This window comes from Paenibacillus tyrphae, assembly GCF_000722545.1.
Lineage (GTDB): Bacteria > Bacillota > Bacilli > Paenibacillales > NBRC-103111 > Paenibacillus_G > Paenibacillus_G tyrfis.
The window spans coordinates 1-115,343 of the sequence record NZ_JNVM01000015.1; the positions used below are offsets into that span (position 1 = coordinate 1).

The window sequence follows — 115,343 nt, forward strand, 5'->3', positions numbered from 1 at the left end:
AATTTACTACTGACGAGAATTTGCATTCTCTTATATGACACTCACTCGATGTTCAGTTTTCAAAGGGCAATTTCTCCAACAAAACCTGTACTGTCAAGCATTTCAAGTTTTGTCGGTTGTTGTCACCTCGTTTAGCGGCGACTTTTATAATATATCACATTCGCCTATCTTAATGCAAGCATTTTTTTAAAACCATTTTTCCAAGCTGCTTGATTAAGTTTTTTAAAAGGCAGCCGTTTTTAGCGGCGAGAATTAATTTAACACATCTTTAGTTTGAAAGTCAACCCTTAAAATAAATAAAATATCCGGCCACTCGAAAGCAGCCGGACGATAACAGCATTCTACTACTCTATCATACCTTCCACGGGGCTGCTGGCAGACGCATAGCGCTTCTTGGGAATACGGCCCGCCAAGAAGCCTTTGCGCCCTGCGATCACAGCCAGCTTGAACGCTTCGGCCATCAGAACGGGGTCCTGCGCGCCGGCAACAGCCGTGTTCAACAGCACACCATCCGCGCCAAGCTCCATAGCTAAGGCAGCATCCGCAGGACCGCCAATGCCTGCATCGACGATAATCGGAACTTTCGCTTCCTCGATAATAAAACGCAAATTGTTCGGGTTCACGATCCCTTGACCAGAACCGATCGGCGATGCTCCAGGCATTACGGCTGCGGCTCCCGCTTCCTGCAGCTTGCGGGCCAATATCGGATCGTCCGAAGTATAAGGCAATACGATAAAGCCTTCCTCTACTAGAATTTTCGTCGCCTCCAGCGTTCCTACCGGATCGGGAAGCAGCGTTTTCGGATCTCCAATCACTTCTACTTTGATCATATCGCAAAGCCCGGAAGCTTTGGCCAGCCGCGCAATGCGCACAGCTTCCTCTACAGTATAGGCGCCGGCCGTATTGGGAAGCAGCGTGAACTTTTTCAAATCTACCGTTTCCAAAAAGTTAGGCGCATCCGGGTTGTCGATCGGCAGACGGCGGATGGCAAAAGTCAATACTTCCGCATCCGAAGCTTGAACGGCCTGATCTTGAATCTTTAAATCCGAAAACTTCCCCGTCCCGAGCAGCAGCCGGGATTGAAATTCGTAAGGTCCGATTTTTAACGTGTCGCTCATGCTATTTAGCTCCTTCAACGATAGTTTTATTCAGCCGCCGCCGACAAAATGAACGATTTCGACATGGTCTCCATCGTTCAGACGGGCTTCCTCATACCGGGTTCGATCGATAATTACCCGGTTTAGTTCGACAACCAAAATTTTATTGTCAAGTTTAAACGCCGAGAGCAGTTCGGCTACGTTAGCCGCATTGTCCACTTCCCTCAGCTCCCCGTTCACGGTCAATCGCATCCTTATCACCTCCAGCCGTTTTGCCGATAAAGCAAAAAAAGCCACCCCGCAGGCGGGCCGGCCGAATGTTGTCTGCATACTTCAATATGCAGCTTGCTGGCATTCGTCCACTTCCCTACGCTGGTATAATCCAGTGATGCCTGCTGTACGCAGACTTCAAAACAGGTTCCAAGGGTCAAAGAACACGCTTCTTTTTCTCAGCCCCGCAAGTCGGAGCTCCCCTAGTGGCTATTTAATTGTCCAAGCTATTATAACACAACGGTCAGCTTTTGACATCCTTATACCGCATCTCCAGCACGGATAGTTCCGGATCATGGGTAAAGACGATCTCTTTAGCCAACGATTTTTTGACCAGCTTATTCAAGAGCAGCGGGAGATCCGTTTTGATGTCCTCCAGCTCAGGCTGCTGCTGCAGCTCCTGAAGGCTCCACGCTTCCTCGCGGCTGGCAAGCAGTTCGATCAGCGGCCTGCAGCAGCGCTCCATCTTGGACATGACGGAAAATTCGCTGGCCAGCAGTACCAATTGAACACGCTGTTTTAACGTCTCTTTACTTAACGTCAGCTCCTCGTACAGCTTGTATACGCCGGGATTGATCGTCTTCACTTGCCGCCAAACCGTTACCTCCGGATGATTGCCGGACTCGATAATGACGATTCGCGCCCAATGATGCAGGGCCTCCAATATATTGTTGTATGCATCGAGCAAATGCTCGTCTAAGATGTATTCTTTACTTTGCGAATAGCAGCGCAAAAATTTGGAGAATTCGATCAGCAGCTTGTGCTCTCTCAGCGAAGGCGGGAGCTCAAGCACATTATGCCGCAAGGTCTCCAAATACATATCCCGATCCAAAAGTATCTCCCCTTTTAAGATCCAATAAATAACATTGCGATACTCGCCGCGCAAAATCAGTTCATCCAGAGTATCCGGGCTTATCCATCTTTCTTGTATACGGCGGTTGTCTTTTATATAATGAACTTGTTGATGAGCACGTTCGTTATTGCTGCTGACAACCAGAAGCACAATGTCGAATCCGTCCGTGACAGCCGAGAACAAAGAAGGATTGTCGACGGCCGCTACGCTGATAACGGACTCGTCTTGACGGAGCCTTTCTACCCAATATGCTTTTAAGGAATCCATCGCGAAAGCCTCCTGACGATAGCCACATGCGTTCTTCATGAATAGTTATTTCTACATGAAGCCGCCGTTTCCTGCATTCTTTTGTGACCACACTCACAATTCTTACGAGAAAGAAGTGAAAGACATGAAATTCAAGTCAAGTAAAGTAAATGAATTCCGGCTGTGGGGGCTCCTGTTGACTATGGGCGGAATGCTTCTGATGATCCTCGGACTTGCCGGGATCGTCTTCGAATGGGGAGCAGCCGGCCGTTTGATTGCCGCCGTATGTATGGTCATCGGGGCCATTGCCATGCTGGTGAGCATGGGAATCTATTTTGCCGCGGGCATGATGTCGACCAGCGCGACGGTGATCGAATGTCCGGAATGCGGAAAGCCGACCAAGATGCTAGGGAAAACGGACCGCTGTATGTTCTGCAAAACGATTCTGACACTCGACCCGAAATATGCGCCGGCCGCCGATTCGGGAGCAACCCCGACGCATCCAGCCGGCGAAACGACATCACCGTAACCGCCTCTGACTTATTTTAGGTACATAAATAAACCGGCTCCACCATTATCGAAATCGATAAGGCGAGCCGGTTTATTTTGCTGTTGATCGTTATTTTTTCGGTGCTTCCAGTGACGCACTGATCCAGTTCCATGCCTCTGGGTTCTCGAAGCCTCTCCGCCACGATGCGACACCGGCCAAGTCGTACTTTTTCACAAGCTCGATGCGCGCTTTTACCGACGTTTCGTCTTCAATCCAAATTTTGTTGAGCTTGCCGTCTTCCGTGTACTCGATGTAATTTTGTCCCGTTTCCGGGGACAATACGGGAGTAAGCTTTTTCTCCTTGATGATGCGCTGCGGCATGTCCATAAACACGGCTTTTGAGCTCACATCGGTTTTGCCGTTCTTTTTCGTTTCGGTCCATACCCGCGTATAGAAAGGAATGCTGAGAATCAGCTTGGACGGCGGAATCTGCTCTTCTTTCAGCAGGTCGGAAATCGACTTCTCCACCCACGGCAGCGAAGCGACGGAACCGGCCTTCGGACTGCTCGCCCAATGCTCGTCATAAGCCATCAGCATCATATAGTCGAGCGACTGGATCAGCGCTTTCCGGTCGTAAAACATGGACCAAGCCTCGCTGCTCGATTTGGCGGTAACATCCATGGACACGACGAGGCCTTGCTCATGCATGAGCGGCGACATTTCCCGGACGAATTGAACCAGGTTTTGCTTGTCCTTCAAATTCACGTTCTCGAAGTCGATGTTGATTCCTTGCAGTGAATACATCTGCGCAAAGGCAAGCAGCTGCTTGATCATTTTCATTCGTTTGTCATAAGTGGAGAGTGCTTGGGTCGTCCGCTTCTGCTCGAAGCCGTTGCTGAAAAGCCCCCAGACTTGGTATCCTCTGTCGTGAGCCCATTTGACATAGACAGAATCGGCCAAGTTTTTGAGGTTGCCTTCGCCGTCCTCCAAATGAAACCACGTCGGACTGACCACATCCAGTCCCGGCATGTCGGGAATTTTGCTAGTATCCGGATTTTTCGTCACGACCTGCTCCCAAGTCATATTGATTTTGCCGCTGATAGGCTTTTTAGCCACGAACGGAGGCTCCGGTTCTTTCTTCGGGACCACTTCGTCCCGGTCGGCAGCAAGCTGATCCTTACGGACATATCCCATATAGCCGTTCGTCTGCTGCACCCGGTACCATTCGCCTTCCTCGCCCCATACGATCAAGCTCTCTCCCTGCTTCAAATCGGCATAAATCGGAGCTTTGATCGTCGGATCCCGCCGTATGGCAATCGTTTTGTCAGGCTTATCCGGAATGGTGATCGTCTTATACCAGTGAACCGTCTCCCCTTCTTTAAAAAGCAGAACGGCCCCCGTATCCGGCGATTCCCGCAGATCTATCTTATATAATTCTTTCAGCGGATCGATCGGCAGGTATAAAATCCCGTTCGCCTTTTCAAGCGGAAATTTGAGCGTAAACGGCTTTTCGTTGATCATCCCGGTCGACTGGCTGGTTCGAAGCCGGACCACTTTGTTTTGCGTCGTAATGATTGTCGATTCGCTCGCCTTCTCATAAACAAGCGTCGGATCGATCCGTTCCTTCACAATGTCGAACGGAAGCTTCAAGCTTTCCTTCTGCCCAACGGCGGGCTGGTCCAGCATACCGCCTTCGTAGAAGATCGGTTTAGGATTACCGTTAAAATCGGGTTGTTGATGCTGCCAATTGGGGACATACTTGATCCATAAGTAAGCGCCTAACATAAGACCGCATAGAAGGGCAAAAAACAACAGGACAAAGGTCGTCTTCTTTCTTTTTTTGCGGCGCGACCCGCCTCCCGCTTCGAACGTCGGTTCCATGGTTTCACTCCCGTCACATGATGAGGCAAAGCTGATAAATATAGAAAAAGGACGCGTCGACCCGCAGCCGCGGGAATCCAGACACGTCCATTATACCTTAATTCTACCAATCTATCATGTCGTCTGCTTCGCACAGTCCGAACAGATGCCGTACACTTCCACCCGGTGGCTTTTTACCTGGAATCCGGTCATTTCTCCGGCTGCCTGCTCCAAGTCGTCCAGCGGCTTGTAAGCGAAGTCGACCAGCTTACCGCATTCCTCACAAAGCGCATGATAGTGATCGGACAAATCCGCGTCAAAGCGGCTGGAATGGTCGCCATAGGTCATCTCCCGTACCAATCCGCTTTCGATAAATACCTTAAGGTTATTGTATACCGTTGCCACGCTCATGCTAGGAAAAAGCGGCGACAACGCTTTATAAATTTCATCCGCCGTCGGATGGGACATTGTATTGATCAAATAAGATAAAATGGCATGCCGTTGCGGAGTCATCCGAATGCCCATCGTTTTGAGTTTGTTAAGTGCCTGCTCCAATGAATGGTTCATCGTGTTCACCGCCTAATCCGGGAAAAGAGTGTATCCCTTTATTTTACCCGGATGTTCAACAAATTGTCAATTAGACCCCTGTATGGTAAGCCTGTCGTTGGTATGCAGCTTAATCGTGTATTTGCCGCTTCCGACCGTGCCTTTGACACTATCCTCTTGAACGGACAAAGGCAGATCGGTTTTGATATTTCTGCCTTCACCGTCAATCCGGTAGTCGCCTTTTTGCGGAAGCTTGACCTCCACCTTGCCGTGGGTCGTTTGTACGTCCCAGTCACCGTCGACAACCGTGCTGCTCACCTCGACACTTCCATTGGTCGATTGTAATTTTACTCCTTTAAACGTCCCCTGAGCGACAACGCTGCCGTTGCTCGTTTCCGCCTGCAGTTCCCCTGTCACATTGGCGATGTCCAGCTTCCCATTGGTCGATTTCAGCGTCGTATCCCCTTGATGGTCCTTCACCTGCATTTGTCCGTTGGTGGTTTTGAGCGTCATTGGCCCTACCGTGCGTTCCGATTGAACTTTGCCGTTGGTGGTCTCCAAATCGAACTCGCCCTGCAGATTCTCAAGACGGATTCCCCCATTCGTCGTATGCCCATAAAGACGCTGCTTAATCGGCAGTCCGGATGCGTCGATATTGCCATTGCGCATCTGCAGCTCCACATTGACTTTATGCTCCGCAGGCAGCGTGACGACCAGATCCATCCGCGGCTTGCGGTTTCCGAACAGAGCGCCGACGCCTTCGTATTCTTTGGCGACAGCCTGGATATTGAGCGTATTGCCGCTCACGCTGTGTTCCAGTTTGGATTCGTTCGCGAGTGCTTGCGCATCGTCTTCACTGACACCTTTAACGTACACCTTGACATCGACTTGAAGCTGGTCGACCGACCCGGACTTAAGAACAACGTTACCATTTTCATTGTCCAGCTTCACGTTGTCGACGGGAGCAGGTAGCTCGATGGCGGTAATGCCTTTGTCGAATTTCTTTCCCTCGGCCATCATATCAATCGTCCCGTTAACGGTCCAGCCGCTGAATTTTTTCAGAAGCTCGCCGCTCTGGGTGCTGACAATGACGATAGCGGCGATAAGCACCGCGAAAATAATCCCGCCGATGTCGAGCTTCAATTGACGATCGCTGTTTCTAAACTTGATATTGAACAAAATATATTCAATTCCGAGCAAAACAAACAACAGCGGCCACCAATCCGCCAGCATCGCAGTCAGGTGAGTGCCCGTCGTCTTGTCGGCTATTACGGCGCCGCCGACACATACGAGCAAAATTGCCGCCGTGTAACGGCCTGCCTTATGCATGCGAATTCTCTCCTTATTTTTTCCTGGATTCTTTATAGAACATGAAAACCCCGATGGCAATCAAAATAACGGCCCCAAACGACGAACCGACAAAGTCAAATACGCGTTCGAGCCACTGTGGCTTGCCTCCGGCCAGAAACAACAGCGCGCCCGCTGCGATAAGCGCGTAGCCGAATATGTTCCCTTGGCGCAATTTGCGCGTCGGCTTCTCGGGCGCAAACGGAGAATCCCCTTCCGTCCGGGGCTCGTCAAAATAAGCCGGATGTCCGTACCCGTTAATCCGATCCGTCTGCTGCAACGCATCGAAGATATTGTAGAAGTAAGTGACGGGCATAAGCAGCGAAAACAAAACGATCAGCGGAATGTTTTCCGATCCTCCCGTTGCGAAATATATAATGGCGAAAATATTCATCATAAACAGCAGCATGATCCCCAGGCCTCGCTGCATCAAACCCAAATATAATTGTCCGGTGCCCGGAATAAAAAACGACAATAACCCGGCTAGCCATTTGCTCTTATGAGGCTTCGGTCTGAAAAAAGGATCGAACGGCGGTTTTTGGGACTGCCCCCACCGCTCCATTCGCTCCCGCAAAAACTCGTCTTCCCGATCCTCACGATGGTAATGCGGGCCTTTCGGTTGGTCCTGCATTCGTAGTTTCCCTCCTTATGACAACAATTGGCGCGATACCGATTCGACGACGTGGAACAATTGAAGGGCGCCGGTACGAACATCGGCCTCCCACCGGTTCGGGTCCAAAGACGTCAGCTTCCCGAATACGCCGGAAATGATAAACAGGAACGTAGCGGCCATGGCGACCATCCCGTGAAGCAGCTCGGTACGCCAATAAGGCACCCATTTGCGCCGGGGCGAGGAAGGTTGCGCCTCGAACACCGGGCGATCCGGCAACGGCCGGTCCGATGAACGCAAAGCGGACATGACGCGGTCCGCCAACTCCGCAGGCGCCTGTTCGACGGCAAGCTGATCCAACATCAGTTCGACATCCAAGAAGTCGGACAGTCTCCCGCGGCATGGAGCGCAAGCCTTCATGTGACGCGCGATCCGATGGTATTCCAATTCGGAGCAGCTTTTATTCAGAAAGCGTAGCAGCTCTTGATCGTTTGGATGCATGATGGTCATGTCCCCGCACCTCCAGCCATTTTTCTTTAAGCAGCGATTTTCCGCGATACAATCTCGTTTCAATCGTCTTCATCGGCAACCCGGTCACATCCGAAATTTCTTGATACGACAACTGTTTGTAGTGATACAAATACAGAATGAGCCGGTATTTGTCCGGCAGGTCGGCAAGCAGCCGCTGCATCGTTTCCTGCTCTTCCTTTTGTAGGGCACGGGCCTCAGGCTCTTCCCGGCGGTCTCCGAACCAGCCCTTAATTTTGTCCAGAATTGCTTCGTACGGCTTGCGCCGCTGCGAACGCCTGTAGTCGGTGACCACATTGACGGTCATCCGGTAAAGCCAGGTTTTAAACTTGGCGTCGCCGCGAAAGTTGGCGAGGGAACGGTACAGCTTGATAAATACTTCCTGAGTCAAATCTTCGGCTGTTTCGCGATGTAAGGTCATGCGATAAATCAGCGTATAGATATAGTCCTGATAACGTGCCATTAATACCCGGTACGCTTCTTCATCACCTTGACGGATTAGGTCGACCAGCTGTTCATCCGTCATGCTCTCCACATTGCTCACCGCCTTGATCTGCGCTCTTGAAACCTTAGACGCCGTTCCTCCCCCAAACCCCTTCAAAACCATTCAAAAAATTTTATTTTAATCGCAGGAAACGGAACGGACGCCATCTAGCCGCATCAGATCTTCGACGGTTTGGCTGACATTGTTGCCTTTGGCAAGCCTCAGCGTGAGGGTGATATGAATTAAGTCCTCTTCTTCCGAAGGCATCTCTTCGACGGAAAGCTTCTGGATTACGCTTCCTTTGTTCGCAAGCAAAGCGGACACTTTGCCGATCAAACTCGGCGTATCCAGCGCTTTGAGCTGAATATGGCGCAGCTTTTTGGCGCGGAGGTATTTTTTCTCCACTAAGTTAAGCACAAACAAACTGATCAAGGCAAACACGCAGCTCAATGCGGCCGGATAATAAAAGCCTGCTCCCGTCGCAAGACCGATAGCGGCCACTACCCATAGAGAAGCGGCCGTCGTGAGGCCGGTGATCGATTTGCCTGTATATAGAATGGTCCCCGCGCCGAGAAATCCGATTCCGCTGATGACTTGGGCCGCCAGACGGGCCGGGTCCAACCGCACGTTGTCCAGCTTGGAAAATTCGGAAAAACCATACATAGATAAGAGCATAATCAGCGTGGAACCGAGGCAAACGAGCATGTGCGTGCGCAGTCCGGCGGCATGGCTGCTCTGCTCCCTCTCGATCCCGATCAAGCCGCCGAACAGCAGCGACAATACCAATCTGAGCGTAATATGCAATGTGTCGATCGTCCATGGATCATGCATAGATGAAACCGCCTCCTTACCAACAAGATATTGATGACTATTGTAACACGTCGCGCTCTTCTGATGGAGGCCCGGTAAAAATATTCCGCAGAAAAGTCATTGACTTCGGGACAGTTGCAGGTAGACTAAAGAAGTGAAACGTTTAAATTAGCGTGGGACGAGTACTGGAGGAATGGTGCTTCATGAAAAAGGAAACGAACGAACGGAGACGTCTCGTTCTCCGGCTTGCGGCCGAGCAGGCTCTTGCTCTGCCTCTGCTAGATAGCGGCTATTGGTTTCATAAAGATTTGCGCGACAACTTTTATTTTGCTTCCCATCTGTTTGCCTATGTAGCGGAAGGTGCTCCCGGTTGGAGCGAGGAAAACCGGCAAGCGGCGGCCGGCCTGTCGATCCGGATGCTTCGTCAAGTACTGGCGCTGCAGGATCAAAATCCGGACAGCCCGATGTACGGGCATTGGCCGCTAAATCTGGGAGCCGATCCGGCCGCGGCGAAGCCGCACGTACTGCCGGTCGAGCTGATGGGATGCCTGCTGATCCTGTTCCACGAAAAGCTGCGGCACGCGCTGCCCCGAGAACTGGACAGCGAGCTTCAAGCGGCTCTGCAGCACATTTACAAAAGTGGCGTGTACCGCCACCCGCTGGCATCGATGCACCATCACGAAGCGAAGCATACCGCATTAAAGCTGCTGCTCGGACAAGTATTCGCCGACGAGGCGCTGCTTCGGGAAGGGACGGCATGCGCCCGCCGCCTGTTAGACCACGTACGTACGTTCGGATTCAAGGAATACGGCTGCCTCCCTTGGCATTGGCACTGGATTCAAGCTTTCACTTGCGTATGGGAAATCGTTCAGGATGAACAAGCGCATGAGGTCGCGGAGGAGCTGCTCGAATATTTGTGGAAACTTCGTGCGGAGTCGTATTTGCGCGGCGCTTGGGTCGGGCCGCAGTCCCGGATCTGGCCGCACGATGCGCCGAAGGATACAAATACGCCGCATGACTATATCCAGTTCGGCGATTTTCCGGCGCCGACGGCGTTTCCGCGTCTGGAGGGAGCGGCGCTCTTCAGCTATGAAGTATCGGTGGCTGTTCGGGAGGCGGCCATGAACCGCCAAGCGGCTTGCGAGCTCAAGCGCAAAATCCGTTTTGCCGGAGCCGACGAGAAGGTCGAGTCCGAAGCACATACGTATGCCTATTTGACGAACGACTATGCCCTCGGGGGCATTTGGGAGCGGCGCGACGAATTCGATAACGAACAGCTGCGCTGGGATGTCTCGCTGCCCTTGGATACAGAAACGGCCGCGCTTGGCGTAAATCAGCTGTACTTCTTTCATCCCGGGGCCTATTACACGCCGGGCGACGACCGCCACGCCAGCTCTTACGGACAGGTGTTACTGGACAAAGATACGCTCATCGCCGTCTGGGACGTGCCGCCGGACGCCGAGGCCGCCGATACGTTGGTCGGATGCCTACCCAAAGGCGAATGGCACATCGAAGAGCGAAGCGGCTACGGAAAGCTCGGGCAGGTCTTCGTCGCGGTCCATCTGATGCAGCCGTTAAGCGTGACGGAGCAAAACGACCGCCTGTCCGCAGCATCGCTGCTCTCTAACGGACGGAACGCAGTCGTGGTCGAAGCGATGGGAGTGGCGGAAGCGGAAGCAGGCGGCGTCTTTACGCTAGAAGACTGGCGCGCCCTTGCAGGCGCTTCGGATAAACAGCCCGCCTTCGAAGACGGAGAAGGGGCCTTGTCGGTTGTTTATACGACTCGCCGCGGCCACCGCTTGCAGCTGACCGTACGCGGTGAAACCATTGTACAGCGTACGGTTGACGGAGTGACGGTTGCCTTTGACGACTATACGATTTTTTGAAATTGCGTCAGCGTAATGCCAGGCGCGAGCAACTGGACCTGTACCGGCTCGTACCCGTGCTTTTCGTAAAGCCTCACGGCCGGCGTATTGTTCGTGCCCGTTGCGACTTTAATCACCGTTCCCGGCGGGACATGCTGCTCGATATGCTCCAGCAGCCGGCTCGCAATCCCATGACGGAACCAATCGGGATGCACCATCATTCGACAAACGGTCATTTCCTTGGGCGATTGCTTGCAGGCTGCCGCTCCGACAAGCCGCTCATCCAAATAGCAGCCGAAAAAAGCTTCCCCTGACTCTCGAAGCGAAAGCGGCGAATCGATAAGCGGAGGAATTTCTTCGAAGCCTACAAGTTCCGCTTCGATACGGTATGCGACCTGCTGAAGCGATAGCAGCTCCAGCGCGGCTTTCAGATCGTTTAAATCAATTGGTCTGATCATGAGGGTGCAGCCTCCTTCAAGCCTCATTTGACAGCGGAGGCACTTAGATTGCCCTATATTTTACCAAACGAAACGTTGTCTCACAACAAAAGAGGCTATCCCTAGCAAATGTTTGCCTTGGGACAGCCTCTGTCGCTTTTCCAGCTAAGGAAAGCCTTAACGGTTCAGGACCTCGATAATCAATTTGTTCACCAATCCGGGGTTGGCTTTCCCCTTCGTCTCTTTCATTACTTGACCGACCAGGAAGCCGACGGCTTTCTCTTTGCCCGCTTTGAAGTCTGCCACCGATTGCGGATTGCCCGCAACGATCTGCTCAACCACGGCCAAAATCGCGCCTTCGTCGCTGATCTGCACAAGCCCCTGCTCCTCAACGATCGTCTGCGGGGCTTTGCCCGTTTCCAGCATCGTTTTAAAGACGGTTTTGGCAATTTTGCTGCTGATCGTCCCCTTCTCCATCAGTCCGATCATTTCGCCGAGACCTTTGCCGGTCACTTTGACATCCTGCAGCTCTAGGTTGTTCGCGTTCAAGTAGCCGAGCAAATCGCCCATAATCCAGTTGGCGACGGCTTTGGCGTCTTTGGTGAAGTTCAAGCTTTCCTCGAAAAAGTCGGCCAGCTTGATCGACGACGTGATGACCTCCGCGTCATAGCTCGGCAGTCCGTATTCGCTGACGTACCGATTCTTGCGGGCGTCCGGCAGCTCGGGAATCGATTCGCGGACGCGCGCTTTCCATGCGTCGTCGATGTGCAGCGCCACGAGGTCCGGGTCCGGAAAATAACGATAGTCGTGCGCTTGCTCCTTGCTCCGCATCGTCAGCGTCTTGCCCTGCGCTTCGTCCCAACGGCGCGTTTCCTGTACGACTTTGCCACCGCTGTCCAGCACGTCCGCCTGACGCCATTCTTCGTATTCCAGTCCGCGATGTACGCCACGGAACGAGTTCATGTTCTTCAGCTCGGCCTTGGTGCCGAATTCCTTCTGCCCGTAAGGGCGCAAGCTGATGTTCGCGTCGCAGCGCAGCGAGCCTTCCTCCATTTTCACGTCGGAAACGTCGCAGTACTGCATGATCGCTTTCAGCTTCTCCAGATACGCCCGCGCTTCCTCAGGGGAGCGGAGGTCCGGCTCGGAGACGATCTCGATCAGCGGCGTGCCGACGCGGTTGAAGTCAACGAGCGAGGCATGACCACCGTCGACGTGCGTCAGCTTGCCCGCATCTTCCTCCAAATGCACGCGCGTAATGCCGATGCGCTTCGTTTCGCCGTTGACTTCGATTTCAATCCAGCCATGCTCGCCGACCGGCTTGTCATACTGCGAAATTTGGTACGCCTTCGGGGAATCGGGGTAAAAATAGTTTTTGCGGTCGAATTTGCTCTCCGTTGCAATCTGGCAGTTAAGCGCCATCGACGCTTTCATCGCGTACTCCACCGCTTGCTTGTTCAGCACGGGAAGCACGCCGGGATGTCCGAGACAAATCGGACACGTATGGGTGTTCGGCGGAGCTCCGAAGGCGGTGGAGCAGCCGCAGAAAATTTTGGAGTTCGTGTGCAGTTCAACGTGCACTTCGAGCCCGATGACCGTCTCGTATTTCTTGTCGGTTGCTGCTGTCACTAAAGGTGGCTCCTTTCTATTACAGCTGCGGACGCTGCTTGTGGAAGTCGGTTTGCTGCTCGTAAGCGTGAGCAACGCGCAAAATCGTCGATTCGTCCAGCGCCTTGCCGATAATCTGCAATCCGATCGGAAGACCGTCGGCAAAGCCGCAAGGAACGTTGATGGCCGGAATGCCGGCGAGGCTGACGGGAATCGTCAAAATATCGTTCAAGTACATGGTCAGAGGGTCGTCCGACTGCGCGCCGATCATAAAGGCCGGCGTCGGAGCCGTCGGTCCGATAACCACGTCGTATTTTTCGAACACCTGCTCGAAGTCGCGCTTGATCAACGTACGGACCTTTTGCGCCTTCAAGTAGTAGGCATCGTAATAACCGGAGCTGAGCGCGTACGTTCCGAGCATGATGCGGCGCTTCACTTCGTCGCCGAACCCTTGGCTCCGGGATTGGATATACATATCAAGCAAATTTTTCGGATTGTCCGCGCGCACGCCGTAACGTACACCGTCGAAGCGCGCCAAGTTGGAGGACGCTTCGGAGGAAGCGAGCAAATAATAAGTCGCAACCGCGTATTCCGTATGCGGCAGCGATACTTCTTCGACGATCGCACCTTGGCCTTCCAGCACCTTCAAAGCGGTCAAAACGGCATCCTTCACCTTCGGGTCGATGCCTTCGCCCAAATATTCCTTCGGGACGGCAATCCGCAGCCCTTGCACGTCGCCGGTCAAAGCGCTGACGTAGTCCGGAATGTCCGTGTTAAGCGACGTCGAATCGAGCGGATCGTGCCCAGCGATCGCCTGAAGCAAATAAGCGCTGTCTTCGACGTTTTTGGTGAGCGGACCGATCTGGTCGAGCGAGGACGCGAACGCGACCAAGCCGAAGCGGGAAACGAGCCCGTAAGTCGGCTTGAGGCCGACAATGCCGCAGTATGCCGCAGGTTGACGGATCGAACCGCCGGTGTCGGAGCCGAGTGAGAAATACACTTCGCCGGCCGCTACCGCCGCCGCAGAGCCGCCGCTGGAGCCGCCCGGAACGTATTCAAGATTCCACGGATTGTGCGTCGGATGGAAGCTGGAGTTTTCGTTGGAGCCGCCCATCGCGAACTCGTCCATATTCAGCTTGCCGATGCTGACCGCATCCGCTTCTTTAATTTTCCGAACCGCTGTTCCGTCATAAATCGGATTGTAGTTGCGTAAAAATTGACTGGCGCACGTCGTCGTGACGCCTTCGGTTACCATGTTATCCTTGATGCCGATCGGCAGCCCGAACAGCAGCCCGCGCGTTTCGCTGCCGCCTGCCTTGGCGTCCAGCTCCTTCGCCTTCGCCCGGGCGTTCTCCTCATCCAACGTAAGAAACGCCTTCACTTTGCCGTCAACAGCGGCAATGCGTTTATAAGACTCGTCCACCAGATCGGAGACGGTAATTTCCTTCGCATGAAGCTTGTTATGCAGTTCCTGCAAGCGCAAATTAAACAAAGACAAGCACAAGTCCTCCCTTCAGGTTCGCCTCGGTAGATTCCACACTTATTCTAGTACAGCAGGCACTTTGATCTGCCCGTCTTCTTCATCCGGGGCGTTAAGCAGCACTTTCTCAATCGGCAGCGACGGTCTGACCTCGTCTTCGCGCATAACATTGACAAGCGGCATCGCGTGGCTGGTCGGTTCGACATCGTCCGTGTTCAATTGCTCCAGCTGCCCGGCATATTTCAATATGGCGTTCAACTGCTCGGTAAACTGCTCTTTCTCGCGGTCGCTCAACTCCAGTCGGGCGAGAGCGGCCACGTGTTCGACATCCTTCACGGTTATGCTCATTCCTGCACCTCACTCTACTGACAATCATTCTTATTATTATAGCGGAGTTAAAGATTGAACTCAATTGGGAACAGCGTGATTTTGCCTAAAAGAAAAAGAACCGGCAGCGTCCCTTACAAGGCCGCATCACGATTCTTTCGTTTCTACTCTATTACTTCTACTTAATTAAGCGAGCTTCAAATCCAAGCCCTCAAATTGACTTGCTTGATGAAATCTTCCTTAGACTGAACTTCTTTGTTCGTCTCCGCCACGATTTCTTCCGCATCACCGTTCATGACCCGTCGGAACAGCTCTTCGTTCTTCGTCGCGAGCGCAAAATCGATCAGCGCTTCTCGTTCCAGCCGATCCACTTCCTGCTGAATGAGTACTTCCTCCAGCTCGACATCGGCACCCGGTACGAAGTAATGCTTGTTCACTTTCGGAATCCGAACCACGTAATCGAACACATTGTCCGCATTGCGGTCGTACGCAATAATATATCCATATTCACCGATCGGCAAATTTTGTTCGAAGCTGTCGCCAATAATAACGATCTTCTGTCCCAGACGCAGCATGGACGTTCCCCCTCTTGGTCAACCGGCCCTTGCCTTGGATTCATGCTCTGCCTGCTGTCTTAATTTAAATAGATGCATAATGTTAAGGAATTTGTGTATGACGCAATGAATCTCTCTTGCAACGGTCGCAGAGCATTTATGATGTATTCTATTAATTTTATCATCTTTTCGAGGGTTAGGCAATGCGATAAGCCTCGTCCGTGCGAACGAAAAGTATCCCGCTTGTCTAGTGGCAAAAGGACTCTATGCTGTTCCAGCCAATCTATCTAAGAGACAGAGATTGCTAGGCTAGATCGGTAGGGATTGGCCTTCAATTTTATCTTTTTTGTGCTAAAGTAATTAAAAGGAAACAGCTTCCCTACTATATGCGTTTGAAAAAAAGGAGCAAATAAGCGGAAAGGTGTGGGGTATTCATGACAGACCATTTGAGGTTTCCGATCGGGCAGTACGAGGCTCCGGCAAAGCCGGATGTGGAGATGATTGCGGCTTGGATCGATGAGATTGCCCAGCTGCCGCAGCTGGTGAGAGCGGCTGTTCAAGGAGCCTGTGAGACACAGCTCGATACGCCGTACCGGCCGGGAGGATGGACGGTGAGGCAGGTCGTTCATCATATGGCGGACAGCCATATGAACAGCTTCATCCGCTTCAAGCTGGCATTGACGGAGGAAGTGCCCGTCATTAGGCCGTATCGAGAGGAACGCTGGGCGGAGCTGCCGGATACCCGGCAAGCCCCGGTCGCGTTATCGCTTGCGCTGCTGGACGCCTTACACGAACGATGGGTATTGCTGCTGCGCGGACTCTCGGATGAGGAGCTTGCAAGAGAATTTCGCCATCCGGACAGCGGCATCATCCGGCTCGATCAAAATATTGGGCTGTACGCTTGGCACGGCCGGCACCATTTGGCGCACATACGCCTTATAACCGGATGAGCCCTTCGCGCGATACGGTCAGCTTCTCGAAGCCGGTGTCCGTCACCGCGTAGCTGTTCTCGATCCCGACAACCCCTCGCCCGGGGAAGGTGAACTTCGGTTCGATCGCAATAACCATCCCCGGCTCCAACGGATAGCGGAAGCCTTTGGCGAGCACAGGCAGCTCGTCGACCTCCAGACCGATGCCGTGACCTAGAAATTTGACCTGATCGTCGCCGAAGCCCATATAATGGTCGCCAAGCCCTGCTTCCTGGGCCATGCCAAGCGAATGGATGTAGAGCTGCTCGCACAATATACCGGGCTTCAGCATCGATTCGACGCTGCGGATGATTGCCTCGGATACGTCGTATGCCTGCCGCAGGTCGTCCGGCAAATCGCCGATCACGGCCGTCCGGGTCTGGTCGATCACGTATCCGTCGATGCAGCATCCGATATCGATCAGGATCGGCTCGTTCCGCTCGATCGGCCGTCTGCTTACGCTCTGCGGTACTGCCGGACCGAGTCCTTGACCGCCCGCAGGGCCGTCAAAATAGGTCGGCTTGGCAACTGCTTCGCCTGCGCCGATCACCCCCGTAAGCACTTCTTGGTTATATCCGCGCAAACGCATTACCCCGATATGTCCGTGCAGCCGGATATAGTGCTCGACGGCGCTCATCAGCTCCAATTCGGTCATGCCCGGCTCAAGCCTCGTTAGCGCATTCTCAAGAGCGCCGTCGATGATTTGTGCAGCTTCGCGGATACAAGAGATCTCGCGTGGCGATTTGATCATACGCGTCTCGCGGATCAGCATGGACCCGTCCTTCCACACAACGTGAGGAAGCACGCTTTGCAGCCGCTGCCACTGCTGTACGGGCAGCACGTCGAATTCGGCGGCAAGCGTTACGGCGGAGCCGGAGGCGAGCTGCGGAAACGTCTGGGCCAGTTGGGTGCCGAAAGCACGGAACGAGCCGAGCGGTTCTACTGCGACTGCGGATTCCTCCTGTGCGCGTGCGACACTCCGGCGAACGTAAAAGCGCGGCTCACCTTCCGCAGGAACGAACAGATAACCGGTCTGCATAGAGCCGGTCAAATAATACAAGTCCACATTTTGCGTAATCATCATGCCGTCAAGCTGAAGGGCCTGCAGCTTCTGCTGCAAGCGCCCGATGCGTTGTGCGTATTCGTTCATGTTCAGTCCCTCCTATGGCAGAAATCTGTATCTCTACATTACCTGCCGCAACTGGAAAATGCAAAGAGGAGCTACTTTGAACGAAAAAGACTCCGGTCGATGAGGGTTAACGGAATCGGACGCTGGCAACGCTGCTGAGCACAACCGGCTCGCTGCGGGAAAGACCGAGCAAAGGCTGGTTCAGTTCGACGATGGCAACGACGGACGGCCCATAAATCGTCACCTGAACGCTGCGCGTCGTTTGCTTGGCTGTGCCGGTGTGAACGGTAACCGTTCGCTGAAGCACATAAGGATACGCGGGACTGGTGATAAATTCCAAATGATGCACGACGGGAGCCTCGTGAAGATGGCTTCCCTCTTTCGGCGTCAGATCGCTGTCCAGCTTCAGGTTCAGTTGAAGGTACCGGTAAAAATCATCCGTCCCCTTCATGCTGTCCCACACAAGCCGGCCGAGCGCCGCCTCCTCCGGCACGATATCCAACGAGGCCGCATGCGCAGCTCGGTCAAGCAGCGGTTTGGTTTTGTTCATGCCGTACGTTTGCATCATCCAATTGAACGCAATGACCCAAATAAAGGCGGCTGTCATCATGCCGAGCAAGCCAAACAGCAGCAAATGCGCGCTCCCCTTTTCATCCTTCAGCAAGCCATACGCTTCCGCTCTCAACCGACACTGCCATGCCCGCCGCACACGTATCTCCCTCCTTTTAAAACAGCAACATTGCTTCGAGTTATTCGTAAGCTTCGCTTTTTCCGTAAAGCACCAAATTATAAAACCCTTCTTGGGCCGATGCGTTCCCTCCGCCTCCGATGGCGTTCAGCATGCGGCTCAAATTCGGCGCGGGATACTTGAGGACGAGCTTCACCGTCGGGTCAGCGGCATCGCGAAGCACTTTGCTCCGAGTGCTCCCCGTATAGGATGGATAGGCCATGCCGTTCACCGTCACGTCCCCCATCCCGAGCGAGGCTAACCTGGCGTTCATATTGGACTCCACCGTCTGGCTTAAATAGCCGACCGCTTCCATTTCCTTGAGTGCATGATTGGCAATCGTATTCAGATGATCCGCCTTCATCGTATAGACGAAGAACGGGACGATCGCCAGCGAAAGAAACAGCAGCACAGGCATTAAGAAGAGCGTTACGAGGACGTTGGCCATCCCCTGCTCGTCCTGCAGAAAAGCAGCGATTTTGCTTTTCACTACAACATCACCGTCAATTTGTGACATAATCGAAGCTGCGCACCTGATTCGTAACCGTCGTATGACCGTTGCGAACCTGCTGCTTCAGACCGGCGCCGCCGGCCGGTTGAAAAATATAAATCGAAATGCCGAAAATGAGCACGACCGCTAAACATAACGTAATTAGTTTGCTCATGGTTCAAGGCTGCTTCAAGGTAGCTTCGCCGCTTGTTTGATTGACCGTTGCCTGGGTCACGCTCTCGTAAAGTTTCGTTCCCTTGCCCCCTACCGCAGGACCAACCTTCGATCCGGCTACAAACATAGCCGCTCCGCCGAGCAATACCGTCAATAAGCAGGCAATAACCAGTTTTCCCACAGGCTCTCATCCTTTTCTGTCGTTTTGATTATGGTGCGGTCGTGCTGACCGAGCCGCTGTGTACATCCACCTGGGCTCCCGAGATGCTTGTGTTGAGCCTTCCTCCCTTATCCCCTACTGCCGGACCGACCTTCGTTCCTGCGACGAACATCGCCGCACCGCCCAGCAGGACGGTCAACAAGCAGGCAATGACTAGCTTTCCCATGGCTCTCTCCCCTTTGCGATCGTTATCGTTTCATTGAAACGCATGGTTGATTTGCGTGTTCGTCTTCGTTCCCGCCGTTCCCGTCGCCGGTATGATCTGCGCGCCGAGTACATATAGCGTAGCGCCTCCTAGTAGCACCGCCATCAGCATGGCAATTACGATTTTGGACATCCGTGTCCCGCCTTTCCCTGTGCCTAACCTTCGAAGCTTGTCATCAGTTGCTCGGATATGGTGACAATCCATGGGTACAAAAACAGCAGAACGATAACGGCGAACGGAATCATGATATAAAAGCTGATCCAAATCGGCGCGTTCTCCAGTTTCCGTTGGATATCCGCCGTCAGCGTCGCTTCGATGCTGGCGGTCTGCTCTTTGAGCACTTTGGCCATTTCGTTCGTATCGGCTTGGCAGACCGCATCCAAAGCGTTAACGAGCGGGAACACCTCCGAGATGCCGACCGCTTCCTTAAAGCGCCAAATGGCAGCCCGCTGGTCTTTGCCCCACATGACCGTCAGCTCCTGCAAATGCGGCTTCAGCAGCTTGAGCGGCCGTCCGGCGCGAATCAGCATTTCCCGAATGTCCGCCTTCTCGCTGACACAGATCGACAGCCGCTGAGATAGCTTGGCGATTTCGAGCAGATATCCGGTTCGCTTCTGCGCCGCCGCCACATGGACGAACAACAGCGGGGTCCACCAGCCTAAAGCGGTGCAAAGCAGCAGCTTGAGCCCCAATCCGAACCACGGGCCAAGCCCCGGATTCGCAAGCAATTCGGGGCTTGCCGCCGCTTGGGCCATAAAACCAACCAACAGCATCAGGAGAGCGAGCCCTGCGCGAAGCAAACGAAAGCGCTGATAGCCCCAGTCTGCAGGCAGACCGGCCAGTCGGGCTTTCTCGGCAAACGCGCGCGCCTTGGGACTCAACGCTTCCTCCTGCCGGTCCATGACAAGCATCCGATGCTCCCGCTGCTTCAGCGTTTCCAGCATCATCGCCAAACGGCTGGCCCTTCCAAAGCGGACGCGTCCGAGAAGCGGGAACCACAGCAGCGCGCTGCCTGTTATGAACAACAGGGCAAACAGCGCTTGAAAGGCCAGCATCCATCCGTTTGAAACCATCCCTGTCATGAGCCATTCTCCTTTCCGGGATGAAGAATATTGCGTCGCCACAAAAGTTTTGCATACCACTGATGATCGCTTAAAACGCTTTGCGGCCCGACTTGATGACCATGATCATCGAAATGAACATGACGGCGCTGGAAGCGATCAGCAGCGACTTGCCGACCGGATCGACGAAATAGTGGCGGTAATTTGCTCCGTCCGCATAAATGTTGAAGCCGACAACGAAGAAAGCGAAGCCGATCATAAAGGTCGTACCGAGCCGGTAAACGGTAATCATCGCAAGCCGGTTCTCTTCGTGTCGCTTGGCCGCTTGCATCTTGCCGACCAAGTGATGCAGCGATTCGGTGCCGTCGGTGCCGTAGTGCGAGCCGATTAGCAGCAAATCCGCGAGATCGTCGGCCCATTCGCTTTGAATTCGGCGTGCAAACTCGTACAGCGCTTCATCGACCGATTTCATATGAAGTGCGAGCTCCAAGCGCCTCCATTCACTTTGGACCTCGTCCGGCATCGTCTTCGACGCTTTGACGATCACTTCAGCCAGCGTCAGCCGGGAGCGGTAATGGCCGATCAAGTTCTGCACAAGCATGATCATGCGGTTCGCAATGCGGTGCCGCTTACGCTGAACGCGAAACCGGACATAAAAATAAGGAAACGAGCCGAGCAAAAAGGCGATGGCGCCGCTCAGCGCCCATACGTGAAAGCCCTGCAGCCGGTCCGCGCCGACGGCAAAACGCTGCTGCATCAGTTGCACGGCCGCATCCGAACCGAAAAATCCGACAAACGCCAACAGCAGCATGACTGCGCCGATCACCTCGACCCCGATCTTGAGCTCGGCGACTTCCATTTCCTCGGCCAGATGCCGAACAGGTCGAAGCCCGGTAAGCGAGCCTCCCAAGGTTCGGCGGCCGGGATCACCCCCGAGCGACCTGAAGCGGCGGCGCCGGGCCGCTCCGGCTCCCGTCATTCGCAACAGCCACAGCACCAGCAGCAGCGATCCGACGATCCAACAGCCGAAGAGCAGGCCCTTTAGACTCCCTTGAATTAGCTGTGCCGATACGCTCATGCTCCCCATACCCCCAATTCCCGAAACTCGTCGGGAGTGGCTCCGTTTGCCACGAGATGGTCCATCAGCGAACGGCTGAACCGCTCACCGGTAAACCTCCACGTCTGCCGTTGAAAATCCCATTCGACAAGCGGACGAATATGTACCGTTTGCCGCTCATCCACGGAAAGCTCCGTAATTTCCGTCGCTACTCGAACCGGCTTTCCCCCGATGCGCACCAGCCGCAAAAACACAATAAGGTTAAACGCCCGGGCTACGCGTCTGACGGTATCGGTCTGGTCATGCTGCCGCCCGTCCTGCTTGATCATATCGACGACGTCGCTGATGAACGAATCGCGGTACTTCGTATGCATCGTGCCCATCATGTCGTGACCGCGCAGCGCGCCCTGCACCATCTGGGACACCTCGGAGCCTTTCGCTTCACCGACGATCACCCAATGCGGGCTCATCACAAGCAATGGCTTGAACGATTCCTCCATGCTCAGCCCGATCTCATCCACTTCCCGGACTGCCAAAATGTTCCGGATCCCCCGCAGCCGCCCACGGAGCGCGACCTCGAATTCTTTCTCCAGCGTCCGAATCCGTTCGTTTTCCAGAATTTCCTGTGCCAGCGCGAACAAAAACGTCGTCTTGCCGGTCGCCGTGCCCCCGCCGATCAAAAAGCTGGCATGGTAGCGAACCAGCAGGCGCAGGAGACGCGCCATCGGCTCGTTCAACGTATGTAAATCGGCCAGCAGCTCAAGAGTCACGTCCTTGACGATGAAATTGCGGATATGGATGCTCGGGACATCGGAATACGGCGGCCGGGTCATCACGAGCCGCGAGCGGTTCCACAAATAGGACTGGATAAACGGCTGCCGCTCGTTGATCGGCTTTTTACCGCACAGCGCCAAACGGTCCTGCAGCAGCAAAACGTCGGCAGGCGAAGCGAACCGGCGGGTGTGACGTATCATCTCTCCGCCGCGAAGAAGAAAGATGTCGCAGCCGATGACCTGAACCTCTTCCACGTCGGGCAATCTGTACAAATCCTCGATCAACCCCGCACCGCACGTGTCGGCAAATACACATTCCGTCGGGGTCAGCGGCGGCGTCAGCGTGTCCGGTTCGATATCGATGCGGTATTCGGTCAGGAGCGTATCGATGACCGCTTTCATCCTTACCTGCGCCAGCGGCTCGCCAAGTCCGGCTTGCAAAATATCTTCGTACAGCGCCTGGTCCTTCTTGGAGCGCTCGGTTAAATGCTCGTACACCAGCTTCACCGCATCGGCAAGCGGCATCCGCTGCACTCCTTTTTTATGTCCGGCCGCGTTCAGGCTGGAAAATGAGGCGGGCATACGTCCACGCGCCTGGTCCGCCTGAATCAGATCCTTCAAATATTGCCCGGCGTCGAAACGGGTTCTCGGGCGCATCCGCCCTCCCGCTCGATGGGCTGTCAGTAATGACAAGTCCGTCCCTCCTATCCGAACAAGGCGCTCAATCTGGAGATCCACCCCGGTTTACGCCGTCGACCCGGGGCAAGATCCGTTCCCGGTACGTCTCCTTCCGCACGCTTCGTCAGCAATGCCGCCAGCCCGTCGATCGCTTCCGTGAACGGCTCCGCCTTCGGCATCAAGTAAAGGGGCACCCCTTCATGCACGGCTTTCATGCCGAGACCGCCGGGCGCATTCGGAATCGAAGCGCCCAAAGACATGTGCAGCGCATCCGCGATCCGTTCGGGCTTATCGTCCGAAGATGCGCGGTTGAGGATCAGCGAGATGTCGGACGGAGTCAAGCCGCAATATTTCCAATAGCAGTCAAACCATTCGCGCCAACTCGTGCGGTAGGAAGCATAATTGTTCTGGGCGACGAGCCAGCGGATGTCGGCTCCGCGAACGGTACATACCGTCGCGGCGTTATCCGGGTAGGCATTCAGATCGACCAGCGTCACGTCGAATACGGATCTGGCCGTCTGCAGCAAATGCGCCATCATTTCCGGCGTCATATCGAGCGCGGTATCGCGGCGGGGCGAGCCGGTCAAAATATGCAGGCCGTTCATCTTCCGATATGTGATGCACGAATCGAGTAGATCTTCCGGCTGCAGTGTTTGCGTCTGCAGCTTCGGCCGCAGCTTGAACTGGCTGCGGTCCGTTTCCGTCAAATTCAGCTGCGAGCGAATTTCCGGGTTACGCAGATTCCCGTCGATCAGCCCGACGCGCAGACGGTTCGCCGAAGCCAGCGCAAGCGCCGTATTGACGGCGACCGTCGTCGCCCCATCCTTGCTGCTCGCAGACCAGACGGCAACCACGATGCCGCTTCGCTTATCGCCCGCCGCTTTGCGGACGCTGCGTCCTTCGACGGAAGCGGCAAGCGCCTCGAACGTCTCCTGATCCGTTCCGCCCAGCGGCAAAACGGCGAAACCGAGTGTCTCCGCCAGCCGCGTCAACGCCTCAAGCATGAACGAATCGTATACGGCCTCGTCCGGGGCTACGATGACGCGGGCCTGAGGCTGCTTGCGCCGGATCTCCGGCATCCAATCCCAAGGATACGAATCGTAGAACAGGCCGGTATGGACGGCAACGACGTCGAACGGTTCTTCCAACCGCGCGAACAACCGGTCGCGATGCTGTACCGTCACGATGCCGTCCGAATCCGAGCCGGAACGGCTTAATTGCGACCCCAGCAGATCAGCGGCGCCGGCCTGCGGGTGTGCGAACAATAGATTCATGATGCCGGTTTCACCTCCGTTGCTTTGAGCCCTGGCGAAGCGCCGCCGTTCCCCTGCGCAGCGGCGGGCTCCTTTTCCTTGCCGCTGACTTGGCTTCGATTCAGCTCGCCTTTCACTTGAACCTGGGGCTTGGTTTTGCTGAACAAATCCGCTTCCTTAAGCTCCTGAAACAATCCCGTTACTGTTCCCGAGGCGGCGGCGTGCGCGGACAGATCGGGCAGCGCCAGCTTAATCTTCCCGCCGATGCTGCCGAGCACGTAAGCCTCGTACACCTCGTCGTTCATTATATAAGTGTTCAGCTCAGGCTTCCCGTTTGGCTTGGAACGGGCATTCTGCAATTGGATCTGGTTCGGCTGAACGACCGTTTCGATCGTCGCTCCATCCGCTACCTCCAGCCCTTCGGCCGTTTTGATCGCCGTGACCGGGAGCTGCTCGATAATTTTGACCGCGCCGACGCTCCATAGAACGCCGGAGCCGGTCGTGACGAACTTGGGCGTCTCGAATTCGACCCATACGTCGACGCGGTCGCCCCGCCGAACCATATTGTTGACATTGACGGCCGCATCCGTCTTGAAGCTGAAATAACGCTCTCCCGCACGGGGTACGGTACTGCGATCGGTCAATTTCCACGAAACCAGCTCCTCGCTGTCCGCAATCGGCACAAGCACCGTCTTGCCGATCAGCGCGTCAAGGTCCGTCACGGCTTCGGAGCTGTGAGCCGCCAGCGGAATAACCGCCTTGCGGAGCATGGAAGCCTCGACGACTTCCCCGCTTTGCAGCATCCTTACCGGTTTGACCGTCGTCATGGTGCGGACTTGAATTTCGGTATGCTTCATGAACTGCCAATATCCGTATATCGATCCCGCCATCAGCACGCAGCCCAGTGTGATGACGATCCATGCTTTCTGCAAACCGCTACCTCCTCCTGTTCTCTGGATAATCGGGTTATTTGTTGGATTGGAACAACCGCAGCAGCTTGGTCGCGGGACCGAGACGATTCCGCTCCCGCTGCGCGGGGATCACTTCGTCCGGCAGCCACCGCCGGAGCCACGGCAGCATCGCCTCGCGAAGCGCGTCCCGGACCGGCGGCGTGTCGTGCGGCAGCCGTCCTTGCCAGCCGGCCTCGGCCAGCGCCGCCAGATCCACCGCGGGCAGCAGGCAGGCGGGGCGCTGCGGGAGCAGGCGCAGCCACGCTTCCGTGTGCGGCGTCTTCAGCGCCTTCACCGCGAAGCAGTGCAGCCGCCGTCCCGGCGCCAGCCAAGCTTCGAGCTGCCGCAGGCGGCGGCGCGTCGCGGGAAGCTCCAGCTTATGCGCGAAAGGGTCGACGGCGTAGACGACGTCCGTCGCGGTTTCGAGCAGCTCCCGCACCGCGGGATGCTCCCACTGCGCGCCGACGTCGACGATGCACACCGGGCGTCGGACCGCGTGAAACAGCTTCAGCCAGCCGCCGGCGTCAAGCTGCGGTTCTCCCGCGCCAGGGGCGGGCTCATCGGCGGGCAGCCACAGCGTGTGGCCGTCCGCCCAGGGCCGCTCGTCCGGGCGGCCGCCTTGCCCCGCCGCGTTGTAGCAGCGATACGCCGGCGGCGCGTTCTTGTCCGCGAACAGCAGCGCGGACAGCTCCGCCTGCGGAGCAGGCGGCTCGATCACGGCGTGCGGGACGCCGAGATCGTGAAGCTGCCGCGCGAGCGCGAGCGCGGCAAAGGTGGCCCCGGCGCCCGGGTATAGGGCGCCGACCGCCACCACGAGCGGCGGCGTCCACGCCGCTCCCGGCTGTGGCGGCGCGCCGACCTGCGCCGCCGGCCGCTGCGGCTGCTGCGCAGCCAGCCAGCCCGCCAGCGCGGCGCCGGCTTCGCGCGCATCCGCGAACCGGCCGTCCGGGCTTGCGCGCAGCAGCCGCAGCACGATCGGTGCAATCCCGGGCGGGACCGCCGCTTCCGCTTCGCGGTAAGGGCTTTGCGGATTGTAATACGCGCCGCCGCTCAGCAAAAAATAAAGCAGCGCGCCGAGGCCGTACAGATCGGTATGCGGATCGCTCTGCCGCCCGTCGAACTGCTCCGGTGCGGCAAAGCCGACCGTGCCGAGCAGCACCGTGTCGGCGGCTTGCTCCGCTTTAAAGCTGCGGGCGGTCCCGAAATCGATCAAGCGCACCCTTCCGTCCGCGTCCAGCATCAGGTTGGACGGCTTCAAATCGCGGTGAATGATCGGCTCCGGTCGGAGCGAATGCAAATAATCGAGCAGCCCGCAAAGCTGCAGCGCAATTTCCGCGGCCTGTCCCTCGTTCATGCGGCGGCCCAGCCGTTCAAACCGCTGAAGCAGCGTTTCCCCTTCGATATAATCCATAACCAGGTACAGAAAACCGTGGGCGTTGGCGGGTACGTAATCGACGATATCCGGCAGATTCGGATGACTCAAGCGGCTCATCGTTTCCGCTTCCTTGAGCAGCACGTGCCGCCGCAGCGCCACCTCCTGGCCGCTTTCCCCCGTAGACGGGTCGTCCCCGACATACGTCTCCTTAACCGCCCATCGCTTCCCCTTCAGCTTCAAGTCTTCCGCCAGAAACACCCGGCTCATCCCGCCGCTCCCCAAAGGAGCCATGATCCGGTAGCGCCCCGTCAGCGTCTGACCCGGCTGTAAGCCGTAATGCAGCATCGCTTCGTTCCCCCGCCTTTCGTTCGTAGACAACGACAAAAAACCGCCTTACGCATGCAAACAATGCATGACATAAGGCGGTTCTTCCGCACAATGTAATGAGATTGCTTATAAATTATCATAGTTTTACCAAAATTTCAACAACCGATTTGCCGCCGCCGTTTAATTAGAATTTGTAAATTTCAAACGACTCTCAACAATATTTTAACGTGCAATTAACCTTTGGATAACAACCCCGCTTTATAATTAGCTCGTTCAGACCAGTCCCTGAAAGGAGCGTCCGCATGACCTTGCTCGACCGTAACGCAGCGGTTCGTCCGGCCCCGAACTCAGCCAAGAGGCAAACTGCGGCAGACGCCGGCCGGCGAAGCCTGCGCGTGATCCAGTGGAAGGAAGCGTCGCTTGCCTATGCTTTCCTGCTGCCTTCCCTTTTGCTGTTCGGTATTTTTCTGTTCTATCCTCTCTTGAAGTCGGTCTACCTCAGCCTGCATTTGACCGACCCCCGGGGGCGCATCGCCGCTTTTGCCGGCCTAGACAACTTCACTGAGCTGCTTGCCTCCGATAAATTTTATGAAAGCTTGAAAGTTACTCTGTCCTTCACGGTTCTCACCGTCCCTGTCGGCATCGCCCTTGCGCTGCTGCTCGCTGCGCTGTCGCAAGGCAAGCTTCGGGGGATGAAAGGCTTCCAGTTCGTGTTCTCGCTGCCTGTAGCCATTTCCGTCGGGACCGGCTCGGTCATCTGGATGATGCTGTATCATCCGACGCTGGGCACTCTCAATTATTTCTTAACGCTGCTCGGCGTGGAACCGGTCCGTTGGCTGACCGATCCGGCTTGGGCGCTCATCTCCGTCTCCATCATGACGATTTGGATGAATCTCGGCTTCAATTATATCGTCCTGCTTAGCGGCTTGCAGAGCGTACCCGAGGAAATATACGACAGCGCCAAAATCGACGGCTCCGGCCCGCTGCACACCTTTTTCCAGCTTACGGTGCCGCTCGTATCGCCCACGCTCTTTTTCGTCGGGATCGTCTCGGTTATTCAGGCGTTCCAATCGTTCGGACAAATTCATATTCTCACCAAGGGCGGCCCAATGAACAGCACCGACGTCATCGTCTTTAATATTTATCAAGATGCGTTCGTGAACTTCCGGTTCGGCATCGGCAGTGCGCAGGCGCTGATCCTATTCGCCATCGTGCTGATTCTGACCCTCCTCCAGTACCGTTTTCTGGAAAGGAAGGTGCATTACCAATGAGTTCCCGCTTGCAAAACGCCCTCGTTTACGCCGTGCTCATCGTCGCGGCGGCGCTGACGCTGTATCCGGTTCTGTATACTGTCTCGGCCTCGTTCATGACCAATGCGGAGTCAGCTTCGTATCCGCCGAAGCTGCTGCCGGGCGGCTTACATTGGGAGAACTATATTCAAGTGTTCAAGCAAATTCCGGTCGGCCAGTTTCTCGCCAACAGCTTCCTCGTCTCCGGCGCGATCATGCTGGGGCAGCTCGTTACGGCAAGTTTGGCGGCCTATGCGTTCGCATATATGAGATTTCCGGGCAAAAGCTTCCTGTTTGCGCTGTTTCTGTCCACCATGATGATTCCGTGGGAAGTGACAATCATTCCCAATTATTTGACCGTCAAAAGCTGGGGCTGGCTCGACAGCTACCAGGGACTGATCGTGCCTTTTCTGGCAACGGCTTTCGGCACGTTCCTGCTGCGCCAGTTTTTCCTGCAACTCCCCCGCGAATTGTTCGAAGCCGCCAAAATTGACGGCTGCGGCCATCTGCGCAGCTTTGTCCGACTCGTGCTGCCGCTGGCAAAGCCCGCGCTTGCCACGCTCGGCGTGTACTCGTTCCTGAGCCACTGGAACATGTACTTGTGGCCGCTGCTCGTCACGAACGGGCAATCGATGCGCACGGTCCAGATCGGCATCAGCATGCTGCAATTCGAAGAGCTGACCTATTGGAACGTCGTGCTGGCGGGCGTCGTGACGGTGCTGCTGCCGTCGCTTGTTTTGCTGCTACTCGGTCTGAAGCAGCTCGTCCGCGGGATGACGGCCGGAGCGATCAAAGGGTAAGACATAGCGCGAGGACCGGCTCTTGGCTTGCTTCTCTTGATTAAGCCAACGGGCTTCCAACGCCTCCTCGCTCTATATATAAATAACAAATTAAAGGGAGAGATCAACCGAAATGAAGCACCTGAACAAAAAAAGCATGCTGCTTCTTCTGCTTGCTTTCGTCATGATGTTTATGGCAGCATGCGGAAACGGCACGGCGGGCAATGCCGGCGACAAGCCTGCAGCCGGGGGCGCCGAGAATAAGGAAGCGCCGAAAGCCGGGGAGCCGGTCAAGGTCGTCTGGTGGCACTCGATGAGCGGCGAGCTGGGCAAAGCGGTCGACAAGCTGGTCGCCGATTTCAACGCCTCCCAGAAAAACGTCGTCGTCGAAGCCGTATTCCAAGGTACCTATGACGAAAGCTTGAACAAAATGAAAGCGTCCATGGATTCCAAAAGCGGTCCGGCGCTCATTCAGGTGTATGAAATCGGCAGCCGCTTCATGATTGACTCCAAAGCGATCACGCCGATGCAAAAATTTATCGACGCTGACAAATTCGATGTCTCCCAGCTTGAAGAAAACATTTTGAACTATTATACGGTGGATGGCAAGCTGAATTCGATGCCGTTCAACACGTCCAACCCGATTCTGTATTACAACAAAGATGCGTTCAAAGCCGCCGGTCTCGATCCGGAAAAGCCGCCCGTCACCTACGAAGAAGTCGCCGAAGCAGCCAAAAAGCTGTCTAAAGACGGCAAAGCCGGTGCTTCTTTCGCGATCTACGGCTGGTTCATGGAGCAGTTCTTCGCAAACCAAGGCGCCGAGCTGCTGAACAACGGCAACGGCCGCACCAGCCCGGCAACGGAATCTTTGCTTGGCAGCGATGCCGGCGTCAATACGATGACTTGGTGGAAGCAAATGATCGACGACAAAACGATGCTGAACCTCGGCCGCAAAACCGACGATACGAAAAAAGCGTTCGCCGCCGGCCAAATCGCGATGACGCTCGATACGACAGCTTCCCTGCGCGGGATCGTAAGCGCAGCGGAAGGCAAGTTCCAAGTCGGCACGGCCTTCCTGCCGAAGCCGAAGGACGCAAAGGATGGCGGCGTCATCGTCGGCGGCGCAAGCTTGTACATCTTGAACAACCGTTCCGAAGCGGAGCAGAAGGGCGCATGGGAGTTCATCAAATTCCTCACCGATCCGAAGCAGCAAGCTTACTGGCACGTCAATACGGGATACTTCCCGATCACGAAAAAAGCGTATGACGAGCAGCTCGTCAAGGACAATCTGACCAAGTATCCGCAGTTTAAAACAGCTGTTGACCAACTGCACCAAACGAAAGCGAACAAAGCGACGCAGGGCGCGGTTATGGGCGTGTTCCCGGAAGCCCGCCAGCTTACCGAAGGCGCAATCGAAGAGGTTCTGAACGGCAAAAAGTCTCCGAAAGAAGCGCTGGACGGCGCCGCTAAAGAAATATCGTCGAAGCTTGCACAGTACAACAAGACGGTAGCGAAATAACGTTTCCCCCGGCCGACGGTCTCCCTCTAAAAGGAAGACCGTCGGTCTTTTTCGAATTAAAATTCTAAAAATATTGAATTTTAAATTCTAATATTATAGAATACATGAGAATCATTTAATTCGAAGAGGTGATTGGGTTGGACATCATTCAAGCGACGGGACGGAAGCGGGAGACGTATCAAGTGCAGCTCGAATATTCGCTGCTGTGGGAATGCGCGATGGGAATTGCTGCCGTGACGAACACGCCGCTTCTCCATACGTTGGAGAAGCCGATGGAACATTGGAAGCAGCTCAAAGCCTCATTATCCAAAGAGCTGCTGGGGCACTTGGCTTTTGTAGAAAAGCACAATACTTGGAAAGCTTTGCTCCAGCTGCTCCATCAGCAAGCTTTCGCTTCCCTGCCCGATTTTCTGGCCTATATCGAGCGTTTGGCCCCGGAGGAGCTGAAAAGCATCTGCCTTCCCTATCTCGGAAAAGAGCACCAGAACTCGCGCAAGCAGGCGGCTTCCGGTGACAGGAAGGCTGCACAAGAGCTGCAAGAACTCGCAAACGGGAACCCGTTTTTCCCGGCCTATATTGATTTTATCTGCACAACCGATCCGGCGGAGCTGAAACGTCATCTCGCGGAAGTAATGTCAGGCTGGTACGAAGCGGATATCGAGCCGGAAGCGGAGCAGCTCCTTGCCGTTTTGACCAGAGATAGCGAAGCCAAGAGTAGCATGCAGCAAAGGATGACCCCGGAGGAACTTGTCGAATGGGCCACGGGCGGGATCGCGTATTCGCCGGAGCCGAGCGTTCACCGGGTGCTGCTCATCCCGCAAATCGTTTATCGGCCTTGGAACATCGAAGCGGATATCGAAGGGACGAAGGTCTTTCATTATCCCGTAGCGAGCGATAGCATCCACCCTGCCGATAAGTATATGCCCGACGCCTCGCTCGTTCTTAAGCATAAGGCGCTCGGCGACGAAATCCGGCTGCGTATCGTCAAGCTGCTGTCCGAAGAGGATCGGAGCCTGCAAGATTTGACGGATCGGTTGAATATCGGAAAATCGACGATTCATCATCATTTGAAGCTGCTCCGTGCGGCAAGGCTAGTCGATATCCGCGATGCTAAGTACCGCGTCAAGACGAAAGCCATCGATACGCTGGCCCAAGAGCTGGCCGATTATTTACGACAAGACGAATAAAGGTGGACGGAACATGGAAGCATCGGCTGCCGGACGAAGCTACGAGCCTTCGCTGCCGGAATTCAAAAGAAATTACCCGGTCTACCGCTTCGTAGGAAGCAGCTTTATTTCCTACTGCGGAGATCAAATTCAGCTTATCGCGATTCCCCTGCTCGTTCTGGCGATTACGGGCTCGCCGGTCAGCATGGGAATCGTAACCGCGCTCGAACGCCTGCCGGTGCTGCTGCAGCCCTTGACCGGCATCTGGTCCGACCGGTTGAACCGTAAAACGCTGCTACTGCTCTGCGATCTCGGCAGAGGCGTCATTACGGGGCTGCTGGGCCTTCTGTTCATCGTGGATTCGCTGCAAATGTGGCACGTGTACATCGGCGCCTTCGCCGCCGGCGTGCTCGGTCAAATCTATACGACAGCGCAAATCGCCTCCGTACCGAATCTCGTCCGAAAAAGTGATCTGCAGACGGTGAATGCGGTCAATTCGGGTTTTGCGAACTTGGCCGTTCTCGCAGCGCCCGGTCTGGGAGGAATGGTCATCGGCTTATACAATCCCGGATATGCGGTTCTCGTCAACAGCGCCACTTTTTTCATCTCGTTTCTGACGGTTCTCAGCCTTCCCATCCGGCGTACGGTTGTGGGCTCCAATACGGCTAAAGCCAATAGCTTTTACGAGGATTTAAAAGAAGGCTTCCAGTTTGTCACGCGAACGAAACCGATTTTATTTACGAACCTGGCGATGCTCGTATCCGTCTTCGGAACGACCCTGTTCCTCACATTGATGGTATTTCATCTCAAAGAAACGATTCAGCTGCCTGTTGGGCGGATCGGCTGGCTCTTGTCTGCGGGGGGACTGGGGGCGGTCGGGGGAGCGCTGGTGACGGCCGTGCTGCGCAAACGTTTCTCTTACCGGACCATTTTATTCGCCGCTTCCTGTCTGGGCGGGTTGTCCGTCGTCGTCTTCAGCCAGTCGCAGACTTATGCCGTGCTGCTGCTGTCGAATGCGGCCGGGACGATCGCCGCGTCCGCCATGAATCCGTGCATCGTGACGATCCGGCAAACGTTGACGCCCGACCGGCTATTAGGACGCGTTCAGGCGACGAGCCGGTTTATGACGTGGACGCTGATGCCGGTGGCGGCTTTCTTGGCCGGCGTGTTGGCCGAACGGCTCGGGACGCATGGGACCATTTTGCTGGGCGGCTTGCTTTCTACGGCCGGTTCGCTGCTATACCTGCACCCATCGTTAAAGGATAAACAAAAGACCTCCGCCCGATGAGGGCGAAGGCCGGAAATCATTAGTGCGGTATGAAGCGTATGCGGTGCTCTTGTTGTCGGGTGTTTTACGGATTCAGACCGTTTTTCACGATCGTTTGCAGCGTTTTGTTGCGGTCCTGCGTCACTTCCCACGTCATGGCGCCGGCAAGTCCTTTGGACTTGATGTAATCGACCTTGTTCTGAATCGATTCGGCGTCGTCGTACGAGATGAAGATGCCGCCGTTCGGCTGATACAGGAACGGTGTTTTGGTTACGTTGTTCCAGTAGCGGGTATAGCCGTTTTTGTTGATATAGTTGGCTTCCAGATCGTAGAAGTCGAACGATCCGTTCTCCCACGTTCCTTTTTGGGATACGCCGGAGCACTGTTGATACTGGCCGTTATTCGCCGAGGCGCAGCCCTGCCAGCCTTTGCCGTAGTACGGGAGACCGAGCACCAGCTTGGAGGCCGGCACGCCGGCGTTCAGATGATTGGCAACCGCCTTGTCGACGTTGAAGTTGACCGGATCTTCGCTGTTATCCGCCGAGTCGAAATACAGCGGAGCGTTGTGCCCGGACTTCGATTCCCAGCCGCCGTGGAAATCGTACGTCATGATGTTGATCCAATCGAGCGTTTGCGCGATCTTGGACAGCTCCGTATTGTTCACGTAATTCGGACCTGCCCCGGATGCAATCGTAAGCAAGTACTGCTTGCCGTCGGCCGCACCGGCGGTATTCAGCTCGCTCCTGACTGCCTGCAGCAGCAGCGTGAAGTTCTGCTTATCCTCCGGACGCTTGCTGTTCCCTGCCAAACCGCCGCTGACCGGGTATTCCCAGTCGAGATCGACGCCGTCAAACTGATATTTGCGGATGAAGTCAACCGACGATTTGGCAAAATTGGACCGTGTCGCCGGATCGGCCGCCACGTCCGAGAACCGGTTGGACCAGCTCCAGCCGCCGACGGAAATGAGCGTCTTCAGGTTCGGATTCGCCTTCTTCAGCTTGATCAATTGATTGAAGCTGCCCTTGAGCGGCTGATCCCACGTATCTCCCGGATACGACATACCGGTATCGGCCCAAGTATCGCCCTGCACAATAGATCCGTTCGGTACGTTGATATTGCCCTTCTCATCGGCGCAAGCCCATGTTTGCGGGTTCGGTCCGCTCGGATCCGGATTGCCGTGTTTGCCGTTCCAGCAGATATCCGCGAAAGCATAGTTGATATGAGTAACCTTCGAAGCGTCGATTTCCGGTACTTTGAAGTTGCGTCCATAGACAGCCCATGCCGGGTAATACGTGACGATTTTCTTGCCGCCACCACCACCGGTGCCGGATGTCGTAACCGTAACGGCATTGCTGGCGGCGGATACGTTGCCGGCCGCGTCCTTGGCTTTCACCGTAAACGTATACGAGGTCGATGGGGTCAGGCCGGTTACGGTATACGAGGTCGTGGCAACGCTTCCAACAAGCGTACTGCCTTGGTACACGTCGTATCCCGTTACGCCGACGTTATCGGTCGATGCCGTCCAAGTAAGCGTCACGCTGTTCGACGTTACGTTGGAAGCGCTAACACCTGTCGGCGCCGTAGGCGGCGTCGTGTCGCCAGTCCCCCCGTCCGTCGTGACGGTAACGGCATTGCTGGCGGCGGATACGTTGCCGGCCGCGTCCTTGGCTTTTACCGTAAATGTGTACGAGGTCGACGGCTTCAGGCCGCTCACGATATACGAAGTCGTGGCAGCGCTTCCAACAAGCGTCCCGCCTTGATACACGTCATATCCCGTTACGCCGACATTATCGGTCGATGCGCCCCAGGATAAGCTGACGGTGTTCGATGTTTTGCCGGTCACGGTCAGATTGGCCGGTGCGGTAGGAGGCTGTGTATCCCCGCCGCCGGTTTGCAGCTTCCACAAGGCGGGAACGTTAGGCGGCTCCCATCCGACAAGCGACGTGTGGGGCTGAAGACATTGATAATCCGAGCCTCCGTAGGAGACGATGTCACCGGCTTTGTACGAGGTATTCGGCGCCCAAGCCGCAGCGGCGAAGGCGGCCGCAGGCAGCAGCGAGGCTAGCAGCACGACGACCAGCATCAGCGCCCAAGCTTTTCGTTTCATCATTAACTACAACAGCTCCTTTGTTTACGTTTTACTTTCCGGCATACAGTCCTTTACAATCCGGTTGATATCATCGTCGTTGATCGGGCGATATTCCTCCTCTCATCTTTCATGCTTCCATTATCAGGGATCGCTCCCACGTTGTAACGGATAATTTCCTCCAGAAAGAGGGATAAATTTCTATAATATCCCTGTGAATACCCGGATAACCGGCAAAGCCGTCCTTGTCTTATAAGAACAATCTACAAAAAAAAGCTTGGATACGCCCGCCAAACGGAGCATACCCAAGCCTTTAAGCCGATCCTTTTTAGTTGTTCGCCAGACCACTCTCCAGCGGCAGCCAATTCAACGCGCTTTGAATTTTGCGGTCCCAGTAGCCCCAATCATGCGCCCCGGGCTCCTCCTCGTAAGTAAGCTCTAATCCGAGCTTCCGGCAATGGTCGCGGAAACGGATGTTGTCCTCGTACAAAAAATCTTCCGTGCCGCAGCATTGATACAGCTTCGGCTGCTCCGCATCCGAACGCGCCAATCCGGACGCCAGCCCAAACAAATCGTTATCGCTGCCGCGCAAACTATCCGCCGACCCGAATATCGCCGCCGTTTCCTCCCGGGACAGCCGATCCCGTGCCATCGCTTCGATATCCGTTGCGCCGGACAAGCTGGCTGCCGCCCCGAACCGCTCGGGATGACGGAGCGCCAGCTTCAGCGCGCCGTATCCGCCCATCGACAAACCGGCCACAAAGGTGCGTTCCCTTTCCTCTGCCAACGGGAAAAAGGATCTTGCGATCGCAGGCAGCTCTTCGCTGACGAACGTCCAATACTTCGGGCCGCTCGCCATGTCCGCGTAAAAGCTGCGATGCACGGCCGGCATGACAACCGCGAGTCCGAGCGGGGCCGCGTAGCGTTCGATCGATGTCCGGCGCAGCCAGATCGTATGATCGTCCGAGAGGCCATGCAGCAAAAACAGCACCGGGTGCTTCCCTCCCGTACTGCGGTTGTTTAAGCCGATCTGTCCCACTGTCGTTTGGGGCAATAAAACGTACATCGACGTGGACAGCCCGAGCGATTCGGAGAAAAAATGACAATCGATAAAAGCCATGGTAAGTTACCCTCCCCGTTGTATCGGATCGTATCCCGTAATTTCCCAAACCCAGTATACCGCTTCGGACCACGCCGTGCCAATGAAAACCTGCTATGGAAACGAGGAAGCGGAATAAGCAGCTGCGTGCAAAAAAAAGCCCGGCTCATCCGAGCCCGGCATCCGATGCGATTTAAAGCATCCGTCTCCGCTTGCGGACCGGTGCCCTTCTGCCTTGCTTTCCTCCGAACGACCTGTTCCTTGCTTCCCTCGCCGCTTCGCTTAGCCTCACTTGCTGCTGCTCCGCCGCCGCATTTGCCTCGGCAATCAGGTTGGCCGCCTGCTTCAGCACCGGGGACATCTGCTTCGCCGACTGGTAGATCGAATTGAGTTTGTCGACAGCGTTCAAAATTTCATCCAAGCTTTCGTTGACGCTGCGGAATACCGTAGGCAGCTTGCTCACCCTGCGCTCTCCCCTCTCGTTAATTCTTCTTACTTTATTGTATGGGAGAGGCGCCCGGAAGGTTTAGGCGGGTGACCCGGGCGCGCCAAGCGCCTTTAAAATAAAATGCAGCGTGTGCTCCGCCGTCTCGTCTACAAGCAGGTTCGGCAGCGACAGCAGCTCCCGGCCGCAGCCGATTTGCTTGTGGGCCAGCGTCGCCCCCATGACGAAGAGCAACGCTTGATCCAACGATTCGTAATGAAACAAGCCTTCCTCCCGGCCTTGTTCCAGCATGCTGCGGGCCATGCTCCAGACGGGAGAGGTAAAGGAGTTTACCACCTCTGCACGAGGCGTATTCAGGACCATTTCCTGTTGAATGATCGTGCTTAGCTCCCGGTCAATGAGGCTGAAGCGGATGATTTCCCGGACGATGAGACTAAGCCCCCGAACCGGGTGAGCGAAATTGGCTTCGTGCCCGGGGAGCTGCCGTCCTGGAAAAAAATGCTCGAAAATGGCATGGAACACTTTTTCCTTGCCGCCAAAATAATACGAGACCAAGGCGACGTTCGCGCCGGCCTCCTCGCAGATTTGCCGAACGCTCGTCCCTTCGAAGCCCTGCTGGGCAAACAGCTTTTTGGCGGCGTATAAAATACGCATTTTCATATCCGTTTCCGTCTGGGTCAACTGAAGCGTCCCCTTCCGTTTTGACTGTAAGTTTCATTATTGTACCACAAAACCGGAAGACGGACCGGATCGCGCTCAAGCTTCCGGCCGTTGGTCCCGGTTTCCGATTACGCGTTAACGGCCGCTGCTCCCGCGGGCTTCACGGCGGCACGTCCTTCCCTTCGCAGTCCGGTGGCAGCCAAGCCGACAACGAGGCTGCAGAGCATGATGGCTACGAGCGCCCCCGCATCGGACGATACGGACGGACCGCCGAACAGCACGTTCATGCCGCCGTCCACCGCATAAGTCGCAGGCAAATATTCGCTAAACGTATGATAGAAGCCCCCGAGCAGTTCCCGCGGCACCATGGCCCCCGACGAAACCAGCTGAATCGACAGCATCGCAATATTGAAGAGCATGCCGGCCATTCCGAAGACGATAAGGAACATCTGCGAGAAGAACATGAACGCCATCAGGAACAACATTTGGAACAGCCACAGCGATACGAAACCAGCGGCGGTCTGACCGCCCATTGCCACGACCAACGACGAGCCGATCAGCGCGATGAACACGGCGGATACGACGTTGATGATCACCCGGGCGCCGAACTTGCTCCATCTGGAAAAGCTCGGGCCGAGCATCGCGGTCGCCTGCTGTATGTTCATCCCCATAATCATCGCTCCGACGTAGGAGGCGAGCACCATCATCATCGGCACCATTTGATTATGCATGCCTTGAACCGGGTTGACCGACTCGATGTTGGACTGCACCTTATCGGATATCCCTTGCGCCATGCTCTGCGCCTGGGCCACGGGCATATTCGCTTGAACCAGCATAGCCTGCATGCCCATCGCCGCCGCTTCTTTGCCGACCATAGCGGTTACTCCGTTCGCGACGCCCTGCATGATGCTTTTGATCAGCGCGGGATTGGATTCATTGATGTAATAATCGATCCGTCCCTTCTGTCCTTGCGCCTGCAGCTGCTTGGAAAAATCGGCCGGAAGATGCAGCACCATCTGCACCTCACGGTTACTCAGCTTTTCTTGAGCCCGGCTCAACGACGGCTCGCATATAATGCGAAACGGCAGCGACGATACAAGCTGCTCCTCCACCCGCTTGCCGACGCCTTGATCCTCGTTAACGACGGCGATTTTGAGCTGCTTGACGTTTTCGTTCACTCCTTGATAACCGGACATCCAGACGAGACTGAAAATAATTTGGAACATCATCGCCGTAACGATCCCGATAATCGTCGCCGGCTTTTTCAAATACGCGCGCAAAGCTTGAAGCATCGTGTGTACTCTCCTCTAGGTATGTATTTAATTAAACATTTATTTAAATTAAACGTTTGTTTAAAACAATAACACGCAAAATTTCGTCCTGTCAACCCCTATCATATCCACCCTCGCAAGGCTCCCTGCACACTTTGCGGGATGGGACGGTTTCGCCGATTGCGATCGAACCGTCGTAACGCGCGGCAATCAACGAGCGATGCTCGGATCGGAGGATGACCGGGCGTTACCGCAGGGAGCCTTGGCATAGCGGCGGTGGAGCCGGCAGAAAACTACCGAGCATGACCGCCTGCGCTACGCGTCAGCAATGGTGACGGTGCCTGCTGCGCAGGACGATGACCAACAAAATAAACAAGACGAGGATAATGCCTGTCGATGTCCCGCATCCGTACCAAGGATAGAAGTGGTGGTGTTTTTTCTTCTTCTTCGGGAAAAAAACGTTGATCTCATTAAGGTTGTGAACATTTGCCGTTGGATAGTGCGACGTAGGAGCTACGAATGCAGGCGAGACGGCTGTCGGCATCGGAGGCATATTCGGCATCGGAGCCGCATAGGGAGCGATATTCGGCCCCGGCGCCGCGTAGGGAGCAATATTCGGCCCTGGCGCCGAATACGGCGATACGCTTGGAGAAGGCGGAAAATTCGACGATAATGGCGACACCATGCTCTGTTTAGGGAACGCATTCGGTTGAAACTTTTCCATACAGATGAACACCTCCGTGAGATTTACCCAAATTGCAAAGCCGGCAGTGGCGCCGGATCTGCAACTTGACTGGTTACGTGTTCCCATCGAACACACCATCAGTCTATGGTGTAGCACCCATAAGGAACACGGTATTCACCTAGCCGTGCAAAATTAGACACTTGCCCCGAGCAGCCTCCGAGAGGACTTTCGGATCGATCGAACGGCCAATCCATCGGCGGTTTTCGGCGGATACGCAAACAAAGGACAGGTCGAATGCTCTCATTCGCCTGTCCCTGTTTTGAATCTTTTAAACCCGCTTACATGGATAAGGAATCCAGCAGCATATAGATCATTTTGGCCGCTTCCGCTCTCGTCACATGGTTTCCGGGACGGAACGATCCGTCGGGGTAGCCGCTGATGATTTTTTTAGCGAAGGTTGCTTGAACGGCCTGCTGAGCCCAGTCCGGAATATCCTTTTGGTCGGTGAAGCCTGCTATCTCCTTGGTCCTGTTAGCTGAATTCTGTTCCAATATTCTGGCGAGCACAACGACCAGCTCCGCGCGCGTAAAAGGCTGCTCCGGTTTAAACCACGGGGCGCCCTTCTCCTCATAGCCTTGAATGATTCCGGCCTGCACGGCGTCCGCAATCGCGTCCTTTGCCCAATCGGGCACCGAATCGCGATCGGCAAACCGGGTCGGCGTTCCGCTTGCTTTCAGGGCGAGCGCATCCGCAATCATTTTCACCAATTGGGCCCGGGTTACCGTCTGGTCCGGCCGGAAGGTACCGTCCTCGAAGCCATGGACGACCCCCATCCCCAGCAAGCGATCCACGTAGATTGCCGCCCAGTGGCCGGTCATATCAGAGAAGCTCGTCAGACGGGTCGAGAAAACGGCGATCTTGGCAAAACGTTTCGATTCCGCCGTAATTTGACCGTTCCCGGTGACGCTGCCGCCAAGATATATCCATCGGGCAAAGGTTTCATTGTAATAGTATACCGCCGGTTTCGAGCCTGCCCCGACCTTGGACGCATCGTACGTCAAAGTGAGCTTAAGCGGCTGCCCCACGAATGGACCCGTCGTGCTGGCGAACTCCACGATGGAGCCTAGACTCTCCCTCCCCGCTGTCGAAGGCGATTCGCCTGCCTTTACGACGGCCACCTTAACCGTGCCGTCTTTCGGAAGCGCACCTGCGGGAATCGTTACGGAAGCTACTCCGTTCAACTCCACCGTACCTCCCCGGGATGCAATGATTTCCCGCTCCACGCTTTGGGGTTTTTGCGGAACGGTTGAAGCGGTTGACGGCGCCGGGGCAGGGCCCGTTCCTCCGCCGGAAGAACCGTAATTCGTATCACTGCTGCTCTCCGAATTGGCAGCCCGCACGGTCACGTTCACGGCAGCGGTATAGCCACCATATGCAACGGCAATGATAGCCTGCCCTTCCTGCTTCGCCTGAATCAATCCGTCCGCCGTAACGGTGACCGCGGTCGTATTGCTGCTCGAGTAAGACGTACCATAGGTGGCCGCCGTCACATCCTTCGCCGTGCCGTCGGATAGCCGCACCGTCACTTGGAGCTGCCGGCTGACCGTGCCGCCCAGCTTCAGTTCCACCGCTTTCGGCGCTGCCGAAATATCCGTTACACTGACGGACGGTGGCGGCACATCGGCTTTCTCTACTGCTACCTGCACAGTATCGGAATAGCTTCCGTTCGTAACGGTAACGGTAGCCCGCCCTTCCCGCTTCGCCTGAACCAGCCCGTCTGCGGTGACGTTCGCGACATTCGCATCGCTGCTGCTATACAACGTGCCGTAGGTGGCCGCCGTCACATCCTTCGCGGTGCCGTCGGATAGCCGCGCCGTCGTTTGTAGCTGCTGGACGATCGTACCGCCCAGCTTCAGCCGCACCTCTTTTGGCGCTGCCGAGATGCCCGTCACTTTAACGGTCGGAGGCGGCACATCGGCTTTCTCTACTGCTACCTGCACGGTGTCGGAATAGCTTCCATTCGTAACGGTAACGATGGCCTGCCCTTCCCGCTTCGCCTGAAGCAGCCCGTCTGCGGTGACGACGGCGACATTCGCATCGCTGCTGCCGTAGAGCGTGCCGTAGGCGGCCGCCGTCACATCCTTCGCGGTGCCGTCGGACAGCCGCGCCGTCGCTTGAAGCTGCTGGACGACCGTACCGCCCAGCTTCAGCCGCACTTCTTTCGGCGCTGCCGAAATCCCGGTGACAACCGGTTCCGTTCCGTACTCTATCGAAGCCTGCGCTTTCATATAGTCATCCCAGTTTGGAAAAACGCTGAACGAATACGTTCCGGGAGCGGGATTCGTCAGCCCGGCATTCGCGCTTACCGCAACGGTTACGTCGCCGAGTAAGGGAATATCCTTGGGTATGCCTACCATAAGGATGTGAGTAAAGCCGGAGTAGCTCACACTTTGAGCAGGTAGCCCATTAACGGTGACAGAGCTTGGATTGATACCGGACGGTACTGCTATTTGCGGCGGAAATACGATCGTAACCGTATTCCCGTCATCTGCCGACAACGGCACGTTCGTCTGGAAATGAAACGCATACGGCACTTGAGACGCTCCTGCCCATTTCACACCTGCAGTTACGGTGAAATTCTGAACGGTAGGCGGCGCAATCAACAGCGGCACGGTAGCAGGCTTGGTCGTTCTGGAAGTGGTTACCTGCATATCGTATGTTCCGTATTTTTGATCGAACCGGTTCGGCAGCTGAAATACAAGATGATAGTCCGGCTCGAGATAATAATTAGACGGCAGTATGAATTGCAGTTGGTTATCGGCTAAACGGGTTATCGAGGCAGCGGTACCGTCCAGTTCCAACCCCTCGGACGGCCACTCCAACCGAATGTCGCCGGGAGAGACGGACGGATCTGTCAATAACGTTCCCGGAGGACTGGTAACGGTGACGGTGTCACCCGCCTTCAAAATCGTCGGACTGGTGAACATAAACCTCAAATTGCCGGTAGGCTCTATGGATATATAGCCCTTGTCCCTTGATGGGTTATCGGCCAAGGAAGCGCCCGACGACGAAATGATGCCGATCCGCCGGGTAGCCGGCAGTGGGTCTACGCTGGTGGACAAAGTGAAATCGTAATATCCGGGCGAAGCGGGGTTTTTGATTTGTGCCGAAGCATCGATATCGATAGCAGCCCCGGAGTAGCTCGGCAGCGCGACGGACGGCTGAAGAATCAACTGATTGCCGTTCACAACCGCAGAGGAAGCCGCCGTACCGTTAATTTTTACGCTGTATGCGCCGATTGAAGCAGGCAGGCTCATTCCCTGCGGAAACGCGATCGTGATCCTGGCATTGTCCGCAGGATCGATCTTTTGCATAACGGTGAACTTAAAGTGATACCCCGTCGTGGTCGCGGTCGCATACGTATCGGCATCCGGGTAATAATTCGCAACGCTGCGCATGTATATGCTGTGCTGTGCCGTCAGCGGAGCGGTGTTGGAGGATGCGGCGATAGCGAACTCCTCGATTCCAGGAGAGCGGTGATGGTAATCGGGCGTGATCAAGAAATTCGCCAAGCGAATGTCCACGCTCGCACCGGCCGGTACAATTTTGGATAACCGGAAAGCCAGCGCCGGATGCCAGTCCGGAGACAATTGCGTTGTCACGGCATCGAACAGGCTGTCCGCCGCTCCACCTACGGTAGATTTCACACTGGCGGCGGGAACGGCAACATTGGGCGACCAGAAGAAGCCCGAATTGCCTAAGAAATTGTATTGATAAGGCAGCTGCACTTGAATCGTATCTCCGGCTTGCAGCTCTTCGGCGGGCGAAAATGCGAAGTGATAGACGGGGGTCTCCTTCGTATAATTTCCCGAACCGAGCCAGTAGCCGCTGTAATAAACCGTATCCTCGGCCGTAACCGAAAACTGATTGAACGAGCTGCCGCTTAAGCCGGAGCCGCTCGCCCTGGCAGGAGCGTCCCAGACCAAAGCAAGGAGCGCGGCAATAAGCGCATAAGTCATAACGATGCGCAGAGGCATAAGTTTTTTTTGTAACCAAGCTGAAACCATTGGCATTCTCCTTTATGTGTTGGATAAATCCATTTATCAATCTACCAGCCTTCATTTAAAACTGGTTAAAAAAAATGTCTATGCGAGAATATTTTTCGACATGCGGTTAGGGGCAAGAGTGGAGCTTTGACGGAGGCTTCGTCCGGAAGGGAATTAAAAAACGACCGCCCGGAACGGGACAGTCGTTGCGTTGTGGCTTATAGATACGGGTTGTGCTCGCGTTCGTAGCCGATCGTCGTCCGGCTTCCGTGCCCAGGGTAGACGATCGTCTCATCCGGCAGCTTGAACAGCTTGTCATGAATCGAATCCAGCAGATCCTGCTGATCGCCGCCGGGCAGGTCGGTGCGTCCGACCGACAGCCGGAACAGCACGTCGCCGCCGAACAGATGATTTCCATAGAGCAAGCTGACGCTTCCGGGGGAATGGCCAGGCGTATGCAGCACTTGGAAGACGAGACCGAGCAGCTTAAGCTTCTGCCTGTCGTCCAGCGCATACTCCGCCGGGTCGGTCGTGATCGGCCCGCCCAGCTCCGGCCACATCACGGAGCCGTTGCGCTTCGGGTTCGTCAGCCAGTCGGCTTCCGCATCGTGCAGGTACACGGGACAGCCCTTCAGACGCCGCACGGCGTCTACGCCTCCGATATGATCGAAATGAGCGTGCGTCAGAACGATCGCTTCGATCTCCATGCCCTCGATCCGCTTGAGCAGCGGCTGCGGGTCCATCCCGGGATCGATGACGAAGCCGCGGTTCTCCCCAGGCAGGGAGACGAGATAAGCGTTTGTTTGCAGCTGCCCGAGCGGGAAGGTTTCGATTTTGATTTGCTTCGTTTCCATACGGTGACGAGCTCCTTTACATATTACGTCGGGTGTCGGACTAGAATGTGGACAGCAACTCGCGCAGTTCTTTCACGATCACCGTCTGATAGCCGGTTCCTTCGCCGTACTGCTTGACCATTTCCTGACGGGCGATCTGGATTTTGTCGTTGTAATCCGGCGCTTCGCGGTCCGGGTTCTCCTGCTTGAATTTCGTCATGACCGCCTGCACATTCACCGGGCGCGGCCCCCAATGACCGAGGACGAAACCGCTGAAATCGGTAAAAATGATGATCGGAATCGCTTCTCCGCCGCCGGTCAGGAACTGAGCCATCACATCCGGATGCTCTTCCTTGATCAGCACCTCCGTCGGAATGCCGGAGATTTCGAGCGCGCGGAACACGGCAGGAACGTTGCGCACCACGTCGCCGCACCAGTCCGCCGCAAGGATAAGGCAGCGAAGATCGTCGCGGTTATTGAGCGATTCGAAAAATTCCTTGTCCTCTTCGCTTTCCCATACGAACAGATCGTACCACTCTTTGAATTTCTCCTGATTTTTCGTCATGCCGTCCGTAAACTGCTGCGGGGACAAGCCTTGGCGCAGCTTGGCGCTCAAGTTTTTGCTCATAACGTTTCTCCTCCTTCGGAATGTTCACACTATGGTTCATTGTACCAAAAAAAAGAGTCCGCTCCAATCAAAAGGAGACGGACCGGGCACGCTATTTGCTGTTGTCTTTGATCAATTTTTCGATGGACGCTACCTCGGCGGCGCTTAACGTCCGCTTCGGCTTGTACGTCTTGATGTGATGGACGAGGCGGTCCAGCTTGAGCGTCGCAAAAGCAGGGCTCGTCCCGACAAGACGGCAGTTCGGGTGGGTGAAGCATACGATGCCGACCAAATCGGCCTGTATCCGGTGCTGCTTGAACAGCTCCTTCAGCACGTACTCATGCCGGTACAGCTGCGCCGTCGGATCTTGACTGTGCGGCTCGTCTTGCTTTCCGCGGTCGGAATGCGGTTTGACGCGTTCGACCCCTTGACCGGTAAAATGGATATCCCCCGACCAATGCTTCGAGTCGATATGAAACACTCCGTTGGGTCCGACCACGATATGGTCGAATTCCTGCGTACCGCCGCCTGCATGGACGCGGCGTCCGTGCAGAACGCGGTACTCCGCGCCGATATATTTGAGCTGATGGGCCGTGCTTTTCTCGCCTTCCACGCCATAGCCGTTGTTCGTGTCGGCGCGGTGGCCTTTTTTGCCGCCGGACTTTTTGCGGGTCAGCACTTTCCATAGCATATACAGCACAACAATGACGGCAACGATGATCAGAGCAGGCTTCGTATAAGGAGCGGCGGCTACACCGATTTGCTCCCAGTTATCCCCGAGCTTCCGTCCAAGGTAAACGAACAGAATCGCCCAAGGAATCGTACCGAGAAGCGTATAGAACAAAAACTTCCACATAGGCATCCGCGCCATGCCCGCCGGGATGGAAATCGCCTGCCGCAGCACGGGGACGAAACGGGCCAGAAACACCATGCCGGGACCGTACTTGTTGAACCAGCCCTCCGCAATATCGAGATGCTTGCTTTTCAGATGGAGAAACTTGCCGAATTTGTTCAAGGCCGGTCTACCGCCGTAACGCCCTATCCAATACAAAATCACTTGTTGAAACAAGCAGCCGATCGTGCCGAATACGATAGCGCCGACCAGAGATACTTCGCCGCGGGAAACCAGGTACCCTCCGTAAGCGAGGACGATTTCGCTCGGAATCACTTCAAGCATCAAGCCCAGCAAAATTCCCCATACGCCCAGCCCTTCAATAAACAGAAGCGCCGATTGAATCAAGTCATGCAGCATTGCTCAGCCCTCTTCCTCTCCGAATACGTATTGGTCCGTTCTCTCTCTCAACCTATCCTATTCTATCATAACCTCTTTCATGCCGCACCCCAGCAAATATCGGTACAGCAGCTGCGCCGCCCGGCTTGCCTCACGCGGCTTGTGGCGGATTAAGCCGTGGCAGATCGGCTGCCTGCCGAGCAGCGCGCACTCCGCCAGCAAGCCGGCCGCCAGCTCCGCCGTTACGGCGGAACGCGGGACGAATGCAAGCGCCCAGCCACTGCATACGGCGCGCTTGATCATGTCCATCGAGGCGAATTCCGCCCGCCCCGCCGGGGCCGTACGCTGTGCGGCAAGCTGAGCCTCGGCGGCCTGCGAGTACATGCAGCGTTCGCCGAAGCCGGCGATGCGCATCCGGCGGATCGCACTCCAGCCCTCGCGGCCGATACCCTCCGCCTCGCGCGGCGCGGCGATCCACAGCAGCTCGTCTTCGAGCAGCGGGTCGAACGTGAGATCCGCGGTGCAAGGGTCTGCGGGAACAAGCCCCATATCGGCCTTCCGCGACCGGACGGCTTCCAGCGTCTCTGCCTGAAAACCGGCTTCGACCTGCACGTCGATGTCCGGATAAGCGTCCATGAACGAGCGGAGCGGTCCCCACAGCGCAGACGCGGCGAAAGATTCCAGCACCCGCAGCCGTACGGTTCCCCGGGGAGCGCCCTCTTCGTTCATTTCTTCCTCCAGCTCGCGGCCGAGCTGCATAAACCGGCGCGCGTAGACCTCCAGCCTACGGCCCGCTTCGGTAAGCTCCACGCCGCGGGGAAGCCGGTCGAACAGCTTCTGTCCAGCCGCTTCCTCCAGCTGGCGCATTTGCGAGGTTACCGTGGACTGCACATAACCGAGCCGCTCGGCGGCTTTGCTGAAGCTTTTCTCTTCATGCACGGCTAGAAACGTCACCAAAAAACGGCCTTCCAATTTTTCAATCATACCTTATACGAGCTCCTTCTCCACAGGTTTCGTGAACGGTCGAAAAATTGCGGAAACAAAATATAGGTATCGATAAATAAAATTGATAATATCGATAACATTCGTTTCACAAATGGATCACTTTCATGCTAGCATAACGTTAATCATTTCGTCCAGAACGACTGGATAAAGGAGAATGCCCCATGAATCCATCCTCGACAACGCCGTCCGCGATGCGTAAAGGAATCGCCTACGGGCTGCAGGGAGCCGGCGCGTTCTTTGCCGTGCTGGCCGCTCTGCTGCTCGGGCAATGGAGCGAAGTCGCTCTCCTGATGGCTCCCTTCGGAGCCTCCTGCGTGCTCGCTTTTGCGGTCCCCGACAGCCCGCTTGCCCAGCCGCGCAGCATCGTCGGCGGCCATCTGCTCAGTACCGCCATCGGGCTTGTGCTGCTGCACACGGCAGGCTTTCACGCTTGGTCCGCCGCGCTTGCTCTGGGGCTGGCCATTATGGCGATGCAGTGGACGCGTACACTGCATCCGCCGGCCGGCGCCGATCCGCTCCTCGTCATGATGGCTGGTTCCGCCTGGAGCTTCTTATGGAGCCCGGTGCTGCTCGGCTCGCTGCTGATCGTTGCCGTCGCCTGGGGCTACCACTGGGTATGCCGCCGCACGTATCCGCAGCGCTGGCTTTAAGCCCGGCCCATCGACAAACAAAAACAGGTTTCGACACGGATGCTTTGTCCGTTTGTCGAAACCTGTTTACTTTTTTACATGTCAGACTTATAATTGTTGTGACAATTAATTTGGAATAAAGGAAGTGTTGCGATTGAATTCTAACCTGCACGAATGGTCGATCGGCTTCATTATCGGCCAAACGCACCGGAAGATGCTGAACGTATTGACTTCGCGGCTGAAAGAGCACGACATGACGCCGGAACAGTTTTCGGTATTGTGCCGCTTGCATGAATCGGACGGCATCAGCCAGAAAGAAATCGCCGACCGTACGGTGAAAGATCAGCCTACGACCGCTCGCATCCTGGACTGTCTGATCCGCAAAGAACTGGTGCGCAAGCAAACGAGCACGACGGACCGGAGATCGTTTCTCGTCTATCTGACGGAGCAAGGCCGGCATAAGCTCCAAGTGCTGATGCCGATCGAACGGCAAACGCTCGAAGACATTTTCTCTTGGATGTCCGAATCGGAGCTCGAAGCCTTCAGACAGACTCATTTTCGGCTGATCGCCCATCTGGATACTCTACTGAAACTTCAAGACTAGGAGAACCGCTTCATGAAGGAACAACACGACATACCCGCTTCAAAATTATGGACCCGGGACTTCGTCCTGCTTACGGTCAGCAATTTATTTTTGTATTTGAATCTGCAAATGATCACTCCGTCGCTGCCCGCCTATGTCACCGAACAGTTCGGGGCGGGCCAGTGGACGGTCAGTCTGGTCATCAGCCTGTTCGCTTTAGCGGCCATCGTCACCCGCTTCTTCGCCGGCGCCTGGCTTAAACGCGGGCGGACCACGCTTATCCTGCTGCTCGGCCTTACCGTCTATATGCTGGCAACGGCGAGCTATTATGCCGCCGGAACGCTGGCTTTATTTCTGCTCATCCGCATCTTGTACGGCATCGGATTCGGCGTGTCCAGCACAGCGTTCGGCACGATGGTGTCCGATATCATTCCAATCCGGCGGATGGGCGAAGGGATGGGCTACTTCGGCCTGTCGACGAGCCTGTCGATGTCGGTCGCGCCGGTTATCGGGCTGTGGCTGCTCGGCAGCTACGGGTTCAGCACGCTGATCCTCGTCTCGACGCTGCTCGCGATCCTGATTATTCCGCTGTCGCTGCTGATCCGCAGCACCCCATCCGCTTCGAAGCCGGCGGCCGCCCCTTCACTGGCCGCTGCACCGGATACGCGCGGAACGTACAGACGGGTGGCGCTGCCCTGTTTTCTGAACATGCTGCTCTCGATTACGTACGGGGGCTTGATCAGCTACCTCGCCTTGTTCGGCAAAGAGGTACATATCGGGAACGTCGGCTGGTTCTTTCTATGCAACGCCGGAGCGGTGCTGCTGGTTCGCCCGGTCGCCGGCAAAATTTTCGATAAAAAAGGCCATTTCGCCGTCCTGCCTCCCGGCGCGCTCATGGTAGCCGTCGGACTCGTATTGCTATCCTATACATCCGGCATGACCGGACTTCTCGCCTCGGCGTTGTGCTACGGTATCGGCTACGGCATTTTGCAGCCTTCGCTGCAGGCCTGGACCGTGAAGCAGGTAAGCCCGGAAATGCGTGGTACAGCGAACGGAACGTTCTACAACTCGATCGACCTCGGGATCGCGCTCGGCTCCCTGCTGCTGGGCGGCATCGCTTCGGGGACAAGCTATTCCACGATGTATCTGCTGTCGGCGCTGGCGATGCTTCTGTTTCTGGCCATCTACGTCTCGGGTACGCTGGTCAAAGGCAAGCCCCAAGCCCCCGCGCTGCGTAAATAACCGAGTGCCGCAATTGAGTTGCCTGCACCAAAAGGATCGCCTTCTATTCGGCCAACAGCCGGGAGGGCGATCCTTCCTTTTATCCATGCTTACAGGATGGCTAGGAACGTTCCTCAACGGTCGTGGTCAAACGAATCGCCCCGTCGTCTTTTCCAAGCGCTTCCCGGTTTGAAACCGATCCTGCATGTTCAGACAAGCACTCGAATATACTCGTACAAACGATCCGAAACCGAAGGGGATGCCGATGACGAAGGTATATGTGCTGAGCCAAAAGGGACTGAAGGGATTGAAAATCGGAGCCGCCGCCGTGCTGCTGGCCGGTGCCGCGCTGCTCTTCTGGGAACGCGAAACGATCCGGGCCGCGATGAGCCCTTCCGGACCCGAACGGACGATCCAGCTCGTGACCGGCGAGTTCAAATCGACGACATCGGACGGCAAAACGATCGAAGCTTACCGCTGGGACCCGGGCACAATCTATATGAAGAAAGGCGAGCGCATCCGGCTCAGCATCTACGGCGTCAACGGCGCCAGCCATCCTTTTATCATCGAAGGCCTTAACATCAAAGGAGAGGTAAAAAAAGGAAAAGAAACCGTCATTTCCTTTCGCGCCTCGAAACCGGGCATCTACCGGATCATCTGCTTGACCCATCCCGATACGGCGCACAACGGACCGATGGTCGGCTACCTGGTCATCGACGAGTAGACGCCGCCCCTTTTTCAAAATCCGCCGTCGCCAGTACCCGCCCGCCCTTCTTCCGCATAGCATAATGGCAGGAAGGAGATGCCGCTATCGATGAATCCAGCAAACCAAATGAAGCACAGCCGGCCTTACCCGTCCGCCCGGCAAATTCGCCGCACCTGCAGCCGGGAGCTGTACCGCGCCCGCAAAAAGCTGGGACGTTACATCCCTCAGCCAGCAGTAGCGCAGGCAGAGGAGCTGTATTACAAAAAGGTGCTGCTGAACCTGACTTACATTTCGGAACACGCGGACAATCGCAAGGTGCTGGCCGATTGGTTCGACGAGAACGTATGCGGCGAAGTCGCCGCCTTATGGGAAGTGGAATCGGACGCTTTGGCCAAAGCGTTCCGGGACTCGTTCGGGGGCTGACGCCAAGCGGGTCCCTCTTTTTTTTATCCGCCCGGCAGCAAGATTGCATAACCGTCCTTCGGAAGACAAACAATACCTTTGTTTACCTGAAAAGGAGGTACGAAGGGAATGGATGTCGTAATTCGCAGCGGACGGGGAATCGGACTGCTGGCCGTCCTCTTGACGCTCCTGATCGCGGGATGCGGCGAGGAAAAACCGGTCAAAGTCGGGATAGAAAGCAATTTCCGCCCGTTCACGTATACCGAGGACGGAGAAAACAAGGGGTTCGAAGTGGAGCTGTGGAAAGCGATCGCACAAAAAGCGAACCTGCAATACGAGCTAGTTCCGATGACGCAAGGGGAACTGAGCAAAGCCGTGAAATCCGGCCAAGTGGACATGGCGATCGCGGGGATGACCGTCAACAAAGCCCGCAAGGATAACTTTGCGTTTTCCGATCCGTATTTTCAGACCGGGCTGGTCCTGCTTACCGCTTCGGACAACGAGGAAATTAAAAACAAGGACGATCTGACCGGGAAAGTCATAGGAACCAAAAGCGGCTCGACCTCTTATATTTATGCCGGCGGAATCCAAGGCACCAAAGAGGTCAGGGGCTATCCCGATATCTCGGATGCTTACACCGACTTGAAAAATAAAAAGCTGGACGCGGTCATTTTCGACGAGCGCAACGTCCATCATTTCCTGCAAAACGATGGGGAAGGCAAAGTGAAGATGGTCGGGGAAGTGCTGAACAAAGAAAGCTACGCCGTTGTCACGAAAAAGAAAAACAAGCACCTCGGGAGAATCAACGGCGCAATCGAAACTCTCGGCAAAGACGGAACGTACGAAGCTTTATACGTGAAGTGGTTCGGCAGCAAGCCTAAGAAGCTGCCGGGTCAGTAGTCCTTTCAGGCCGCGATCCGCGGCCTCTGAGTGTCGAAAAAGTGATCAATTGAGGTAATAGGGGGTGGGGTATCTACTTCCGGTCGCTCTTGTCTGCAGGAAATTTTCATTAGAATCCGCTTAACAGCGGGTATTTCCCGCAGACAAAGGCGAACGCTATCGCTCCTCCAGTAGATACCCCACCTCCGTATGTTTCTCTATTTCAATTAAAAACCTCTTTCTCAACAGCCTGAGGCCCGCGATTCGCGGCCTTTTCTCATTTATAACCGGAAGCCAGCGCTTCGATCCGGTCCGACGGGTACACATGGGTCCCTGGGATGCCGCGGAGCGCCGCTTCGAGCATGCCCTTGGCCACCGTTCGCGCGGCGATCGGCTTGTACGGCCGCAGCGGCCCGCGCATGGCAAAACCGGCGGCTCGGGACAGAAGCGCAGCCATGCGCTCCCCGAAGCGGACCTCTTCCCGCTCGCCAAGCAGCAGCGAAGGACGGAAAATATGCAGCGACGGCAGCCCGAGCGTCCTAAGCCCCTCTTCGGCTTCGCCTTTGACCCGGCTGTAAAAAAAGGCCGACTGCTTGTCCGCTCCGATGGCCGTGACGATGAGAAATTGCGCGGCACCCGAGACGGACGCCAGCCGGCCGAGCTCCATCGGATAGCCGTAGTCGACCTTACGGAATTGCTCCTGCGTCTTCGCCTTCTTGATCGTCGTCCCGAGGGCGCAGAACACGTCGGCACCCTCGAAGCCGGCAGCTGCCTCGTCAGCCAGACGGTCGAAGGAAATGACGCGCTGTTCGAGCTTCGGATGCCGGATTTCCGAGGCGGTCCGTACCAACGTGACCACCCGATCGTAAGCGGAATGCGCCAGAAGCAAGTTTACCAGTTCGCGCCCGACAAGACCTGTGCTCCCTGCAACGATGGCATGCTTGGCCATAGTTTCGCCTCGCCTTCCTATGGTTATCGAATTGCAGCAACAAAGCCGGCGACCTAAAAACCGTTCAATGGTAGGCCAACAAAGCGACCGGACCGTTCGGATTGAGAATATCGGCGACTTCCGTAAAAGGGATTTCAAAAGTCGGAAAACCGTAGACATACGGCGTATATTCATACAATTGAAAATAGATGCCGATGGCGCGGTCCGTCAAATAAAAATCTTGATCGGGACGGATCGAACGAAATTCCGTGAGCATCGGAAAATCCTGCTCCTTGAACCTGCGGCGAATAATGGCCGACAGCCGGCGGACATAATCGCTTCCCGGCTTGAACAGGTCCTTTAATTGATACTCCGTACCGTCCCGCAAATTAAACGTCTGCGAGCTCTGATAAGTAATGCCGTGCGCCGCTCCCTGAGCGTACCCGTAAACGTCGTACAGCAAGCTGAGCAGGCCGTTTTTATGCAGCTTGACCTTATAGCTGCCCGATACCGTTTTGGTCGGGTCCTGCACGAAGCCCTGCATGCGGATCAGCTTGTAAATAGCGTCCAGAATCGAATGATTGACGATCCGCTGGACGAGCCGGTTTTGAAGTCCCAGCACCTGCGGATATTTCACGTCAAGTCTGGGCTTCGCCAACCGGCGGGTCACGATACGCTCCCGCCTTGCCCGTTCATGCTCCTCCCATTCCACTGCGTCCCCGCCTCCTTAAGCGCCTCCAAGGCCGATGACCCCAGTATATGCAGGCTTTCGCCCGGAGGTGAAAAGGCAGGTCCCGCTCCTGAACGCGTGGCGTCCGATCAGCCGTCTCCCGGCGGACTGGATTCCCATTCGACCCGGTTGCGGCCGAGCTGCTTGGCCCGGTATAGCGCTTTGTCACCTTCTTCGATCATTTGCTCCAGCAGCAGTTTCGCATCCGCCCCTTCGTCCAAGCCTGTGCACGCTGCGCCGCCGATGCTAACCGTTAGCGCGATGCGTATGCCGTTCGCTTCATAAGGCTCTGCGGCAACGGTCCTGCGGATTGTCTCCGCCAAGGCTCCGGCCTGCACCGCGCCCAGGCGCAGCGCAAGCACCATAAATTCTTCTCCGCCGTACCGGGCGGCTAATTCGTCGCCTCCCGTCTGCCTCTGCAGCACGCCCGCCACATGCCGCAGCACCCGGTCTCCGATCAAATGGCCATGCGTGTCATTGACCTGCTTGAAATAATCGATGTCGATTAACAATACCGAGCAGGGATCCCCCGCTTCCAAAGCCCGAAGCAGCCGATGGTTGCCGTTCTGCATCATATACCGGCGGTTGTACAGTTCGGTGAGCGGATCGATCATAGCCGACTCCTCGAGCAGCTTGACCGTCGTTTTCAGCTTACGGCTCATCAGGTTGTACGTATCGCACAGCTCCTGAAGCTCGGCAGGGGCATGCTTAAAGACGGCATGGTCGATGCGGTACCCATATTGCCCTTCTTTGATGATGCGGGTGCCCTGCAGCAAAAATTCAAGCGGACGTTCAATCCGCCGCGTGAGAACAACGATACCGCTGAAGCTCAGGATCAGCGTGGCCAACGTTATGGCAATGAAAACAAACATCAGCCTGTACAAGTTTGCATACAGTTCCTTCTTGCTCACTTCGCCCACCAGAAGCCAGCGGTGGCCGGCTATCCATTGATACGACCCGAACACGCTGTCTCCCTTGTAGTTAGCATACGCCTCCTTCGAGACCGATTGCACCGCTGCCCGGCGCGTAATCTCCGTCGAGATCTGCCGCGGGTTCGAGCGTATATCGTCGATAAAGCGCGGCTTCGTCACCGGCACGCCTACCCGGTCGAGGAGATAAAAATCCGCCGTCTCCCCGGAATTCAGGGAACTTACCACACGCTGAATCGTCTCCAGCTTGACCGAGCCGAGCAGCAGCCCGGTCCATCGTCCCTCCTGGTCATAAGTCGGGGCGGAGAAAATAATGACCGGTTCGCCGGATGCTTTGCCGATGATGACATCGGACATCGACGATTTGCCCTGTTTCGCAGCCCAATAGTAATCGCGCTCGTTGACCTTGACACCCGTAGCCGAATTGGTATCCACTTCCGTGACACCGTCTGCGTTCACATAGGATAGCGAAGAGAACTCTCTCTGCAATACGGTGAAATCGCGGAAAATTTCCTCCATCAAGGGCTTGTTCAGCTTTCTGACAGCGTCATCCTCGGCAAACAGACGCATATCCAGCGTCCGCTCCTGCACCCACCGCTCGATGAACAACGTCTGCAGGTTCAGCTTATCCGATAAATTATGCAGCTCCTCCGCCTGAATCTCCTGTTGATACAATATATAAAAGGCGATGTTGATCGAAAGCCCGAGCATGAGAATGGCCAGCGCAATCCATAGACGAAAACGCTGCTTCACCGTCCGGGGCCGCATGAAGTGAATCATGGACCCTCTCCTCTCCCAAGTAATGTCCCCAACAAATTGACATTGTACAAACCTGTATTTTTTTTTATACTTTAGAATGCATTATTTGTTTCGGTCCGCCAGTATTTAACTTGACGTCGTAAGGAGAATTTGCTCGTGGAACTGCCCTCATTCGATATGATTTTGTTTCTCGTTATTGTCGGGTTCGCCGCCGCCTTCATCGACTCCGTCGTGGGTGGAGGAGGACTCATAGCCGTTCCCGCGCTGATGTTCACCGGGCTTCCGACCAATATGGTGCTCGGAACGAACAAGCTGGGGGGAACGCTATCCTCTTTAACCAGCACCGTCTCCTTTTTATTTTCCGGCAAAATTAACGGCAAGCTGGTGCTGCTCCTGTTTCCGCTGTCCTTCATCGGATCGGCTCTCGGCACGTATACGATCCATCTGGTGCCGTCCACCTTCTTGAAGCCGCTGGTGGTCGGTCTTCTGATCGTCATTCTCATCTATACGCTGCTGAAAAAAAACTGGGACGGATCGGGACAGCAGGTCCGGTTCACGTTCGCCCGCGGGCTTGCGACGGCGGTATGCGCGTTCGCTTTAGGTTTTTACGACGGATTTTTCGGCCCCGGCACCGGCTCGTTCCTGCTCTTTCTATTTCTGATGCTGGGATTTGATTTCGTAGGCGCTTCGGCCAATGCCAAGGTGCTCAACCTCGCCAGCAACATCGCTTCCTTGGCGTCGTTCTTCTGGTTAAAGTCGGTGCATCTCGGCTACGGTCTGCCGATGGGCTTGTCCATGATCGCCGGCTCGCTTGTCGGCTCGCAGGTTGCCATCCGCAAAGGCTCCAAGTATGTGAAGCCGCTGTTTATCGGAATTACCGTCATCTTAATCGGCAAGCAAATTTGGGATATGCTATAAACGCCGCAGAGAGGTCGTTACGCCTGAGGAAAACAGGCTTGCGACCTCTCTGCATAGCATTCGACATTTTCCTTCCAAATCCCTCTTTTTCTCATCCGCCAAAGACCATGCATGTTGACAGATGATCCGTCGGCCAAATTTGCCTCTTCTGATTGCTGGTCAACTCGGCGTACGGATCGCGCACCACATGCGGATCGCTCACCGGACGAAGGTCCTCCCATACGCATTCGACGCCTTTCCCGCTCGCTTCCCCCGCATACATGCGGCAGCCGCTGCAAAAAGCTTGTTTTTGTTCATCGTCCAGCTTCACGACTCTATTCCGCAGACAGCAGTACACCTGGCCGTCCGGATCGCTCAGATTGATATGTCTCACTTCTCTCACGTGCATGCTCCTTTCCATTGAACACTAAAAAGGTAATACCCATTATATATGCGGACGAACCGGGATATGTGTAATTTTTAAAAAAAGATGGTTGATCCGGAAGCAAAGTTGATCTATAATGAACTCAACCTAATTATCGTTAGTTAGGAAGGTGTTTGTTATGACAGTTCACAAAATCAAGGCATCCGCGCTGCGGCTCTTCTCGCAGAACAGCTACGACGCGGTGCCGCTATCGGAAATCGCCAAGGAGGTCGGGATCAAGACGCCTTCGCTCTACGCGCATTTCAAGAGCAAGGAAGAGTTGTTCCTGGCCGTCTACGACGATTGTCTGGCCGAGCACGCCTCCCGTGTCCGGCAATTGACCGAGAAGCTGACCGGGCTCGACACAGAGCAAAAACTGCGGACGATTCTGCATGACGTGTGCCGCACCTACTTGCTTAGCGAGGAATATTCGACCTTTCTTAAGCGGACGATGCTGTTCCCGCCGAATTCGCTGCAGGAGGTGCTGCGCGATCGGTTTGCCGCATCGGAGGAGCAGCTTACCAGGCTGCTGCAAAAGGTTTTCGAGGAGGGTATGGTCTCAGGCGTGCTGCGACGCGAGCGCTCCGAGGATTTGATCGCCTCGTTCTACTGCCTGCTGGACGGTTCGTTCCTGCAGCAGTTCTATTATCGGCCCGACGACTGGGAGCATCGGCTGACGGCCGTTTGGGGAATCTATTGGAAAGGTATTTCGGAAGACAGAACATCCTAGAGGAGAGCGATTTATTATGGCATGGGTTTATTTGACGATTGCAGGGGTTATGGAGGTCGTATGGGCGATCGGCTTAAAATATACGCAAGGCTGGACTCGGCTTTGGCCGAGCGTCGTGACAATCGCAGGAATGATTGTCAGCTTTTATTTTCTGTCTCAAGCGCTCAAGACGCTGCCGATCGGCACGGCTTACGCGATATGGACCGGCATCGGCGCGTTAGGTACGGTAATTGTGGGGATGTTTTTTCTCGGCGAGCCGCGCGATCTGCTGCGGGTTCTCTTCCTGCTGTGCATCGTCGGCGGCATCGTCGGCTTGAAGGCAACGGCATAATCTCATACGGCGTACGCCAAAAGGCAAAGAGCCGCTGTCTCCAAAACGGAGCGGCGGCTCTATTGCTGCGGGACGGCATCCGGCGGCGCATGGCACAGCGGCCGTGCGGATAGGCCGCCTTTTTTCATGCTTCTTCTCTGATCTGCGGACAAGCCGCTTCCTCCGGCGGGAATACGCTACGGATGGCCGAGACGACTTCTCTGGCCATGTTCATGACGCGGAATAAGGAAGTGCTTTGCAGGATCGCGTATTTTTGCCCGGCATCTACATTGACGATCCCGGCAATCGAGTAGTCGCCGACGTGCGGGAGCTGCTTGCCGACCGACTTGCCCGGCTCCAGCGGACGGTTGGATACCTGGTACCAGGCTAATGAGGCGGCCTGGCCGAGACAAGCGTCGATCGCAATCACGGTTTTCCCCTGCGGAATTTCATTCAGCCGCTCCCGCATATTGCTTGCATCGAACGGATGGGCAAGCGTACCGACCACATGCGAATACCCCGCTTCCTGCAGCATCGTCCCGGCCAACGGTCCGAGGGCGTCGCCCGTCGAGCGGTCGGTGCCGATGCACAGAAACACCAAGTCTTCCGCCGTCAGGCCGCGCGTTCGAATCATGCGCAAAAAATCGGGCAGCTCGGCAGCCTTCAGCTTCTTGCGGAATAACGGCTGCGCCTGCTCATTCGTCATTGCGTTTCCCCTTTCCGTTGTTTTTTATATAGTAGCATACTGCATAGGAATACCGCTTTCAATATTTGTTCCGACAGCTCTAGACATGCTATAATTCGGACAAAGCAAGGTGAGCGCAAATACAGCTCAGAATCGGCGGAAGGCAGGGATCAACCCGATGGGGGTCATGGACATATGGGCGCTGGCGGCGCTGGCTTACTGGCTGTTCATGCTGTGGGACACGCTGCGGGCGCGGCAATGGATGCTGAAGCTTCCCCGCTCGGAGCCGGAACAAGCGGGATGGAGAACGGGCAGGACTCCTCAGGACGGCAAAGAATCCGAAGCGCCTCTTGTCTCGATTATTATCGCGGCGAAAGAAGAGGAATCTTCCATCGTCGAAACGGTGAAGCATCTGCTCGGGCAAACGTACCCCCGGATCGAAATCATCGCCGTGAACGACCGGTCGCAGGATACGACCGGACGCAAGCTGGATGAGCTGCGGCGGTGGTCCGAGGGACGCGCCGGCATCGCGGTGCCGCTGCGGGTCATTCACATCACGTCGCTGCCATCCGGCTGGCTTGGCAAAAACCATGCGTTGTATCAAGGCTATTTGCAGGCGCGTGGCAAATATTTGCTGTTCACGGACGCCGACGTGCAGTTCGAGCCGGGAACGGTGGAGGATGCGGTCCGCTTCCTGCAGGAGCAGCAGGCCGATCATGTGACGCTGGCCCCCCGGATGCTTGTCCGCGGTTTATGGCTTCGGACGTTCGTACAATTTTTCTTTTTTACACTCAGTCTCTTTATCCGCCCGTGGCGGGGGAACGACGATTTCCAGCACCGGCACGGGATGGGAATCGGCGCCTTCAATCTGATCACGAGACAGGCGTACGAGCGGATCGGCACGCACCAAGCCATCGCGCTGCGGCCGGACGACGATCTTCAGCTCGGCCGGAAGGTCAAGGAAGCCCGGCTTCGGCAGCGGCTCGCTTCCGGCACGGAGCATATTGCCGTCGAATGGTATACAAGCCTTGGGGAGGCCATTCGCGGCCTGGAGAAAAACTTGTTTTCAGGCTTCGGCTACCGTTTAAGCTTCGCGGCTCTCGGCGTGCTAGGTCAGCTTGCGCTGTTCTTGTTCCCTTGGGCAGGGATGCTGCTTCTGTCCGGCCCGGCGGCCTGGGGCTTCACTCTGTCGGTCGCGCTGATGCTCGCTGTCTATTTTCTGCTGATCCGCTCGATCACCGGGGAAGGCGGATTCGAGGCGCTGCTGATGCCGCTGAGCGTCGTTCTATTATGCTATATCGTCACCCGTTCGGTCTGGCTGACCTTGAAGCAAGGCGGGATTTATTGGAGAGGCACCTTCTATTCCCTGAAGGAGCTCAGGCGCATGAAAGCCCGCGATGGTTTCGATTGATTCGCGCTTATTGTCCAAATTCGCATATTTCCAATTTATATAAAAGGAGCTTGTCAACATGATCTTGGAAGTCATTGCCACGAGCGTGGCCGATGCAATTATTGCCGAAAAAAACGGAGCGGGACGAATCGAGCTCATTTCCGGCATCTGCGAAGGCGGCGTAACTCCTAGCTATGGACTTATTGAACAAGTTGTCGCTTCGGTCAGCATTCCCGTTAATGTCATGATTCGCCCGCACAGTAATTCGTTCTGCTACGACGAATGGGACCTCGAAACGATGCTGACGGATATTCGGACAGTGCGGCGTCTCGGCGCCGCCGGAATCGTAACCGGCTGCCTAACGCCGGAACGCAAGGTCGATACGGAGCTGCTCGAGAAGCTGCTGGCCGAGGTCGGCGAATTGTCGGTCACCTTTCACCGGGCGATTGACGAAACGGACGATCTGGAAGGCATGCTGCACGTGCTCGCCCAATATCCGCAAATCCACCGCGTGCTGACGTCCGGCGGCAAGTCGAGCGTGCTGGATGCCCGGGATGAGATTCTCCGGCTGCAGGCCGTCGAGCTGTCGCGTCCGATCGCCATTCTCGCAGGCAGCGGGCTTAATCTCCAATCGCTGGCCTCGTTTATTCGGGATACCGGCGTACGCGAGGTACATATGGGCACCGGCGTGCGCCGCGGGAACCGTGCGCAGGATAAGGTCGATCCTGAGCTCGTACGGGCGGCGGCGGATATCGTCGCAGGATTTTCCAAGTAAGACGCTTCATGCTATGCATCACAGCCGTGCGGCACAAGCCGGACGGCTTTTTCCTATGCAGATGTGCAGGAACCAAGCATGGCCCCCCACCTCAGTCCTTCCATCCCCAAGCGGTCCCGTCTCTCGTACCCTCGACAAACTGCGACGACAAGAGCTATCTTTTTCGAATCAGGCTAGTTCGAAGCTACCATTTTATGAGAAGCTATTGAAAATAGGAGTTTCATCCTGTAGCCTTGATATAAATAGGAAAATATAGTTATTTATTCAATTATTTAGATCGAAGAAACTTTTTTTGCGATTGAACGGGTGGCCACCTTTCAATACATAACAACAGGACATGACAAAACGAACTTTTTGTCGGAGGTGTTGTGTGCCATGGAAAAAAAAATCGTGAAAGTTTTATCGTTTGCTTTATTGTTAGGCGCCATTACGACGTCGTCGGCGTTTGCGGGAAAGGAACAGTCGGGAGTCATTATCCATAAGGACGCGATTGGCGGGTCCGTCCTGTCCAACATGCCCGGAGCCGTATACGCGACGCCGGAGGAGCAAGCGCTCCAAAGCCAGCAAGCTTCTTTCGAAGCGCTGCTGCCGAACCTGAAGAACAACGGTTTGAATGCGGCTGCCGCAGAACGTCGCTACGATACGGAAAATAACCCTATTCTGATCGGCTACTGGAATCCGAACGAGTGCGGCAGCAACAAGAAGGACACGTACGCCCGGCATACGATCGGCGAGCTGCAAAATTCCTCCGGCGGCAAATTTTTGCTCAGCTACGGCAGCGCCACCTGGTATAATACGTCGGGAAAAAATGCGCTGCCTTACCGAAACGGTTCCAGCACAACAGGGCAAAATACGGTCGATGTCAAAATGAACATCAACTTCACCATTCGGGATGTGGATAAGGACAAGGCGTCGACGATCAAGCGCAACGATTTCGGTCCGAACCAATGCCCGGGCAGCCGCTACGTGAAGGTCATCGCCGACCTGGACAAGACCGTGTTTAAAGATCTCCACGGGAACACAAGCGACGGCGTGTTTTACTCCAGAACTTTGGTGCCGTTGGAAAACTGGAATCCGTAATATTTGACGGGTCGTCCGCATTTATTCAAACATAAACCGTTTCACGGCCGATTGCAGCTTTACCGGTGCTCCTTTTCTTGAGGAATGATGGAACAGGAGCACCTTTTTTTTCGAATGGTTTACGATTATTTCAGGCTGGGGTGGAATTATGGGGTCTAAGCAAACGGTAAACCGCTTCCATATCATCGCGTTAATTTTAATCCTTATTGTCGGTCTTTCGTGGATCGTGCACCTGTTGATCACGAGCATCCAGGGTCAGAAGGGCGCTCAAGACTATAAAGGCTGGCTTGTGGGCATTACAGCCGACGGAACGGGGAGCCAGCTTGTCGCTTATCATCCGGAGCCGGTAGAGAGCAAGACGATTTTAAAGCTGCCGAACGTGACTCCGGACAACTTCGGGGTGATCAGCTCGGACGGGACGAAAGCCGCCTATACCCAATGGAACGAGCAGCAGACGGTCAGGTATCTGGTTGTTCAATCGCTGACAAGCTCCAAGCAAAGCGTATTTTTCGACAACCTCCCTGTGATGAACGAAATCAAGACGATCTCGTGGTTCCCCGATCACCGGAGGATCTTGTTTGTCAAAAGCGACCAAACCACCCATGTCGACCAGGAGATCGGCGTGCTGGATACAGGCAGCGGGAAAGTCAAGACCTTGGTCAAGGGCGGAAATTGGCTGGTCAAGCGAGCGGAAGAAGAGAACGGGGAAGAACGGATGAAGTTTTATAAGACCCAAGACGAATTGGATCAAATCGTCAAAACGTACGGAGGGAAGCCGGTTCCGCTCGACGACGCCGGAGGGTATTTGATGGTCGAGTTTGCCGCGCCGGTCCTTTCCCCCGACGGGAATCGGATCGTGTACAGCGCCACGTTGAACCGCAATTATGCCAAAGGAGAAAATGTTCCGCTATGGCTGGCCTCAAGCCTGTGGGTTTATGACCTGACGAGCGGTCAAAATAAAATGATCTATTCCCCTTCCGACCGTTCGGCCATCGGGAAAGCCATCTGGACAACGGACGGCAGCCATGTCGCCTTCATCAGCTACACCGGGGCCAACGGGGAAGGCGGTGCGATTGAATATATGGATCTGGCTAGCGCGAATGTCAAAACGATTTTCCCGCCGACTGCCGAGCATCACAATAACGTGAACCTGATTGCGCTGGACCGCAACGAAATTTCTTTTATTTCCGCGCCAAAGTCGGGGAGCTTCAAGGATGCGAAAAGGTGGATTTTGAACCCGGAAACGGGAGAAAAGCGGTTGATGCCGGTCCAATTCAAGGGGCAAAACGCGCTGCTGCGAAATTTTTCAAACGTACAGTAGGGTAATTTAAAAACACAAGACGCTGAAAGCCCCCTGCCGGGCTTTCAGCCGATCATGCCGGAGCCCTTCCCGAGAAGGCCGGCCTATTTCCGTTACTCCTTCACGGCTCCCGCGCTCAGGCCGGACTCCACCTTTTCCTGAAACAGCAAATAGATGACAATGGTCGGAATGATCGTGAGTATGATGCCCGCGAACGTCGGGCCCATCTGCGAGCTGCCTCGCTCCCCTACGAAGGACATGAGCGCCATCGAAATGTTGAACATGCTCCGGTCATTGACCATAATGACGTTCCATATCAAATCGTTATAAATATCGAAGAAGGCCAGGATTCCCGCCGTCGAGATGGCCGGCATGGACAGCGGCGTCAAGATCCGAAACAGCAGCGTCGCCGGACCGCAGCCGTCCATGACCGCCGATTCGTCAATTTCCTTGTTAATTCCTTTCATAAAGCCGGTAATCAAAAAAATCGTTAGAGGCAGTTGAAACGTCGCGTACAGCACGATCATGACGAAATAGTTGTTAAAGCCGTTGAACGAGCCGATCATCCGGGAAATCGGAATGACGAGAGAATAGACGGGGATCATCAGCCCCATGATGAAATAAATATATAAAGCGCCGTTCCACCTCAGCGAGATCCGGGTCAGGATGAACGATGCCATGATTCCCAGAAGCAAGGTTAGAAGCGTGCCTGCGATCGCATAGATGAAGGAGTTCCATACGGCTTTATCAATGTGTGCGGTGGCAAAAGCGAGCTTGTAGTTGCTCCAGCGCCATACCTCGGGCAGCGAGAAGACGTTATTGTATATTTCCAGATTATCCTTGAGCGAAGAAATCACCGAGAAAAACAACGGATACATAAAAATAACCGCGCAAAGCGAAGAAAACACATATGCCGGAATTTTATACGAGCGAAGCGTCATGTTCCATTTCACCTGCCTTTATTTCATCGTCTTTGTGTTCATCAGCTTGTTGAGTATAACCGTGGATAAGAGTGCCGCTACGATAATGAAGGTGCCGATGGCATTGCCCATCCCGAAGTTGTTGTATTTAAAGGACTCGTAATAGAGCAGCGTGGTTGGCACATCCGTGGCGCCGTTCGGCCCTCCGCCGGTCATGACGAAAATTTGCCCGAACACGCGAAGCGATTGCGTAACGGCAAGAATCGAGAAAATTTTCAGCGTCTCCTTCATCATCGGCACGGTAATGTACCAGAGCCGTTTGAAGCCGACCGCTCCGTCCATCGCCGCCGCCTCGTACAATTGCTCAGGAATCGCCACCATACCGCTGGCGAAAATGATCATATTCAGCCCGCAGTAGATCCAGGCGTTGACCACTACCACGACGTAGATGGCAATGGCCGGTTCGCCGAGCCAATCGTGGGTTAGCGAGCTTGCGCCGATCGCCGAGAGCACCATGTTGACGAGGCCGCCCTCCCCTTTGAGCAAAAACTGCCACATCAAGCCGACGGCCGTGAGCGGGAGCACGGAAGGCATAAAGAAGGCAATTTTGAAAAAGCGTCTTCCCTTCATCTTGCTGGTGACGATATGCGCCAGCGCAAATGCGACCGGCAAAATGAGCACGAACGAGGCTAAGATAAACACACCGATATTTTTGAGCGAACGGTAAAATTCAGGCTTTTGAAACATGGCGCTGTAGTTTTGCAGCCCGACATATTCCAAGGCGACGTTCTTGATGCCGTTCCAGCTAAAAAAGGACATATAAGCCGTCTGGAAGATCGGCACGATAAACGCCAGCGTATATAACAAGAGCGCCGGCAGCAAAAAAACGGCTGCGATAAAATAAGGCTTTCGGCCGACCATGTTGTTCCCCTCCTTCAAGTTTTCCGTAGGAAAGCTAACTTCGTAAGCATTCGCTGAGTTTTCCGCAAGGAAGCTTTTTGCAAAAACTGTAGATTGATGAGGGGCGGAGTATCCACTTCCGGTCGCTGTTGCCCACAGGAAATTTTTATTGAAATCCGCTTTTCAGCGGATATTTCCCGTGGACAAAGGCGAACGCTATCGCTCCTCCAGTGGATACTCCACCCTCCATGCATCTTTATTTTGCATAAACCTCGACAAGCCTAAGTTTTCCTTCAGGAAAACTATAATCTTCATTGAATGAGCCTAAGCTTTCCTTCGGAAAGCTTGCTTCTCATTATTATTTACTTTTCCGCGAGGAAAACTAGATTTTGCGGTTCAACAATTCTCCAATAATAGTAGGTGGGGTATATCCCGGAAGAGTGAAACGTCCGCCTTTGAACCCCGCGAAAACACCTCTACTTTCAATCAAACTTTCGCGGGGTTCAAGAGCGGCTGGAGGGATATACTCCACCGGTCTATAACGGAGAATTAAAACTTGCGAAGCTGGTTTTCCTACTCACTTCTTATTCGAATCGACAAAGCTCTGAATCGTATCCGCCGTTTTTTGCGGAGGATTGCCGGCGAACATGCCTTGGACTTCGTTGCGCACCTTGTCCTGCAGCTGCATGATCGGGCTGTACTCCTCGATCTCGCCTTTGAAGTCTTTGGCGGTGCTTTGCGCCTTGACGTACTCTGCGGTAACCGGATCGATCGGAGCCGAGCCCGAATCCATTTTGACCGGATAAACGCCGCCCTTCGTTTCCTTGAGGAAATACTTGAACGCATCGACGGAGGTCAGGAACTTCAACAGCTTGATCGTAGCGTCTTTTTTCGCGCCTGTGATTTCCTTGGAGACGGAATAACCGCCTGCACCGCCGAACCAGTTGTCCTTGAATTCCGGTTTGTCTTTGTAGCCCGGGAACGGAATGACCCCGATTTTGTCGGCGATCGGAGAAGCTGCGATGGAGGAAATCGCCCAGACGCCTTCGAACATCATCGCGCTTTTGCCACCGAGGAACATGCTCGTAATCGCGTTGCCGTCGGTCGTGACCATGTTTTTGCCGAAAATGCCTTTATCCTGCCAATTTTTCATCGTTTGCAGCAAGGAAACCATATCGGGATCGTTCCATTTCGCTTTGCCGCCCATCAGGTCTTCGGTTTTCTGGAAGCCGTATTTTTTCAGCGCCAGATTCGTCAGCAGGTGGCCTCCGCGGAAGTTGTCTTTGTCGGCCATCGCCATTGGCACAACATCGATCGCTTTGAATTTGTCGGCGACCGCCTCGAATTCCTCGATTGTCTTCGGCGGCTCTGCGCCGATTTTTTGGAACAGTTCTTTGTTATAGTAGATCGCGACGCTGTAGAACTCGTTCGGCACGCCGTACGTGCCCGGCAGGTCTTTGTATTTCCATGTGTCGAACAGCGGCAGGAACGCGTCGGACCACGCTTTATCTTCTTTCAGGACGGGATCGAGGTCCATCGCGATGTTTTTCGCATAGTCTTTAAATGCCACTCCGCCGTAGTTCATCCAAATTTCCGGGACGCTGCCCGTCGCGACGGCCGTTTTGAATTTGTTGTTGAATGCCGCCTCGTCGTTCAACGATTCGTCGACTACCGTAATATCTGGGTTTTTCTCCATAAATTGCTTGAGCAGGTTCTGGAACGCCACGGACTTCGGATCGGTACCGGAGATACGCGTCAAGATGCGGATGCTGACTTTGTCGCCGCTTTTGCTGTCGCCCTTGGTACCCGTATTGCCTTGAGCGGCGTCATTCGAACCGCAGCCCGCCAGCAGGCTTGAAGCGGCGAACAGCGATGCCAGCCCTAGTGTAAGCGCTCTTTTTTTCATGTGTTAAGCAACCTCCCCATTTTATGTTTGATCTCAATTGCTGTTTGTCTGTTCGACATAGTGTCATTATAAAGGGCGCCGCTCGCCGCATGAATGCAATATCTTTACGCCACCGGGAATATTTTTAACATTCCGTGAACATTCCATGCAAAAAAAGACCGCACCCGTTCGCACAGCGGCACAACGGGGCCGTCTTCGACAAAGTCATTCGCGGGAATCGCTCCCGGTAAACCGGGAAGGCGGCACGCTGAAATGCTTTTTAAAGCATTTGCTGAAGTAATGCGGGTCTTTGTAGCCGACGGATTCGGAGACGAACAGCAAATTTTTGCATCCGTTCTCCATCATTTCCTTGGCCTTGTTGAGTCGCCGCCTCGTCATGTACTCCACGACGGAATAGCCGGTCTCGTTCTTAAAAATGCGGCTCAAATAGCTCGGATGAATAAAAATGCTTTTGGCAATCGCGTTCAAGTCGAGGTCCGGATCGGCATATTGCCCATCGATAAACTGCTTCGCCTTATCCACGAGCTTAGCGGGTGTCGATTGCTTCAAGCTGTGCGTCTGCTCCAGCACCCGGCCGAACAGCGCCGCCGCCCAGTCCGCGATCTCCTCCATCCGCTCCAGCTCGTCGACCAGCCGCACCGGATTGAACGTGTCGCCGCCATAAAACGTCATATCCAGTTTGCTCTCGGCGGCGTATAGATTTAGCGTCGCAACGAGCTCATAGACGGTCATGTACAGCGTATCCAACGACAGCTTCTGCCGCACGATCGCCTCCAGCCATTGGCGCAGCTCGTGCTCCACCGCCGCCTTGTTGCCCAGCCTGAGCTGGACCATCAACGTCTCCCGGATAAAGGACAGGTCCGCTTTCAGCGCTGGCTTCGGCAAGCGCTCGAACGGGATCACCCGGTTGCCGCCGAGAACGGTGCGATGCTTGCACGCCACAACCGCCTCCTTATACGACTTCGGAATGCCATCCGGGCCTTGCGCGGCATTGCCGATGCCGGCCGTCACGGTAAACTTCAAAAACCGGCGGACCGCTTCAACGGCTTCCGCGCCCCGCCGCTCCAGCCACTCCTTCTCCCGGATACCGCCGGCATTCGGATGTACCAACAGCACCGTTCTGTCCTCGTCATCCAGCGTAAGCTCGCACGGCCGAAGCCCGCCGAACAGCTCGCCGACGATATTGAATACGGCGAACCGCTTCCAAGGTGGTTGTTCCTTCCCGTCACCCGGGGATTTATCAATCGAGAACACCATGACAAGCAGCGCATCGTCCCGCAGATTCGGGCAAAACTGCCGCCATTTGTCCGGGCTGTGCTCGGGTCCGCCGGGTCCGATGCCATCCAGCAAGCTCTGGATGAAAGTCCGGCGCAAAATCGTATTGCTTTCCCGGACACTCTGCCTGAAATCCTCCTGCTGCGAATGCCGTGCCATGTCCTCCCGAATCTTGGCCGACATCGCGGTTAACACCTGCGTCAGCTCCTCCATGTTGACCGGCTTCAGCAAATAGTCGGACACGCCTGCCTGCAAAGCCGTTCTCGCATAGTCGAAGCTCCCGTAGCCGGTGAGGATGATGATGCGAAGCTCAGGAAACCGGTGCTGGGCCGCCTTCGCGAACGCCAGGCCGTCCACGATCGGCATGTTAATGTCTACGATCGCCAGCCGGATCGGCGCGTGCTCGAGCAGCAGCAGCGCCTCCTCCCCGTTCTCGGCCTCTCCGGCGATCTCGAAGCCGAGCTCCTGCCAGTCAATGCCGACCTTCAGCCGTTCGCGGATCAAATATTCGTCATCGACGATCATCGCTTGAATCATGCGGTATCCCCCCGTTCTCGATCGCCGGCAGCGTAATGCGGACGGTCGTTCCTTCCCCGGGCACGCTGTCGATCTCCAGCCCGTATTCGGAACCGAAATAAAGCTTGATTCGCTCGTCGGTGCTCTTCAGCCCGAAGCTTTTCGTCCGGTAATGCCCGGGGTCCGGCTTCAAAATTTGCCGCAGCCGCTGCGGCGTAATGCCTATGCCGTTATCGCTCACCTCGATCCGCACCTTGCCGTCCAGGACATGCGCTTGGATGCGGATCAGCCCTCTTCCCCTTTTGTTTCGGAGCCCGTGATTGATCGAATTTTCCACAATCGGCTGCAGCAGCAGCTTGATCGTCGAGTACTTGTACACGTTGTCGTCGATCTCGAAAAGGGAATCGAGCCGGTCGCCGTAGCGCACCTTCAAAATTTCCAAGTACGTTTGCGTAATGATGATTTCATCTTCCATGGAGATGATGTGGCTGCCCTTGCTGAGCACGCCCCGGTAAAACAACGCCAGTTGGTTCACAATGTTCACGATATCTGCGTTCCGCTTCAAATCGGCAAGCGCGCAGATGCTCTCCAGTGTGTTGTACAAAAAGTGCGGATTAATTTGCGACTGCATGACGGCGAGCTCGTACTCTTTTTTCTTCTTCTGCTCTTCCACCATGTTTTCCATGAGCTTTTTGGTGCGGACGACCATTTTGTTAAACTCTCTGGCCAAGGCGCCGATCTCGTCGCGCTCCTTCAGTTCAAGCCAGACGTCGAGGTTCCCCTCCTGCACGCTTTTGACCGTTTTCTTGATCTGGTTCAGCGGCCTCGTAATCGATCTGGCGATAAGAATGGTCAGGACGATGGCCGAAATGACGAAAATGAGGCTTAAATAAAAAGTTTTTTCCATCAAAATCTGGTTATCGCGGGTAATCTCCTTAATCGGCACGATTCCCACAATAATCCAGTTCAAGCGCGGATAGGTGCGGGCCACGACCAGATTGTCCTCGCCGTTCAAGCTGAACGTCCGGCCGCCCTCATGCCCGATCACCCAGGAATAATAAGGCTCCTGCCCGATGGAAGCGTAAAGCCGGCTTTTGTCGCTGTGCGAGGCGATCGTCCCCTGCTTGTTGACGATAAAGATTTCACCGCTGTGCCCGATATTGATATGAGCGTATTGATCGGCAATGTATCGCTCGTCGATGGATAGTTGAATGACGCCGAGAGGACTCCCGTCCTTGGCGGTATTGAATTTCTGAAGGAGCGAGACGACAGGGTGAGCCCCCCCTTCCTTCTCGTAGTTGCTTTTGGCCGTATCCTTCCATACGGGTCCGTAAGTGGAACTTGAGAATGCCCGGATATATTCGTCGTTGACGTTCCGGACGTTCTTGAGCCCCCCGGAATCGTACAGGTGGCCGTTGCGGTCGTAGATGAGCATAGCGTCCACGAACGTCTTCGAATCGACGATATCGGCGAGGGCGTTCGAAACCTCAACCGAACGGTTGTAATTTTCCAGCGGGTCCGAGGTGGGCGGGGCGCTCAGATAGCGCTGCACGCTGTTGTTCGTAATCGCAATTTTGGAGTAGTTTTCCGAATTGTCGAGGATTATCTCCAGCTTTTCGGAGACCAGCCGCAAATTTTGCTCCGTGTTCTCGATGGCTTTATCGATCAGTATGGCGGACGAGACGCGGTACGTAAAGACAGACAGCAAAATCAGCAGCAAGGACAGGACGGTCATAAACGAGCGCGTGATCTTTTTATTGACGGAAAGCGAGTAATAATAGTCCAGTACGCGGTTTTTCATAGCTGTCAGCAAGCCCCGTCACCTCTCCCGCAGTAAGCGCTATCAGAGTTTCATTATAGGACAAAACGGAGGTGCATTGGAACACCTCCGAATTGGTAAAACCTTGAAGTTGTCTTAATCTTGCAGATCGATGACGACCATCTGATGGCATTCGAGCTCGGGCAGCGTGTACTCGATGCTTTCGGTGCCCGGTCTGTAATCAAGCGGCGTTCCTTGCGGCGCGAGATACACGCCCTTCACCCGTCTTCCCGGCAAACGCAGCTTCACGTCGACGTTATAGAGCGGAACGATATCCTCAATGATCTCGACGCCGTCCCCGCGCTTGACCGGCACGGCGTACAGCAGATGGTTCACGAGACGGCGCTCGACCTGCTGCTCCTGCAGCGTGACGACCCCTTGGGCGGGTAAGCTCGTTGTGAGCGTCTTGTCCGGCAGCAGCCGGTCCAGCGCGTAGAGCACAATCTCTTTCAGGAACAGGCTGCCCTTCGTCGCATAGTCCTCGAAGACGTTCCAAGCGATGTAAATGCCGCTGGCGCCCTCCACCATTCCCGGGCCGCCGTCGTTCATCGAGCTGGGCGTATGCTGGTGCGACGAGAACGTGAATACTTCCCGGTTAAAATAAGGATCTTCGCGCCGCCCCAGCTCGGTTCCGCCGTCCAACGCGATCTTCTGCCCCGCAGCGTACATGACGAATGACGCTTCGCCAAGGCTGTGCAGCGGAAATTTCGGGCGGAAATAGTCCGGCTTGAACGGATTCTCGCCAACCCGCCGTACGCCGAAATCGATGGCGAACTCGCGCTCCTCCGCGTCCAAGCCCGACTTGCCCGAAGCGAGCAGCTTCCCGCCCTGCCGGAGAAACTCCTCCAGCTTCGCGCGCAGCCGGTCCGAGATCAGCACGTAGTCCGGCAGTATAATGACTTTGTATTGGTTGAACTCGGCATCCGGATCGATCACGTCGAACAAAAACTTGCCTTCGAGCAGCATCCGCACAGCCCCGGCGTCGGAGTTGCCCGTGAACATCGCACCGCCCATTTTGTCCACGCCGACCGATTCGACGGACAGCAGTCCAATATCCGCGATCGCCGTCGTGTCCGCGCACCACGCTTCCTTCCGCTCGACCTCGGCGTACGCCTTGCCGATCAGCTCATAGGTGGCCGGGTCCATCAGCCCTTCGGGATGCAATTGATCGCCGATGGAGCAGCGCGCTCCGTTCGCCAAGCTGAGCGCCGTTTCGTAGCGCAGCGCATTCGGATGCTTGTAGCCGCCGAACTCGCCCCAGAACGTGTGAAATTTGCCGGTCATGCCGAGGAAATCCATGCCGAGCGGCTGCACATAGCGGGCCGACAGCGGGAAATGATCGTAGCCCCAGCCGCCGGTCGGCAGCGATTCCAGCTCCAAGTGCGTATTCATCGCCGCCAAGTCCCGGCGTCCCTGCGAAATATGCCCTGCGTTGTGGAAAATCGGCATCTCCGGCTTGATCGCATGGATCGCTTCGCGAATACGCTGCGTGTAATTCGCATAAATCCGCTCGCCTTGCTCGACAACGTGCTGCTTCTCACGGGGGTCTTTTCCTTCCCCGCGCAGCATGGCAACGCAGGTATGGCAGTAGCAGGTGCGGACGCCGACGATATCGAGGAAGATGCCGTCGGCATCGTACTTGCGTACGACCTCCTCCACCTGGCGGATCATCAGATCGAGATAAGGCGAATTTAAGCAAAATTGATGATACCCCGGCGTCATGAACCCTTTAACCCAGTTTGTCTGGTCGTTCTCGTCCCGCATCAGCCACTCGGGATGGACGCGCGCCAGCTTCTCGTCGAAGCCGACCGACAAGTAGACCGGCGTCTTCACGCCGATCTCGTGCGCCGCTTCGATCTGCGCGCCGAGCAGGTCGAAGTCCAGATGCGGGTGAATTTCGTTCGTTTCGGAAGGAAAATACGCCCAGCCGTGGTGACATTTTGCGAACACGGTAATCGAGTCGACGTGCCCCCGCTTGAGCATTTCTTGGAACTGCGGCTTGGAAAACTTCCGCCCGATATGCGGAATCATTTCAGAGGTGTGGAAATCTAAGTGTACTTGTCGGAATCGCATCGTTTGGCGACCTCGCTTTCTTGGTATAGGTGGGTTAAGCTGCTGTGCAGCTTTATTAATCGGGTGGTCTAGACGGCGTGTTCCATCGCCTTCCAGCCTCCTGCGCTTTTTCTTTTGTCGGGGTTATTGTATCATTAGGACGTTGGGAATGTATTTGAAAGGCCTTCCATCGATTTGTACAAAATTCCGCTATTCGCGAGAACCTAACGCCCGGAGGAACCCGAGATGAAGGATTTGGCAGAAATCGTTCCGCATGTGCGTTCGGCGGCACCCTATACGTATAACGGCGGCGAGCATGAAGGAACAAGGGTCGGCTATACGTTCGCCTATCATCTGTTTCTGGACGGCCGCGGAGATATCGTCGTGGACAACGTCACGTATTCCGTGGAAAAAGGTACCCTGATTTTCATCCGCCCGGGACAGGTGCATTCGTTTCACCATAAGCCCGGCTTTCCGCTCGATTCGTATAACATTTACTGCGATTTATGGGAGCGGCATCCGGTTCCGGAGCCGCGCTTCGCCTTTTATCCCGATCCGCCCGACCGATCGATGTTGACCCGGCAGGAAGCTTGCCCCGAACTGGACGAGTTTCCGACCAAAATGTCGCTGAGCCCCCACCCGCACCTGATTGAACTGTTTGTGCAAATCGCCAGATCGGAGGACGCCCCTTATTATGCAGAAGCGATCACGGGATCGCTGATGCGCGCGTTTCTGCTGCGCTGGTACAACAGCATCAAAAATGCTGCACCAAACGATTACCGCATCCTGCAAATTATGGAGGAGATGGAGCGCCACCCGGAGCGTCGTTACTCGTTCGAGGATTGGTGCCGCAAATGCCGGCTGAAAAAATCTTACTTTTACAAGCTATTTAAACAGGAAACCGGCATGACCCCAAAGGACTACCTGCTGCGGATGAAAATGAAAAAAGCAGCCAATTTGCTGCTGGAAAGCCGGCAGTCGGTTACGTCTATCTCGGACAATCTCGGCTACGATTCGATCCATTATTTTTCCAAGCAGTTTGCTGCCTTTTACGGGATCAGTCCGACGGCATTCCGCAGCCGGAACAGCCTGCCGCGGGATTCGGACTAGCGGCTGACTGAAGCTCGCCAACTTTGGCCTCCATCACATGTTCCAGCAGGAAGGCCGTACACCGGTTGACTCCCTTTCGACAAAGTGGGTAACCTCTTTGGAATGGTTCATTTCATGAAGACCGTCCTGCGCAATCCCGCCGAGTAAAAAATCGCTGCGGCTTTCGATGGAAAAGCTTTTGTGCAATCCGATGGCATATGCAGTAATGCATGATTCTCGATCCCATGCTTCCTCTCTCCTTCTCTCTCGTCTACAAAGCTATCGTCTCCTTTTCTTCCATTTACTTCAATTGCAATCGGATGATAAATAGCAGATAATTAAATTACTTAACTATTCTCCTTGCCGCTATGATTCAGGCAGACAATCGGATGGGTAATGACAACTATCTACGGCCCGATGGCTAAGGGACCGCTAGACGCGTAGTTACAAAATCTTAACACCAAGACCTATTGTCCTGCGTTACAATGAATCTCACAGGCTAGGAAAGGGAGGGAAGCTCATGAATTTCACTCTGAAGCAACTAAAGTATGCGCTCTTAAGTCTGCTGCTCACGTTCGCTCTGATTGTGACCTACCAGCATGTGCAGCCGCTCTGATTCCTATACATTTACACAATTAACCATGAATGATATAGCTTAGTAAGGACCGGGGACTACTCCGGTCCTCTTCGTCGTTTCGCCCCCCTTTTCCCAGTTTTCCTGAATTTAAGATGTTGTTAAGAATTTCCTCCGCTAGTTATTAAGATGTCCCGGCTATACTGAGCTTTGATCTGAAGGATATCGTACGGAGGGGATATGGATTGAACAGGCAGGCAGAGCACGCTGTGGAAAAAAAGCGCCCGACGGAACAAACAGGTTCCGGGGCATGGAGGAGCCAGCCGCCCGTAGTGCAGATTCGCGGGCTTACGAAGACGATCCGAGGAAAAGCGATCGTCAACCGGCTCGATCTGGAGGTGCGGGCCGGCGAAATATTCGGTCTGCTCGGACCGAACGGCGCAGGGAAAACGACGACCATCCGCATGATCGTCGGTCTCATCGGCATGTCCGGCGGGGAAGTGCTGATCGACGGCCTCAGCGTCAAGCGGCATTTCGAAGACGCCATGAAGCGCGTCGGGGCTATTGTCGAAAATCCGGAGATGTACAAGTATTTGTCCGGCTACCACAATTTGCTGCACTTTGCGAGGATGCACGAGGGCGTGACAAAAGCCAGAATCGACGAGGTCGTCGAGTTGGTCGGCTTGAAGGAGCGGATTCGCGATAAGGTCCGCACCTACTCTCTCGGGATGCGCCAAAGGCTGGGCGTCGCACAAGCGCTGCTGCACCGGCCGAAGGTGCTGATCCTCGACGAGCCGACCAACGGCCTGGACCCCGCCGGTATCCGGGAGCTGCGCGATTATTTGCGGCAGTTGGCCCGGACGGAAGAGCTGGCGATTATCGTTTCCAGCCACCTGCTGTCCGAGATGGAGCTGATGTGCGACCGGGTCGCCATCATTCGCCAAGGCGAGTTGATCGACGTTCGTCCGATACGGGAGCTGGCCCCCGGGCCCTCGGACGCCGAGCTCCGCGTCGTCTTCGAGGTGAACGAGCCGGCAAGCGCGCAGCTGCTGCTCGCCTCCTCGTATCCGGAGGCAGCCTTTGAATGTACCGACCCGGAACGCAGCGGGACGGCCGAAGCCGCTATCGAAGGCAGGCTCGCCAGACGGGTCATCCCATCTGTTGTGCGCAAGCTGGTGCAAGCCGGCATCGAAGTATACGGCGTCCGCAGTTCGGGCCGGACGTTGGAGGAACAATTTTTGGAACTGACGGGAGGGGAGCGGCATGCTTAGGTTGATGCCTTTGGTGCAGAACGAATCGATGAAAATTTTCCGCCGATGGCGAACCTGGGTGATGACCGCGAGCCTGATTGTATTTATGACGCTCCTGTCCACTGTCCAATTTATGGATAAGCCGAATGATCAAAGGGACTGGAAAACCCGGCTCACAGCAAACATTCAGCAGACGGAGCAGATGATGAGCGACGCGCGGATGGGCGAAGGACAGAAGCAGCGTCTTCAAGAAAGCATTCTCCACGACCGGTATGCCATCGAGCACGACATTCCCGTCAATGAACGCAGCTTGTGGAATCCCGTCACGCTGGGAACAAGCCTGATCTCGCTAATTACGATCTTTACGATCGTCGTAGCGGCAGACAACGTCGCCGGGGAGTTTTCCGGAGGTACGATCAAGCTCATCCTGATCCGGCCGGCCAAACGGTGGAAGGTGCTGCTGAGCAAATATATCGCTTCTCTCGGATTTGCTTTATTTCTGCTGGTTACTGTTTTCGCCGCAAGCTGGCTTCTCGGCATCGGCCTCTACGGCACCGGCGCGCTTCATCAGCCCATTCTCGACGTAAGAGACGGCATCGTCATCGAGCATAGCATGGTCGCTTCCCTGCTTCAAACGTATGCGCTGAACAGCGTTTCCCTCGTGATGATGGCGACGTTCGGATTCATGATCTCCACCGTGTTCCGGTCTAGTTCCTTCGCCATCGGCGGCTCCATTGCCCTGCTCTTTGTCGGAACGAGCATCGTGCACGGGCTTCGCGAATACCCTTGGGTCAAGTATGTGCTGTTCGCCCACCTCGATCTGACGCAATATATTAAAGGGAAGCCGCTGATCGAAGGGATGACCCTCGGCTTCTCGGTTATGATGCTGCTCGCTTATTTTGTGTTGTTTATGGCGCTATCGTTCTTCATCTTCGGCAAGCGGGATGTAGCCGCTTAGACATATAAAAGACGCCAACGCCCCGCTGTGCCGGGTGCGACTGGCGTCTATTTTGCCGTCAGAAGGTCCTGCCGAGGCGGATCATATCCTTCCTCCGGTAAATGCCGAGAACGAGGCCGATGACTGCCATCTCGACTAGCGTATGGGTACCGCCATAGCTGACGAACGGAAAAGCGACGGAGATAAGCGGCAGCAAGCCGAGCGACATGACGATACAGTAGCCGAATTGTGCTCCGAGGATGGAAGCGGCGGCCACAATCAGCATTTTGCCGTATGTCTCGCGAACCTGTCCCAACGAATGGAGCATCCGAGTCACGAAATAAACGGCAGCGCCTGCAACCGCGATACCGATGCCCCAACCGAAGCTGTAGACGAGATAAGTTAAAATCAATTCACTATGAATATACGGCAGCTTGGGATTGACCGCTCCGAATCCGTGACCCCACCAGCCGGCGCTGCTCAGGGCCTCTTTCATCTGGATATACATATACCCCGCGCCCGAAGGATCTCTATCGGGATTAAGAAAGGCTAACACTCGCTGACTCAAGTAATACCGGATCAAGAACGCTCCACTCAGAAGAAGCAGTGTTCCTCCCGTTTGCAGTAGCGCAAGCCACCATTTACGGGTAACAACGCTGCATAGGATCCCATAGCTTATCAAATAAAATAGAATCGTCGATAACGAAGGTACCATCGCATAGAGCACGAATGGTACGAGAACAAAAGCAAGCATCGATTTCAGCCAAAAATTACGCTTCTGCCTCCGCCAATCGAGAAGCAAACCAGCCGCCGCAGCGATAAATAAATAGGAGCTGATAACCGTCCAATCCACCGCGAAACTTCCAAACGCAAAATAACTTCTCGCCCCATTCACCTGCCGTCCGAACAGTATAGTACAAACCATACCAGCGCCGGCAACCCAGTACATAAGGAGCGACCAAGCCTTCAGCTTCCGATAATCCATAAAATAAAACAGCAATAAAACCGGCAGTCCTAGCGCGATGAAAAACATTTTACGGATTGCGAAACCAACTCCGTCGAGGCTGTTGGAACGCATCACCGCATAGCTGGACTCGATGCCATACATCGCGAAGACACCCAACCCTAAAAACGCTATAAAGCCGAGCAGCAAGCCCCAATGCATCCGCGGCTTGTGAACGAGGTGCAGCTCACGGCCGACTGTTACCGGGTCACCCATCTGCCGGATCGCCCAAGCGATCGCTTCCTCCCGGCTCGCGCCTTCCGCTTCCTTATCGAGCGCTAGCTCCTCCAAGTGGCTTTCCAGCTCGCGCCGGATGTCCTTATGCAGCTCTCTCGCCCGAATCTGCGAGCAGACGCTGCTCAAATAATCCCGCACGTTCTCGTGCTCGCGGATCATGCTCTTCCCTCCCCCAAAACAAGATCGACCGCGTCGCGGAACTGCTTCCACTCCGCCGTTTTCTCCTGGAGATGCCGCTTACCGGCCTCGGTGATGCGGTAGTATTTGCGCTGCCGTCCTTGCGCTTCCTCCCAGTACGCCTCGACCCAGCGCTCCGCCTCCATACCGTGCAGAATCGGATACAGCGTCCCTTCCTTCAGCGAAAACATCCCACCGGAGCTTTTCTCCAGCTCCTTGATCAGCTCGTACCCGTACATATTGCGACGCTCAAGCAGCGTCAGAATCATCGTCCCGGTGCTTCCTTTCAACAGCTCCTTGCTGACCTTCATTGCCAAACCGAGCCTCCTTTCCACGCCTATGCTGTCGTTCAGATACAAGCATCGTAAATCTATGTATCGTAATTCTAGGTATTAGTATAGCTGGCTCTACTCTACTTGTCCAGCTTACCGCATACTTCAAACCGTCGAGCGCTCCACCAGCCGGACCGGCAGTTCCTGCTTCTCCGCCTCATACCAGTCTTCCGCAATATAGCGGTGCAGCATTTGAAAAGCGGCGCGGCCCACGTCCTTGTTCGACTGCTCCACCGCCGTAATGTCTAGCAACTCGCCGAGCATATGGTTATCGAAGCCGATCACCGCCAAATCGTCCGGTACGCGAAGCCCGAGCTTGCGCGCTTCGGCGACAAGCCCCGCCGCGGTCTGGTGCGTACCCGCCAGCACCGCCGTCGGGCGCGGGTTCATGCCGGCCAGCCGATGCGCGACCTCAACGCCTGCTTCCATCGACAGCGCGTCGTAGAACATCCACTCCGGCCGCAGCGGCTCCTGCACGGCAGCGAGCGCTTCGCGGACGGCGCGTTCCCGCGCCAGGCTCGTATTGCTGCCCCGCCTGCCGATGCAGCAAGCGATATGCCGGTGTCCTTGGGCCGTCAAATAGCGCAGGCCCGTTTCAAAGCTGCGGTAGTGGTCGATATAGGCGCAGGACAGCGGCTCGTCTCCGGCGTCCTCGCAGACGACGATCGGACCGTACGCCAAAAAAGGTTTGATCACATCCCAAGCGTTCGTCCGAGACGTAATAACGACGCCATCGACCTGTTTCATTCTGAGCATTTCGAGCACTTTCAGCTCTTCCTCGGAGCGATAATTTGTCTGGCAAAGGACTACGCGGTACCCGCTCCGGTTCGCTTCGCTCAAGATGCCTTCCACCGGCGAGCTCAAGTACGGATTATCCACATAAGGAAGCACGACCGCAATCATCGATGTCTTGCCTTTGATCAAATGGACGGCGTTCAAATTCTGAACATAGTCCAGCTTCCGCACCGCCTCCAGCACGGCGGCCCTTTTATCCTCGCTCACGTACGGGTGGCGGTTCAGCACACGAGAAACCGTCGTGACCGAAACGCCTGCCATGCGGGCAATTTCTTTAATGTTTGCCATAACCGTCCGCCTCCTCGCCTTCATTAGCCTTATTGTAACACATCGCTTTTCACACAAAAAAACGCTTGCTATGAAATGCATTCCATACGTTACACTCGGTTCAAGGGATCGTTTCTACCGGCGTGACGGACTTACAGGCGTAACGGTAGCGTCCCGATAAACGGGCTCGAATTGCTCCAAGTTCCATAACATACAAAAAGCACAAGCTCTGCCGTATTCTGTCGGCGGGCCTGTGCTTTTTTTCGCTTAACTGCCTCGGAGCGGCGCGAACCTGCGTCCGGTCAGCGGACTTGCTTCGGCTGCTCGGTGTTCGATGCGACCACATCCAAGCTTTGCTGCGCTTGGTTCAACTGGTCCTGCACCTGCACGAGCTCTTGTCCGTGATGGTCGTGGTCCTGCGCCGACATCTGGCTCTGCGCCTTCGCCAGCGCCTGATGTGCCGATTCCAGCTGCGCAAGCGCAGAGGACAGCTTGTGCGGGTCGGACTGAAGCTGCGCGTGGCGGACGGCCATTTCGGCGTCCTTGGCTACCTGGATCGCTTTCTCCGCGTTGTCGATCACATGCTGGATCGGCATTTGATGCTGGTTGACCTGTGTCATGTTCGGCATCTTCCTCTCAATCATGCTGGGATGTGCACACGGTTCAACCTTTAAGATGCGCGAAAAGCTCCGGCTTCATTCCTTTTTTGGAGATACGTTACATTCCAGCCCGCTCGTACACCACAAAATCGTAATCGTACGGGTTTTTCTCGTCCTTCACGCCACGCTGCCGCGATACCTCGCGCCATTCGCCCGGCTCAAGCTCGGGAAAAAGCGTATCCGCCGCGAACCGGTGCGCGATCTCGGTAATGTACAGCCGGTCCGCGAACGGAAGCAGCTGCCGGTACACCTCCGCGCCGCCGATGACGAACAGCTCCTCGGAAGCCCGGCTTCCGCCGTGGCCGTAGTCGGCCGCCGCCTCCTGCGCGGAATGGACCACCTCGCAGCCCGCCGCAGCGAATCGGTCGTCCCGGGTCAGCACGACATTGCGCCGTCCGGGCAGGGGCTTGCCGATGGAATCGAACGTCTTCCGGCCCATCAGCACCGTATGTCCCTTCGTCGTTTGCTTGAAATAAGCCAAATCCGCGGGTAAGCGCCACGGCAGCGTATTGTCGATGCCGATGCCGCGGGCTTCGTCCATCGCGAGTATGAAAGAAATCGTCACGCAAACCTCTCCTTGCGTATAGTATGCCGCTTTGCGAACCGCAAGCGTCCTTTTTTGCCTAATGATGCCCCCGTACGCTCTCGTTATACTGCAATCGGCGCTTTGATCGACGGATGACTCTGGTACCCGGCGATCTCGAAATCCTCGAACCGGTAATCGAACAGCGAATCCGGCTTCCGCTTGATCACAAGCTGCGGCAGCGGATACGGCTCGCGGGTCAGCTGCAGATTCACCTGCTCTACATGATTGGCGTAAATATGCACGTCCCCGCCCGTCCAGATCAGCTCGCCCGGCTGCAGATCGCACTGCTGCGCCACCATATGTGTCAGGAACGCATAGCTTGCGATGTTAAACGGCAGCCCGAGAAACGTATCGACCGAACGCATGTTGAACAAGCACGACAGCTTGCCGTCCGCGACATAAAACTGGAACGCATAATGGCAAGGCGGCAGCGCCATGTTGTCCACTTCGGCGGGATTCCACGCGCTGACCAGATGTCTGCGCGAATCGGGATTCCGCTTGATCTGCTCGATCAGCTTAGCGATCTGGTCGATGCTCCGTCCGTCCGGCGCCGGCCACGAACGCCACTGCGAGCCGTAGACCGGCCCGAGATCGCCGTTCTCGTCCGCCCACTCGTCCCATATCGTGACGCCGTTCTCTTGCAAGTAGCGGATATTCGTTTCCCCGCTCAAAAACCACAGCAGCTCGTGCAAGATCGAGCGGATGTGGAGCTTTTTCGTCGTCAACAACGGAAAGCCTTCGGACAGATCAAACCGGAGCTGCCGCCCGAACACCGAGATGGTCCCCGTTCCGGTCCGGTCCTCCTTGCGCACCCCGCTTGTCATGATGTCCTGCAGCAGATCTAAATATTTTTGCATCGGTTGCACCTCGATCGTTCATGATCGTTCTATTATAGCAAACTTTCGAGGCCCGCTTCATCAAAAAAAAATATGAATCGCATTCACACCACGATGACAATTATCCGATATAATAGATTCGATCCCATATATAACCATCGTTTGAGGAGGAAATTCATTTGATCAAGCATTCGTCCCACTGGAAAAAAACCGCCGTCCTATCGGTGCTCTCCGCATCGCTGCTGAGCGCGCCCGGGCTCTCCGGCGTCCCTTACGCGCTGGCGGCCGAACCGGCGACGGCGACCAAAGCCGCCGATTCGACTCCGGCCAAATCGGACATGCAGTTGGCCTTCGAGAAAGGAGCGGTCGAAGGATATCCGAACGACACCGACCTGCGCGGCACCCGGCCGGTGACCCGCGCGGAGCTCGTCACCATGCTGAACCGGGCGGCCAAGCTGGCGAAGAGCGACAAATCGGCACAGCCTTTCTCCGACTTGGAGGCGTGGCAGCTTGAAGCCGTTACCAACGCTTTAGCCGCCGGCATCGTATCCAAAGGCGACAGCGGCCTCTTCGAGCCGAACCGTCCGGTAACCCGCGAAGAGCTGGCCGTTCTCATCGTGCGCGCGCTTACTAAAGGCCAAGCGCCAAAAGTAAACCAGAACGTGCTGAGCTACTTCAAGGACGCCTCCTCCATCAGCGAGTCGTCCCGTCCCTTTGTTGCTTACGGCGTGCTCGCGGGCTTGTTTGAGCCGAAGCTGGACGGCAATTTCGATCCGAAGGGCTCCGTGACCCGCGACGAAGCGGTCAAGGCGCTGAAACCTGTCCTTTTCCAAGTTATTGATATTCTTACCACGAACGACATTCACGGCCATATCGAAGTGGGCTTCGACAAGAAGCGCAATCAGGCGCAGGGCGGCATCGAGACGCTTGGCGGCATCGTCGACGATTTTCGTTCGGTCAATCCCGGCGGGACGGTCGTCGTAGACGGCGGAGACGCATGGCAAGGAACGCTCATCTCCAATACGACGAACGGGCAATCCGTCATGGATTCGATGGCTCAGGTCAAATATGACGCCGCTGCCATCGGCAACCATGAGTTCGACTTCAGCCGCAACACGCTGATCGACAATATCAAGAAAGCGAAGTTCCCGATTCTCGGAGCCAACATCATCGAAGACAAAACCGGCAAGCGCGTCGACTGGACGCAGCCTTACACCATCGTAGAGAAAGGCGGGCTGAAGGTTGGCATTATCGGCCTCGCCACGCCGCAGACCAAGACGACGACCAAGTCCACCAATATCGAAGGCTTGACGTTCGCCGATCCGGTTCCGTACGCGAAGGAGCTGTCGGCCGAGCTGCGCACCAAAGGCGCCGACATCGTCCTGGTGACCTCCCACCTGCCGGGCGAGCAGGACGCGAAATCGCAGCAAATTATGGGCGAGCTCGTCGATCTGGCGAATGGGACAGGCAACGGTACGCTGGACGCGATCGTCGGGGGCCATTCCCACAAGCGCGTAGCGGGAATCGTGAACCACATTCCGGTCGTCGAGGCGCAAAGCTGGCTGTACGCCGTCGGCCACATTCAGCTTTATGTCGATAAGGACAACAAAAAAGTCGTTTCCTCGAGCGCCAGCCTGCTGGAAACGTACACGAATCTGACGACCGCGAACAAAGACGTGCAAAAAACAGTCGCCGACTACCAAGCGAAAATTGCCGAGCAAACCAACAAGCAAATCGCCGTAGCCTCCGAAAAATGGACGACCCGCTCCTACCGTTATGACGCGAACGGCAATCAGGTGCGCGACGGCGTGACGCCGATCGGCAACTCCGTCACCGATGCAATGCGCTGGGCCGAGAAATCCGATATCGCCTTCACGAACATCGGCGGGCTGCGCGCGGATATCGAGCCGGGCAAAATAACCTACGGCATGATGTTCGAGGTGCTGCCGTTCGGCAACTACAACCGGACCGGCACGATGACCGCTTCCCAGATCAAGACGCTGCTGGAGGTCACGGACCAATATTCCAAGCTGCCGGCTATGCAATTCTCGGGTCTGAAGGTCGAGTGGGACAACACGAAGCCGCAAGGTCAGAAATACAGCAAAATTACGCTGCTGGACGGCACACCGATCTATGTGGACGGGAAGCTGAACGACAGCCGTACCTTCAAAGTGACGACTAACGACTTCATGTCGACCGGCGCCGGGGACGGATTCACGACGTTCGGCGAAGTGAAGGACTGGAAGGACGGCATGATCATGCTGGACGCCTGGGTCGATTACATGAAAGAGAAGGGCACTTCCGGCCAGCCGCTCTCCCTGCCGAACGACGGCCGCGAAATCCGGCTGGATCTGAAAAAATAACGTCACTATACAAGGAAACCCGCAGGCCCTGGCTCGTTCAGGTCTGCGGGTTTTATTGCTTCACCTTATCCCGTACAGCGGATAATTCGTCAGGCAGCAGCGGCTTATAAAAGTAATAGCCTTGAATCGTACAGTCGTCGATCGTTTGAAGCAGCTTCACCTGCTCCTCCGTCTCCACCCCTTCGACGACGACCGATAAATTCAGGCTCCGGGCCATAGCCATAATCGCTTTGACAATGCCGGCATGCCCTTCGTTCTCGGCCATTTCTCCGACGAACGACTGCGCGATTTTGAGCGAATCGACCTGAAACGTCCGCAAATAGCCGAGCGACGAATACCCCGTACCGAAATCGTCCATCGAGATTTGCAGCCCCAACGCTTTAAGGCGCAGCAGCGTATCGGTCGTTTCCTTCGTATTCTGCAGCGCGACGCCTTCCGTAATTTCGATAATGAGCCGGCTGGCGGCCATTCCCGTTTCCTTCAAAATACCGGCCACCTTGTCTACGAAGCCGTCCTGCACGAGCTGTCTGGGCGAGACGTTCACCGCAATTTTCAGCGGCGCCCTCCCTTCCCTCTCCCACTGAACGGCCTGCCTGCAAGCTGTCCGAATGACCCAATCGCCGATCGGCACAATCAAGCCGGTATCCTCGGCAAGCGGCACAAAATCTGATGGCGGCACCAGTTGCCCGTCCGCTTTCCTCCAGCGTAGCAGCGCTTCCGCTCCGACGATCGTCAATTCCTTAGAGCATACCTGCGGCTGATAACACAAAAACAGCTCGTCATGATCCAGCGCATGCCGCAGCGCGCGCTCCATCAGAATACTTCTCAGCATGCCGTCCTTCAGCGTCGGCGTAAAGAACCGGAACCGGCCTCCGCCAAGCTCCTTGGCTTGATACATGGCCGCATCCGCATGCTTCATCAGGTCGGCTATGGACAGGCCGTCTTCCGGGTAGACCGCAATGCCGATACTGGTTGAGGTCTGAATCTCGTGGACCCTTACCTTGAAAGGCTCGGCGACGGCCCGAAGAATCGATTCCGCAAGCGCTTGCGCTTGCCGGGAAGAGGCCAGAGGCCCGGTCAGGATTGTAAATTCGTCGCCCCCTTGACGGGCGACGATGTAATTCTCCGGAACGATTCCCCGAATCCGTTCCGCCACTTGACGAATTAATTCGTCGCCTGTCACATGGCCCAGGCTGTCATTTATGTATTTGAAACGGTCCAGATCGAGAAACAGCACCGCAAGCGGCTGTCCGTCCTGCGAGGCGTGCTCGATCGCTTCCTGCGCCTTCCGCTCGAACAAGCGCTTGTTCGGAAGCCCGGACAAGTCGTCATGCGTTGCGAGAAACTCGCTTTTTTCAAGCATTTGCTTGAGCCGGTTGACCAGCCTTTCATTCTCCAGAAGCATGGAGATTTGGCGCACGAGGATCAGGACGGTAACCATGACCGTTCCTATCACGACAGCGTCCGGCTGATCGATGTGGCGAAGCATTAACAAGAATAAGATCGCGAAGCCGACGTAAGGAAAAAGCAAACGCAGCAGACGGGCGCAGGCGACAAAGCGCGGCTCCGGCGCAGGCCGGTCATTGGGGTGGGAAGCATGCCAGCCCGCGAAGCCGTATGCGAATAGCCCCGCGCTCCACAGCAGGTCGTACCACTGCCCTCCCTGATATTTTCCCGAGATCACGTCGAGCACATAAATCGTATCCCCGGCGATAAAGACGACGAACCCGAAGGTGATCAAGGCAAGCACCCGCCGGTCGAACAAAGGCGTATAAGCAAAATGAAGGACAAATAGGGAAAGCAATATCCCGAAATCCGCTATCGGGTACGACAGAACCGCCACCTGACCGAATCCGTCGGGACTGGACAGAATCTTCTGCAGGTTGGGACTGATGACGAACTCCCAGCTTACCGTACCGACGATCAGCAGAATCATGATACAGTCGAAGAGAAACCGGATGCCTTGCGAAATGCTTTTTTCCCGGAATAACAAATAAAACAAAGCGGCAAAAAACAGGCCGGTCTGCAAGTTCCAGAACAGGTCGGCTAAACTGATCGTCGGAGGATGGACTAGTAGCACCCAAGCATAGAAGGACCAGACCAGTTGCCCCAGCAAATAGAAACAGGCGCCCGCAGTCATCAGCAGCCAGAACATTCCCGCGCTGCCTCGCTGGGTATGATAAGTCCTCAGCAGCATCGCAAGCGAAGCGGCAGGCGGAATGACCTCCCATAGCAGGAAAAAGCGGGCACCCGCCCCAAAGCCCCATTTTGCCGCAGCGAATACCGCAAAATAAACCGCTATCACCGCGATCATCGGTTTACGCCAAGCGATCCAGTTCATAACCATCCGCCTCATCTCATTGTTGTATCGCATATAGATGCCAAGGGAAGCGCTGCACAAGCCTAAGCCTTAACGATAAATTAATTATAAATTAATCATCGGGTAATTCGAACTAATTCTTTAGTACTAATTACACGAAAAAATAGACATCCCTTGCCATCTCGCATAGAAATCATTCGGATGGATGAAAATAATGTCAAAGCGTAAAAGGGGATGGAAACCGCCTTGAAGCCTTCCAACGATGCCTCGGCCGAAGCTTCTATCCGGATTCAGCAAGCGCTGCGCGAATGCGCCGATGTGGTTGTTCAATCGATACATGCCTGCGGAACGATTTCCTGCACTTGGATTTACATCTCCTCGATTGTAGATCATCAGGTGCTGCAATCCGAAATCTTCGCCCTGCTGAAGCCTCGTCCGGAGCCTGTAACAAGCGAGCGTTTATTTTCCTTGCTTTGCGAAGGCTCCCTCCTGTCCTCTCCGGTCACCATAACGGAGGATGAGTCGGCTGCGGTTCAGGCCCTCCTGCATGGGTCCGCCGTGCTGCTGATTCACGGAAGGCGCGAGCTTTGTCTGGTTCCGATCAAAAAATATACAAGCCGCGCCGTCACTGAGCCGAAAAACGAAAATGTCATCGTCGGCCCGCAGGAAGCTTTTATTGAGAATTTGGATGCGAACTTATCCTTGCTGCGGCATATCATCAAGCATCCCTCGCTCAAGATTGAGCGCCACATTGTAGGAGAGTATACCCAAACCGCCGTCTGCATCGTTTATATCGAAGGCTTGCTCAAGCCCGGTCTGCTGGAGCACGTGCGCGAAAAGCTCAACGGCATCAAGCTGGACGGCATTCTTGGTATAAACTACTTGGCCGAGCATTTGGAATCGGCGCCTTATTCGCCTTTCCCCCAGATTCAGTTCACGGAGCGGCCCGATACGCTTGCCGCGGCGCTGCTGGAAGGAAGGATCGGCGTGATTGCGGACGGTACGCCGCTAACTTTGGTAGCACCGGTTACTTTCTTTTCGCTGATGCAATCGGCGGAGGACTATTTCCAGCGCTATTTTGCCGCCACTTGGATCCGGTGGATCCGGTATTTTTTCACCGTCATTTCGTTTTTGCTGCCATCGACCTATGTCGCGGTAACGACGTTTCATCCGGAGATGATCCCGGCCAATTTGCTGACGACCATCGCCGCATCCAGAGAGAACATTCCTTTTCCCGCCCTGGTAGAGGCGCTCATGATGGAAATCGCCTTTGAAGGACTGCGCGAGGCGGGCATCCGGATTCCGAGGCCGATCGGCCAAACGGTGTCCATTATCGGAGCGATCGTCATCGGCCAGGCGGCCGTTCAGGCGGGCATCGTTTCCGCGCCCATGGTTATCGTCGTATCGATGACAGGCATCGCGTCGTTCATTATCCCGCATTTCGAGCTGGGGCTCTCGTTTCGGCTGCTGCGGTTTCCCATCATGCTTCTCGGCGGGGCGCTGGGTCTGTTCGGCGTCATTATCGGGGTATTTTTGATTTACTGGCATCTCGTCACCCTCCGCTCGTTGGGCGTCCCTTATATGCAGCCGTTTGCCCCGCTCGTCTTCAGCCAGTGGAAGGACGCCATGGTACGCGCGCCATGGACCAGGCTCAAGAACAGCCCGGCCGGCTACTCTAAAAAACAAAGGTGAAGCTTATGCGGCCGATTTGGCGAACGTTCATGATCTCGACTGCCGTATGCACGCTGCTTACCGGCTGCTGGTCCAAGATCGAAATTAACGACCGGACTTTCGTCTCCGGTTTTTTCGTAGACCGCTCCGCTGTTCCGGGTGAAGTGGAGCTGACCATCACGACTATGCTTCCGAACCGGTTAACGTCCGGGCAGCAGTCCGGAGGCGGCAGCGAGAAAGGGACGCCGTATGCGTCGGTCACGAAGTCGGCCAAAACGCTTCCCTTTGCCTTGCAGCGCATCCAAGCGGACTTGACGCGTAAAATTTCGTGGGGGCTTACCCGAATCGTCGTGGTTGGCCGCGACTACGCCGAACAGGGACTGGACGACCTGCTCGAATGGGTGGACCGCGAACCGACGTTTCATTTGCGGACTTACATTTTGATCGCGGAAGGCAAAGCCAAGGAAATTATCCGGCTCACACCGGTATACGAACGCTCGCCTTCCGAGGTGCTGCGAGAGTTTGTCAACCAACATACGCTGCTGAATACCAATCTCCGGGATCTGCTTGATGCGAGCTACAGCGGCCGCGATTTTGCGATCACTGCACTGACGTTCGGCAGCTTCCCGATGGTCAGCGAGCAGAATCGGATCAGCCCTTGGGCGGGCACGAACGGAGCGGCCTTATTCCGCAATGGCAAGCTGATCGGCTTCGTGACCGCAGAAGAAGCGCGAATGCTGGCTTGGGTCAAGAGTTGGCTGCGCGCCCCCGTCTTTTCGGTTCCGGTCGGAGACGGCAAGGATAAAGGTTCGGCAAGCGTTGTGTTTTCCATGACCAGGGCCTCCATTGTTCCCGTTTTTCAAGCGCGGTCGATCCGGTTTCGGATCAAGCTCTACGGGGAAGCTACGTTGCTCAACGCGGAGATGAAGGAAGACATTACCAAACCTGCTGTGCTCCATCGTACGGAAAGACAAATCAGCCAATATTTGGCAGACCATCTTCAGCGGGCCTTAGCTCAAACGAAAAAGCTCGGCTCCGATGCTTTGCAGCTCGGAGCATACGTCGAATGGCAACGGCCCAAGCAGTGGGAACAGCTTCAAAAGGAATGGAGAGCGTACTACAAAACGAACGTCGATTTTGATATCGAAGCGGACGTCGTAATTAAATCGTTCGGTTCGGAGACGACATCGGTACAAAGAAAGCGGTGATCGTTCATGCCGGTATGGCTAATGGCGGCAGTATGTATGGCAATCGGCTGGTTTGAATGGAAGACGCTGAAAACCCGCAGCCGGCGTGAGAAAGCGGTCTTCTTCCTGCTTCTCGGCTGCGTGCTCGTCTACAATGTTATGAACGAGGTGTACAAAAACTTTCCACGCCCGGAAATCGTCGTTTACGCGCTGTTCGGGTGGGTGGATTCGCTCTTTTCGCTGAAATAACCGGTCCTTGGAGGAGATCCGATGAAGACGTTTACTACCGGTCAAATGATGCGTTTCTGGATGCTCTACTTGATCTCGGCTCCCTTTGCTTTTATGATCCGATCCCTGCTGGAGAAAGCGGATTATCAAGGCTGGCTGTCGCTCGCATCGGCTTATGCGATCAGCTTGGGCATGATTTATTTCGCCGTTCGCGTAGGCGAGGGGCAGTCGGAATCGTGGCTTATTTACGGAGAACGCATCGTCGGGAAATGGCTCCACCGCTTGTTCGTAGCCGGGATCGTTTACTATATCACGTTTCTGAACGCCCTGAACGTGCAAAACTTCAGCGATTTTTTCGGTACCGTTTACTTGACCGACACGCCGGGCTGGGTCGTTATGCTGCTGTTCTTTTTTTGCACCGCCGTCGTGGCCCGATCCGGACTGACCGCCATTATGTACATGGCAGACGGCTTTTTTCTGCTGGTGTTTGTCGCCATCTTCGCTGTTATTCCTTTGATGCTCAACAAGTTAAACTATCCGGCCGCTTACGGCCTGCTGACGCATTTCGATTTTTCGAAATGGTGGAAATCCACCTTTTACAGCACGAGCTGGTTTGCCGAAATGACGCTGGTGCTGCTGATCCTGCACCGCTTCCGGACGAACGGCCGTTCCTTCCGTTCCATGGCGTTGGCCGGTTTGGGAGCGTTTCTGTCCATCCTGGTTTATTGGCTCATGTGCCTCCTGCTGTTCGGGCCGAAGCTGGGCAGCCATCTGCGGTATCCGTTGATGGACATGCTCCGCTTCGTACAAATGGGAGAGATTCTGGAAAACCTCGATCCTGTGCTCATCTCGGTCTGGTCGACGACTCTGCTGATCAAGACGGCGGGTCTGCTGTATATCGCCACTCAATCGCTCGCGTATCTGCTTGGGCAGAAGGATGCCAGGCCTCTTACGTTCGTCCTTGCTGCGTTGATGCTGGGCTTTGCTCTGCGGCTTTCCTATGCTCCTGCGGAAATGATTCAAGTCCAAGGCACCTCCGCGCTGCGCGTGTTTTTTATTTCCATCTGTTGTATCCCGCTCTTGTACTTCATCCTTCGTCAATCCGCCTCCCTGTTCAAGCGTACGAATAAAAAAGCTTGAAAAATATGCGACGTACGTTATAATGAGGGCAATTTGACTTACGGGAGTGGAGACCGCACCATGTACAAAATGCTTGCAATCGACATCGACGATACGCTGATCAACGACGAGAAGCAGATCACGGAAGGAACCAAACAGGCGCTGGCCGCAGCGCTGGCCGAAGGCGTTATCGTTACGCTGGCTACCGGGCGCATGTACGCCTCGGCCAAGCAGCTCGCCGGTCAGCTGGAACTGAACGTGCCGCTGATTACATACCAGGGGTCGCTCGTCAAAAATTCAATCGACGGACGCGTCTTGTACGAACGAACCGTGCCTGCAGACGCGGCGCGGCTTATTTTCGATTTTTGCGAATCCGAAGGATTGCATCTGCAAACGTACGTAAACGACGTGCTGTATGTCAAGGAAGACAACGATAAAGCAAAAGCGTACGCCGCGCTTTCGAAAATCCCTTATACCGTGTACCCGAACTTCGGAGAGCTGGCGGCTCAGCCTTCGATGAAGCTGCTGATCATCGACGAACCGGAGCTGCTGGACCGAGTCGCGGAGCGGCTCCGCGGCTTGACCGGCGGGCAGGTGCATATTACGAAATCGAAGCCGCATTTTCTGGAGATCGTGCATATCGAAGGCACCAAAGGGCATGCGCTTGCGCATCTGGCCGAGCATTTCGGCATCGGGCTCGAGCAAGTCATCGGTATCGGAGACAGTTGGAACGATCGCGAAATGCTGGAGGTGGCGGGGCTTGGTGTCGCGATGGGCAATGCCGTCGAGTCCTTGAAGGAAATCGCCGATTATGTGACTTTCAGCAATAATGAGGACGGCGTCAAGCACGTCGTCGAGAAATTCGTGCTGCGCCGCGAAGAAGTAGGGAGCAGCAACTGAGGCTTGATACCGGAATGGGACGGGTGGACGTTCCCGGTAATATCGGACTAGCTCGTTTAGTAAGCTATGAAAGTTTGCACAGACATCTGTGATAGCCGGACCGCTCCTGGAGCGGTCTTTTTGGCGTGCTCGCCCCGACGTTTGATTCATCGACAGAAGCAACAGCATGTTCTCACCCTTTTCCACTGTCTGCATACGCTGGTAGCACAAAGGAGTTAGGCTTTTGTCCAGTGGAGGTGGGATGGTTGGGTGTCACTCTAATTTCACTTCATTATGCGTAATCTGCTCTTCATTTTGCTGATTATCGGATTCATGGTGATGCGCCGGGATACGACGATCGTCTGCATTACCGGCATTGTGCTGATCGGGCTGCTCTCGACGGCATATCGAAAAGATGCGGATCATGGAGAAGCTGAGCAACTCGGATTACAGGCAGCCGGGCTACGGTAGACATAATGCCGGGGAGGCCATTAACGTGAGCGATAGGGGGTAGATCGGCCCGAAGTAGATTATTAAGCCAACCTTCTCTGTGAAAAAAGAAACAAGCCCTTCTATTTTTTCGGTCAAGTTTGGGCATCCGCCTCATATACTTGGTTAGGACTATGGACCATTAGCATAGTACATATGCTTCCTACCAAGCCAAAAGGGAGAGGATTCCATGAGTTATGAGGAAATTCCTTACGTCGAATCGCATAGTCAATTCGAGACGCAGGACGACGTTGCAAATCCGGAAAGATATCCCGACGAACGCGGGGGCCCCGGTGTATATGGAGGCACTCCGGGAACGGGCTATCAGGGCGTACCAGGCGGTATTCCTAGCGCCGGCGGATATCAAGGCTGGCCGGGGGCCGCTCCTGACGCGGGGTATCCAACCTGGCCGGGGGGTGCTCCGGGCGCGGGGTACCCAACCTGGCCGGGGGCCGCTCCGGGCGCAGGGTACCAAACTTGGCCGGGGGCCGCTCCGGGCGCAGGGTACCAAACTTGGCCGGGGGCCGCTCCGGGCGCAGGGTACCAAACTTGGCCGGGGGCCGCTCCAGGTGCAGGGACTCAATCCCGGCCTGACGGATACGCTCCAGGCGCGGGTTATCAAACCTGGCCGGGATACGCTCCAGGCGCGGGGTATCAAACCTGGCCAGGATACGCTCCAGGCGCGGGGTGTCAAACCTGGCCGGGATACGCTCCAGACGCTAGGTATCAAACCTGGCCGGGATACGCTCCAGGCGCGGGGTATCAGACCTGGCCGGGATACGCTCCAGACGCTAGGTATCAAACCTGGCCGGGATATGCTCCGGGAGCGGGGTACCAAACCTGGCCGGGATACGCTACGGGCGCTGGGTACCAGACCTGGCCAGGCGGTTTTCAAGGGCGCAGGGTACCTACTCAGACCAGGTAGAGCTTCCGGTGCAAGGTATCACGCTTGGCGGCGGACGTTTCCTGCAGGCTAAGGCGACCGCCGCCGCTTCTCCTATCTCCGCTTCATTCCCGATCGCTGACGCAGCCACTGTTCTAACTTTCTTAAGCCCCGTGTGCTGTGTACAGGGGCTTTTTCACATGTTGGCCGGTCAATCCGCCGAAGATCCAGGCGCTTCCTTTCCTAGTTCGATTTATCCTGTTCCTCCTTCTTCCAAGGCGGATCGGCTATTTCGTGCAGCTTGCGGTTAATCCGGTAAATAGTGTATGGGATGGCCCAAGACAAAAATGCGCACAGCCAAATCGAGCCCGCCGGCGTATATTCCTTTATGAGTTGAATCACGCAATCGCCTCCTATCGGTTCGAACGGTCTACCGTTCCCGTCCGGCGAATAATGACACGGGGCTCCACTTGGATTTCGCATTGCGTAAAGTAGCGCTTCCCTTTTTCCCAATTATTGCCGATCTGCTTCCATACTTTGTAATGATTCTGCTGCAAGTTGGCGCCGAGCCCCATTGCATCCGCCTGAAAATCGCGCTGCAGCTTGCGGATCGCCGCCTTCGTCAACCGGACGATCTCCCGCTCCGCCGCTTGCTCTACCCTATCCACCGATTTTCTTTTCAGCAAATCGAGCGACTGCGCGTAGCTTTCGCCTATGGAGCCCTCCGCTTCGATACGAATTCTAAAACGGATGTGCTGTGGGTCGCTAACGTCGGCGGCGATGGTTCTCTTCTTCATCGTGAGATCGCATACGACCAGCTTATTGTTCACTTCGGCTTTCACATTTCCGGTCCGAAATTTCCCGGTGATCAGGTTCAGGCCTTCCGTCTCTTCCGGCCCAAGCGCCCCGGCCATCTGCGAGTTTTTTCCCCGAATTACCGCTGCCCCTTCGAGCTTCACCTCGTGCCTGTCCTCTGCGCTCATCATCCGCTGCACGACAAAGCTTCGTTCACCGAGCAAATGCTCATGAATGTCCCCCAGCTTGGTTTCCGGTAAAATACTGGCGTTCTTTACACTGTTCTCCGATACCGAATTGATGTACATGACCGGCAGCTTCTCGTTGCTGGGCTCGACATTCAAGATGTTCCGGGCTTCGCCCGCCGTGACGAATACCTTGGCGCTGCGCCGCATCTCGGGCTCACGCAGAAAAAAATCCAGCACGCGGGCGAATTCATGATCGTTGCCCGCAACCTTGTCCGAGATCGCGATCACTTTTAAATGCTCGTAATACGGAAAGCGGCTCGAACGTCCCGCAAGCTGCTTGTCGATATCGAACAACGCATCTCCTTCCGACGTCAGGTTCAGATAAGCTTGGCCCGAGGCGGTACTTTTCGAACCGCCGGCGCTCTGCAGCTTACCCGGCACGACGAATTGGTACGTTACCGCATAGCGCGCCTTGCCTCGGGGTCCCTTCTCCGGCTCAGCTTTTTGTTGCGTTCTTGGAACATCAATCGCAACACCGATCACAAAGCCGCGTTCGTCAATTTCGACACGATCCCAGCATCCCGCCGTCAGCACCAGGAGAACCAGCATGAACAGAACGGAAACCGGCGTCTTAAGCACTGCCTGACACCCCCCTAAGCTTGGCAATCACAAGCAGCAGCGAGGGGATCAAGATACCGGCAAAAAAATCGACATAGCTGAACAACTGCCCGTAGGCGGAGAGCTGCGTTAAATCTTTCGGCAAATAACCGGCCAGATAAATGAACGGAGCCAAGGCGAAAGCTACCGTCCGTTTGCTTGACCGGCGAAAAAACGTGCCTGCGATCCAAATGCAAATATCAAGCGTCATCGCGGCGGAATTAAAGATCGTCATCAGCCAAATCGTAAAAAAAAACGATTCGAACCGTTCGATAATCGCCCCGGGCACCTCGATTTCTTTGGCCAGCTCCACCGTCGGATACTGCAGCTCCGCCGTAGCCTTGGCCGAGAAGACGCCTATCGTCACGATGAATAGAACCGTATAAAGGATAACCGGTATGGACATGCCGATGACGGCGGCCTTGACCGTATCCTTAGGCCGGTTCATTAAAGCCGCATAAAAAAGGACGCATTCAAAACCTAAAAACGAAAACAAGCTTTTCTCGATGCCTTCCCCCATTCTCCTCCAATCGCTAATCCCTACGGGCTTCAACTGCTCGAATTCGAAAAAACCGGCGTTCATCACAAGCACCAGCACAAAAACGACGATGACGAACGGAAGAAATAGCAAATTCAGACGTACGATCCCAACCCGCGGCCCGGACGCCGCATAAATGACAACCAGAAAAAAAATGAGGCCGATAACTTCGACCGGCGTACGAGTAAATAAATACTCTTTAGCGACCTCCGCCGCACCCCGCACCTCATAGCTGGAGAACATGGCAAACGCGATGAAGAAGAATACGAATAAGACGACAGCTAGCGGTCTCCCGACAATGCGGGGCGCAAACTCGGTGAACGGCTGTTTGGGAAAACGAATCGTCAGCTTCGCCAAAACCCACGTCAACATCATGCTGAGCAGGCCGGCAATCAGAATGGCAATCCAGCCGTCCGACGAGGGCACCGCCTTAGCGATGCCGCGCGGCAGCGTCAATACGCCGAGGCCGAGAATCATCGAAGCGACGGAAAACAGCAGCTCCGTACCGTTAATCTCATCGTCGCCGTATTCGAACCGTCTCACGTGAAGTCCTCCGTTTCCGTCAGGTTGTCTTCCTGCTTTTTTAGTCCTGTCCCTTCGGTCCACCCTTTTTGTCCATCCGCACCTTGTCCAGCGTCTGCATGAGCTGCGGCCGTTTATCGAGCACCGTAACCGGCGCGCGCAGGATCAGATCCTTCCAATCGTTCCAAAAGAACGGCGCGAACGGTGCCGTAAACGGAACGCCAAAGCTCTTGAGGTTCACGATATGGATGTTGATCATGATATACACGAGCACGATCCCGTACAAGCCGAACATGGACGCTGCCAGCATGATCAGAAACCGCAGCATGCGAAGCGAGATTGCAAACGAATAAGACGGCAGCGAAAACGAACAAATGGCCGTAATGGCAACGACGATAACCATGATCGGGCTAACAATTCCCGCCGCTACCGCCGCTTCCCCGATCACAAGCCCGCCGACGATGCCGATCGTTTGTCCGATGGGCTTGGGCAGCCGGATGCCCGCTTCGCGGAGCACTTCCAGCGTCACTTCCATCAGCATCGCCTCGACAACGGCCGGAAACGGTACGCCTTCGCGTGAGCCCGCGATCGAAAAAGCAAGCTTGGACGGGATCATGCCTTGATGATATTCGACGAGCGCAATATACAACGCAGGAAGGAACGTCGCCAAAAAAGCGGAAACCGTCCGCAAAAGCCGCATCAACGAAGAAATGAGCCAATGATGATAATAGTCTTCCGGCGATTGAAACATCGTGCCGATGGTGACCGGCATAATCAGTGTAAACGGCGACCCGTCGACCAATAGAGCAATCTTTCCTTGCAGAAGCGCCGAAGCCGTTTTATCCGGGCGTTCCGTGCTGTGAATCAGCGGGAACGGGGTAAGAAAGCTGTCCATCATCCACTGTTCGATATAGCCGGAGCCCTCCGCCTCATCCATGTCGATGGTTTCCAATCGCCGCTTTGCTTCCGTGACCAGATCGGGATGAGCGATGCCGTCGATATAAGCAAGAATGACCTCCTTCCTCGATCTGCGGCCGATGCGGAAGGAGATGTAGCGCAGATGCGGATCACGGAGCCGACGGCGCACCAACGCCGTATTGGTCCGTAAATTTTCCGTGAAACCGTCCCTCGGCCCCCGAATAAGCGCCTCCGTTTGGGGCTCCTCCACCGGGCGTTCCTGCCAACGCTGGCTGCAGATCAGCAGCGCGTCGGACGAACCGTCCACCAGAAGCACCGCAAGCCCGGATAACACGCTGAGCATCGTTTGGTCCAGAGAATCCACCCGATCGATGCTGTTTACCGATAAAATCTCTTTGTGCAGCAGGTCAAGCAAGGCGCTGCCTTCGGCGGGGGCCGTGTGGGTTTCCAGCCATCTTCCAGTTAAAAGCACCCGAAGCACCTCTTCGTCCAACAGATCGGCGTTAATCAAGCCGTCGATGGAAATTAAAGAGCAGAGATGCTTGTGCGGCCCGATCCTGAATTCGCGGATGATCAGGTCATTGGGAGAACCCAACAGCTCTTTGATCATGGTTACGTTGTGCGTGACCGATTCCGTTAAACGGGCTACCGGTTCTTGCGGAGTCTCGGCGGCAATCTGCTGCTTCCGAAGCCGCTGGCGGAACAAAAACCGCAGCATGGCAGTTCCTCCTCCCCTCATCGATCCGAACCACTGCTATCTATGTAGCAGATTATTCCTGAAAACCCTGCATTTTATGCACAAAAAAGCCCCGCCGTATCACGCGGGTAAGTGCGCGACAGACGAGGCGTCTTTATTTGGCTGGAGGAAAAAAAGGAGGTTCGATACGTTCGATGACCCATCTGGCACTTTCGTCACTGCGTTTCAAGTGAAAGGTAAGCTTCTGCTTCTTCGGTCGACGGTCGACCTCGTGGACCGTCACATCGACGGGCAGCTCCAGTCCGAGCTGACCGCTCGTATTCTGATCGCGGAACGGATTGATTCGGCGGATAGCCTTAATCTTGCTTATGCCGCTTATATACTGCTCCAGCTGAGAGTTCGCCGTATCGCCGAAAGCGTACCTTAGCAGCTGCGGGTCCTGTTGATTGATCGCGATCAGGAAGCTGTCCGTCACGGCATAAGGCGATGCAAGCTTAAAGCCTTCCTCCAGGCGTCCTGCCGCTTTGTATACCATCCATTGATGGTCGGGGTCCACGGTTCTTGAGCGATGGGTGGTGCTCCCGAGAAAATGGACGCAAAAATGCCCTGAAAACCCGTTGCCGGGAATGCCGTCGCCACCATGCGGCATGCCGTGCATTGAAGCGGCAAACGACCGCCCGTCCTTTTCGACCAATACGGCTCTCCGTTTCCAGCTCCAAGCGCCTTTATAGATCTCTTTCATTACCGCAGTATCCGCTTTGGTCAGCGGCTGCATATCCGCATGGCTGCTGCCGGCGCGGCGCTGCGCTTGAAAGGCGAGCCCCGTCTCCAAGTCGACGATCCGGCATACCGCTTTCATGGCTACCGTCTTACGTGCTTCTTCCCACGAAGTCAATTGGCCGTAGTGGGCGGCGCGGACCGCTTCGGCATATCCGTGAAGCCGATCTTTAAGGACCTGCAGCAGCTCCAGCGATTGCCTACGCTGCGTATCATACCAGTTGCCATGTGCGTCGATCGCATACCGGACCGTCTCCCCTTGCTTCTCCAGCACCGCATACACATCCGTAAGCGGCACCTGCTGTACAGGTCGTACCTTATCCGGCAGCAGTTTCTTGAGCAGCTTGGGCGATCGGACCGTCAGCTCGCTGCGCATAGCCGATTCGGGCGAAGCCTGTACGACGAAGGTGAGCTTGGTCGGAGCGGCAGGCGCCCCTGCGCGGACGGGCATCGACCCGAGACCGATGCAGACCGCAGCCGCCGCCAAGATCAGAACCCCTTTTTTCATACGTTTCCTCCGTACCTTCAAGGATATGACATTAGCTTGCCAGTTCGATGGCATTTTCACACAAGGAAAAAGGTAGAAACGGAAGATCGTTATAATCCTCACCGGACAGGCCATCCTAAAATCTAACATTTGCGTTCAGGAGGGATCGGTCATTCGTAAGATCATTACAGCTACACTGGCGGCTGCCGCCTTAGGCCTGCTTATGGTTCAGACTTCCTCCGTTACGGCGGAGGACGCGCCCCGCAAAGGAAGGGCCTACTACGAACAACGAGGCGAAGTTATCTGGGAAGTGCCGACGGCGGAAAAAGTCATTGCGCTTACGTTCGACGACGGCCCCGACCCGGAAGATACCGCGCAAATTCTCGATCTTCTCAAGCTCTACGAGGCGAAAGCAACGTTCTTCCTCGTCGGCAATAAGGTGGAGAGGTTCCCGGAGCTGGTGAAGCGCGAAGCGGAGGAAGGCCACGAGCTGGCCAATCATACGTATAGCCATACGTATTTTAAACGAAACGGATCCGTCGCCAAGCTGAAACAAGATATACAGCGCGCAGAGGAGCTCATCTATGCAGCCTCCGGGCAAAAATGCCGTCTGTTCCGGCCGCCCGGGGGATTCTATAACGAGAAGCTGATCCAAATGGCGAAGAATGAAGGATACACGGTCGTGATGTGGTCTTGGCATCAGGATACGAGGGACTGGAGCAGCCCGGGAGTCGACAAAATCGTCAACAAGGTTCTCGGCAATGCGCGCAACGGGGATATCGTGCTGTTCCACGATTACGTGGAAGGGAAAGGCCAGACCGCCGATGCGCTCAAAGAAATTTTACCCGAGCTGAAGAAGCGCGGCTTCCGTTTTGTTACCGTATCGGAGCTATTGACCTACGGCAAATGAACTCCGTAAAAAAGTGGCGCACCCCGGACATCCATCCATAACCGGATGCCTTCCCTTTCCATACAATACAGTGATCTGTATTTTCGGAAGAGGAAGGAGCAGTGCGGTGAACTATTTGGATATGCTGACCCGTTTGGGCGTCGGAAGCGCGCATCCCGGCGGCTTCTCCGCCACCATGTCCCAGCTTTCCCGGTTTCCGCTGCCCGCGGGAAGCCGCGTGCTGGAGGTCGGATGCGGTACGGGAAGAACGTCCTGCTATTTGGCGAAGCAAGGGTTTGACATTACAGGGCTTGATCTTCGTCCCGAGATGCTGGCCAAAGCGAAGCTCCGGGCCCAAGCCGAGCAGCTTGACGTGAGGTTCGTGGAAGGAGACATCACGGCACTGCCGTTCGAAGCCGCGGCCTTCGACATCGTGCTGGCGGAATCGGTTACGAATTTTGCCGACATCGGGCGGGCGTTGGCCGAATACGGCCGCGTACTCCGGCCCGGCGGTACTCTTTATGACCGGGAAGTGATCGCGACCCCCTCGATTACGGAGGAGGCTTACCGGGAGGTCACCGGCTTTTTTCAGTTGAACGCTCTGCTCACGGAACAAAAGTGGATCGAGCTGCTTCAGGCGTCCGGCTTTGCCGAGATCACCGTTTGCGACCGCTCCGCCTTTGTCCAACACGTCACGGACGACCAAATTGCCTACCCCGATATGAATCAGGTGATGGACCCGGGAACTGTGCTCAATGCATCCGTCTGGCAAACGTCGCTTGCGCACGACGATCTGATTGCGGCAAACCACGATTACTTGGAGCACGCCCTGTTCATTGCCCGAAAATGACGAGAGTCATGGCGAAAAGAAGCAACATCAGGCCGGCTTAAGCATATGTTGAACTATCTTAATTAAATCGAGCGTGATGTCTACCATGAGCCTGTCGGGCCTCGAAGCCGCACAGCGGTTTGTGAATATGCGGTTTCCGCAAAGCGAAGCGGCCATTCTGGCCGGAAGTATCGTCCAGGGCGGCGCGACGCCAGGGTCGGACCTGGACCTCGTTCTATTCGACGATTCCCAATTTGGGCCATTCCGAAAAACGTACCGGGCTTTCGGATGGATCATCGAAGCGTTCGTATTGAACAGGGATACGTACCGCTACTTTTTCGACCAGGCCGTGGAATCGGCCATTCCCTCTCTGCTGCGGATGTGCTCGGAAGGTATCGTGCTCCACGGTCACGAGCACGTCGCGGCCATCATCAAGGAAGCCAGACACGATCTGGATGCCGGTCCCCCGGCCTGGTCCATCCAAGAGCTGGACCGGTCGCGGTATGAAATCGGTGAGACGCTGACGGATCTGGAATGCACCGCCTCGCGAGCCGAAGGCTTGTTCATAACGGCAAAGCTCGCGGGGATGCTCGCCGAATTCGCACTGCGGACCGGCGGCTTCTGGATCGGAGACGGGAAGTGGCTGCAGCGCAGCCTCAAGCAGTCGGACCCGGCCCTGGCGGAAGAGCTGTACGAAGCGCTTGAAGCCTACTACCGGCTGGATCGCACCGAGCCCCTTTCCGCCTTTGTGCAAAAGCTGCTGGAGCCGTTCGGAGGCTTTCTTGTTGAAGGATATGCCGAAGGCGATGATCCGGGCGAAGAAGAAACCGGACCGTAACGCAAAAACAAAGTGCTTCGTTCGCATAGTCTGCGGCACGGAAGCACTTTGTTTGCGTTTCCTTTGTTAATGCCCGGCTCTTGGTGGATGATGATTTTCATACGCCGGGCTCTCCTTGAGACGAGCCTTGACCGGCAAACGGATTTCGATCTTCGTTCCCTGCCCCTCCTCGCTGGCAATCGACATCGTACCGTCATGATTCTCAATAATTTTCATGCTCACCATCATGCCAAGCCCGGTCCCCTGCTCCTTGGTCGTGTAGAAAGGCTGGCCGATGCTTGCCAGCTTCTCCGCCGGGATGCCGCAGCCTTGATCGATGACCCTTACGGCGATCTGCCTCCCCCCGGCTTCCGCAGCCACTTGCAGGGTCAGCTTTCCCCCATTCGGCATCGCTTCGACCGCATTTTTCAACAGGTTGATAAACACTTGCTTAAGCTGGTTCTCGTCGCACTCCAGAAGAGGCAAGTCCTCCTCATATTCGGTAATGACCTCGATATTGTTCATAATCGCCTGCGCGTCGATTAGCGTAGCGACATGGCCGATCAGAGGGCGGATGTCCTGCGGACGAATTTGCGCCTCTTTCGGTTTGGACAGCACCAGCATCTCGCCGATGATTTCCTCGATCCGGTTGATTTCGGAGGCGATGATATCGTAATAATACGGCTTGTCCGAAGCATTCGATTTGAGCAATTGAATGAAGCCTTTGATCGCCGTCAGCGGATTGCGGATCTCGTGTGCGATACCTGCGGCGAGTTGGCCTACAAGCGACAGCTTTTCGGAATGCTCCAGCAGCTCCCGCGCTTTCTCGGCATCGGTAATATCCCTTACCATCACCCGGGTCGCGAACCGCCCTTCGAACCAGGTCGGAAACGAGAACACTTCCACATCGATCGGCCGGCCGCCGACCGTCATGAGCTTTTGCTTCATGGGAGCCAGAGATTGGCCGCCCTCCATCATGCGAATTCGGTTGAGCACGATCGCGTGATAGTCAGGGTGAAGAAAATCGTAAACCGACCGGCCGAGCAGTTCCTCCGGAGCAGATGCCTCAAGCAGCTTGACCGCCGTATCGTTAGCGTAAACCCACCGGCCCGCTTGCTGGATAAATACCGCTACGGGCAGCTCCTCCACCAGCGACCTGTATTTTTCTTCGCTATGGAACAGCTTTTCCTGCGCTTGCATTCGCTCCGATATATCCCGTGCCACGGCGACAATGTTGCAAACCTCGCCGTGCTGGTCCCGAATAAATTTAAGGGAGCTCTCGTACCAAATGTAATACCCCTGTTTATGCCGCTTTCGGAGCATATGCCGGCTCTCGTCCGAACGAGCCGTGGCGATGGAATCGAAGGCATGTTTAAAATCCTCGGGATGAACCAGCGTTTGTCCCAAAACGCCGACCAATTCCTGCGGATCGTACCCAAGCTGCGAATACACGGCCGGAGAAACATACTGGATGCTGCCGTCCGGCGCACAAAGCGTAATAATGTCCTGACTGTGGGACGATATCAGCTCGTACTGCCTTTGGCTTTCGCACAAATGCTCCCAAAGCTTTTTTTGTTCGGTAACGTTTTTGCCGATGCCCTGCAGTGCCGTAATCCGACCGTTCTCGAGAAAAGGAATGATGGTCACATCCAGGTTCAGGTACTGCCCCCATCGGTCGATCCCGACAATGTCAAAACGCTGGGGTGCCCCTTGCGCCCCCAACGCCAAGCAATCGCGAACCTTGCCGTGCTCCGAAGCGTCGATCATCGTGCGGTAATGAAGCCGCATCCGTGCGATTTCCTCCCGCGTATAGCCTGCAAGCTTCTCGAACGCAGGATTCACATCCATGTAATAACCGTCCAAATCCAACACAAACATCGGATCGGGATGATCGTCAAACAACGAACGGTACCGCTGTTCGTATAGCTGCCAGCGGCCGGGATCGCAAGCCGCGATATGTGCAATATAGCAAGTAAGCGCTTCACTTTGTTCGTACGAGAAGCGTGTCACGCTGACCCAAACCGGTACGGCGTCCCCTTCCCGCTGAAGAAAGCGAATCGATATTTCGCGAGGACTCTCATCCTGGACATTATGCGTCAATTCCTGCCAAAATTCGGCCCAATCGGCGCCATCGTCCGGATGGCAAAGCTGGGCTATCGCACGCTCTTTCAAACTCGACTCCGTCTCATCCAAGAGCCGGCACAGCGCCGGATTGGCCGCAAGACAGCGGCCGCCGACAGAAACGAGAGCTATCGCATTTGGACTATACTGAAAGGTTCGGTAAAAAAGAGCATGTGAAGTGAGGTCCAAGTCCACGTCAAAGTTCATGCGTGCCTCCTGTTTCGAGCCTACAGTTATCAGAAATTATCGATCATCGAGAGGACCATTGCGGAGTACCATGTCCTTTTAGTTAACATTCTATGGAAAAGTAGTTTCTCCTCCCGTTTTTTACAAAAAAGAACAAGGGCGCGAACGCTCCGTTTCGGAACGTTGCGTCCTTGTTCGCCAAAGGATTATCGTTTTCCGGTTTCATAAGGCTCGCCAAGCGAAGCGGGCGGCACTGCCCGGCCTACGGCGCCGGCAAGCACCAGAATCGTCAGCACGTAAGGCAGCATGAAGAGAAACTCCATCGGAATGCTCTTGGCAAAATCGAACAGCTGCACGAAGTTGCGAAGCGCTTGAGCAAAGCCGAAGAAGAGCGCAGCGCCCAACACGCCGACCGGGTGCCATTTGCCGAAGATCATCGCCGCAAGGGCGATAAAGCCTTGACCGGAAATCGTATTATGCGAAAAGCTGCTCGTCGTCGTCAGCGTAATCGTCGCCCCGCCAAGTCCGGCAAGCGCTCCGCTGATCATGACGCCGATATACCGGTAACGCGAGACGCGGATGCCCATCGTATCGGCCGCGCTCGGATGTTCCCCTACCGATCGCAAACGCAAGCCGAACGGCGTTTTATAGATGACGTAGTAGGTCACGGCAACCAGAATGAGCGCCAGATACGTCGTAGGATAAGCTTTAAAGAAGGCCTCGCCGATCAGCGGGATGGAAGACAGTCCCGGAATCGCCACTTTGGTAAATACCGCATTCAGCGTTTCCGTTTGCCCCGACCCTTCGAAAAGAATTTTGACCAGATATACCGTCAGCCCAGCCGCCAAGAAGTTGATGACCACGCCGCTGACGACTTGGTTCGCATTAAACGTGACCGTCGCCACGGCATGAATCAGGGAGAAGGCGACCCCGAATATAATGGCGGCGACTAGACCAATCCAAGGCGCCGCTCCATCCATCCCCGCCTTCTCGGCGAAATGCGTGGCAATGGCGGCGGCGAATGCTCCGGCTACCATCAGCCCTTCCAGGCCGATGTTGACGATGCCCGACCGCTCCGAGAAAATACCGCCTAAGGCGGCAAAGATCAGCGCAGTGGAAAACACCAGCGTGGTGTTGATCAGTTCGCCGAAGATATTCAATGCATCCATCTAAGCCGCCTCCTCTTTTTTACGTTTGGCGTATATCGGGAGCAGTACCCAGCGCACGATACCGTGAGTGGCTACGAAGAAAATGACCGAGCCGATGACGACGCGGATGATTTCCGGCGGAACGTCCGCGGCGAAGCTCATCCCGGCGGACCCGTACGTTAGCGAGCCGAACAACACAGCGGCCAGCACGACGCCAAGTGGAGTATTGCCGCCCAGCAGCGCCACCGCGACCCCGTCGAAGCCGTAGCCCGGCGAAGCGGCCATCACCGTTTGGTAATGGAACACGCCCAGCACATCGACGACACCGGCCAGTCCGGCAAAAATACCGCTGATAAACATCGACTTGACGATATTGCGGTTCACGTTCATTCCCGCATAGCGGGCGGCGTGCGGGTTATGTCCGACGGCGCGCAGCTCATAGCCTTGCTTCGTCTTCCACAGCAGCACGTAGAATACCGTCGCTGCCGCCAAGGCAATGAACGTGCCCCAGTGCATCCGGGCGTTGCCCATCATTTCGGACAGCCAGCCGAACGAGAGCGAGGCCGAATCCTGCGTCGGGTACGAACGCTGCTGTCCCGGCTGCAGCAGAAATTGATTGACCACATAGTTGGACAAAAACAACGCAATCCAGTTCAGCATAATCGTTGTGATAACTTCGTTCACGCCGCGCTTCGCCTTCAAATATCCGGCAATCGCGCCCCACAGCCCGCCGACCAGCGCACCGGCTACAACGGCGAGCGGCGCGTGGATAAACCACGGCATCTGCAGCTTGATCCCGATGACGGAGGCCGTGGTCATCCCCATCATGAACTGCCCTTCCCCGCCGATGTTGAACAACCCGGTCCGGAAGGCAAAAGCGACGGACAGTCCCGTCAAAATAAGCGGGGTTATCTCGCGGACCGTCTCGCCGAAATCGTAAGGGTCCCCGAATACTTTGCCCACCAGCGCGCCATAGGCGGTCAGCGGATTGTAGCCGCCGGCCAGCATCACCAGCGCTCCGAAGAGCAGTCCCATCAAGATCGCGACAAGCGGGACCAACGCCGAGTCTTTCGTCACGATTTTAATCAATTTATCCATGGTCGGTCCCTCCATGTCCATGTCCGCCGGCCATCAGCATTCCCAATTCTTCCTCATTCGTCGTTTCGGGGTCCACCTCGCCGACAATCTGCCCGCTGTGAATGACCGCAATCCGGTCGGATACGTTCCGAATCTCATCAAGCTCGAACGAGATCAGCAGCACGGCTTTCCCGTGGTCTCTGGCTTCGATCAGCTTGCGGTGCACGAATTCGATGGCGCCGACGTCCAGTCCCCGTGTCGGCTGCGCCGCGATCAGCAGCTCGGGATCTTTGTCCAGCTCGCGAGCGATGATCGCCTTCTGCTGGTTCCCGCCGGACAGCGCGCGCGCCTTCGTATGGATGCTTGGCGTACGCACGTCGAACTCGCTGATCAGCCGCTGCGCCTGAGTCTCAATCGCCTCGCCGTTCAAAAAGCCGCCGCGGTTATACTTCGGCTGGTAATATGTCTCCAATACCATATTCTCGCTCATCGAGAAGTCCAGCACGAGTCCGTGTTTATGCCGATCCTCCGGAATATGCGATACGCCAGCCTCGGAGACGAACCGCGGGGACCGGTTGGTCAGCGGTTTGTCCTTCAGCATAATCTCCCCGCCGTCCACGGAACGCAGCCCCGTCAGCGCCTCGATCAGCTCGCTTTGCCCGTTGCCGTCCACACCCGCGAGCCCGAGAATCTCTCCGGCCCGTACCTCAAGCGAAAGGCTGTTCAACGCGGGAAGGTTCCGGTTATCCTTGACCGACAGGCCGCGGATTTGCAGCACCGGAGCTCCCGGCGAAGCCTTGGTCTTATTGACCTTGAACGAAACGCTGCGCCCGACCATCTTCTCGGCGAGCTGCTGCGGATTCGTTTCGGCAATCTTCACCGAATCGATCACTTTGCCGCGCCGGATAATCGTGCAGGTATCGGCAATCGCCATAATTTCCTTCAGCTTATGCGTGATCAGAATGATGGATTTCCCTTCGGCGGCGAGCCGGCGCAAAATATCCATCAACTCTTGAATTTCTTGCGGCGTGAGCACGGCGGTCGGTTCGTCGAAAATCAGGATGTCCGCTCCGCGATACAGCGTTTTCAAAATCTCGACGCGCTGCTGCATACCAACAGAAATATCTTCTATTTTTGCTTTCGGATCAACTTTGAGGCCATACTGCTCCGAGATGTTTCTAACCTTCTCGTTCGCATCTTTATAGTTGATGGAAGCGCCCTTCCGGGGCTCGCTGCCGAGAATAATGTTTTCCGTCACGGTGAACGGCTGTACGAGCTTGAAGTGCTGATGCACCATGCCGATCCCCAGTTCGATCGCCTTCGTCGGGCTGTCGATGGCGGCTTTGCTGCCTTTTACCCAGATCTCGCCCTCATCCGGCTGGTACAGACCGAACAAAATGTTCATCAGCGTCGATTTGCCTGCTCCGTTCTCGCCCAGCAGCGCATGGATCTCTCCCTTGCGCAGCTTCAAGCTGATGGAGTCGTTGGCCGTAATGCCGGGAAAACGCTTCGTAATCCCTCGCAGCTCGACCATCATGTCGGGTGAACTCATGAGCTTCCCTCCCCGCAAAATGTACAAGTAAGTTTAAGGTGCAAATCAAACGACAAGGCCGGTGGGTCACCAGCCTTGTCGAATTGGAAATTTATTTTTCCGGAACCTTGATTTCGCCTTTAACAATCTTCTCTTTGTATTCATCCACTTTCTTCAACACGTCGGCCGGTACGTTCTTCTTGGAAGTGTCCGGCAAGCCTACGCCGTTGTCTTTGAGACCGAGAACAACGTTTTTGCCGCCTTGGAATTTGCCGTCGATCACATCCAAGGAAACGCGTTTCACCGCTTGGTCGACGCGCTTCACCATCGAGGTCAGTGTCACATCGTCACCGAATTCAAGCGATTGGTCTTTATCCACGCCGATGACCCATACTTTTTTGCCTGCTTTCACACGGTCTTTCGCTTCGTTGAACACGCCGTTGCCCGTTGCGCCCGCCGCATGGAAAATGATATCCGCGCCGTCGTTATAGATCGTGGCCGCCGCCGCTTTTCCAAGGTCAGGCTTGTCGAATGCACCCGTGTAGTTGATCGTAACTTTCGCATTCGGGTTGACCGCAGCGACGCCAGCCTTGAAGCCGACTTCGAAGCGCTCGATGACCGGAATCTTGAGACCGCCGACGAAGCCGATTTTGTTCGTTTTGGTCATCAGACCGGCTACGACACCTGTCAGATACGCTCCCTCTTGCTCCGCGAATGTTACGGATTCGACGTTCGGCCCTTCCACGACGTTATCGATAATCGCAAAGTTCGATTTCGGGTTTTGTGCCGCAACCGTCTTGATGGCGTCGCCCATCAGGAACCCGATCCCCCAGGTCAGATTGTAATTGTCTTTCACGTATTGATTGAGGTTAGGAATAAAGTCCGCGTCGCTTTTGCTTTGCAGGTATTTCACGTTGGCGCCGGTTTCTTTCTTGACCTCGTTCAGGCCTTCCCATGCGCTTTGGTTAAACGACTTGTCGTTTACGCCGCCGATGTCGGTAACCATACCGATGTTAAATTTTTCCCCTTTTTTACTGGCTCCCGCAGAGCTCTCCGCAGGTTTGGAGCTGCCAGCCGCATCTTGCGGCGCCGGCTTCGTACCGCATCCGCTCAGGACGAGCGTAGCCGCGAGCATAAGGCCCGCCGTCGATTTGAACCATGTTTTCATTTTGTTTACCCCTTCCATGTATCTGTATGTAAGCGTTAAAATAAGTTCTGTCGCAATCTCCATTATAAAGGGTTTATTTAACCATCGTCCATATGTTTCTGAACAAAATTTCAAAAAAAACGCGAATTTTGTTACATTTCTGCGCCTGAAGTCACATTTTCTCATAGGAGAAGTTACTTACCGATTGTAGATAACCCTATGCCCGCAGTGATATAATGAAAAATAGCGACGAGTATTAGGAGGGATGCGTTCTATGATCCATTTCGGCGCGCTTCATTTGCAGGCGGTATCGGGCATCGGCATGGCGGCAATGGCGCTGCTTGCGATATTCGTTCGTTCGCGGGCAAGCCGCAAACCGGTTACCCCGGCGAAAATCGTCATGCCGCCAATCGGCATGAGCACCGGCTTTCTCATGTTTGTCGTACCAACTTTCCGGATCCCTGCGCTGTGGGCGCTGCTTGCCTTGGCCGCGGGGCTGTTATTGTTCTCTTACCCGCTTATCCGCAGCTCCAAGCTGGAGCTTCGCGGTGGCGAAGTGTACGTTAACCAGTCCAAATCGTTTATGTTCGTGCTGCTCGGTCTTCTCGTCCTGCGCCTTGCGCTGCACAGCTACATCGAGCAATATATATCGATTCCGCAGACAGGAGCGCTCTTCTTCCTTCTGGCTTTCGGAATGATCGTTCCTTGGCGGGCTGCCATGCTTCTTCAGTACCGCAAGCTGCGGCAGGCAGCCGCTTAACAGGGCAACGGGGTCCATGAGAAAAGGCAGTCCTTCGAATGCGAAGAACTGCCTTGTTTCGTTTTTACAGCCTGATGACCTGGCCTGTGGCCTGCGATTCGAACGCCGCCAAAATCACCTTCAGCGAACGCATGCCTTCTTCCCCGGAAATGCTAGGCGGGGTTTTCGTCACGATCGATTCCACGAAAGCATCGATCACGCCGCTGACCGTCTGCTTCTCGTTGGTCGCAATGGCGCCCACCTTATGCCGCTCGATCGAACCGTTGCGGAGCTCCACGATAATTTGATCGTCCGGATGCGTATCGATTTTCATGATGCCGTTCTCGCACCAGAGCACCGTGCTGTTGTCCCCGCCTTGGTAATAGGTCCAGCTTGCGACAAGCGTACCGATTATGCCGCTCTTCATGCGAAGCAAGCAGGCTGCGTTATCGTCCACGTCCGTTCCCGCTTTGTCGAGCGTGCCGATAAAGCCGGCGACATCCGCCACTTCGTCATCGAGCAGCCAGCGGATCAGGTCGGATTTGTGTACGCCCAGATCGCCCATGGCGCCCATAATCGCTTCATCCTTGCGGAAAAACCAGCTATCCCGGCCGTCGACGCTCCAGCTTTCCGGTCCCGGGTGTCCGAACGAGGTGCGGAACGTCAGTACTTTGCCGAGAGCGCCCGCGCTCAAAATCTGCTTGGCCTTTATATGGTGAGGCATCAGCCGCTGGTTATGGCCGACCATCAAATAAACCCCGTTCTCCTTCGCCGCTTCGATCATCGCCAGCGCTTCTTCTTCCGTCGCAGCCATCGGCTTTTCGACCAGCACATGCGCTCTGGCCTTCGCTGCGGCAATCGATACCGGAGCATGCAGGGCATTCGGGGTGCAGACGCTCACCGCATCGGGTTTTACCTCGCGCAGCAGCGTTTCATAATCGGTGTAAGCTTTTGCCCCGTATTGTTCGGCGTAATGCTCGGCCCTCTCCTTAACCGGATCGCAAAAAGCGACCAGTTCCACATGGGGATTGGCGGCGTACTCGGGAATATGACGGTGTTTGGAAATCGCGCCGCAGCCGATCACAGCCACTCTCAATTTGCTCATGGATTTCAAGGCTCCTTCGGTTTGTTAAATTAAATCGTTTGCAAATAGTTCGTTTTCACCCATTGCAAGCTGTTCGCCACGCTTTGCAGCGGAGGCTTCTGGCATACGTCCTGCTCTACGACGAGCCACTCTACTCCTGCTTCGGACGCGGCGGCGATGACCTTAGGCAGGTCAACGACCCCCAAGCCGAGCTCAAGCGTTTTCATCTGTCCATTGTCGTCTTTGCCGAAATCTTTCAAGTGCAGCAGCGGCAGCCGGCCGGCGTATTTCGGAATATAGGCAAGCGGGTCCTGCCCGGCGAACTGCACCCAGCAGACGTCCATTTCGACTTGTACCGCTTCGGGAGAAGTCGTTTCGTACATCGCATCGAACACATAAGAGCTGCCGACGTTCATCTCGAATTCGAAAGCATGGTTGTGATAGGCGAAAATAAGCCCCTGCTTGCGCACTTCCGTTCCCGCTTCTTGCAGGAAGGCAAACAATGATTTCCAATCCTCTTCGGTACGGCGTTCTTCTTCGGCCACATAAGGACAAATCAAATATTGTCCGCCGATCGTTTTTAAATAATCGATTTGGCCCTGCAGATCGTCCCGCAGCTGCTGCAAGCCCACATGGCTGCCAATCGCTTGAAGTCCCAGCTCCTGAAGCAAATCTCTCAGCTCTTCCTTCGCCAAACCGCCGTATCCGGCAAATTCGACGCCCTCGTAGCCAAGCTCCGCCACTTTCCTCAACGTGCCGCGGAAATCGGCGGCGGTTTCATCCCGCAATGTGTAAAGCTGAAGCCCGATGCTCATTCTTCTCATCGTGAACACTCCCTGATTTAGGAATAGCTTGCTTATTTGCTCTCATCATACACGAGAATAGCCTAAAATGAACATAAACGATATAATCGTAACATCAACAATTTTGCTATTAATTTTTGCGAATCGGAGAGACGGCCATGGAAGCGGAAGTGTTCACATGCGGGTATTCGTATCATGCGCAACGGTTTCATACCCATTATAAAACCGGGCTGCCGCTCTATTTGTTCCGGTTGCAAACGGAAGGGGCCAGCGAGGCGGTGATCGACGGCAAAACACACCGGCTCGGACAAGGGGATCTGCTGCTGCTGAATCCGGGAATAACCTACGAGCTATTCGTAGACGAATACGAAACAACGTCCAAGAGTAGATCGATTTCCAGCGGGGATTACTACTTGATCTGCGGAGGCCATTGGATGGACCAATGGTGGAAACGCGGAGACAAACCGACGCTCTCGCGAATCGATCCGGGAGAGCAGCTGCTAGCGCTGTGGCGGCACTTGATTATTGAAAAGCAGCGCCCGGCGGACAAACAGACCGGCGAGCTCATCGGCTGCTTGCTGCAAGCCCTTTGCCTGTCGCTCGAGCGCGCCGCGACGGAAAGCGCCCCCTCCTATGGCCGGTCCTTTACGGCGCTTCGGATGAAACGGTTCGTGGAGGAGCACGCCACTTCGACATTCAAAGTAGAAGATGCCGCCCGTCAGGCAGGGCTCAGCGTATCCCGGGCGGTTCATCTGTTCAAGGAATGCTATGGCAAGACGATGCTCGAATACGCGCTCGAAATCCGGCTGGCCGCCGCTTTGGAACGGATGAAATATACCGCCATGACGCTCGAACAAATTGCCGAAAGCTGCGGGTTCGGTGGATATTCGTATTTTCACCGGGTATTCAAGGACAAGTTCGGCATTTCCCCGGGCGCCTACCGAAGCGGCGAACGCCGGGAATAAAAAAAGTCTCTCTGTTTTAGTAGAGAGACAAAGCCAACGAATCTTTTTCGTTAAACGAATGCAAAATGGCCTCGCAACCGATCACTTCGATACTGATTAACGTTTGAAGACATTTTTTCAATGTCCGCCTTCCGCTTTCTACCTTTTTATCCAGCGCCAGTTTGAGGAGCTTCAATGTTTTTTTATTCAAGTTGTCGGCGAAAACGGGGATCTCTTTGTTTTGAATGGTTACAAAAACTTTCATCCTCACACCGTCCCTACATCATATTTTACTAGTTGCTAATAGGATAAATTACGATCATTAAAATAAGCTTAAAATAATATTACAATTTGTCAACAAATTTCTTAACCTTTCTTAAAATTCCGTTCGCAATGTGTTTTCTCGCGATCGTTTCGCAAGCGCTGGTTCCCGGAAATCGGCAAGCCGAGTAAAAGGAAGTATGTTTTCCCCGATTTTTCTCATACTAATGCGGGATTGAATGTGTGATGGGATGGAGGGAACGGCATGCGCCGTATCGCTTGGATCATTGTCTTATCGCTGATGTTGGGCCCGTTTCAAGCCAGCGCCGAGCCTTCGTCGGAAACCGAGGAGGTACGCCATTTTCTTACGGAATTATACCGGGCTCGATCGGAATTTCTAATCCGGGACGCGCCGATCGATACCTTTTATTTCGAAAAGGTGCCAACAAGCCAGCAAGCTCTGTACCTTGAAAAAAAACGGAAGGCTTATTTTCAAGCCTGGGCCAGCAAAAGAGACATCGTTGTCCATGCCGCCGAAGGGACGCTGAAGATCTTTCGTATCAGGCCCACGGATTCGCTGGTCAAAGTATCGCTTGTGCACAGGATGAAGGTCACTTATTCGTATGCCCAAGGGAACGGAACGCCGGCCGAGTTCGGGCTCGGAACACGGCACGTTCTTACCTTGAAAAGAGAAAACGGGCAGCTGCGGGTGCTTAAAGAATGGTATCTCGACCCGCTCGATATCGATTCGGACGATGCCTGGCTTCACCAGTCTTCCGTCGCATCAAATCCGGAACCGGAAACCGAAAGCCTGAAGTCCGAAACGGTGTTTAAGTCGCCGCAAAAGCGGCGATACAATCGCGAGAAAGCCGTGGCGTATGCCAATAAGTACGCCGGTGCGGCTTGGGGATCCGGGAACGATAACCGGTACAATCCGAAATACCGCGATTATACCGGCATAGGCGGCGACTGTACGAACTTCGTTTCTCAAGTCCTCGGAGATCCGACCGAAGGCGGAGGACTGCCGATGACGCCTACGTGGAGGTACAGCGGCGGCAACGGGAGCCGGGCATGGGTTAGCACCGACGCTTTAAAGTCGTTCCTCCTTTATTCCGGTTACGGGAAAGTAGTCGCCAGCGGCACCTTCAACCAGATCATGCGGAACCCTTCGGCGCCCAACAACTTGTCTAAACTGCAGCCGGGCGACCTGATTGCTTACATGTATAACAACGATGTGGACCATTTTGCCGTCGTCGTGGGCAAAGATGAGCGGGGACTGCCCTTGATCAACTGCCACACGACAGACCGTTACCACGTTCCCTTTGATCTGGGCTGGGAAAATTACACCCATTTTGTATTGATTCATATCGCCGATTAGAGAAATCATACGGCCGCTGCCTCGGACATAAGATGAGAGTGGACAACACTTTTCCGTCCGGCCGAGGTGGTGATGCGGATGATTCTGCCCCCGATATTCAAACAGATGGCGCTTCGGACAAGCGCAATGTTAATTGTGAAATTGCTCGGGCTGCTCCTCCGCATTCCGTTATTTCGTTATTTGGGTCCGGAAGGAGTAGGCTTGTATCAGATTGCCTACTCGTTTTACGGCCTCGTCCTGACCTTGCTCACCGGTGGCATGCCTATGGCGCTGACCTTGTCCACCGCCAAAAATGCAGGAAACGGCTGGCGAATTTACCGCAACATGTCCGTACTCTATATCGCGGTATGTACGCTGCTATGCACAGGATTCTTCCTGCTCACGAACGAAATTGCGCTTTGGCTCGGCACCGAGAAGCTGGAGCTGGCGATTCGCATGTTCTTACCGGCGCTCTGGATCGTTCCGCTGCTAAGCCTGCTTCGCGGGTACCTTCAAGGCTCGGAAGCGTTCGGGGCTATCGCCGTCTCCGAACTCGTCGAGCAATCGGTCCGGGTCGGGACCATCCTGCTGCTCCTCTCGATCGGCACGAGCCTCAGCATGGCGCAAGCCTTGGGCACGGTTGCGATGGGCGCATCGACGGGGGGCGTTTGCGCCTTGGCTTTCCTGCTTGTGATGCTATTTCGCCATTCACAGCCTTCTTCTGCGAGTGCCGTCTCAGGTCAAGCAATGCCAGAGCACAATCTCCGCTTGTTCGCGCATACGGCGCTTGCCTTGACAACTACCCGGCTGATCATTCCTTTGTCGGATTTCCTGGAAGCGTCCATCGTTCCTATGCAGCTCCAGGCCTCCGGACTTTCGCCGGGACAAGCACTTGCCATATTCGGCGAAATGACGGGCATGGCGATGACGATCGTCTATATCCCGACCCTGATCACGTTTTCACTCACCCATACGCTGTCCCCGAAAATCGCCGCCAATTGGCAGGCTCGGCAGTTCGACCGCGCCTTCCGGAGAATCGGCAAGGCTCTTAACCTCACTATACTATGGGGAATCAGCGCGTCGTTCTTTCTGTTTACCTTCGCCGAAGAACTGGCGCGCCTGCTGTTCGACCAAGAGAACCTTGCGACAGCGATTCGCTTGCTTTCGCTCTGTCCGCTGCTTGCGGGACTGCGGGAAGTGACGACAAGCGTTCTATGGGCCGCCGGCCTGAAGAAAGAGCCGATGCGCGGTATTCTTGCCGGCATTGCCTGCTCCATAACGGCGCTTTACGTATTGACCGGAATTCCCGGATGGGGCTATACCGGGATCGCGGCGGGCGTGCTGCTGCTGGAAACGATTCCGGTGCTGTGGAATCTTAACGTGATCCGCCGCGATCTGCGGCTGTCCTTCTCCGGAAGGACGCTTGTCATGAACGCCGTCGTCCTGCTGCTGCTAACCACCGTCGTCACGCTTTGGGGAGGCCGGCTGCTGCCCGCCGCGGGCTTCTCCGGAATGCCTCTACAGCTAACGCTCATGCTTTTGACGTTCGCTTGCTCCGCCGGTTATGTTGCGCTCGTCGCGCTGACGCGTCAAAAGTAGCGGGCGCAGCGCCGGAAACGACGGACAGCCTGAACCCTTTCGGTCGTGAAAGGATTCAGGCTGCTTTGATTTAGCGTCCGCCGGAATTGGTTTGCGTATCCGGCTTCCCCTTGGCGTTTGCCGGCGTATACTTCGGGCCGGCGACCGCTTCGGTGGATGTCTGAGCGCCGGAAGCGCCGCCGCTAGGCGTTCCACCGCCGGCTTTGGATGTGCCGCTCGCCGGAAGCGTCGGGCCTTGCATCGGAAGGTCGAGCGTGACCTTTTTGACGACCGGCTCGCTGGCCTTGCCGTATTTGTTCTCCGCCTTGATCTCGATCGTATTCTCGCCGATCATCAGGACGACGGGCGCCGATACCTGACCGGTGCCGACCCGCTGCCCGTTTACGAAAATGCTCGGGCTCGGATCATAGCCGCCGTCCGTCGCGCTTGCCTTCACAGTAACAACCGGCTGGGCCGTTTTTTCCGGCAGCGTCTCGACCGTGAGCGTAGGCGCCGGGCGAAGAATCGCCCCCATCATCGGCGTCCAGAACGTGGACAACAGAATAATGATGAGCAGCAGCGGAAGCACGAGAAGGCCTAGCCGAAACAGTTTTCTTTTACGCCGCAGCACAAACTGGACGATGCCCGGATCCTGCTTCAGCTTGATTTCTTTAAACACCGCGGCGAACGCTTCGTTCGGAACGCTAAGCAGCAGTTCCTTGATCGGCTTGTTCTTGAACGCCTTGGAATCGTGCCGGTCAAAATAGCGCGTCAGCGCAGCGCGGTAGTGAACGTCGATCCCCGAGCCGCCGGAAAACCGGGAATCTCCCGCGCTCCACAGCATAAACTCGTAGATCGTATCCGTCCCCCGGGTCTGAGCGGCGACGTACTCAAGCATCCGGTCAAAGTCATAACTGGCTTCGTATCCGCCCCCGCCCCGGACTCCCGCATCCGGACGGCTGAAGGCGTAAGCGATTTTGCCGAACGTCTCCGGTCCTACCTTATCGCCGAGCGTCTTCTTCAGCAGCTCCTGGGCCCGCTCCAAGTCCAGCGGACCAAGCCGCTCGATGGTTTCTACGACATCGGACGGCTTGCGCCGCTCGAGCGTCAGCACCCGGTACACGGCGGTTAGCAGGTCCAGCGTCATGCGTCCGCCGCTGTTCAGGTTGTGCAAAAGCTCCGGCTGCGGCGGGTCCAGCATAAACTCAAGCTGCATCAGGTCTTCGTAGCTCAGTTCGGCCGGGGTCAGGTCTTCCAGCATTTCGAGCTGGATTTCCAGCTTGATCTGCATGCAGAAGTCCTCGAACTGCGGCTTTCCTTCGCGCTCCGGCAAACGGTCGAAGTAGATGTATGTATTTTTGGCCACTTCCATCCGTCTTGATTTCTCCGCCTTGAGCAGCTTCTTCACTTTTTTCAATAATTCGTTGCGGAAGAAGTGCTGCAGCAGCAAATCATCCGCGGAGACCAGCCAAAACTTGATTTCTTCCAAAAACTCCTTGATCGATCCGCTCGCCGTGATGCGATAGGCTGCATACTGCTCCGCCGTCTGGGGATGCTGCTCATGCAGCTGCTTCAGAACGGAGAGAAAGACCGCATTCTGCTTCCGCAGCGGATCGATCAGCGGAACCGCCGCGCGGATATCGCCGGAAGCCGCAGACACCGCTCGCCGGATATATAGCGCAAAGCTGGCAATCAGCAGCGTCTTCGTTCCCTCGTCGGCAAAAGCGTAATAGTCCAGCAGCGGCGTAACGAATTCCGCGGTAGGCACGCTGTCCCCATCCATCAATTCCTTGCGGATCAGCTTGCCGAGCAGATCGTTCAGCCGTTTTTTCCGTCCTGCGGT

110 protein-coding genes and 1 pseudogene (1 of these 111 running past the window's edge) are annotated in these 115,343 nt (G+C 55.4%); 39 read left to right on the forward strand and 72 right to left on the reverse strand.

What is annotated here, in order from left to right; all coding sequences use genetic code 11:
* Positions 1-344: 344 nt before the first annotated feature.
* The 3 genes from ET33_RS18130 to ET33_RS18140 form a co-directional block, all read right to left on the reverse strand.
* Positions 345-1,118 carry a thiazole synthase gene (locus ET33_RS18130; RefSeq protein ID WP_036684788.1) on the reverse strand — a complete coding sequence of 258 codons (774 nt, stop codon included), beginning with the start codon at positions 1,116-1,118 and terminating at the stop codon, positions 345-347.
* A 30-nt stretch (positions 1,119-1,148) separates the two neighbouring features.
* Positions 1,149-1,349 carry a sulfur carrier protein ThiS gene (gene thiS / locus ET33_RS18135; RefSeq protein WP_036684790.1) on the reverse strand — a complete coding sequence of 67 codons (201 nt, stop codon included), beginning with the start codon at positions 1,347-1,349 and terminating at the stop codon, positions 1,149-1,151.
* 262 nt (positions 1,350-1,611) lie between these two features.
* Positions 1,612-2,487 (reverse strand): nucleotidyltransferase-like protein, encoded by an 876-nt coding sequence (locus tag ET33_RS18140; protein WP_036684792.1) that lies wholly within the window; start codon positions 2,485-2,487, stop codon positions 1,612-1,614.
* 124 nt (positions 2,488-2,611) lie between these two features.
* Here ET33_RS18140 and ET33_RS18145 point away from each other — a divergent pair, with 124 nt between their 5' ends.
* On the forward strand, positions 2,612-2,995 hold the full coding sequence (locus tag ET33_RS18145; protein WP_036684795.1) for a DUF2614 family zinc ribbon-containing protein: 384 nt from the start codon (positions 2,612-2,614) through the stop codon (positions 2,993-2,995).
* 90 nt (positions 2,996-3,085) lie between these two features.
* On the opposite strand, the gene ET33_RS18150 is transcribed toward ET33_RS18145, so the two are convergent.
* The 7 genes from ET33_RS18150 to ET33_RS18180 form a co-directional block, all read right to left on the reverse strand.
* A complete protein-coding gene (locus tag ET33_RS18150) occupies positions 3,086-4,837 on the reverse strand; it encodes a glycosyl hydrolase family 18 protein (protein ID WP_036684796.1) in 1,752 nt (583 codons plus the stop codon).
* A 114-nt stretch (positions 4,838-4,951) separates the two neighbouring features.
* The gene (gene perR / locus ET33_RS18155; RefSeq protein ID WP_036684799.1) at positions 4,952-5,383 is read right to left on the reverse strand and encodes a peroxide-responsive transcriptional repressor PerR; all 432 of its coding nucleotides are present in this window, start codon (positions 5,381-5,383) and stop codon (positions 4,952-4,954) included.
* A gap of 66 nt (positions 5,384-5,449) precedes the next feature.
* Positions 5,450-6,691, reverse strand: a complete 1,242-nt coding sequence (locus ET33_RS18160) for a DUF4097 family beta strand repeat-containing protein (protein ID WP_036684801.1) — start codon at positions 6,689-6,691, stop codon at positions 5,450-5,452.
* A 13-nt stretch (positions 6,692-6,704) separates the two neighbouring features.
* Entirely contained in the window at positions 6,705-7,340 is a 636-nt protein-coding gene (locus ET33_RS18165) for a hypothetical protein (protein WP_036684803.1), read from the reverse strand.
* A 15-nt stretch (positions 7,341-7,355) separates the two neighbouring features.
* Positions 7,356-7,829, reverse strand: a complete 474-nt coding sequence (locus ET33_RS18170) for a hypothetical protein (RefSeq protein ID WP_036684805.1) — start codon at positions 7,827-7,829, stop codon at positions 7,356-7,358.
* Positions 7,780-8,373 (reverse strand): RNA polymerase sigma factor, encoded by a 594-nt coding sequence (locus tag ET33_RS18175; RefSeq protein ID WP_063761668.1) that lies wholly within the window; start codon positions 8,371-8,373, stop codon positions 7,780-7,782. The genes ET33_RS18170 and ET33_RS18175 overlap by 50 nt, the downstream gene beginning before the upstream one ends.
* Before the next feature lie 96 nt (positions 8,374-8,469).
* Positions 8,470-9,162, reverse strand: coding sequence for an MgtC/SapB family protein (locus tag ET33_RS18180; protein WP_036684810.1), 693 nt, complete (start codon positions 9,160-9,162; stop codon positions 8,470-8,472).
* A 182-nt stretch (positions 9,163-9,344) separates the two neighbouring features.
* On the opposite strand from ET33_RS18180, the gene ET33_RS18185 reads away from it, so the two are divergent.
* Positions 9,345-11,027, forward strand: a complete 1,683-nt coding sequence (locus ET33_RS18185) for a hypothetical protein (RefSeq protein WP_036684812.1) — start codon at positions 9,345-9,347, stop codon at positions 11,025-11,027.
* Here the strand turns inward: ET33_RS18185 and ET33_RS18190 are convergent.
* From ET33_RS18190 to ET33_RS18210, 5 genes are all read right to left on the reverse strand, one after another.
* On the reverse strand, positions 11,012-11,464 hold the full coding sequence (locus tag ET33_RS18190; RefSeq protein WP_036684815.1) for a GNAT family N-acetyltransferase: 453 nt from the start codon (positions 11,462-11,464) through the stop codon (positions 11,012-11,014). The two genes, ET33_RS18185 and ET33_RS18190, sit on opposite strands and share 16 nt — an antisense overlap.
* A gap of 156 nt (positions 11,465-11,620) precedes the next feature.
* Positions 11,621-13,069: an Asp-tRNA(Asn)/Glu-tRNA(Gln) amidotransferase subunit GatB gene (gatB, locus tag ET33_RS18195; protein WP_036684817.1), complete on the reverse strand. Its 1,449-nt coding sequence runs from the start codon at positions 13,067-13,069 to the stop codon at positions 11,621-11,623.
* 19 nt (positions 13,070-13,088) lie between these two features.
* Positions 13,089-14,546, reverse strand: a complete 1,458-nt coding sequence (gene gatA, locus ET33_RS18200) for an Asp-tRNA(Asn)/Glu-tRNA(Gln) amidotransferase subunit GatA (RefSeq protein ID WP_036684820.1) — start codon at positions 14,544-14,546, stop codon at positions 13,089-13,091.
* 42 nt (positions 14,547-14,588) lie between these two features.
* Complete coding sequence (gene gatC / locus ET33_RS18205; RefSeq protein ID WP_036684822.1) at positions 14,589-14,876, reverse strand: Asp-tRNA(Asn)/Glu-tRNA(Gln) amidotransferase subunit GatC; 288 nt, start codon at positions 14,874-14,876, stop codon at positions 14,589-14,591.
* Positions 14,877-15,052: 176 nt separating this feature from the next.
* A complete protein-coding gene (locus tag ET33_RS18210) occupies positions 15,053-15,430 on the reverse strand; it encodes a hypothetical protein (protein ID WP_036684824.1) in 378 nt (125 codons plus the stop codon).
* 413 nt (positions 15,431-15,843) lie between these two features.
* Between ET33_RS18210 and ET33_RS18215 the strand changes: the two genes are divergently transcribed.
* The gene (locus ET33_RS18215) at positions 15,844-16,359 is read left to right on the forward strand and encodes a YfiT family bacillithiol transferase (RefSeq protein ID WP_036684826.1); all 516 of its coding nucleotides are present in this window, start codon (positions 15,844-15,846) and stop codon (positions 16,357-16,359) included.
* Here ET33_RS18215 and ET33_RS18220 read toward each other — a convergent pair.
* The 13 genes from ET33_RS18220 to ET33_RS37025 form a co-directional block, all read right to left on the reverse strand.
* Entirely contained in the window at positions 16,346-17,527 is a 1,182-nt protein-coding gene (locus ET33_RS18220; RefSeq protein ID WP_036684828.1) for a M24 family metallopeptidase, read from the reverse strand. The genes ET33_RS18215 and ET33_RS18220 overlap by 14 nt on opposite strands.
* Before the next feature lie 106 nt (positions 17,528-17,633).
* Entirely contained in the window at positions 17,634-18,215 is a 582-nt protein-coding gene (locus tag ET33_RS18225; RefSeq protein WP_081890373.1) for a hypothetical protein, read from the reverse strand.
* Between the two features lie 40 nt (positions 18,216-18,255).
* Positions 18,256-18,723 (reverse strand): hypothetical protein, encoded by a 468-nt coding sequence (locus tag ET33_RS18230; protein WP_235206747.1) that lies wholly within the window; start codon positions 18,721-18,723, stop codon positions 18,256-18,258.
* Positions 18,724-18,736: 13 nt separating this feature from the next.
* Positions 18,737-18,898, reverse strand: a complete 162-nt coding sequence (locus ET33_RS39260; RefSeq protein WP_010502157.1) for a hypothetical protein — start codon at positions 18,896-18,898, stop codon at positions 18,737-18,739.
* 3 nt (positions 18,899-18,901) lie between these two features.
* Positions 18,902-19,078, reverse strand: a complete 177-nt coding sequence (locus tag ET33_RS39265) for a hypothetical protein (RefSeq protein WP_010502154.1) — start codon at positions 19,076-19,078, stop codon at positions 18,902-18,904.
* 28 nt (positions 19,079-19,106) lie between these two features.
* Positions 19,107-19,283: a hypothetical protein gene (locus ET33_RS39270; RefSeq protein WP_164824350.1), complete on the reverse strand. Its 177-nt coding sequence runs from the start codon at positions 19,281-19,283 to the stop codon at positions 19,107-19,109.
* 30 nt (positions 19,284-19,313) lie between these two features.
* Positions 19,314-19,454, reverse strand: a complete 141-nt coding sequence (locus ET33_RS39275) for a hypothetical protein (protein WP_167336436.1) — start codon at positions 19,452-19,454, stop codon at positions 19,314-19,316.
* A 23-nt stretch (positions 19,455-19,477) separates the two neighbouring features.
* A complete protein-coding gene (locus ET33_RS18235; protein ID WP_036684834.1) occupies positions 19,478-20,404 on the reverse strand; it encodes a hypothetical protein in 927 nt (308 codons plus the stop codon).
* Between the two features lie 70 nt (positions 20,405-20,474).
* Complete coding sequence (locus ET33_RS18240) at positions 20,475-21,461, reverse strand: type II secretion system F family protein (protein WP_235206748.1); 987 nt, start codon at positions 21,459-21,461, stop codon at positions 20,475-20,477.
* Entirely contained in the window at positions 21,458-22,906 is a 1,449-nt protein-coding gene (locus tag ET33_RS18245; RefSeq protein WP_235206749.1) for an ATPase, T2SS/T4P/T4SS family, read from the reverse strand. The genes ET33_RS18240 and ET33_RS18245 overlap by 4 nt, the downstream gene beginning before the upstream one ends.
* Before the next feature lie 11 nt (positions 22,907-22,917).
* Entirely contained in the window at positions 22,918-24,165 is a 1,248-nt protein-coding gene (locus ET33_RS18250; RefSeq protein WP_051775424.1) for an AAA family ATPase, read from the reverse strand.
* Complete coding sequence (locus ET33_RS18255) at positions 24,162-25,076, reverse strand: SAF domain-containing protein (RefSeq protein WP_036684842.1); 915 nt, start codon at positions 25,074-25,076, stop codon at positions 24,162-24,164. Before ET33_RS18255 ends, ET33_RS18250 begins: the two co-directional genes overlap by 4 nt.
* A gap of 34 nt (positions 25,077-25,110) precedes the next feature.
* A complete protein-coding gene (locus ET33_RS37025) occupies positions 25,111-26,847 on the reverse strand; it encodes a serine/threonine-protein kinase (protein WP_063761665.1) in 1,737 nt (578 codons plus the stop codon).
* Between the two features lie 251 nt (positions 26,848-27,098).
* Here ET33_RS37025 and ET33_RS18265 point away from each other — a divergent pair, with 251 nt between their 5' ends.
* The 5 genes from ET33_RS18265 (at position 27,099) to ET33_RS18285 (ending at position 32,837) form a co-directional block, all read left to right on the forward strand.
* Complete coding sequence (locus tag ET33_RS18265; protein ID WP_036684844.1) at positions 27,099-28,067, forward strand: carbohydrate ABC transporter permease; 969 nt, start codon at positions 27,099-27,101, stop codon at positions 28,065-28,067.
* On the forward strand, positions 28,064-28,885 hold the full coding sequence (locus ET33_RS18270) for a carbohydrate ABC transporter permease (protein WP_036684846.1): 822 nt from the start codon (positions 28,064-28,066) through the stop codon (positions 28,883-28,885). Before ET33_RS18265 ends, ET33_RS18270 begins: the two co-directional genes overlap by 4 nt.
* A gap of 112 nt (positions 28,886-28,997) precedes the next feature.
* Positions 28,998-30,383: an ABC transporter substrate-binding protein gene (locus ET33_RS18275; protein WP_036684848.1), complete on the forward strand. Its 1,386-nt coding sequence runs from the start codon at positions 28,998-29,000 to the stop codon at positions 30,381-30,383.
* A gap of 137 nt (positions 30,384-30,520) precedes the next feature.
* Positions 30,521-31,570 carry an ArsR/SmtB family transcription factor gene (locus tag ET33_RS18280; protein ID WP_036684850.1) on the forward strand — a complete coding sequence of 350 codons (1,050 nt, stop codon included), beginning with the start codon at positions 30,521-30,523 and terminating at the stop codon, positions 31,568-31,570.
* A 13-nt stretch (positions 31,571-31,583) separates the two neighbouring features.
* Positions 31,584-32,837: an MFS transporter gene (locus tag ET33_RS18285; protein WP_036684853.1), complete on the forward strand. Its 1,254-nt coding sequence runs from the start codon at positions 31,584-31,586 to the stop codon at positions 32,835-32,837.
* A 64-nt stretch (positions 32,838-32,901) separates the two neighbouring features.
* Here ET33_RS18285 and ET33_RS18290 read toward each other — a convergent pair whose 3' ends face one another.
* The 12 genes and pseudogenes from ET33_RS18290 to ET33_RS18340 all read right to left on the reverse strand — a co-directional run bounded on the left by ET33_RS18290 (position 32,902) and on the right by ET33_RS18340 (position 46,763).
* A complete protein-coding gene (locus ET33_RS18290) occupies positions 32,902-34,926 on the reverse strand; it encodes a glycosyl hydrolase family 18 protein (protein ID WP_036684856.1) in 2,025 nt (674 codons plus the stop codon).
* A 304-nt stretch (positions 34,927-35,230) separates the two neighbouring features.
* Positions 35,231-36,022, reverse strand: coding sequence for an alpha/beta hydrolase (locus ET33_RS18295; protein WP_036684859.1), 792 nt, complete (start codon positions 36,020-36,022; stop codon positions 35,231-35,233).
* Between the two features lie 172 nt (positions 36,023-36,194).
* Positions 36,195-36,464, reverse strand: a complete 270-nt coding sequence (locus ET33_RS18300; RefSeq protein WP_036684861.1) for a hypothetical protein — start codon at positions 36,462-36,464, stop codon at positions 36,195-36,197.
* Between the two features lie 63 nt (positions 36,465-36,527).
* Positions 36,528-37,127 (reverse strand): TetR family transcriptional regulator, encoded by a 600-nt coding sequence (locus ET33_RS18305; protein WP_036684864.1) that lies wholly within the window; start codon positions 37,125-37,127, stop codon positions 36,528-36,530.
* A gap of 107 nt (positions 37,128-37,234) precedes the next feature.
* The gene (locus ET33_RS18310) at positions 37,235-38,398 is read right to left on the reverse strand and encodes a YhgE/Pip domain-containing protein (protein WP_036684866.1); all 1,164 of its coding nucleotides are present in this window, start codon (positions 38,396-38,398) and stop codon (positions 37,235-37,237) included.
* A gap of 301 nt (positions 38,399-38,699) precedes the next feature.
* Positions 38,700-39,101 (reverse strand): hypothetical protein, encoded by a 402-nt coding sequence (locus ET33_RS38495; RefSeq protein WP_051775425.1) that lies wholly within the window; start codon positions 39,099-39,101, stop codon positions 38,700-38,702.
* A gap of 299 nt (positions 39,102-39,400) precedes the next feature.
* Positions 39,401-43,129 carry an S-layer homology domain-containing protein gene (locus ET33_RS18320; RefSeq protein ID WP_036684868.1) on the reverse strand — a complete coding sequence of 1,243 codons (3,729 nt, stop codon included), beginning with the start codon at positions 43,127-43,129 and terminating at the stop codon, positions 39,401-39,403.
* Positions 43,130-43,326: 197 nt separating this feature from the next.
* Positions 43,327-43,962, reverse strand: coding sequence for an MBL fold metallo-hydrolase (locus ET33_RS18325; RefSeq protein WP_036684871.1), 636 nt, complete (start codon positions 43,960-43,962; stop codon positions 43,327-43,329).
* A gap of 40 nt (positions 43,963-44,002) precedes the next feature.
* Complete coding sequence (locus ET33_RS18330) at positions 44,003-44,569, reverse strand: thioredoxin family protein (RefSeq protein ID WP_036684873.1); 567 nt, start codon at positions 44,567-44,569, stop codon at positions 44,003-44,005.
* A 91-nt stretch (positions 44,570-44,660) separates the two neighbouring features.
* A complete protein-coding gene (locus ET33_RS39775; RefSeq protein ID WP_235206757.1) occupies positions 44,661-45,227 on the reverse strand; it encodes a nuclease-related domain-containing protein in 567 nt (188 codons plus the stop codon).
* Positions 45,210-45,800: pseudogene (locus tag ET33_RS39780) on the reverse strand (DedA family protein); the annotation flags it as partial. The pseudogene ET33_RS39780 and the gene ET33_RS39775, both read right to left, overlap by 18 nt.
* A 57-nt stretch (positions 45,801-45,857) precedes the next feature.
* Positions 45,858-46,763, reverse strand: coding sequence for a LysR family transcriptional regulator (locus tag ET33_RS18340; RefSeq protein WP_036684875.1), 906 nt, complete (start codon positions 46,761-46,763; stop codon positions 45,858-45,860).
* A 182-nt stretch (positions 46,764-46,945) separates the two neighbouring features.
* Between ET33_RS18340 and ET33_RS18345 the strand changes: the two genes are divergently transcribed.
* The 6 genes from ET33_RS18345 (at position 46,946) to ET33_RS18370 (ending at position 51,225) form a co-directional block, all read left to right on the forward strand.
* A complete protein-coding gene (locus tag ET33_RS18345; RefSeq protein WP_036684878.1) occupies positions 46,946-47,434 on the forward strand; it encodes an HPP family protein in 489 nt (162 codons plus the stop codon).
* A 133-nt stretch (positions 47,435-47,567) separates the two neighbouring features.
* Positions 47,568-48,017 (forward strand): MarR family winged helix-turn-helix transcriptional regulator, encoded by a 450-nt coding sequence (locus ET33_RS18350; RefSeq protein WP_036684880.1) that lies wholly within the window; start codon positions 47,568-47,570, stop codon positions 48,015-48,017.
* 12 nt (positions 48,018-48,029) lie between these two features.
* On the forward strand, positions 48,030-49,238 hold the full coding sequence (locus ET33_RS18355; RefSeq protein WP_036684882.1) for an MFS transporter: 1,209 nt from the start codon (positions 48,030-48,032) through the stop codon (positions 49,236-49,238).
* A gap of 244 nt (positions 49,239-49,482) precedes the next feature.
* On the forward strand, positions 49,483-49,941 hold the full coding sequence (locus ET33_RS18360) for a cupredoxin domain-containing protein (RefSeq protein ID WP_036684884.1): 459 nt from the start codon (positions 49,483-49,485) through the stop codon (positions 49,939-49,941).
* A gap of 90 nt (positions 49,942-50,031) precedes the next feature.
* The gene (locus ET33_RS18365; protein ID WP_036684887.1) at positions 50,032-50,346 is read left to right on the forward strand and encodes a hypothetical protein; all 315 of its coding nucleotides are present in this window, start codon (positions 50,032-50,034) and stop codon (positions 50,344-50,346) included.
* A 108-nt stretch (positions 50,347-50,454) separates the two neighbouring features.
* On the forward strand, positions 50,455-51,225 hold the full coding sequence (locus tag ET33_RS18370; RefSeq protein ID WP_036684889.1) for a substrate-binding periplasmic protein: 771 nt from the start codon (positions 50,455-50,457) through the stop codon (positions 51,223-51,225).
* 256 nt (positions 51,226-51,481) lie between these two features.
* Here the strand turns inward: ET33_RS18370 and ET33_RS18375 are convergent, their stop codons facing one another.
* The 3 genes from ET33_RS18375 to ET33_RS18385 all read right to left on the reverse strand — a co-directional run bounded on the left by ET33_RS18375 (position 51,482) and on the right by ET33_RS18385 (position 54,571).
* Positions 51,482-52,153, reverse strand: a complete 672-nt coding sequence (locus ET33_RS18375; RefSeq protein ID WP_036684892.1) for an oxidoreductase — start codon at positions 52,151-52,153, stop codon at positions 51,482-51,484.
* A gap of 64 nt (positions 52,154-52,217) precedes the next feature.
* Complete coding sequence (locus ET33_RS18380; RefSeq protein WP_036684894.1) at positions 52,218-52,844, reverse strand: DUF3298 and DUF4163 domain-containing protein; 627 nt, start codon at positions 52,842-52,844, stop codon at positions 52,218-52,220.
* A gap of 107 nt (positions 52,845-52,951) precedes the next feature.
* A complete protein-coding gene (locus ET33_RS18385; RefSeq protein ID WP_036684897.1) occupies positions 52,952-54,571 on the reverse strand; it encodes a sensor domain-containing diguanylate cyclase in 1,620 nt (539 codons plus the stop codon).
* Between the two features lie 135 nt (positions 54,572-54,706).
* Here ET33_RS18385 and ET33_RS18390 point away from each other — a divergent pair, with 135 nt between their 5' ends.
* Positions 54,707-55,468 (forward strand): sulfite exporter TauE/SafE family protein, encoded by a 762-nt coding sequence (locus tag ET33_RS18390; protein WP_036684900.1) that lies wholly within the window; start codon positions 54,707-54,709, stop codon positions 55,466-55,468.
* Between the two features lie 91 nt (positions 55,469-55,559).
* Here ET33_RS18390 and ET33_RS18395 read toward each other — a convergent pair whose 3' ends face one another.
* Positions 55,560-55,850, reverse strand: coding sequence for a hypothetical protein (locus ET33_RS18395; protein ID WP_036684903.1), 291 nt, complete (start codon positions 55,848-55,850; stop codon positions 55,560-55,562).
* Between the two features lie 160 nt (positions 55,851-56,010).
* On the opposite strand from ET33_RS18395, the gene ET33_RS18400 reads away from it, so the two are divergent.
* Both ET33_RS18400 and sugE read left to right on the forward strand, forming a co-directional pair.
* Positions 56,011-56,601, forward strand: coding sequence for a TetR/AcrR family transcriptional regulator (locus ET33_RS18400; protein ID WP_036684905.1), 591 nt, complete (start codon positions 56,011-56,013; stop codon positions 56,599-56,601).
* A gap of 16 nt (positions 56,602-56,617) precedes the next feature.
* Positions 56,618-56,932: a quaternary ammonium compound efflux SMR transporter SugE gene (sugE, locus tag ET33_RS18405; RefSeq protein WP_036684908.1), complete on the forward strand. Its 315-nt coding sequence runs from the start codon at positions 56,618-56,620 to the stop codon at positions 56,930-56,932.
* Positions 56,933-57,056: 124 nt separating this feature from the next.
* On the opposite strand, the gene yyaC is transcribed toward sugE, so the two are convergent.
* Positions 57,057-57,617 carry a spore protease YyaC gene (gene yyaC, locus ET33_RS18410; RefSeq protein ID WP_036684910.1) on the reverse strand — a complete coding sequence of 187 codons (561 nt, stop codon included), beginning with the start codon at positions 57,615-57,617 and terminating at the stop codon, positions 57,057-57,059.
* Between the two features lie 109 nt (positions 57,618-57,726).
* Between yyaC and ET33_RS18415 the strand changes: the two genes are divergently transcribed.
* From ET33_RS18415 to ET33_RS18430, 4 genes are all read left to right on the forward strand, one after another.
* Complete coding sequence (locus ET33_RS18415) at positions 57,727-59,007, forward strand: glycosyltransferase (protein WP_235206750.1); 1,281 nt, start codon at positions 57,727-57,729, stop codon at positions 59,005-59,007.
* Between the two features lie 58 nt (positions 59,008-59,065).
* The gene (locus ET33_RS18420) at positions 59,066-59,761 is read left to right on the forward strand and encodes a copper homeostasis protein CutC (protein ID WP_036684914.1); all 696 of its coding nucleotides are present in this window, start codon (positions 59,066-59,068) and stop codon (positions 59,759-59,761) included.
* A gap of 375 nt (positions 59,762-60,136) precedes the next feature.
* Positions 60,137-60,841, forward strand: coding sequence for a hypothetical protein (locus tag ET33_RS18425; protein WP_036684917.1), 705 nt, complete (start codon positions 60,137-60,139; stop codon positions 60,839-60,841).
* A 148-nt stretch (positions 60,842-60,989) separates the two neighbouring features.
* Positions 60,990-62,162 (forward strand): TolB family protein, encoded by a 1,173-nt coding sequence (locus tag ET33_RS18430; RefSeq protein ID WP_036684920.1) that lies wholly within the window; start codon positions 60,990-60,992, stop codon positions 62,160-62,162.
* 92 nt (positions 62,163-62,254) lie between these two features.
* On the opposite strand, the gene ET33_RS18435 is transcribed toward ET33_RS18430, so the two are convergent.
* The 6 genes from ET33_RS18435 to ET33_RS18460 all read right to left on the reverse strand — a co-directional run bounded on the left by ET33_RS18435 (position 62,255) and on the right by ET33_RS18460 (position 71,550).
* Positions 62,255-63,082 (reverse strand): carbohydrate ABC transporter permease, encoded by an 828-nt coding sequence (locus ET33_RS18435; protein WP_051775426.1) that lies wholly within the window; start codon positions 63,080-63,082, stop codon positions 62,255-62,257.
* Positions 63,083-63,100: 18 nt separating this feature from the next.
* Positions 63,101-63,982, reverse strand: a complete 882-nt coding sequence (locus ET33_RS18440) for a carbohydrate ABC transporter permease (protein WP_036684925.1) — start codon at positions 63,980-63,982, stop codon at positions 63,101-63,103.
* A 556-nt stretch (positions 63,983-64,538) separates the two neighbouring features.
* Positions 64,539-65,867 (reverse strand): ABC transporter substrate-binding protein, encoded by a 1,329-nt coding sequence (locus ET33_RS18445; protein WP_036684928.1) that lies wholly within the window; start codon positions 65,865-65,867, stop codon positions 64,539-64,541.
* Between the two features lie 204 nt (positions 65,868-66,071).
* Positions 66,072-67,679 carry a response regulator gene (locus ET33_RS18450; protein WP_036684931.1) on the reverse strand — a complete coding sequence of 536 codons (1,608 nt, stop codon included), beginning with the start codon at positions 67,677-67,679 and terminating at the stop codon, positions 66,072-66,074.
* Positions 67,654-69,471: a sensor histidine kinase gene (locus ET33_RS18455; RefSeq protein ID WP_235206751.1), complete on the reverse strand. Its 1,818-nt coding sequence runs from the start codon at positions 69,469-69,471 to the stop codon at positions 67,654-67,656. The genes ET33_RS18450 and ET33_RS18455 overlap by 26 nt, the downstream gene beginning before the upstream one ends.
* A gap of 102 nt (positions 69,472-69,573) precedes the next feature.
* On the reverse strand, positions 69,574-71,550 hold the full coding sequence (locus ET33_RS18460) for an alpha-amylase family protein (protein ID WP_036684933.1): 1,977 nt from the start codon (positions 71,548-71,550) through the stop codon (positions 69,574-69,576).
* Between the two features lie 225 nt (positions 71,551-71,775).
* Between ET33_RS18460 and ET33_RS18465 the strand changes: the two genes are divergently transcribed.
* From ET33_RS18465 to ET33_RS18475, 3 genes are all read left to right on the forward strand, one after another.
* Positions 71,776-72,639 (forward strand): helix-turn-helix domain-containing protein, encoded by an 864-nt coding sequence (locus ET33_RS18465; RefSeq protein WP_036684935.1) that lies wholly within the window; start codon positions 71,776-71,778, stop codon positions 72,637-72,639.
* 822 nt (positions 72,640-73,461) lie between these two features.
* Positions 73,462-74,463, forward strand: a complete 1,002-nt coding sequence (locus tag ET33_RS18470; RefSeq protein ID WP_051775442.1) for an ABC transporter ATP-binding protein — start codon at positions 73,462-73,464, stop codon at positions 74,461-74,463.
* Complete coding sequence (locus tag ET33_RS18475; protein ID WP_036684937.1) at positions 74,456-75,400, forward strand: ABC transporter permease; 945 nt, start codon at positions 74,456-74,458, stop codon at positions 75,398-75,400. Before ET33_RS18470 ends, ET33_RS18475 begins: the two co-directional genes overlap by 8 nt.
* 58 nt (positions 75,401-75,458) lie before the next feature.
* Here the strand turns inward: ET33_RS18475 and ET33_RS18480 are convergent, their stop codons facing one another.
* The 6 genes from ET33_RS18480 to thyA form a co-directional block, all read right to left on the reverse strand.
* On the reverse strand, positions 75,459-76,778 hold the full coding sequence (locus tag ET33_RS18480) for an FtsW/RodA/SpoVE family cell cycle protein (protein WP_036684940.1): 1,320 nt from the start codon (positions 76,776-76,778) through the stop codon (positions 75,459-75,461).
* Complete coding sequence (locus ET33_RS18485; protein ID WP_036684942.1) at positions 76,775-77,107, reverse strand: PadR family transcriptional regulator; 333 nt, start codon at positions 77,105-77,107, stop codon at positions 76,775-76,777. The genes ET33_RS18480 and ET33_RS18485 overlap by 4 nt, the downstream gene beginning before the upstream one ends.
* 126 nt (positions 77,108-77,233) lie before the next feature.
* A complete protein-coding gene (locus tag ET33_RS18490; RefSeq protein WP_036684945.1) occupies positions 77,234-78,211 on the reverse strand; it encodes a LacI family DNA-binding transcriptional regulator in 978 nt (325 codons plus the stop codon).
* Between the two features lie 281 nt (positions 78,212-78,492).
* Positions 78,493-78,810, reverse strand: coding sequence for a hypothetical protein (locus tag ET33_RS18495; protein ID WP_036684948.1), 318 nt, complete (start codon positions 78,808-78,810; stop codon positions 78,493-78,495).
* Positions 78,811-78,907: 97 nt separating this feature from the next.
* Positions 78,908-79,414: a dihydrofolate reductase gene (locus ET33_RS18500; protein ID WP_036684951.1), complete on the reverse strand. Its 507-nt coding sequence runs from the start codon at positions 79,412-79,414 to the stop codon at positions 78,908-78,910.
* Positions 79,415-79,497: 83 nt separating this feature from the next.
* Complete coding sequence (gene thyA / locus ET33_RS18505) at positions 79,498-80,292, reverse strand: thymidylate synthase (RefSeq protein ID WP_036684954.1); 795 nt, start codon at positions 80,290-80,292, stop codon at positions 79,498-79,500.
* Between the two features lie 158 nt (positions 80,293-80,450).
* Here thyA and ET33_RS18510 point away from each other — a divergent pair, with 158 nt between their 5' ends.
* The gene (locus tag ET33_RS18510; RefSeq protein WP_036684956.1) at positions 80,451-82,634 is read left to right on the forward strand and encodes a 5'-nucleotidase C-terminal domain-containing protein; all 2,184 of its coding nucleotides are present in this window, start codon (positions 80,451-80,453) and stop codon (positions 82,632-82,634) included.
* A 52-nt stretch (positions 82,635-82,686) separates the two neighbouring features.
* Here ET33_RS18510 and ET33_RS18515 read toward each other — a convergent pair whose 3' ends face one another.
* Positions 82,687-84,975: a putative bifunctional diguanylate cyclase/phosphodiesterase gene (locus tag ET33_RS18515; protein ID WP_235206752.1), complete on the reverse strand. Its 2,289-nt coding sequence runs from the start codon at positions 84,973-84,975 to the stop codon at positions 82,687-82,689.
* A gap of 225 nt (positions 84,976-85,200) precedes the next feature.
* Here ET33_RS18515 and ET33_RS18520 point away from each other — a divergent pair, with 225 nt between their 5' ends.
* The 7 genes from ET33_RS18520 (at position 85,201) to ET33_RS18545 (ending at position 91,504) form a co-directional block, all read left to right on the forward strand.
* On the forward strand, positions 85,201-86,646 hold the full coding sequence (locus ET33_RS18520; RefSeq protein WP_235206753.1) for a spore germination protein: 1,446 nt from the start codon (positions 85,201-85,203) through the stop codon (positions 86,644-86,646).
* A gap of 5 nt (positions 86,647-86,651) precedes the next feature.
* Positions 86,652-87,833 carry a Ger(x)C family spore germination protein gene (locus ET33_RS18525; RefSeq protein ID WP_051775427.1) on the forward strand — a complete coding sequence of 394 codons (1,182 nt, stop codon included), beginning with the start codon at positions 86,652-86,654 and terminating at the stop codon, positions 87,831-87,833.
* Positions 87,834-87,839: 6 nt separating this feature from the next.
* A complete protein-coding gene (locus ET33_RS18530; RefSeq protein WP_152570667.1) occupies positions 87,840-88,061 on the forward strand; it encodes a hypothetical protein in 222 nt (73 codons plus the stop codon).
* 21 nt (positions 88,062-88,082) lie between these two features.
* Positions 88,083-89,180, forward strand: coding sequence for a GerAB/ArcD/ProY family transporter (locus ET33_RS18535; RefSeq protein ID WP_036684962.1), 1,098 nt, complete (start codon positions 88,083-88,085; stop codon positions 89,178-89,180).
* Positions 89,181-89,240: 60 nt separating this feature from the next.
* Positions 89,241-90,059 carry a Cof-type HAD-IIB family hydrolase gene (locus ET33_RS18540; RefSeq protein WP_036684964.1) on the forward strand — a complete coding sequence of 273 codons (819 nt, stop codon included), beginning with the start codon at positions 89,241-89,243 and terminating at the stop codon, positions 90,057-90,059.
* A gap of 318 nt (positions 90,060-90,377) precedes the next feature.
* Positions 90,378-90,509 (forward strand): hypothetical protein, encoded by a 132-nt coding sequence (locus tag ET33_RS40280; RefSeq protein WP_268808326.1) that lies wholly within the window; start codon positions 90,378-90,380, stop codon positions 90,507-90,509.
* Positions 90,510-90,778: 269 nt separating this feature from the next.
* Positions 90,779-91,504 (forward strand): hypothetical protein, encoded by a 726-nt coding sequence (locus tag ET33_RS18545; RefSeq protein WP_152570668.1) that lies wholly within the window; start codon positions 90,779-90,781, stop codon positions 91,502-91,504.
* A 149-nt stretch (positions 91,505-91,653) separates the two neighbouring features.
* Here the strand turns inward: ET33_RS18545 and ET33_RS39280 are convergent, their stop codons facing one another.
* The 5 genes from ET33_RS39280 to ET33_RS18565 all read right to left on the reverse strand — a co-directional run bounded on the left by ET33_RS39280 (position 91,654) and on the right by ET33_RS18565 (position 97,010).
* Positions 91,654-91,812 (reverse strand): hypothetical protein, encoded by a 159-nt coding sequence (locus ET33_RS39280; RefSeq protein WP_167336437.1) that lies wholly within the window; start codon positions 91,810-91,812, stop codon positions 91,654-91,656.
* Positions 91,813-91,823: 11 nt separating this feature from the next.
* Positions 91,824-93,032, reverse strand: a complete 1,209-nt coding sequence (locus ET33_RS18550) for a Ger(x)C family spore germination protein (protein WP_081890376.1) — start codon at positions 93,030-93,032, stop codon at positions 91,824-91,826.
* The gene (locus ET33_RS18555) at positions 93,025-94,131 is read right to left on the reverse strand and encodes a GerAB/ArcD/ProY family transporter (protein ID WP_051775428.1); all 1,107 of its coding nucleotides are present in this window, start codon (positions 94,129-94,131) and stop codon (positions 93,025-93,027) included. Before ET33_RS18555 ends, ET33_RS18550 begins: the two co-directional genes overlap by 8 nt.
* Before the next feature lie 40 nt (positions 94,132-94,171).
* Positions 94,172-95,746, reverse strand: coding sequence for a spore germination protein (locus ET33_RS18560; RefSeq protein WP_036684968.1), 1,575 nt, complete (start codon positions 95,744-95,746; stop codon positions 94,172-94,174).
* A gap of 133 nt (positions 95,747-95,879) precedes the next feature.
* The gene (locus tag ET33_RS18565; RefSeq protein WP_051775429.1) at positions 95,880-97,010 is read right to left on the reverse strand and encodes a hypothetical protein; all 1,131 of its coding nucleotides are present in this window, start codon (positions 97,008-97,010) and stop codon (positions 95,880-95,882) included.
* Positions 97,011-97,212: 202 nt separating this feature from the next.
* On the opposite strand from ET33_RS18565, the gene ET33_RS18570 reads away from it, so the two are divergent.
* The 3 genes from ET33_RS18570 (at position 97,213) to ET33_RS18580 (ending at position 99,545) form a co-directional block, all read left to right on the forward strand.
* A complete protein-coding gene (locus ET33_RS18570; protein ID WP_081890377.1) occupies positions 97,213-97,899 on the forward strand; it encodes a polysaccharide deacetylase family protein in 687 nt (228 codons plus the stop codon).
* Between the two features lie 106 nt (positions 97,900-98,005).
* A complete protein-coding gene (locus ET33_RS18575; RefSeq protein WP_036684972.1) occupies positions 98,006-98,728 on the forward strand; it encodes a class I SAM-dependent methyltransferase in 723 nt (240 codons plus the stop codon).
* A gap of 85 nt (positions 98,729-98,813) precedes the next feature.
* Complete coding sequence (locus tag ET33_RS18580) at positions 98,814-99,545, forward strand: nucleotidyltransferase domain-containing protein (RefSeq protein WP_036684973.1); 732 nt, start codon at positions 98,814-98,816, stop codon at positions 99,543-99,545.
* A 66-nt stretch (positions 99,546-99,611) separates the two neighbouring features.
* Here ET33_RS18580 and ET33_RS36490 read toward each other — a convergent pair whose 3' ends face one another.
* The 5 genes from ET33_RS36490 to ET33_RS18605 form a co-directional block, all read right to left on the reverse strand.
* Positions 99,612-101,852 carry a PAS domain-containing sensor histidine kinase gene (locus ET33_RS36490; protein ID WP_051775430.1) on the reverse strand — a complete coding sequence of 747 codons (2,241 nt, stop codon included), beginning with the start codon at positions 101,850-101,852 and terminating at the stop codon, positions 99,612-99,614.
* Between the two features lie 185 nt (positions 101,853-102,037).
* Positions 102,038-103,000, reverse strand: a complete 963-nt coding sequence (locus ET33_RS18590) for an ABC transporter permease (protein ID WP_036684975.1) — start codon at positions 102,998-103,000, stop codon at positions 102,038-102,040.
* Positions 103,001-104,077 (reverse strand): ABC transporter permease, encoded by a 1,077-nt coding sequence (locus tag ET33_RS18595; RefSeq protein WP_036684977.1) that lies wholly within the window; start codon positions 104,075-104,077, stop codon positions 103,001-103,003. It abuts the gene before it with no gap.
* A complete protein-coding gene (locus tag ET33_RS18600) occupies positions 104,070-105,608 on the reverse strand; it encodes an ABC transporter ATP-binding protein (RefSeq protein ID WP_036684980.1) in 1,539 nt (512 codons plus the stop codon). Before ET33_RS18600 ends, ET33_RS18595 begins: the two co-directional genes overlap by 8 nt.
* 91 nt (positions 105,609-105,699) lie before the next feature.
* Positions 105,700-106,755 (reverse strand): BMP family lipoprotein, encoded by a 1,056-nt coding sequence (locus ET33_RS18605; RefSeq protein WP_036684982.1) that lies wholly within the window; start codon positions 106,753-106,755, stop codon positions 105,700-105,702.
* Positions 106,756-107,008: 253 nt separating this feature from the next.
* On the opposite strand from ET33_RS18605, the gene ET33_RS18610 reads away from it, so the two are divergent.
* Complete coding sequence (locus tag ET33_RS18610; protein ID WP_036684983.1) at positions 107,009-107,494, forward strand: CcdC family protein; 486 nt, start codon at positions 107,009-107,011, stop codon at positions 107,492-107,494.
* Between the two features lie 64 nt (positions 107,495-107,558).
* Here ET33_RS18610 and ET33_RS18615 read toward each other — a convergent pair whose 3' ends face one another.
* Positions 107,559-108,578: a Gfo/Idh/MocA family protein gene (locus ET33_RS18615; protein WP_036684985.1), complete on the reverse strand. Its 1,020-nt coding sequence runs from the start codon at positions 108,576-108,578 to the stop codon at positions 107,559-107,561.
* 29 nt (positions 108,579-108,607) lie between these two features.
* Positions 108,608-109,381, reverse strand: coding sequence for a sugar phosphate isomerase/epimerase family protein (locus ET33_RS18620; RefSeq protein ID WP_036684986.1), 774 nt, complete (start codon positions 109,379-109,381; stop codon positions 108,608-108,610).
* Positions 109,382-109,518: 137 nt separating this feature from the next.
* On the opposite strand from ET33_RS18620, the gene ET33_RS18625 reads away from it, so the two are divergent.
* Positions 109,519-110,325, forward strand: coding sequence for an AraC family transcriptional regulator (locus ET33_RS18625; protein ID WP_036684988.1), 807 nt, complete (start codon positions 109,519-109,521; stop codon positions 110,323-110,325).
* A gap of 16 nt (positions 110,326-110,341) precedes the next feature.
* Here ET33_RS18625 and ET33_RS18630 read toward each other — a convergent pair whose 3' ends face one another.
* On the reverse strand, positions 110,342-110,569 hold the full coding sequence (locus tag ET33_RS18630; RefSeq protein ID WP_036684990.1) for a hypothetical protein: 228 nt from the start codon (positions 110,567-110,569) through the stop codon (positions 110,342-110,344).
* Between the two features lie 261 nt (positions 110,570-110,830).
* Here ET33_RS18630 and ET33_RS18635 point away from each other — a divergent pair, with 261 nt between their 5' ends.
* Both ET33_RS18635 and ET33_RS18640 read left to right on the forward strand, forming a co-directional pair.
* The gene (locus ET33_RS18635) at positions 110,831-111,943 is read left to right on the forward strand and encodes an amidase domain-containing protein (protein WP_036684992.1); all 1,113 of its coding nucleotides are present in this window, start codon (positions 110,831-110,833) and stop codon (positions 111,941-111,943) included.
* Positions 111,944-112,021: 78 nt separating this feature from the next.
* Positions 112,022-113,521, forward strand: a complete 1,500-nt coding sequence (locus tag ET33_RS18640) for an oligosaccharide flippase family protein (protein ID WP_051775431.1) — start codon at positions 112,022-112,024, stop codon at positions 113,519-113,521.
* 70 nt (positions 113,522-113,591) lie between these two features.
* Here the strand turns inward: ET33_RS18640 and ET33_RS18645 are convergent, their stop codons facing one another.
* Positions 113,592-115,343, reverse strand: partial view of a GAP1-N2 domain-containing protein gene (locus tag ET33_RS18645; protein ID WP_036684993.1) — the 3' portion only. 1,059 nt of this gene lie beyond the right edge of the window; only the last 1,752 of its 2,811 coding nucleotides appear in the window; the start codon falls outside the window, past its right edge — the gene reads right to left on this strand; the stop codon is at positions 113,592-113,594.

Coding starts and splice junctions, on each gene's coding strand:
- ET33_RS18355 (WP_036684882.1), top strand. CDS start 48,030: ATGAAGGAACAACACGACATACCCGCTTCAAAATTATGGACCCGGGAC.
- ET33_RS18220 (WP_036684828.1), bottom strand. CDS start 17,527: ATGAACGAATACGCACAACGCATCGGGCGCTTGCAGCAGAAGCTGCAG.
- ET33_RS18250 (WP_051775424.1), bottom strand. CDS start 24,165: ATGAATCTATTGTTCGCACACCCGCAGGCCGGCGCCGCTGATCTGCTG.
- yyaC (WP_036684910.1), bottom strand. CDS start 57,617: ATGACGAATGAGCAGGCGCAGCCGTTATTCCGCAAGAAGCTGAAGGCT.
- ET33_RS18145 (WP_036684795.1), top strand. CDS start 2,612: ATGAAATTCAAGTCAAGTAAAGTAAATGAATTCCGGCTGTGGGGGCTC.
- ET33_RS18615 (WP_036684985.1), bottom strand. CDS start 108,578: ATGAGCAAATTGAGAGTGGCTGTGATCGGCTGCGGCGCGATTTCCAAA.
- ET33_RS38495 (WP_051775425.1), bottom strand. CDS start 39,101: ATGGAAAAGTTTCAACCGAATGCGTTCCCTAAACAGAGCATGGTGTCG.
- ET33_RS18435 (WP_051775426.1), bottom strand. CDS start 63,082: ATGACGCTTCGCTCGTATAAAATTCCGGCATATGTGTTTTCTTCGCTT.
- ET33_RS18210 (WP_036684824.1), bottom strand. CDS start 15,430: ATGCTGCGTCTGGGACAGAAGATCGTTATTATTGGCGACAGCTTCGAA.
- ET33_RS18270 (WP_036684846.1), top strand. CDS start 28,064: ATGAGTTCCCGCTTGCAAAACGCCCTCGTTTACGCCGTGCTCATCGTC.
- ET33_RS18635 (WP_036684992.1), top strand. CDS start 110,831: ATGCGCCGTATCGCTTGGATCATTGTCTTATCGCTGATGTTGGGCCCG.
- ET33_RS18465 (WP_036684935.1), top strand. CDS start 71,776: ATGAAGGATTTGGCAGAAATCGTTCCGCATGTGCGTTCGGCGGCACCC.
- ET33_RS18605 (WP_036684982.1), bottom strand. CDS start 106,755: ATGAAAACATGGTTCAAATCGACGGCGGGCCTTATGCTCGCGGCTACG.
- ET33_RS18340 (WP_036684875.1), bottom strand. CDS start 46,763: ATGATTGAAAAATTGGAAGGCCGTTTTTTGGTGACGTTTCTAGCCGTG.
- ET33_RS18400 (WP_036684905.1), top strand. CDS start 56,011: ATGACAGTTCACAAAATCAAGGCATCCGCGCTGCGGCTCTTCTCGCAG.
- ET33_RS18485 (WP_036684942.1), bottom strand. CDS start 77,107: ATGAAGGTCAGCAAGGAGCTGTTGAAAGGAAGCACCGGGACGATGATT.
- ET33_RS18140 (WP_036684792.1), bottom strand. CDS start 2,487: ATGGATTCCTTAAAAGCATATTGGGTAGAAAGGCTCCGTCAAGACGAG.
- ET33_RS18175 (WP_063761668.1), bottom strand. CDS start 8,373: ATGACGGATGAACAGCTGGTCGACCTAATCCGTCAAGGTGATGAAGAA.
- ET33_RS18290 (WP_036684856.1), bottom strand. CDS start 34,926: ATGATGAAACGAAAAGCTTGGGCGCTGATGCTGGTCGTCGTGCTGCTA.
- ET33_RS36490 (WP_051775430.1), bottom strand. CDS start 101,852: ATGAACTTTGACGTGGACTTGGACCTCACTTCACATGCTCTTTTTTAC.
- ET33_RS18160 (WP_036684801.1), bottom strand. CDS start 6,691: ATGCATAAGGCAGGCCGTTACACGGCGGCAATTTTGCTCGTATGTGTC.
- ET33_RS18590 (WP_036684975.1), bottom strand. CDS start 103,000: ATGGATGCATTGAATATCTTCGGCGAACTGATCAACACCACGCTGGTG.
- thyA (WP_036684954.1), bottom strand. CDS start 80,292: ATGCAAAAATATTTAGATCTGCTGCAGGACATCATGACAAGCGGGGTG.
- ET33_RS18565 (WP_051775429.1), bottom strand. CDS start 97,010: ATGAAAAAAGGGGTTCTGATCTTGGCGGCGGCTGCGGTCTGCATCGGT.
- ET33_RS18625 (WP_036684988.1), top strand. CDS start 109,519: ATGGAAGCGGAAGTGTTCACATGCGGGTATTCGTATCATGCGCAACGG.
- ET33_RS18310 (WP_036684866.1), bottom strand. CDS start 38,398: ATGCTTCAAGCTTTGCGCGCGTATTTGAAAAAGCCGGCGACGATTATC.
- ET33_RS18180 (WP_036684810.1), bottom strand. CDS start 9,162: ATGCATGATCCATGGACGATCGACACATTGCATATTACGCTCAGATTG.
- ET33_RS18620 (WP_036684986.1), bottom strand. CDS start 109,381: ATGAGAAGAATGAGCATCGGGCTTCAGCTTTACACATTGCGGGATGAA.
- ET33_RS18610 (WP_036684983.1), top strand. CDS start 107,009: ATGATCCATTTCGGCGCGCTTCATTTGCAGGCGGTATCGGGCATCGGC.
- ET33_RS18480 (WP_036684940.1), bottom strand. CDS start 76,778: ATGATCCGCGAGCACGAGAACGTGCGGGATTATTTGAGCAGCGTCTGC.
- ET33_RS18165 (WP_036684803.1), bottom strand. CDS start 7,340: ATGCAGGACCAACCGAAAGGCCCGCATTACCATCGTGAGGATCGGGAA.
- ET33_RS18525 (WP_051775427.1), top strand. CDS start 86,652: ATGCGGCCGATTTGGCGAACGTTCATGATCTCGACTGCCGTATGCACG.
- ET33_RS18425 (WP_036684917.1), top strand. CDS start 60,137: ATGGAAAAAAAAATCGTGAAAGTTTTATCGTTTGCTTTATTGTTAGGC.
- ET33_RS18345 (WP_036684878.1), top strand. CDS start 46,946: ATGAATCCATCCTCGACAACGCCGTCCGCGATGCGTAAAGGAATCGCC.
- ET33_RS18375 (WP_036684892.1), bottom strand. CDS start 52,153: ATGGCCAAGCATGCCATCGTTGCAGGGAGCACAGGTCTTGTCGGGCGC.
- ET33_RS18295 (WP_036684859.1), bottom strand. CDS start 36,022: ATGGCTTTTATCGATTGTCATTTTTTCTCCGAATCGCTCGGGCTGTCC.
- ET33_RS18530 (WP_152570667.1), top strand. CDS start 87,840: ATGCCGGTATGGCTAATGGCGGCAGTATGTATGGCAATCGGCTGGTTT.
- ET33_RS18365 (WP_036684887.1), top strand. CDS start 50,032: ATGAATCCAGCAAACCAAATGAAGCACAGCCGGCCTTACCCGTCCGCC.
- ET33_RS18265 (WP_036684844.1), top strand. CDS start 27,099: ATGACCTTGCTCGACCGTAACGCAGCGGTTCGTCCGGCCCCGAACTCA.
- ET33_RS18540 (WP_036684964.1), top strand. CDS start 89,241: ATGTACAAAATGCTTGCAATCGACATCGACGATACGCTGATCAACGAC.
- ET33_RS39275 (WP_167336436.1), bottom strand. CDS start 19,454: ATGTCCAAAATCGTAATTGCCATGCTGATGGCGGTGCTACTAGGAGGC.
- ET33_RS18275 (WP_036684848.1), top strand. CDS start 28,998: ATGAAGCACCTGAACAAAAAAAGCATGCTGCTTCTTCTGCTTGCTTTC.
- ET33_RS18190 (WP_036684815.1), bottom strand. CDS start 11,464: ATGATCAGACCAATTGATTTAAACGATCTGAAAGCCGCGCTGGAGCTG.
- ET33_RS18600 (WP_036684980.1), bottom strand. CDS start 105,608: ATGAGTTCACCCGACATGATGGTCGAGCTGCGAGGGATTACGAAGCGT.
- ET33_RS18440 (WP_036684925.1), bottom strand. CDS start 63,982: ATGGTCGGCCGAAAGCCTTATTTTATCGCAGCCGTTTTTTTGCTGCCG.
- thiS (WP_036684790.1), bottom strand. CDS start 1,349: ATGCGATTGACCGTGAACGGGGAGCTGAGGGAAGTGGACAATGCGGCT.
- ET33_RS18420 (WP_036684914.1), top strand. CDS start 59,066: ATGATCTTGGAAGTCATTGCCACGAGCGTGGCCGATGCAATTATTGCC.
- ET33_RS18320 (WP_036684868.1), bottom strand. CDS start 43,129: ATGGTTTCAGCTTGGTTACAAAAAAAACTTATGCCTCTGCGCATCGTT.
- ET33_RS18360 (WP_036684884.1), top strand. CDS start 49,483: ATGACGAAGGTATATGTGCTGAGCCAAAAGGGACTGAAGGGATTGAAA.
- ET33_RS18640 (WP_051775431.1), top strand. CDS start 112,022: ATGATTCTGCCCCCGATATTCAAACAGATGGCGCTTCGGACAAGCGCA.
- ET33_RS18580 (WP_036684973.1), top strand. CDS start 98,814: ATGAGCCTGTCGGGCCTCGAAGCCGCACAGCGGTTTGTGAATATGCGG.
- ET33_RS18460 (WP_036684933.1), bottom strand. CDS start 71,550: ATGCGATTCCGACAAGTACACTTAGATTTCCACACCTCTGAAATGATT.
- ET33_RS18450 (WP_036684931.1), bottom strand. CDS start 67,679: ATGATTCAAGCGATGATCGTCGATGACGAATATTTGATCCGCGAACGG.
- ET33_RS18430 (WP_036684920.1), top strand. CDS start 60,990: ATGGGGTCTAAGCAAACGGTAAACCGCTTCCATATCATCGCGTTAATT.
- ET33_RS39260 (WP_010502157.1), bottom strand. CDS start 18,898: ATGAGCAAACTAATTACGTTATGTTTAGCGGTCGTGCTCATTTTCGGC.
- ET33_RS18285 (WP_036684853.1), top strand. CDS start 31,584: ATGGAAGCATCGGCTGCCGGACGAAGCTACGAGCCTTCGCTGCCGGAA.
- ET33_RS18170 (WP_036684805.1), bottom strand. CDS start 7,829: ATGACCATCATGCATCCAAACGATCAAGAGCTGCTACGCTTTCTGAAT.
- gatC (WP_036684822.1), bottom strand. CDS start 14,876: ATGAGCATAACCGTGAAGGATGTCGAACACGTGGCCGCTCTCGCCCGA.
- perR (WP_036684799.1), bottom strand. CDS start 5,383: ATGAACCATTCATTGGAGCAGGCACTTAACAAACTCAAAACGATGGGC.
- ET33_RS18385 (WP_036684897.1), bottom strand. CDS start 54,571: ATGATTCACTTCATGCGGCCCCGGACGGTGAAGCAGCGTTTTCGTCTA.
- ET33_RS18240 (WP_235206748.1), bottom strand. CDS start 21,461: ATGAGCGTATCGGCACAGCTAATTCAAGGGAGTCTAAAGGGCCTGCTC.
- ET33_RS18560 (WP_036684968.1), bottom strand. CDS start 95,746: ATGCTGCGGTTTTTGTTCCGCCAGCGGCTTCGGAAGCAGCAGATTGCC.
- ET33_RS18370 (WP_036684889.1), top strand. CDS start 50,455: ATGGATGTCGTAATTCGCAGCGGACGGGGAATCGGACTGCTGGCCGTC.
- ET33_RS18495 (WP_036684948.1), bottom strand. CDS start 78,810: ATGACACAGGTCAACCAGCATCAAATGCCGATCCAGCATGTGATCGAC.
- ET33_RS18330 (WP_036684873.1), bottom strand. CDS start 44,569: ATGAGCAAAAACTTGAGCGCCAAGCTGCGCCAAGGCTTGTCCCCGCAG.
- ET33_RS18185 (WP_036684812.1), top strand. CDS start 9,345: ATGAAAAAGGAAACGAACGAACGGAGACGTCTCGTTCTCCGGCTTGCG.
- ET33_RS18130 (WP_036684788.1), bottom strand. CDS start 1,118: ATGAGCGACACGTTAAAAATCGGACCTTACGAATTTCAATCCCGGCTG.
- ET33_RS18445 (WP_036684928.1), bottom strand. CDS start 65,867: ATGAAAAAAAGAGCGCTTACACTAGGGCTGGCATCGCTGTTCGCCGCT.
- ET33_RS40280 (WP_268808326.1), top strand. CDS start 90,378: ATGCGCCGGGATACGACGATCGTCTGCATTACCGGCATTGTGCTGATC.
- sugE (WP_036684908.1), top strand. CDS start 56,618: ATGGCATGGGTTTATTTGACGATTGCAGGGGTTATGGAGGTCGTATGG.
- ET33_RS18535 (WP_036684962.1), top strand. CDS start 88,083: ATGAAGACGTTTACTACCGGTCAAATGATGCGTTTCTGGATGCTCTAC.
- ET33_RS18570 (WP_081890377.1), top strand. CDS start 97,213: ATGGTTCAGACTTCCTCCGTTACGGCGGAGGACGCGCCCCGCAAAGGA.
- ET33_RS18150 (WP_036684796.1), bottom strand. CDS start 4,837: ATGGAACCGACGTTCGAAGCGGGAGGCGGGTCGCGCCGCAAAAAAAGA.
- ET33_RS18595 (WP_036684977.1), bottom strand. CDS start 104,077: ATGGATAAATTGATTAAAATCGTGACGAAAGACTCGGCGTTGGTCCCG.
- ET33_RS18630 (WP_036684990.1), bottom strand. CDS start 110,569: ATGAAAGTTTTTGTAACCATTCAAAACAAAGAGATCCCCGTTTTCGCC.
- ET33_RS18490 (WP_036684945.1), bottom strand. CDS start 78,211: ATGGCAAACATTAAAGAAATTGCCCGCATGGCAGGCGTTTCGGTCACG.
- ET33_RS18515 (WP_235206752.1), bottom strand. CDS start 84,975: ATGAACTGGATCGCTTGGCGTAAACCGATGATCGCGGTGATAGCGGTT.
- ET33_RS18215 (WP_036684826.1), top strand. CDS start 15,844: ATGACAGACCATTTGAGGTTTCCGATCGGGCAGTACGAGGCTCCGGCA.
- ET33_RS39270 (WP_164824350.1), bottom strand. CDS start 19,283: ATGGGAAAGCTAGTCATTGCCTGCTTGTTGACCGTCCTGCTGGGCGGT.
- ET33_RS18325 (WP_036684871.1), bottom strand. CDS start 43,962: ATGGAAACGAAGCAAATCAAAATCGAAACCTTCCCGCTCGGGCAGCTG.
- ET33_RS18475 (WP_036684937.1), top strand. CDS start 74,456: ATGCTTAGGTTGATGCCTTTGGTGCAGAACGAATCGATGAAAATTTTC.
- ET33_RS18235 (WP_036684834.1), bottom strand. CDS start 20,404: ATGACAGGGATGGTTTCAAACGGATGGATGCTGGCCTTTCAAGCGCTG.